Genomic DNA, 114160 nt, shown 5'->3' with positions numbered 1-114160 from the left:
CCGCCCAGCTGAAGCGGTCGCTGGAGGACCGGATTCAAGAAGGTTGTCCCGCGCGGAAGGTAGGGCGCACCGCCGATCGCGTGTCCGGCGCCCTCGAGGACGAGCGCCTCGTGCGGGAGCCGGTTGTGCGCCTCGTCGAGTTCCCGGACGATCTGCCTCGCCGAGTACTGCGCCTGCGACAGCAGGTCGTCCGTCCCGGCGACCGCGAGCACCGGGCCGGTGACGTGATCGACCGGTATCGGCTGCCCGTCGGCCCGTAACGGCTGTCCGTGCAGCGTCCACGCAGCGCCGTTCGCGGCCGGGAACGACTCGATCACCGTCGCGCTCGGTGCGTACAGGATCGTGCCGTGGATGAGGTCCGGGTAGTTCTGACTCGCCAGCAAGGCGGCCTCGGACCCTCGGGACGTGCCGGAAACGACGATGTGCGCGGGGTCGACACCGGGCTGACGTGCCAGCCATCGGGCCGCGGACGCGAAGTACTCCACCGGGATGTCGCGCAGGTCCTTCGGCAGACCGGGCGCGTGGAAGTAGGCCAACGCCAGCGTGGGATACCCGTGCGAGGCGAGCAACTCGGTCATGGACTGCGGGGCCAGTCCGCCTTCGGATCCACCGATCAGCAGTACGGCGGGGTGCTTGGCCGGACCAGCCGGCGGAGCGGCGTAGACCCCGCTGATCTTGTCCGTGGCCAGGCTGACGGTGCGCGAGGTGGCCCCGGAGCGCAGCCACCGCCTGGTCAGCGCCGTACTCGCGATGCGCTTGCCGTCTGTGCTGACGAAGACGTCCACCTGTTCGATCGGGTGACCGTTCTCGAACGGCGGGAGGTACGCCTGCTGCTCGGGGTCGCCGTCCGGCGGGTTCATCGACCAGAACAAGCCCATTCCGTCGGCGTGCTGGTAGCTGCCACCGGTCGGTTCGGCCCGGTCGAGATCGATCGACCCCTGGTCATCGGCCGTGACGGTCACCTCGCTGTGCCACTTCTTGCCGTCGTGATCGACTGACTCTGCGCCCACGCTGACCTTCGCGTTCCGCTCGAGCCCGGTGACAGTCAGATGCACGGCCTGGTCGGCGAGCGTCTCCGCATGGTCTACGTGGATTTCCGCGTGGTCATTGCCCGACGAGCATCCGCCTGCGATCAAGCAGGCGACCGTCGCAAGCAGACCGACGCGAATCCGGTGCATACCTCAATGGTCGCGCTGATCGGGTTCACCCGCGCGGTCAGATATCGGCGGCCTCGAGGTTGAGGTGGTCGACGTACGCCCACAGCCAGACGAGCGGCGCGAGGACGAGCTCGGGTTCTTCGTCCTCGTCGGCGATGAAGATCATCGACGCCTCGCCGTTCGAGATGTCCTCGCAGACCGCCTCGCAGGCCTCGAGTGCGACCTCGAACGGCAGCACCGGCGGCCCGTTCTCCCAGCGGGGCTGGGGGAGGGGAAGGACCGGCGCCTCGTCGGTTCCGTCGAGCTCGACCGACACCTGCTGCAGCATCTCGTAGAGGTCGAAGGTGATCAGCCCGGCCAGCGGACGACCGTCGTACCCGATCAGGTACGGATCGTCGGCACCCTGGCGGAAGTTGTCGCGCAGATCCGACAGCGCCGCCTTCAGGTCGGTGGCTTCGAGGTACGGCGCTTCGTCCGGCTCCTCGTCCTCCTCCTCGACCGGGACCAGCCCGCTGCGCATCTCGTCGAACTGACGCAGCAGTCCGTGCAGCTCGTCGTACGCACCGCCGCCCGGCGCCTTCTGCGCTCGCGACTCCAGGTCGCGGAGGTGCTCGATCAGGTCGTCCTCGAAGTGCAGCTCGTACCGCGGCAGACCGGGCTCACGGCCGGCGTTGAGCCGCGCGACCAGCTGGGTCGACACCGGCCCGAGCCGCTCGGCCAGCACCTCGAGCGGTGTGGTCGGCTTCTCCTCGTCGTCGTGCGCGCAGGAGTCGTCCTCGGCCTGTCCGCCGGTCTCCAGCGCGAGCAGCACCTGGAACGCGGGGAACGCGACCAGCGCCGCGGTCGCCATCATCCCGTCGCCGATCAGCATCAGCGGGTTCCCGCCGGCCTCGGTCCGGCGCAGATGGTCGGGCATCAGGACGGCGGCCTGCTCGACGTTCACCTGGCTGGCCAGCGAGGAGAGCCCGTGGTCGCTGTCGACCCCGAGCAGCTCGACCAGCCGCTCCGAGCTCATGTCGAAGTTCGAGCGCAGGTAGTACCGCAGCCAGCCGGCGTCGACCGGGTTGGCCAGCAGCTCCGCGACCCGGGCCCGGAAGTCGGCCAGGTCACCGATCGCGAGCACCACGAGGACCGGCTGGTCGCCGTCGCCGATCACCAGCGGCCGGGTGTCCCCGTCCTGGAACCCGTCGACGACCTGGTGCAGGCTTTCGGCGGCCGCCTCGAGCGGCCACGACTCCGCCTCGAACTCGTTCACCACCGCGGCGGAGGTGTCATCGGGCATCTGCTGGTCCTCTCCGGATGGCGGCGGGAGTTGGGGTAACTGTAGGCGTACCGTGGTTGATCGGGGGCAGCCGGTAGGGGGCGCGTGACATTGGCTACCCTGGCACCGGCGGGTCGGTGCAGAGGTATCTCACATGTGAGATAAGGTCCGGCCCATGACCGATGACTACCTGAGCCGGATCGGCAATCTCATCCGGGACGCCCGCAAGCACCGCGGCTGGACACAGACGCAGCTCGCGGAAGTACTGAACACCAGCCAGAGCGCGGTGAACAGGATCGAAAAGGGTCATCAGAACCTCACCCTCGAGATGCTCGCCCGGATCGGCGAGGCCCTCGACTCCGAGATTGTCTCTCTCGGTGGCGGTCCGGTCCACCTCCGTGTCGTAGGTGGTTTGCAGCTTTCGGGCTCGATCGACGTGAAGTCCAGCAAGAACGCCGGTGTCGCGCTGCTCTGCGCCAGCCTGCTGAACAAGGGCCGCACCACGCTGCGCAAGGTCGCCCGGATCGAAGAGGTCAACCGGCTGCTCGAGGTGCTGAGCTCGATCGGCGTCAAGACCACCTGGCTGAACGACGCCGGCGATCTGGAGATCGTGCCGCCGGCACACCTCGACCTCGCGGGCATGGACGCCGAGGCAGCTCGCCGTACGCGCTCGATCATCATGTTCCTCGGCCCGCTGCTGCACCGCGAGGACACCTTCCAGCTTCCGTACGCCGGTGGCTGCGACCTGGGCACGCGGACGGTCGAGCCGCACATGTCGGCGCTACGCCCGTTCGGGCTCGAGGTGAAGGCGACCGGCGGTGAGTACCACGCGGTGGTGAACCGGGCGATCACCCCGGGCAAGCCGATCGTGCTGACCGAGCGCGGCGACACCGTGACCGAGAACGCGATCATGGCCGCGGCCCGGTACGACGGCGTCACGATGATCCGGAACGCGAGCTCGAACTACATGGTCCAGGACCTGTGCTTCTACCTCGACCTGCTCGGCGTGCGGATCGACGGCATCGGTACGACGACGCTGACCGTGCACGGCAAGGCCGAGATCGACGTGGATGTCGACTACGCGCCGTCCGAGGACCCGATCGAGGCGATGAGCCTGCTCACCGCGGCGATCGTGACCGCTTCCGAGATCACCATCCGGCGGGCGCCGGTCGAGTTTCTCGAGATCGAGCTCGCGCTGCTCGAGGAGATGGGCCTCGACTACAGCCGCACCGAGGAGTACCTGGCCGAGAACGGGCGGACCCGGCTGGTCGACCTGACCACCCGGCCGTCGAAGCTGCACGCGCCGATCGACAAGATCCACCCGATGCCGTTCCCGGGCCTGAACATCGACAACCTGCCGTTCTTCGCGGTGATCGCGGCCAAGGCGACCGGTCAGACGCTGATCCACGACTGGGTCTACGAGAACCGCGCGATCTACCTGACCGACCTGAACAAGCTCGGCGGCCGGGTCAAGCTGCTCGACCCGCACCGGGTGATGGTCGAGGGCCCGACGCACTTCTCCGGCACCGAGATGATGTGCCCGCCGGCACTCCGCCCGGCCGTCGTCACGCTGATCGCGATGATGGCCGCGAAGGGTACGTCGGTCCTGCGCAGCGTCTACGTGATCAACCGCGGCTACGAGGACCTCGCCACCCGGCTGAACTCGCTAGGCGCTCAGATCGAGACCTTCCGGGACATCTGAGTCCGCCCGGGAATCCTGCAAGAAGGCGACGGCCTCGGTGATCACCTCCGGATCGGTCATGATCCGGCGATGACCGAGGCCGCTCGTCGGCAGGTAGTGCGCGTGCGGTCCGTATGCGCGCAGGAGGATCCGGGCCTGCTCGGGATCCACCACATCGTCCTCGTCGTTGTGGATCACCAGTAGGTCCGACTTGCCGGCCGCGACCGAGAACCTGGTCCAGATCTGGTCGTCGCTGTCGAAGTACCCACGCTCGATCGACCGCCGCAGGAACCGATTGACCTTCGGTCCCAGCCCGAGCTCGCGGCAGAACGTGTCGGCCAGGTAGCCGAACTCCGCGACGCCGCTGATCATCACCAATCGCCGTGCGGCGACCCCTTCGCGGACGGCGTACAGCGCGAACGGGACGCCGAGGGAGTGGGCGATCACGCCTTCGAACGGACCGTGCCGTTCCTCGAGGCCGCGGATGATCCGCTGGAAGCCGAGGATCGAGGTGATCGGGCCGGGCGAGTCGCCGTGTCCGGGAGCGTCGAACGCGACCGGGCTGTAGCCGAGCTCGAGCAGCCGGGTGATGAAGCCGGCGAACCGGGACGCGCGGGAGCGCCAGCCGTGCACGAGCAGGACCGGGCGGCGGCCGTCGCCCCAGGTGTAGGTGACCACGCCGTCGACGGCCTCGACCCGGGCGGACTCGTGGACCGCTCGCTCCAGCTCGCGGACCGCACCGCGACCCATCGGCCGACGCCAGAGTGCGAAGGCCAGTCGCCCGGCCAGTCGGGGCGAAAACTTTCCGATTGTCGACAATCCCGCCCGGATCAGCTTCTTCATGACGCTCCTCGACGATCAAACTATACGAACGGTCGTATTATTAGTTTGTCGACGTGTGGATTGTCAACTCACTAGGATCAGGAGCGTGGAGAAGGTGGACGGGCGGTTGGTGCGAGGTGATCAGACCCGGCGGGCGGTGCTGCGCCGGTCGGTCGACATCGCCTCGGTCGATGGGCTCGAAGGGCTGTCGATCGGGCGGCTGGCCACCGAGCTGGGGATCAGCAAGAGCGGCCTGTTCGCGCACTTCGGCTCGAAGGAGGAGCTGCAGCTCGCGACGATCCGGGCCGCGCGCCGCATCTACGCGGACGAGGTGGTGACACCGGCGTTCGAGGTGGAGCCCGGGCTCGGGCGGGTCTGGGCCTTGAGTGTGCACTGGCTCGACTACTCCCACCGCCGGGTATTCCCCGGCGGCTGCTTCTTCCAGAAGGTCTCCCACGAGTACGCCGCCCGCACCGGGGCTGTCCATGACGCGATCCTCACCGTCCACTGGGAGTGGATGGGCCTGATGGAGGACGCCGTACGGGAGGCTGTCGACAAGGGTGAACTGGGGGCCGACCCCAAGCAGTTGGCCTTTGAGCTCAACTCGTACTACGAGGCCGCCAACCTCGCGTCGATCCTGCACGACGACGGCGGCACGGGGTACGAGCTGGCCCGTCAGGCCATCCGCTCGCGGTTGGAGTCGACCGTCACCGCGGGTACGACGTTGCCGCGCTGAGTCGGGAGATCGCGGCGTCGGCGCATCGGTGAGCAGAGTAGGACCAGTCCGGCGAGCGGGACGCCGGCGGTGGTGATCCACAAGGCCGGGGCAAGGCCGAGCGTCTGTCCGAGGGTGCCGCCGAGGAGAGCGCCGAGCGGGATCGTTCCGTAGTTGACGAACGAGGATGTGGCGGCGAGGCGGCCCAGCAGGTCGGGTGGGCAGTAGGACTGCTGGAAGGTGGCCTTCACGACGTTGCCTCCGACAACACCGAGGCTGACACCGAAGCCGCCGACCAGGTAGAGCCATGGGCTGACGGAGCTCAGTGGGATCAGTAGCGCGAGGGTTGGCAGACCGAGTTCGCACAGCAGCAGTGCACGTGCGGTGCCGAACCGCGTGGAGAGTCGTCGGCCGGCGAAGGCGCCGATGATGCCGCCGCTGGTGGCGGCAGCAACGAGCCCGCCGACTGATCCGGCGGAGAGGCCGACGTCGCGGACCAGGTACACGACGACGATGGCCTGATAGCCCATCAGGGCGAGGTTCGAGACCGCCCCGAAGATCGTCAACGTCCGCAACCACACGTCGTTCGCCACGTAGACGACGCCTTGCTTGATGCCGGTCCACAGGTCCGCGAGCTGCTCGGTTCCCGCGTGCTGCTCTCGGTGGTGGATTGCGGCCAGACAGCCGAGGGCGACCACGAAGGTGGTGGCATCAACCACCAGCGCGTTCGCCGGGCCCGCCAACTGCACGAGTAGGCCGCCGCAGCCGAGTCCCGCGATCTGTGCCGCCGATGCGCTGCCGTGCAGTTTCGCGTTGCCCTCCGCGTGGTCGGCCGGGTCGATCAACGTCGGGAGGTAGGCCGTGTAGGCGGTCTGGAAGACGACCGCGGCCGCACCGCCGAGGATCGCGGCGATCAGCAGGAGGTGGATTGTCAGCAATCCGACAACCGCTGCGATCGGGACGGCGATGAAGAGTGCGGCCGAGGCGGCGGAGGCGCCGAGCATGACCGGTCGGCGACGTACGCGATCGACCCACGCGCCCGCTGGGAGACCGATCAGGAGCCATGGTGCCCAGGCCGCCGCGGTGAGCAGGCCGACCTGGAAGGTGGTTGCCTCGAGCATCGAGATCGCGATCAGCGGGAGCGCTACGGATGAGGTGGCGCTGCCGAAGCGGCTGACCGTTTCGCCGATCCAGAGCAGGCGAAAGTCCCGGTGCCGCTTCAGCAAGCTCATGAGCTGGGCCCGGCGCGATGCGGGAACGACTGCAGCTGGACGATGACTCGTTCGGCGTTGTCACCCGTCGGCCCCGTCGCCCCCGCCGCGACGTACCGGTCGATCACGGCGCCGAGCTCGTCGTTCAGTTGGGACAACTGCTCGGGAGTCAGGCGGAGGTCGCGCCAGTCGGACAGTCCGGCCGCGTGTTGCCACTCGTCCGGCCAGTCCTCGTCGACGTACGTGCGAACGCGGTCGAAGTACCGCTCGACGAGGTGTCGCAGGTAGACGTCGAGGGCGCGGCTGGTCTCGGGATCGCCGCGGAGTTCGGCGGGGTCGAGGACGGTCCGGCCGGGGATCCGCCACCAGCGCTCGCGCTTGGTGCCGCGGTCGGCGTCCTCCACGAGGTATCCGTGCTCGGCAAGCAGCCGCACGTGCCAGCTGATCGTCCCGGTGTTCTCGCCCAGGCGTGCCGCCAGCGTGGTCGCCGTGGCCGGGCCGTCGAGCTCGATGGCCTCCAGGATGTTCATCCGCAGCGGGTGGGCGAGTCCGCGCAGACTTCGAGCATCGATGCGTCGCATGTTTGCAGAGTAGTCTCTGCAGAGAAGTCTCTGCAAGATGTTCGCTGACTGTCGGTGGTCGCTCGTAGCGTTTGGCGCATGCGGCCTCATGTGGTGGCTCAGGTAGCGGTGTCGCTCGACGGGGTGGCGTCGGGGTTCGACGTCGACCTCGCGCGGTTCTATGCGCTCGCGACCCTGTGGCAGGAGGACGTGACGCTGATCGGAGCCGACACGGTTCTGGCGGAGGAGACCGCCGTACGGGCTGCTCCTCGGCGTGGGCCGCGGGCGGGCGGACCGTTGCTGGCGGTGGTCGACAGCCGGGCGCGGATACAGGCCTGGGACTCGCTGCGGGAGCTCGGCTACTGGTCCGACGTACTCGCGTTGTACGCCGATCAGACGCCGGCGCGACCGCCCGAGGCGACCACGCGCGAGCTCGTCACCGGGTACGACCAGGTGGATCTGGCCGAGGTGCTCGATGCGCTCGGGCGCAGCGGTGTGGAGCTGGTCCGGGTCGACTCGGGCGGGGCGTTGGTGAATGCGCTGCTCGAGCTCGGACTGATCGATGAGCTCGCACTGCTCGTCCATCCGATCCTCGTCGGCACCGGGCCCAATTGGTGTGACGCCGGGCAGGTGGAGCTGCGGCTCGTCGGCACCGAGGTGTTCGCCGGCGGGGTCGTCTGGCTCCGCTACTGCGTGGGCTGAAATGTCGGTTCTGGCCGCTACTGTGAGCGGTGATGAGGAAGCAGCATGAGTGGTACGACGAGCACGACGCGGAGCGCTGGGTCGCCGAGCCGGTCAAGCGGCCGGGCCGGACGGCGTTCGCGCGTGATCGGGCGCGGGTGCTGCACAGCGCCGCGTTGCGACGGCTGGCGGCCAAGACGCAGGTGGTGACGGCCGGCAGCGACGACTTCGTCCGCAACCGGCTGACGCACAGCCTCGAGGTCGCGCAGATCGGCCGCGAGCTGGCCCTGACTCTCGGCTGCGATCCGGACATCGTGGACGCGGCCTGCCTGTCTCACGACCTCGGTCATCCGCCGTTCGGCCACAACGGTGAGCGCGCGCTCGACCAGGTCGCCGCGGACATCGGCGGGTTCGAGGGGAACGCACAGACCTTGCGTCTGCTCACCCGGCTGGAGTCGAAGACCTTCGACCCGGCCGGCCGCAGCGTCGGCCTCAACCTCAGCCGAGCCACCCTCGACGCCGCCACCAAGTACCCCTGGCCCCGCCGCCCCGGTGAGCGGAAGTTCGGGGTGTACGACGACGATCTCGCGGTGTTCGAGTGGTTGCGTCAGGGCGTCGGCGAGCGCCGGTGTCTCGAAGCCCAGGTGATGGACTTCGCCGACGACGTGGCCTACTCGGTGCACGACGTCGAGGACGGCATCGTTGCCCAGCACATCGATTTGGAACAGGTCGGCGCGGACCGGGAGCCGTACTGGGAGACGGTCCGCCGGATGTATTTGCCGGAGGCAACCGATGCGGAGCTGGACGAGGGCTGGGCGCGGCTGACGTCACTCAACTACTGGCCGGGCGGCAAGTTCGACGACAGTCGGCGTGCGCTCGGTGGGTTGAAGGACCTGACCAGCCAGCTGATCGGCCGGTTCGCGACCGCCGCCGAGCAGGCGACGCATGCGGTGTTCGGCAGGTCGCGCTTGATCCGCTACGAGGCGGATCTGGTCATCCCCGACGGCATCCGCGTGGAGATCGGCCTGTTGAAGGGCATCGGCATGTTCCACGTGCTCAACTCGTCCGAGCGGCAAGCCCGGCGGGCCTCGCAGCGCGAGCTTCTCACCGAGCTCGTCGATGCGCTCTGGAAGACGGCGCCCGCACAGCTGGACGCCGCCTTCCGGGCCGACTTCGCCGAGGCTGCCGACGACAACGCGCGCCTGCGCGTCATCGTCGATCAGGTCGCGTCGCTCACCGACCCGTCAGCCCTGGCCTGGCACACGCAGCTCCTCACCTGACCGAGCTGAACGGTAGATCGAGACCGAGCTTCGACCGGATCGGCTTGTTGGTCAGGCGAATCTGGTCGAGTTCGCTCGCGGACAACGCTCGGCGATAGACGCGAACCTCATCGACCGCACCCTGGAACCGGTTCTCGCCGTCGATCCGCTCGCCCACGTGAATCCCTTGGACGCCGAACTCCTTCCCAGCTGTCACTGACCCAGGTGGTGCGGCCGCGGATCCCACTTGTACGCCGTCGACAAGTAGCCGCAGCTGACCAGCGGCCCGTTCCAGTACGACGTGATGCCACTGGTCGTCGTTGTACGCCGAGGCCGACTGCACGGTGATGTTGAAGCGATCGACCGCGAGGAGCGCCCGGATCCGGTTGCTCTCCGGTTCGGCCCGCAGCCACACCTGCGGGGTCGTCCCCGACCCGGTGCGGAAGGCCCAAAGGATCGCGTGTGAGCCGGTGGTCGCGCCGTACTTGATCCACGTCATCATCGTGAAGTCGTCCGCCCCCAGATCGATCGACCGGTCGAACGGGACCTCGACCCGGTCGTCCACCCCGTCCAGCGTGAGGCCGTTGCCAAACTTGCCGGGGGCAACAGTCGCTCTGCCGCGCACGTACGCCGGGTTGTGTGCCGGACCGACGTCGGGAGTCAGCGGTCCGGGCGCGGGTGGTCCGGGAATGCCCGGGGGAGTGCCGTTCGGGGTTGACAGGTACGCCTCGTTGAACCGTGCGTACCGGATCGTCTCGTACGGATTGGCGACGCCGGCCTCGTAGAGCAACGCGGCCTGATCGCCGTCGAGCTTGACCAGGTCCGAGTACGCCGATGGTCCCCAGTAGAAGACCTTGCTCTGTTGCCAGGTGCCGAAGGATCGCGCCTCGTCGTACGACGACCGCACTGTCATCACCTCACGCGCGGCCGGGTGCGCGGGTGAGGAGAACAGGATCCTGCGGTCGCTGAAGCGCAGCAACGAGCCCTGGACGTCAGGCACCACCAGCTTGGGGAGCGTTTGGAACGGCCGGTCGAAGGTCTCGCCACCGTCGCTGCTGATCGCGTACGCGCGGTTGCCCGGGTCGGTGCCGCGTTCCCGGGCCAGTGCGTAGATCCGCCCGTCGGTCAGTTCGGTCACGGTGACCTCCTGGGCGATCACCTTGCCGTCATCGCGGGAGGTGGTCGCGCCAATGTGCCAGGTCTCGCCGGAGTCGTCGCTGTACAGCAGGTGCGTGCCGTAGACGTGCTTGCCGACGCCGTCGTACGTCTCGAAGTTGGCGCCGACGATCAGCCGGCCGGGGTGCTGCCCGTGCTCGAGTTGGATGCCGTGCATCGGGCCGGTCGCGTACCAGAAGTTCCAGCTCGGGAGCTTGGCGTCGGTGAGTTCGCGGGGTGCGGTCCAGGTCGCGCCGGAGTCGTCGCTGGTCTGGACGTACGGGTCACGGTCGCAGCCGTTGGTGCAGGGGTTCGGACCGTTGTGGGTGCTGACGAGGACAATCCGACCGGTCCGATTGTCAACAATCGGCACCGGATTGCCGTGCGTACTGCCGTTGCCGTCGGAGACCACCTGGAGCGGTCCCCAGGTCTTGCCGCCGTCCGACGACCGGCGCAGCACGATGTCGATGTCGCCGTCGTCGCCACAGTCGGCGACCCGGCCCTCGGCGAACGCGAGCACCATCCCGTTGGCCGCACGGACCACGGCTGGAATGCGGAAACACGAGTAGCCCTCGGTCTGCTGCTGGAACAACACGCTGTCCTCGACGAACGGCTTGTCCGAGGACTGCGCATGAGCGGGTGTAACCAGGGATCCGAAGACGAGTAGGACAGCGGCCACAAGGCGGGGCGGGAAGGCGCGCATAAGACTCCCGGGAGGACATAGGACGTATGATGTCCTCGATCACGGTAGTGATTGGAAGGCGACGCGACAAGAGGGTGAACAGCCCCTTCAGGTTCAGTCTTCAAGCACTAGAGTCGGAGGCATGACTGACGCAGACCAACGGCCCATTGTCATCGTCGGCGCGAGCCTTGCGGGTGAGGCCGCGGCGCGGGCGCTGCGGAAGGAGGGCTGGTCCGGCGGCATCGTCATGATCGGCAGCGAGAACGCGTTGCCGTACGAGCGACCGCCGCTGTCCAAGGGGGTGCTGCTCGGCAAGGACGAGACGTCCGTCGCCCAGTTGCACGACCAGCAGTGGTACGACGACAACTCGATCGAGCTCCGCCTCGGCAAGACCGTCACCGGGATCGACTCTGCCGCCCACACCGTCTCCGTCGACGACGGTTCGCAGGTGTCGTACGACAAGCTGCTGATCGCCACGGGCAGCCGGGTCCGGCACCTCGACGTACCTGGTGGGGACCTGCCGGGCGTGCACTACCTGCGGACCGCCGAGGAGTCGCAGGCACTGACCGATGCGTATGCCGCCAAGCCGCGGGTCGTCGTGGTCGGCGCGGGCTGGATCGGGCTGGAGGCGGCGTCGGCCGCACGCGAGCGCGGGTGCGAGGTCACCGTGGTCGAACCGCAGTCCACCGCCTTGGCCGCCGTACTCGGGGACGAGGTCGGCGGACTCTTCGCCGAGTTCCATCGGCAGCATGGGGTCGAGTTCCGGTTCAACACCGGCGTCGAGGGCTTCGAGGGTACGGACAAGGTGACCGGGGTGCGGGTCGCCGGTGGCGAGGTGATTCCGGCGGATCTGGTGGTCGTCGGAGTCGGCGTACAGCCGAACACCGAGCTGGCCGCGGACGCCGGCATCGAGGTCGCGACCCGGGAGAACGGCTCGGGCATCGTGACGGGGCCGGATCTGCAGACCTCGGCCGCGGACGTGTACGCCGCCGGTGACGTGGTGCGCTGGGATCACCCGCTGTTCGGGCGGTCGGTGCGCGTCGAGCACTGGCAGAACGCGAAGGACACCGGCAAGGCGGCCGCGAAGGCGATGCTCGGCCAGGACGTCGCGCACGACGCGATCCCGTACTTCTTCTCAGACCAGTACGACCTCGGCCTGGAGTACGCCGGTGACATTCCGCGCGGGACGTCGTACCAGGTGGTGCTGCGCGGCGACCCGAAGTCGGGCGCCTACTTTGCTTTCTGGCTGGACGACGACCGGCACGTGCTGGCCGGGATGCACGTCAACAACTGGGACACGATCGACGCCATCCAGGCCCTGATCCGCTCCGGCAAGCAGGTCGACCCCGCCCGCCTCGCCGACCCCTCGGTGGAGCTGTCCGAGGTCTAACCCACCGGATACGCGACGTACGCGAACTGACTGCTGTTCGGCGACCAGCTCGGCACGTTCATCGTGCCCTGGCCGCCGAACAGCGTCACGACCTCCCGGATCTCGCCATCGACGAGCAACCGAATCCGTACGTCGTCGATATCGGCCGGATGCCCTTCGATCCCGTGCGGGAAGCTGACGTAGACGATCGACGACCCGTCCGGAGCCGGATGCGGGAACCAGTTGACCCGCTCGTCGAACGTCAACTGCTCAGCCTCACCACCACCGGCAGGGATCCGGAACAACTGCGCATGCCCCGCCCGCTCCGAGTTGAAGTAGATCCACTCACCGTCCGGGCTGTACTCCGACCCGTCGTCCTGATGCTCGTCATCGGTGACCTGTACGTCGTCACCACCCGCGGCCGGAATCGTCCACACATTGGTGATCCGGCGACCGTCCACCTGCTCCAACCCGATGTACGCCAACGTCTTGCCATCGGGCGAAACCCCATGCAGGTAATGGTGAAACCCAGGTCCGCGATCATTGGTCACCCGCCGCGGACGGCCGTCGGCAAGCGTCACGGCGTACAGATGTCCATCCTCGGCCGACACGTAGACCGTCGCCCCGTCCGGACTCACCACGTGGTCGTTGTTGATGGCCGGCACGCCGCCAAGCCCGATCTCCTCGAGTCCATCGGCGACCCGGAACAACCGTCCGTCCCCGTTGACGATCAGCTCACCACCAGGAGTCCAGTTCGGCGCCTCGAAGAGCACAGTGTCCGAGCTGTAGACGAGTCGCTGATCGCCGGTGGCGACGTCGACGACGTACAGCTCGGACCGTTGACCAGGGCGAAGAGTTCGTGGCATGCCCACCAACTTAGCTGGGCGGTGCACCGGCCGGATTGGCGACGCACCCCGGCCCCTGGAGGTTGAGCTCGGTGTGCAGGATGTCGAGGTAGGCGCAGCCGTCGCGGTTGTTCGGCTCGATGATGCCGCCCTCGTGCCACTCGTTCCACGCGTACAGGAACAGGTAGTTGTCGACAGTGGATGGTCGCGTGGACGTGGCCATGTCCGCGACCGCGTTCCGGACCGCGGTGCGATAGCCGTCGAACGACTGGTCCGGCATCCAGCGGATCGCCTTCACATCCGGGTTCTCGATCGGGTATCTCGGCCGCTCGTCGAAGTCGGACAGGACACAGCGCCCGTACGCACCCGGCGCCTGGTTGTAGAAGGCCCGCTGCCCCTGCAGATAGGTCGCGTACGAGCGACTCTCGACAGCCGCACCGTCCGTCGTGCAGTACGGCGCGTCCGCACCGGCCGCCGGCACCTGCTTCGGGTCGAAACCGGCCTGGTTGATCATCACGTAGATGTCCTCGCCGAGCCGGCTGCGTGCCTTCGCACGGACCGCGTCGACGAACTGCTTCACCTGCGCGTTGCTGCCATCGCCGAGACCGCGGGCGTCGCAGATGTTGAGGATCTTGCGGCCGTCGTTGGTGCGCAGCGCGTTGTCCTGGCCCAGGTAGCGCATCAGGCTGGTCGTGACGCCGTCGTACTGCGCGACCGGAATGTTCAGGGGCGCGTACGGATGTGCGCAGACGCCCACGGTGAAGTCGATGCTGTCCTTGTTCTTGGCCTGCAGGAACGCGTCGAGCGAGGCGTCGGTGAGGTCCGGGTGCTGCTTGGTGTTGTCCCAGTAGTAGTAGAAGTTGAAGAAGCTCAGACCGGCCGAGGTCGCCTGGGTGATGTGCTTCTCCAGCGTTTCCGGCAACGAGCCGTCGTAGTAGCCGATCGAGGGTTCCAGCGCGGACCAGTCCTCGCCGGGCCAGTTGTCGGTCGCGTAGTGGGTGCCGGACTTGAAGTCCCGGACGCCGCCCCACCAGTCGTTGTCGCGGCCGTAGATCTCCTTGGTCCGCGCGATGATCGTCGGGTGCCCGCCGGTGTGGAACATGCCGAAGTAGACCGCGCCGGCCCGGACCCAGTTCTGGTGGACGTAGCCGACCGGACCGTCGACCGTGTAGCCGGCCTTGACGAGGTCGGCGCTCTTGGACTTGGGCGCAAGCCGCCACTCCTGGCCGTTGGTGAAGCGGAGGAGCTGGATCAATCCCGGTCCGGCCTGGGTTCCGACGTACCCGGCGGTGCCTTCGGAGATCCACTTCTGCGCGACGAGCGTGTCCCGCTCCTGCGCCGACGCGGTGAACAGCCACTTGGTCGCGGTCGCCGACGGCTTGAGGCGGTACAGCGGGGTCCAACCGGTCTGTGGTGCGCGGGCGATGAAGCCGGTCTCGCCGGGCTGACGCTTGTACCCGGCTGAGGTCGCCGCTGCGAGTTCGCTGGGGTCCGCCGTGTAGAGCCGGCCGACGCCACCGGGGGCGACGAGTTCGACGAACGGCGCTGGTTGGGCCGGCCGGGCCACGGCCTTGGCGGCCGGCGGATCCGCCGGTTTCTGGTCGGCCAGCACCGGGCCGGCGGTCAGGAGAGTGGCTATGGTGGCCGCGCTCAGAGCGAGCAGGCCGATGCTGCGATGCACGTCGATTTCCCCAGTTCGTCGTCCCGTCGGCGGGATTCCTTGCCGATGATCGTAGACTCGCGGGGTGGCAGGCCGGATCAAGGAAGAGGACATCGCGCTCGTGCGCGAGCGGGCCCGGATCGACGACGTCGTCGGCTCGTACGTGACCTTGAAGAACGCCGGCGGTGGATCGCTCAAGGGACTCTGCCCTTTTCACGACGAGAAGTCGCCGTCGTTCAACGTCACTCCGGCCCGCGGATTCTTCTACTGCTTCGGCTGCCAAGAAGGCGGCGATGTCATCGACTTCATCCAGAAGATCGACCAGATCACCTTCAGTGAAGCGGTCGAGACCCTGGCCTCGAAGGTCGGCATCCAGCTCCGGTACGACGACTCCGGCGCGCCGATCCAGCGCGGTCCCGGCAACCAGCGGCCCCGGCTGGTCGAGGCGCACAAGGTAGCCGCCGAGTACTTCGTCGAGCAGCTGTTCGGCGCCCCCGACGCGGCAGCCGGCCGGACCTTCCTGGACGGGCGCGGTTTCGACAAGGACGCGGCCGTCTACTTCGGCGTCGGCTTCTCGCCGCGCGGCGGTGAGGCGCTGATCGGCCACCTACGCGGCCGTGGCTTCAGCAACGCCGAGCTGGTCGCATCCGGCCTGGCCGCCGAGGGACAGCGCGGCCTGTACGACCGGTTCCGCGGCCGGCTGATGTGGCCGATCCGCGATGCCTCCTCGGACGTGATCGGGTTCGGCGCACGTCGGCTCTTCGACGACGACCGGATCGAAGCCAAGTACCTGAACACCCCCGAAACCCCGATCTACAAGAAGTCCAAGGTCTTGTACGGCGTCGACCTCGCCCGTCGCGAGATCGCCAAGGGCCGCCAGGCCGTGGTCGTCGAGGGCTACACCGACGTGATGGCCTGCCACCTTGCCGGCGTACACACCGCGGTCGCGACCTGCGGCACGTCGTTCGGCGAGGACCACGCGCGGGTCCTGCGGCAACTGTTGCTGGACCACGATCAGTTCCGCGGCGAGGTGATCTTCACCTTCGACGGTGACGAGGCCGGCCAGCGGGCGGCACTGAAGGCCTTCGCGGGTGACCAGGCCTTCGCTTCGCAGACGTACGTCGCGGTCGAGCCGGACGGACTTGATCCGTGCGACCTGCGACTGCAGAAGGGTGACGCCGCGGTCCGGGAGCTGATCGGCCGGCGGGTTCCGCTGTACCGCTTCGTGCTGACCAACGTGCTGTCGAAGTACGACCTGGATCGCGCGGACACCCGGATCGACGCGCTGCGGGACGCGGCGCGGCTGGTGATCAGCATCCGGGACCGGTCGAAGGTGGACGCGTTCACGCGCGAGCTCGCCGGACAGCTCGGGATGGAGGTCGACCAGGTCCGCACCGAGGTCTACCGGGCCGCCTCGCGACCGGCGCAGCCGCAGGCCACTCCGCAGGGGCGCACTCCGATCGTGACGACGTCCGAGGCTCCGCCGGCACCTCCGCGCGTCGACATCCCGTCGCCGCGGGACCAGCGGTTCGTGATCGAGTGGGACGTCCTGAAGATCGCGATGCAGCACCCGGCGCTGGTCGGCGTTGCGTTCGACGAGCTCGACGACCACGACTTCACCCACCCGTGGCTGGCCGCGGTTCGAGCCGGGATGGCGAAGGCGGGTGGGCCGGCCGTCGCGGCTCCAGGTGAGGCGTGGGTGGTCGCCGTACGCGATGCCATTGGCAACGATCCGGCCGCTGCGGTGGTCGGTGCGCTGGCGGTGGATCCGTTACGGCTCGGGCGGGATCCCGACGAGCCGTATGCGCAGGCGTTGCTGGCGCGGTTGCAGGAGTTGACCTGTGCGCGGCGGATCCAGGATCTGAAGTCGAAGTTGCAGCGGACGAATCCGATCGACCGCGCGGACGACTACAACCGGATGTTCGGTGAGCTGATCGCACTCGAGGCGTATCGCGCGGACCTGCGCAAGAAGGCTATTTCGGGCGCTCTTTAAGGTGCTCGACCAGCCGGGCGGTCTGTTCGGCGTACTCGGCGGCGAAGTCGTCGCTGTCCGGATCGAGGCCGAGCGCGCGGGCGATCTGCGGGAACACGACCGGCGCCGCGGCCAGTCCGAACAGGGCAAGACCGGCGTACGCCGGATCGAGGTCGGCGGCGAGCTCTCCGTCTGCCTGGCGTCGACGGAAGTCCGCGAGCATGCCCTGGAACCGGGCGAACTGGCCTTCCTCGTCCTGTCCGCCGGTGTCGCGGTCGACGCCCTCGCGGACCAGCAACCGAAGCAGGTCGGGCTGCGCGAGCGCGGCCTGGGCGTACGCACCCACCAGCTCGCCGAGCGTGCCGGCGTCGGCGGCGATGGTCGGTTCGCCGGCTCGCCAACGCTCCGCGACGGCGCGGTAGAGGCCCTCCTTGCCGCCGAAGTAGTACGAGATCAGCTGCTTGTTCACGCCGGCGATGCGGGCGATCTCGCTGACCCGCGCACCGCTGAAGCCGCGCGCGCCGAACTCGGCCACGGCCGCGTCGAGCAGTTGCTGCCGGCTCCGCTCGGCGTCGCGCTGGCGCTCGTCGGGCGCTGGTGATCTCCGCACGAAGTCATCGTAGCGGACCTGCCATCCGGTGTGCTAACTTAATCAACCAGACGGATGATAAAGTCCACCCAACGGGTGATTAGGAGGCTGTGACATGCGAGTTGGGATCGTGGGTGCGGGGATCGGCGGGCTGGCGCTGGCCCAGGGGCTGGCGAAGGCGGGAGTCGACGTACGGCTGTACGAGCGGGATCCGTCCGCGCAGCACCGCAAGCAGGGCTATCGGATCCACATCAGCCCGGTGGGGGAGCAGGCGCTGGCCGCGACCCTGCCGGATGCGGTGCGGCGGCGCGTGATCGAGACGGCGACGCATCCCGGTGATCTGCTGGCTGGGTTCGACGGGCAGTTGAATCCGATGTTCGAGCAGGTCTTTCCGGGTGGCGGACCGGAGACGGTTAGTGCGGTCGATCGGTATGCGTTCCGGCGGGCGTTGATGACCGGGCTGGACGACGTACTTGCCTTTGGCAAGCAGTTCGAGTCGTACGCCGCGGACGCCGACGGAGTGGAGATCCGGTTCGCGGACGGGAGCTCCGAGAGTGTCGACGTACTGATCGGTGCGGATGGGGTCGGATCGGGGGTGCGGGCGCAGTTGCTGCCCGACTTCGAGGCTGTGGACATCGGTGTGCGCTGCATCTACGGCAAGGTGCCGTTGACGCCGGCGGTTCGGGCGGCCGTGCCGGAGGCGTTCATGCGGGGCTTCTGCTTCGTGACCGATGGGCGTGGCGCGAGTGCCGCCTTTGCGCCGGTGCTGTTCCGGACGCCGCCCGAGGAGTACGGCGACTACCTGATGGCGGTGTTGACTGCGACGAGCGACGTACTCGGGTGCGCCGATGACGAACTGTTCGCGTTGAGCCCGGCGGAGCTGTGGAAGATCGTCAGTCGTTTGAGCTCTTCCTGGCATCCGGCTGTGCGGGAGCTGATCGCCACCGCGGAGGTGGATGCGGCGTTCCCGATCACGCTCCGGACCTGCATCCGCGTGGCCGAGTGGCCGGTATCGCGAGTCGCTTTGCTCGGGGACGCCGTACACCCGATGACCCCGGCCGCGGGCGCCGGCGCGAACACCGCGCTCTGGGACGCAGCCCGCCTGACCAAGGCTCTGACCGATGGGACGCCGTTGCTCGAGGCGTTGGCGTCGTACCAGCAGGACATGGTCCCGCACGGGCAGGCTGCGGTGACGGAGTCGCTGGAGAACGCGAAACGCATGTTTGAGGTTGAGGTCTGAATCCCTTGTAAACGTGGCTTTAAGGCTGGCTGAAGGGTGGGGTGGACAGTGGCGGTGTAGTTCCAGAGAGCAGGGGGAAGAACGATGACCGACGTCATTGTCGACGACTCCGAGTCCGTCGACGCAGTAGACGAAACCAAGCTGTTGCCGCTGAGCCAGTCGCCGGGAGTACTCGCCGACGACCCGGAGGCGGCGAGTGAGCACGCCGAGTTCCCGAACCAGGGCAAGGTCGACAAGTTCGAACGCGAGCTGGACGAGGTGGCCGGTCAGCAGACCAGGCCCGACGACTCCGTGAAGTCGCCCGAAGAGGCCGGGTTCCTCGTCGGGCTCGAAGGGGATGACTGAGATGGCGATCAGGATGGGACAGGCCGCGATCGACTTCGCGAAGGGGCAGGTCACCAACCCGACACCACCGCCGGGCGAATCCGACTGGTTCGGCTGGTGCCTGGTCTTCGTCCGGCGCTGCTTCAACGTCGGACCGATGTACGGCTCGGCCGAGAAGGGGTACTTCGGGACCGACTTCAAGCACGGCACGAGCGGTACGCCGCCACTCGGTGTCCCGATCTGGTGGACCAACGGTGGCGACGGGCACGTCGCGATCAGCACCGGTGACGGGAACTGCTACAGCACCGACATCAAGCGCCGCGGCAAGGTCGACAAGGTGGCGATCTCGTACATCACCCGCACCTGGGGGCAGAAGTACCGCGGGTGGAGCGAGGACATCAACGGCGTACGGATCTACCGGCCGGGCCAGGTGGTTCCGCCGCTGCCGGCGGTCGACCTCAGCAACGTGATCGATGCTGCCCGCCGGGACCAGTTCCGGCCGCAGGGCCAGGGCTTGCACGAGCACGACGTACTGATCGTGGAGAAGGCGCTCCGCCACCAGGGGCTCAAGAAGGCCGAGTTCGTCGACGGGTACGCCGGCACCGAGTTCCGGACGGCGTACGCGATCTTCCAGAAGGCCACGGTCCCACCGCCCTTCGACGGGATCCCGGGGTTGGCGAGTCTGACCAAACTCGGCAAGCGCAACGGTTTCCGAGTCGTCAGCTGACTGCCCGCCAGTTCGTCAGCTGACCGCCCCACCGGATCGGCCGATTGCCCCAGCGCCGATCCACCCAGAATCGCCGGCGGATGCCCCGTCCGTCGGCGATTCGTTCCGTGCGTTCGCCGAGTGGGTACAGGTAGGGGTAGCTATTCAGTGACTCGCAGTGAGGCGGAGGTCTGACCATGAACCCCAGGCACCGGATGGTTCTCGAGGCGGACAACGGGATGGAACTGCTGTTCGTCTGCCCGCACGACGGCTGTGGCCGTCGGTTGATGCTCAAACGCTCGGGTGGTTTGACGGTGATCGACCGCGGCGACTTCTTCGCGCTGCACTACGGCGGCACGGAGGGGTTGGAGATCTCGTCCGGGATCGGCGGCTGACCAGCGCGTTTCCGCTTAACCAGGACTGAGCGCGGCCGCTCAGTGCAGCTGTGGCCGCGGGCTCAGTGCTGGGCGGCACCCTCTCGGTAGGAGCGGACCAGTCGTGGTCCGTCCTTACTCGAGGGAGTTCGTCATGCAGCAGTTCGATCCCAACATTCCCGGCCTGATCGAGGGCAACGTCACGACCGTGGTCGTCCTCGACCCCGCCAACACGTTCCCGCCGTTCGAGGTGGGCAACCACGTGCTGAACCGCGACGACGCGTTCCAGATCAAGGTGGAGTGGAAGATCACCGGCCTGCTCCGGCCGCTCTGGCTGTCCGCGCTCGGCGGCAACTGGAACGTCCAGGTGTTCGCCGAATCCATCGGCGGCGGCCCGGAGATCCTGCTGGCCGCCGACAACAGTGTGGCCGCCGACCCGGCCACGTCGGACTACGCCGTCACGCTGAACGTACCGCCGAGCACTCTGGACGAGGGCGACCCCGGCAGCCAGACCAGCGGCATCTACAAGCTGGTCGTCTCGGTGTTCCTGAACAGCAACCTCGGCCAGCCCGGCTTCGACATGACCGGGTTCAACGAGGGTCCGATCATCCAGGTCGAGAACCCGAACTGATCGAGGACCGGTCCTTCGGGAGGTGGAGCCAATGAACCAGACGCTCGCGAGTTTCCGTGATCTGAAGGGTATCGGCCCGGCCACCGAGGCACGCCTGCACGAGTCGGGGATCTACACCTGGGAGGCGCTGGCCGTGGCCGCGACCGCCCTGGCGTCGGTGCGCGGCGAGGGCGAGACACTCCGTGACGTGGCCAACGGTGTGGCCGCACGGCGTGGCGAGGCGGGAGGCGAGGCCGCCGGGCCTCGCCTGCCGGACGGCGAGCGCCTGGAGGCGTTCGTACTGCGGATCGCGCTGGCGGCTGACGGGAAGCCGCAGCGCTCCGAGGTGACGCATGTGCGCACGATGGCGGAGCAGACCTGGGTCGGGTGGAATCCCGATCAGGTGTCGGCGTTCGTCGAGAAGCACGGGGGATTACCTCCTGCTGAAGCCTCGTCCCGGCCCCGGTCCGTTGCGTCCTCGGACCAGGTGGTGGTTCTTGACGCCGGCAAGGCGATCGGGGGAGTGGGGCGCGACATCAACCTGGTGATCACCAACACCCGGGCGGTCGGGGGCGACTTCGGCTACCGGGCCACGCTGTCCGCTCACCGGCTCGGCTCCAACGGAGAAGGCTGGGTTGCGGTTGGCGCCCGTACTGGGACTGGGGCAGCGGAAGACGACGTCGCGTTGAGGTTCCCGGGGGTTCAGTTGCCTGCCGGAATTCACAGTCTGCAGTTGCGCTTCGAATTGCAGTTGCCCAGAGCAACGAGGCAGCCGCCGGCGTTGTCGCTGGCCTAGCTGCTCCGGATGGCGTCGTACAAGCGGATGGTGTCGAGTGCGGGGCCGGTGTCGATGGTCGCTCGCAGGATCCGCTCGCAGAAGCCGTACTGCCGGATGGCTTGATAGGTACGTCCCTGTGAGGCATAGCAGCGCATCAGCAGTCGATGCGCGTCCTCGCGGCACGGGTCGAGGTCAAGCATCCGGTGGGCGGTGGCGATGCAGTCGTCGATCCGGCCCTCGGCCAGCTCGATCCGGCTGAGCCGGTCGAGGGCGTCGATCAGCTTGATGCGCAGGCTCTCGCGGGGCAGTACGGTCCACTGTTCGAAGGGTGCGTCGGAGACGAAATCGCCACGGTACAAGGCGATCGCGCGATGGTACGCCGTTCTCGCCTCGTCCTTGGTGTGGGCGCGTTCGGCTGCGGCGCCGGCGCACAGTTCGCGTTCGAAGGTCTCAACGTCGACCTCGACGGTGAGGTCTTCGTTGATCCGATAGGTGCCGTCGGCATACTCGACCAGGTTCACGGACGAGACGTCGAGGAAAGCCTTCCGTAGGCCGCTGACCGCGACCTGCAAGCGATTGCGTGCAGCGGCGGGTGGAACGCCGGGCCAGAACTCCTCGAGCAGTTCGTCCCGCGCGCAGGCGTGGCGGCGGCGATGGAGCAGGTAGCGGAGGACGCTCGTACCTCGTTGTCCGTTCCAGGACCGGACCGGTGCGCCGTCGAGTCGTACTTCGAGAGAGCCGAGCAGGCGGGCCTCGAGTACGCCTTGGCGCGGTGCGGTCTGCGCGGGCGCGGGTGCGTAGTTGGCACGCTTGGCATTGGCTGGCTTGGTCAGCTCCCGCCTCAGCGCGGGCGCCCAGATCGGGCGTAGCCAGCCCCATTGCTGCTCCATCGGCACCAACCACGGCCGGAGTTGCTCGGAAGTGACTGAGCCCGTTCCCATCTGCGGGTGCCAGTAGCCGACGGTCAGCGCGACCTGCAGTGCACTGCGCTGATCGGGGGTCAGCCGTTCGAGCAGCGTCGTAGTGAGGCGGCCGAGCAGGGACGGCAGGTGGTGCGCCTCGTCGAGGGCCTCGTCCACGGCGTCCGGCGACCACAGTTGCGCGGCTGCTCGGAGGTCGTCGACGACTGCGCCGTACCGGTTGATGAGTCTTTGCGGGCGCTGCTCAAGAGGTGCTCGGTCTACGAGGTCGGACGCCGAGACCACGCAGTCCGGCCCGCGTACGACGGGCGAATGCCAGCGGCTCTCCGCGACCACGACCATCCTGACTCCACGAGCGGTGATGGTCGGGCGGATCGCCTTGACCAGGCGGGTGAGGGCTGTCGTCACGCGGTTCCCGAGTTCGAGCACGATGACCGCGCCTTCGGGTGCTCGCGTCAGCTCTTCATTCAGCCGTACATCCGGGCCTGGCTCCTCTGCGGACCAGCGGTGCAGGCAGGCCGCGGCGAGTGCGGGTGCGAGCTCCGTCGGGCGCACATCGCTGGCGCGCAGCCAGACGCAGTCGCCCAGCCGCTGCCACCCGTCGACCACACCGGCCAACCGCTCCGCGGAGTACGACCCCGGCACCCCACGAACCACGGAGAACGGGGCCTCCGCAATCCGCTGCACCGCCGGGGTCGTCAACCCCTCGGCGGCCAGGGGGCGAAGAACCGGCGGCAAATACATAGGCCTACCCCGCCCGCCCCTCACCCGTGCAACCCATCGTCATGCTTCCCCCTCACCTGTACGGACGCAGCCCGCTGCCCCTTGATACGCATTCAATCGCTTCAACTCGAACAACCAGTTCGGAACTGCCCTCAGGTGGGGTCAGGTCGGGATGCCCAACCAGGTGGTTAGCGCGGTTTGGAGTTGGTCCTCGTCGGGGGTCTCGCCGGGCGTGCAGGCCCAGGCGATCACGCCGTCAGGGCGGACCAGGACGGCCGAGAGACGGTCGTCGTCGATGCAGTCGACTTCGACGATCTCGAGACGGTCCCGCCAGCCATCGGCTGCTTCCCGTCCGGCCGGGATGAGCAGTACGGCGCGGGCGGTGGTGGTGAATTCACTGAGTCGGGACTGACCGGCACCCTTCGCGGTGACGAAGGTGAGATCGGGACAGTAGGTGCCGATCAACTGGTGATCATCGGGCTTGACGTACGGGAAGGCGTAGCGGATCGACAGCCCGCCGAGGAGCCGGGAGAAGTACTGGTTGACCTCCCGGATGTCCATCAGCTCAGACACGATGTCACGCAATGCGTCGGTGTGAGGTCCAGGACGCATCAGCGCCGACTGCGCGCGGGTGTTGTCCAGCACGGAGGCGCCAACGGGATGCCGCTCTTCGGTGTAGGTGTCGAGCAGTCCATCGGGCGCAACGCCTCGCACCTGCGCCGCCAGCTTCCACCCGAGGTTGACCGCGTCGCTGAGGCCGAGGTTGAGGCCCTGTCCGCCGTTGGGCGAATGTACGTGTGCCGCGTCCCCGGCGAGAAAGATCCGGCCGAGTCGGTACGTGCCGGCCTGGCGGGCGTTGTCGGTGAACCGGAGCGCGTCACTGACCTCGGTGATGGTCACGTCGACGCCGGCGACCCGGCGCACACTGGCCTGCAACTCCTCGGGTGTCACGGGACCTCGCGGTACGTCGGGTCCCTCCATGAAGTCGAACGCACCCAGCACCCCCGGGCCGTGGATCAACATGCCACCTTCGAGCCGGCCGGACGGTGGCAGCTTGTCCGGATCCGCGATCTGCACCTGGGCCTGGCGTGCCGTCATGATCGGGGCAGTACCGGGGAAGTCGAATCCGGCCAGCGTCCGGATCGTACTGTGGCCACCGTCGCAGCCCACGACGTACGCCGCTTCGAGCCGCTGCTCGCCGTCGGGTGTGTCGACGGTGATCGAGACGTTCTCCGCATTCTGGGTGAGGTCGACCACCGTGTACTCCCGCAGCACACTGATGCCGAGGGCACCGACATGGTCGGCGAGGATTCGCTCCAGGTCTGGTTGCCAGATCAGCCGCCCGGTCCGATCGGGCTCCTCCTGCAGGTCCGGATCGATCTTGTGGATCCACGCGAAGTGGTTCTTCGCGCTGCCGTGGTCTCGTTTCTTCTCGTCCTGCCGTTCGGGCTGGCAGGCCTCGAGTGCAGGGCCGAGTCCGCGGCGCTGGAGTGCTTCGAAGGCGAGTGGACCGACGCCACGCGACTTGCGCTGTGGGGCCGGTTCGGCCAGGCGCTCCAGTACGACGGGCCTGATACCGGCCAGGTGGAGTTCGATCGCGAGTGTCAGCCCGACCGGGCCGGCTCCGACAACGATCACTTCGTAGGACATGGGATCTCCTGGTTCATCGTTGGTTCTTGGCGGGGAACGCCAAGGCGGGAAAGAGCGGGAGGATCGACAGGCCGAGGGCCCAGGCGAAGGTGACGCCGTACGCCGCGGCCGGATTGCCGGTGTGGTGGTCCAGCTGGCCCTGGAGGACGAGGATGAGTACCGCCGTACCGATCGAGCCACCGACGCGGTTCATCACGTTCAAAGCAGTCGCGGCACGAGGGGCCTGATGTCGCTCGACACTGCCGAAGACCGTCGCCATACCCGGCGCCATCGTTGCGCCGATCCCGATGCCGCGGACGGTCAACGCGATCAGCATCATCGAGGCGGGCAGGCCGGCACCGACGAAAACCAGCGGCACGGTGCCGATCAGGCTGAGCCCGATGCCGACGAAGATCACCCCGCGTGGGCCGATCCGATCGGTGAGCCGCCCGGCGAAGTACGAGATCGCCGCGGCGCCCAGGGCCTGCGGCGCCAGCGAGAGCCCGGCCTCGATAGCACCTCTGTGCTGGACCTGCTGGAAGTACAGCGGCAGGACGAGCATCGAGCCGTACAGCGTGGCGCCGAGCAGGAACGAATTCGTGGTGGCCGCAGTGAAACCGCGTCGGGCGAACAGCCGCAGGTCGATCAACGGCGTCGTCTTCGTGACCAGTGCGTGCACGCAGTACGCGATGAGCAGCACGGTGCTCGCGATCAGCGAGACGATCGCGCGGAGCGAGCCGGCGCCGTGATCGCCGACCGAGGACAGACCGTAGATCAGCGCGGCCAGACCCGGTGACAGCAGGCCGAGCCCGAGCCAGTCGAGTCGTTCGCGAACTGGTGCGCCCGAGCGAGCCTTCGGGACCACCCGCAGTGCCATCAGCAGAGCGAGCAGCCCGACCGGCACGTTCACGAAGAACATCCAGCGCCAGTCCAGCTCCGCCACGATCACTCCGCCGATGACCGGACCCACGACCGGCGCGAAGAGCACCGGCATGACCAGTACGCCGACGATCCTGCCGAGCTGATCAGGCCCAGCGGCCTGTGCCAGGATTCCTTGCCCGACCGGCTGCATCAGTCCGCCACCGATGCCTTGGACGATCCGGAACGCGATCAAAGCGGGCACTGACCAGGCGAAGCCGCAGAGGACCGATCCGGCCACGAACAGAGCAACCGAGCTCAGCCACACCACGCGACCACCGAACCGATCAGCCAGCCAGCCTGAGAGCGGCATGACGATCGAGATCGCCAGCAGATACCCCGTGGACACCCACTGCAGTGTGGACAGTGGATCACCCAGATCGCTTGCCAGCGAGTCGATACCGACGCTCACGATCGTCGCGTCCAGCCCGGCGAGTACGGCGGCCAGGCTGAGCACCCCGCCGAGCTTCAGCAGCACAGGGTCGAGTGGGGCGAGCCCGCCCCGCGTCGCGGCCGGACCAGCCGGGTGGCCGGTGTCGACTGGCATGTCGTACCTCCCTCTCCAGGTTTCGACTGAACTGTATGTTCAACCTAATTTTATGTCAAACCTAGATATGGGTTGGTCATAACTAAGGTAGGGTGCACTTCATGAACGCGCGCGGATCCGGGCTGCGGGAGCGGAAGAAGCAGCTGGCCAGACAGCAGATCTCGGATGTGGCGACGCGGTTGTTCCTGGAGCGCGGCTTCGACGAGGTGACGATCGCCGAAGTTGCCGAGGCGGCCGGCGTCGCCAAGATGACGGTCACCAACTACTTCCCCCGCAAGGAAGATTTGGTCTTCGACCAGCACGCCGAGCTCGTCTCGCACGCCGCGGAAGCTATCGCCGCCCGCGAGAGCGGAGAGTCGGCATTGGCCGCTCTCCACCGCGCCTACTTCGCGGCACTGGACGTCCGGGCCGCGTCGGTCGGGCTTGCCGGTGAGGGATTCGTCAAGATGATCACCGGCAGTCCCGCACTGCTCGCCCGGCTTCGCGAGATCGACGAGCAGCGCGAAGCAGCCATCGCCGCCACACTCGCCGCGGAGACCAGTGCGGCTGTCGACGACATCACGGTGGCAGTCGCCGCGGCGCAACTCGCCGCAGTTCACCGAGTCCTCTTCCGGCAAGCGCTACGCATGACACTCGAAGGCAGGACCCGTGCCGACACCATCGACGAGCTCTCCGGCATGGCTCGGCAAGCGTTCGCGCAACTCGAACCCTCGCTGAGTCGCTACGCCGTCCGTTGACCCGAATCGTTGCCTACAGCATCCACTCGTAAAACGTCATCCTGCTGTAGCCGGACTGTTGACACCGAGGACGAGTGCATCCAGAAGCACAACATGTACCGCCACTACGGCTACGCCGTCTCCGACGTCTGGTACCGCGACCCTGACTCAACCTGCGCGCCCGAATGGCCTTGCGCCCCCGGCTGGCAGTTTCAGTGGGAAGAATGATCCCAATGCGCTGGGTGGCGTCCCTCTTGGGGAGGGACGCCACCCGCCTCAGCTACGGCGGTTAGAACTCCACAGGTAGGTGTCGTAGCCGGTGGTCCCGCCGCCTGGTACGAGTTGCGTGTCGTCCGACGTGAACGCCACGTGCTGTCCGTCGTCGGAGATCATCGGCAGGTAGCTTCCGATCCGGCCGAAGGTGCCGGCCTGGTCCTGCTGATGCGTGATCCAGACCAGGGCGCCCGTCTTCCGGTCGAGCCGGAACACGTCGCTGAGGTCGCCTCGGTCCGCACGTGTCATGCGTCCCGTCGTTCCGAAGGTCACATACCGCCCGTCGGCGGAGACCTGACCAGTCGCGCCCCCGAAAGTCGACGTAGGCCGGCCCTGCTGATCAGCCGAGATCAGCTCGAGCCGGTTGGTCCGCAGATCGCGCAGCCAGACATTCGAGATCGCATCGGGACCCACCGACCCCATCACGACGAAGACCACGAACCGGCCGTCGGCGGACAGCGCCGGTACGCCGGTATCGGCGAAGAAGGACCGTGGGTCCACCGTCACACCAGGCGAAATCGCCCGAGTCGTCTTCGTGGTGCGGTCGTGGACATAGATGGCCGAGACCGTGGAGATCGGCGGTGGCGGACCGGGCTCGATCACGCCGGGGCCGACGAAGGCCACGACCCGCCCATCGGCCGAGATCGTGGGGTCACTGGCGTAGTAGTCGGACTGCTGCCCCTCGGAGGTCACCGAAACGCGTTCGGTCCGCCGGGACCGGAGGTCGCGCACGAAGATGTCCGCGGCGTCATTGGTGTCGCCGGCCACCAGATTGGTCGCAGCCGACGTGAACGCCACGTGCAACCCGTCGGCCGAGATCTCCGGCTGATACGCCCCCAGATCCGCCGGACCACTCGGGCCGACCGAGACCAGCGTCGTACGCCCGGTCCTGAGATCGCGCAGGAACACATCCGGGCTGTCGTTGGTGTCACCCGGCAACAGATTCGACGCGTACGACGTGAACGCGACGTACCGCCCGTCAGCCGAGATCGACCCCTGCCGGCTCTCCCCGTTCCCTTGCACCCCGCCCACGCCGACCGAGACAAGCGACGTACGCCCACTCACCACGTCCCGCACGAACACATCCCGCTGGTCGTTGGTGTCACCACTCACGAGATCACCAGCAGCCGACGAGAACACGACGTACCGCCCGTGCCCCGACACCCCCGACGCATCATCAGCACCACCCCCGTTCGAACCGACCGACACCAACTCGATCGAGCCTATGTGGCTACCGCCGGCGATAGCGGCCGCCGGGACAGAGACCGCTCCCCCCGACACTGCGGCAACTGTGAGTACGACGAGTGCGGCGCGGAACTGCTTCATGGCGTCCCCCTTAAGGACACCAGCTAGATGCACCCACCGCCCCGGAAGTTACAAACCCGCCTCCGTGGCAGTCCCGGTACCAGCAGTTGGAGACTCACCACGGACACGCTTCGCCTACTGGCCGGCCAGCTTGGCCACAACTGGCGCGAGTGTGTCGGCGAAGTTGGCGCCGATGACGAAGTAGGAGAAGCCGATCTCCTCGCGACGTCGTTGGATTTCTTCGGCGGCTGCCGCGGGGTCACTCGGAAGGATGACGAGCGAGTCGGCCGCGCGAAGCGCCGCGGTGTCGAGGCCGGGCCCCGCCATGAACGGAGCGACACCGTCACCGACAGCGGCGACGTGCTGGCCGAGTTCGAGGTCCCGGTCGGCGGGGAAGTTGCGTACCCGGTTCGTGGTTTCCGCCCGGTCGTCGTCTGATGGGAGGACGAACGTGACGGCGTCGGCGACTTCGAGCGCCAGCGCCTGTGACTTCGGTCCGCTCACCGCCATGACAACCGGCGTGTGCAGATCGGGGCCGTCGAACGTTCGCAGGGCGGTCACGGTCTCGCGCATCCTGGCGCGACGTTCAGCGGGGGAGACGGCAGGCTGACCCAGCTCGACTTCGATCCCCGGTCGGCCGGCGCCGATGCCCATTTCGAAACGGCCTTCCGTGAGTACCGACAGCGAATGGGCCTCCCACGCTGTACTCCAGGGTTCGCGCAGGGCGGCGGCATAGACCCACGAGCCGACTCGCAGGTCAGCGATTGCGGCCGCGGTTGCCAGCGTTGGCCCGATTGCTGGCTGCCAGGTGGGAACGTCGGGCATCAGCAACGTCGAGTAGCCGCTGTCGGCGATGCGGCGTACGCGGTCTCGCCACGCCGGCAGGTCAGAATCGATCGGCGCCACGACCCCGAAGCGGAACGGTCGGGTTCGTCGAGTGGCCTGGTCGTTCATCACGGTTCTCCTTGAGTCCGGGACCCTCGTTCAGGCCGCTTACCTTAGCCACGAACCAGCAACCCCGAATCCGACAACCCCGCCGAATCGGCAATAGAACTCGAGGTCATCACGTTGTTCGTCGAGGACGTAGCGGCAAGCCCTCGACGCCAACCCCTCGGCGCCCTCGAGCCCTGAGCACCCCAGCAGCTCGTTCGGGATCAGGTCCGCTTCGGTGATCTTTCGGGTCCGTTGGAGAGGATCCAGCAGAGGGCCGCGACCAGGAAGGTGACGGCGGTCTTCGCCGCCGTCGCGACCGTGTTCGGATCGGGCACGAGCGCCTCGGACAAGTTGTACGACGCGTGCGCGAGGATCGCCGCCCACACGCCACCACGGAGTCTTTCGGAGACGAACAGCATCGTGTAGCTGAGCGGGAACAGTCCGACGAAGAACAGCACTCCGCTGAGGCTGCCGATGCCGTCGTCGTGCTGGCCGGTGCCGGGCACGAAGAACAGCGGAACGTGCCACACGACCCACGCCGACCCGATGACGAGCGTGGTAGGCAGCACACGCAAGGTACGGCGCAACCGTGGCTGCACGAATCCACGCCACCCGAACTCCTCCGACAGCGGCCCCGAGATCAAGGTGTACGCCAGCGCCCCCAGCGGCCCGCCTGCACTCGCGATGGTCGAACTCGCGTGCTCCGGGATGACGTTCAGATCGCCGAGGTGCGCCAGTACGGCGACTATCAGCGCCGGTGCTCCGGCGAACAGCAGTGCCGCTACCGGCCAGCGCACGTTCCAGCGAGCCTTGAACTCCTCTGGACACCGCCGACCGTGGCCCCTCATCCCGAGAGCGGCGAGCGAAGGACCGGCTGCCGCGGCCGCGAACACCAACGCACCAGGCCCGCTGTCGATGTCGGCATGCACCGCCGCGAGCACGATCCACGGTATCCACGACAGGGCGAGCGTGACGACGCCGAAGTGGATCAGGTCATGGCGGATCGCTCGAGGGTCCAGCGGATCCCGGGCAGTCTGCGACGCCACGTGCTCGGCGCTCATCGGAGTCTCCTTGAGTTCTTCGTGGTCGGTTCGGGAGCGCGACCGCCCCGACGTCGAGGACGTGCCTCAGAGGGCCGGCGATCTGGAGCACGTCGAGCGGCTCCGGAGCGATCTCTGTGATGCTTTCAGCTCCGCGGGAGCAGTCGCCCTGACCACTTCCGACAACCACCGGACGGATCCGGTCACCCGGCCGCCGAACTCGTCAGAGCATCAACTTCATCCGCGGAGCAGACGTCAAGGTGAAGCCGACCTGCTCGTACAGGCGACGGCCGTCCGGCGTGGCACTCAGGTCGACGCGATCGGCGCCGATGGATCGAGCCCAGCGCTCGACGTCCTGGACGACTTGCGTGCCGTACCCGCGGCCGCGGTACTCCGGAAGCGTGATGACGTTGGACAGCCGGACGGCACGCCCACGCAGACAGTGCGGTGTCGGAACGGTGAGCTCCAAGGTCCCGATCGCAGCGGCAACCAAACGTCCGTCGACGTCGATCACCGGAAACCAGGCGGTGTCCGCATTGTCGACGTACCGCGCGAACCACTCGCGCGCATGACCCTTCCACGCCTCGTCGCCCTCGTCGAACAGCAACTCCCAGAGCCTGACCAGCGCGTCGATGTCATCGACATTCGCCGTACGCAACGATCCCCTGTCACTGACCACCAAGGCATGCTGGCACAACGGAGGAGCAGCTCGCGCCCGCCGACGCGGCGTTCTGCGAGGAGCAGACAGCACCCTGCAGACGAGGCATCCAACGCAGTGGGTTGCGTAAGGCAACGATTTTGCGGACGGTGGCGAGCCCTGGCGATTGCCTGAAGCACTGACTGATTCCACTCTGTTTGACACGATTTCGTGTCACGCGCGGGATGTATGGCGGTAACTCGCGCACGTCGAGCGGTGTCGCTCGAGCGAGTTTGCATCACATGACGGCCGTGCCTGCTCTATGTATACCAACGGCACGCCTTGTTCGGAGTCGGATCGGCGATCGTCTTCGCGTCCGTGCCAACCAGCTCGGCACGGCCCGAGTGTCCAGTTGGCCTGCGAGCTCGGTGCCGCGGCCGCCGACCACTGCACCCACCTCACCGACGCCCTCGTCTCATCCGGGGTCGTGGCCGGTCTGCTGCCCGCGGTCGAGTTCTTCACCCCGCTCGCCCGCCGCCCCTCAGATGACCGCTACTCTCTGTGCTCGCCGCGAGCCCTTCAGTCTCCGCGAGCTCCCCATTTCTCATCAATGACTAATGCTTCTCATCGATGAGTAATGGAGTTTTGCCGCAGGGTGATGAAGTCCATAACAAATGGCTCGTGGACGCATGTTTTCGCGTCTTTTTCGGTTGACAGAGAGCGACTTACGCTACGGTTTGCCGCAAGGGGAGAGTCACTATCCGGGGGGCCGGCATGTTCAAACGCTTTGCGACCGCATTTTTCGTAATTACCACTACGGTCGTGATGATCGTGCTAGGCCTCACCGCCTCGCCGGCGGTGGCAGCCGAGGGTGATCCTGCGTCCTCCGTTGTGGCGACGTGGACCTGCACCAGCAGTCCGTGCCCATGGGGCCCGTCGGATAGCAGCAATGCGGCGGTCTGGCCGGCCGCGGCCGAACCGGTCCGGGCCCGCTACGGCTATACCGTCTCGCACGACGTGTACGCGCCGGCGCCCAAGGTGGCGGGCTGGAAAATCACCGTCACGTCCGGCAGCGCCACGGTCTACGCAGGCCCGGCCGACGACTCGCACTCGTCGTTGGCCAGTTTGCAGACCGGCGACAGCTACACCGTGCCCAGCACGCTGAGTAGCAGCAGCATCGTGAGCGTGCAGGACGGTGGGTCGTTCGAGTACACGATCACCCCCGGCGCCCCGACCGAACCGCCGCCGGCCTCCGGTGACAGTTCGGTGCTGGCCACCTGGAACTGCACCGGCAGCCCGTGCCCGTCGGGCCAGAGCTACACCAGCAACGCGGGCGTCTGGCCGGCCGCGGCTCAGCCGGTCCGCGCCCGCTACGGCTACACGGTCTCCGCCGACGTCTACGCTCAGGCGTCCAAGGTGGCCGGCTGGAAGATCACCGTCGTCTCCGGCAGCGCCACGGTTTACGCGGGCCCGGCCGACGACTCGCACTCGTCGCTGGCCGCGCTGTCGGCCGGCGAGAGCTACACCGTGTCGAGCACCCTGAGCGGCAGCAGCATCGTGAGCGTGCAGAACGATGGCGCGTTCCGGGTCACCTTCACTCCGGGCGAGCCGACCACGCCGCCGGCGTCCGGCTACGGTTCGGTGCTGGCCACCTGGAACTGCACTGGCACGCCCTGCCCGTCGGGTGCGAGCTACACCAGCAACTCGGCGGTCTGGCCCGCGACGGCTGAGCCCACCCGGGCTCGCTACGGCTACACCGTCTCCCACGACGTGTACGCGCCGGCGGCGAAGGTTGCCGGCTGGAAGATCACCGTCACCTCTGGCAGCGCCTCCGTGTACGCCGGCCCAGTCGGGGACTCGCACTCGTCACTGGCCGCGCTGTCGGCCGGCGAGAGCTACACCGTGTCGACCACCCTGAGCGGCAGCAGCATCGTCAGCGTGCAGGGTGGCTCCGCGTTCGAGTACACGCTCACCCCGGGAGCGCCGGTCACGCCCCCGCCGGCCGGCGACGGCGAGGCGGCCCTGGTGACCTGGACCTGCACCAGCAGCCCGTGCCCGTGGGGTCCGTCGGACAGCGGGTACGCCGCGGTCTGGCCGGCCGAGACCGACCCCAGCCGCGCCCGCTACGGCTACACCGCCTCGCACGACGTCTACGCGACGGCCCCGCAGGTGGCGAACTGGAAGATCACTGTCACCTCGGGCAGCGCCACCGTGTTCTCCGGCCCGGTCGGGGACTCGCACGCGTCGCTGGCCAACCTGTCGGCCGGCCAGAGCTACACCGTGCCGACGACGCTGAGTGGTAGCAGCATCGTCAGCGTGCAGAGCGGTTCGCCGTTCGAGTACGCCTTCGTGCCCGGCCCGCCGGTCCCGCCGACGCCGCCCGCTTGTACCGACCCCACCACCTGCGACCCGGTCTCCTGGGTCAACGCCCGCTGGCGCTACGCCGGCACCGGCGAGAACCCCGGTGACTGGTACGGCGGCGTGATCACCTGGCCGGTCGGCACGGCCTACCAGGGCAACGGCCGCGCCGGCGACAACGCGCGTACCGTCTACTCGGATTCGGGCGTTCCGCTCTACCCGTACATGGGTGCCTGGGCCGACGGGTGCACCGTCCGCGTGGTCACCGGCCGGGTCCTGATCGTCGAGTGGGAGCGCGGTACGGACGAGTGGCGGGAGACCCGCGTGAACGCCGGCCAGTCGTACACCATCTCGCTCAGCGGCTCCGAGAACGGCGCCATGATCGAGACGGACAACGACGTCGAGCCGTTCACGGTCTCGATGAGCAACTGCACCCCGCGGCCGCTCTCGGAGTCGAACAACCGCGTCCCGGTGGCGAACGCCGGTACGCCGCAGACGGTCGTGGCTGGTTCGACCGTGACCCTGAACGGGTCCGGCACCGACGCCGACGGCGACGACCTCACCTACGCGTGGACCCAGACCGGTGGACCGGCAGTGACGCTGTCCAGTACGACGGCGGCGAAGCCGACCTTCACCGCGCCGTCCTCGGCGTCCACGCTGACCTTCAGCCTGGTGGTGCGGGACGGCAAGGCCAACAGCGCGGCGGCGACCACCACGGTGACAACCACCGCGGTGGTCAACACGGTGCCGGTGGCGAACGCCGGTATCGCGCAGTCGGTCAACACGGGTACGACGGTGACGCTGGACGGCTCCGGCAGCCGCGACGCCGACAACGACCCGCTCACCTACACGTGGACCCAGACCGGTGGGCCGGCGGTGACGCTGTCCAGCCGGACGGTGCAGAAGCCGACGTTCACCGCCCCGTCCACCAAGACCACGCTGACGTTCAGCCTGGTCGTGCGGGACGGCAAGGCCAACAGCGCGGCGGCGACCACCACGGTCACCACCAACAACACGGTGCCGGTGGCGAACGCCGGTATCGCGCAGTCGGTCAGCTCGAGTACCACGGCGACGCTGGACGGCTCCGGCAGCCGCGACGCCGACAACGACCCGCTCACCTACACGTGGACCCAGACCGGTGGGCCGGCGGTGACGCTGTCCAGCCGGACCGTGCAGAAGCCGACCTTCACCACCCCGGCCACAGCGGCCACGCTGACCTTCAGCCTGGTCGTGCGGGACGGCAAGGTGGACAGCGCGGTGTCGACCACCACGGTGACCGTCACCGGTCCGAACCTGGCCCGGGGCAAGACCGCCACCCAGTCGAGCACCAGCGGTAGCGCGGTGGCGGGCCGAGCGGTGGACGGCAACACCAATGGCGTGTTCTCGGGCGGCTCGGTGACCCAGACCAACCTCTCCACCCAGCCGTGGTGGCAGGTCGACCTCGGTTCCGCGGCGGCCGTCTCCACGGTCACGGTGTGGAGCCGGACCGACTCGAACCGGATGGGCAGCGGTTCGGTGTTCATCTCCTCGACCGACATGACCGGCCGGTCGATGTCCTCGCTGCAGGCCGACAACGCGGTGAAGGAGATGTCGTTCTCGGCGTTCTCGTCCACCACCAACAGCCTGACCCTGAACGCGGGCAACGCCACCGGCCGGTACGTGCGGGTGCAGCTGTCGAGCATCATCACCACCATGAACCTGGCCGAGCTGCAGGTCGGCGGCACCACCGGCGCCGTGAACCTGTCCACCAACCGGCCGGCCACGCAGTCGTCGACCGACGTCGGCGCCGCCGCCCGGGCCGTGGACGGGAACACCAACGGCGTCTTCGCCGCCGGCTCGGTGAGCCGGACGGCGTCCAGCTCGCAGCCGTGGTGGCAGGTCGACCTGCTGACCAATTCCAAGGTCAGCAACGTCACGGTGCACAACCGGACCGACGCCTCGGCCGACAAGCTGAACAACGCGGTGGTGTTCCTGTCCACCGCCAGCATGTCGGGCCGGACCTACGCCCAACTGATGGCCGACTCCACGGTGACCAAGCTGAACCTCGGGGCGACGCCGGGGGCGGTCACCAGTCTGTCGACCAACACCGTGGCCCGCTACGTCAAGGTGCAGTCACCGGCCACCAGCGCCGGTGTAATCAGCCTGGCCGAGGTCACGGTGACAGGCACCCAACCCAACTAACGCACCACCAGGATCCGTCTCGGTTCGTCCCATCGCCGAAGCACACATCCGGGCTCCACGCCCGACCAACCGTGCGAGGAAAGCCGATGAGCGAGCCGAGACGAATCCTCCGTGCGCGGCGGGCCGGGCTGGCCGACGTTGACGCGGGCCTTTGGCTTACGCCCTTCGCCGACCTGGTCGAGGAACCGGGTCTTGAGCTTCTGGGTTGTGGGGCGGGTGGGACTCGAACCCACGGCCAAGGGATTATGAGTCCCCTGCTCTAACCGGCTGAGCTACCGCCCCGTGTCGGGGTGATGGTATCGGGTGGGTGGGGGTGGTTGGTGAAACCAGGGGGGAGTCAGGGGTTTGACTGAGGGGTGGTTGGGCTCGAGCGGGCATGATGGAGGCAGGTCCCACCGAGGGCCGTTCCATGGAAGGGAAGGCCGATGGGCTGGTTCATCTTTCTCGTGCTCCTAGTGGGTGCGGTCGCGGCGTACAAGTACCGCGTGCCCCTGATTGCCAAGCTGACCGGGCAACCGCAGCAGCGCATCCAGCGCGCCATCGACCGGAAGAAGGGCAAGTAGGTCGCCCGGTCGCGCTGACCAAGGCCGTCACGCTGCCTGGTGTCGTCAGGTTGGGAACTTGAGGCACCAGGCGGTGAGAGTGAGCTTGGCCGTCGTACCGATGTCGGTGTCGACGGGCCAGACGACGGGCTTGTCGTGCGCGCGGGCGGCAATCGACAGGTAGGTGCCTTCGGCTTTGTCCTCGCCCATCTCCACGGTGTTGGACCATGAGACTGCGGCCATGGCGGATTCGCCTTTGCTGAGGCGGATCTCGGTGGGGCCGGGGTCGATTGCCATGTACGAGAGGCCGTGGGTGACGGTCACCTTCATGCGCTTGCGTTTGGCGTCTAGGACGGTTACGTCCGGGTAGCCGTTGACGGTCAGGACCTTGGAGCGGCAGTTGGTCAGCTTGATGACGACTGCTCGGTGGCCGAGGGCAGCCTCCACGATGCCGACCGAGACGGAGGCGCCTGAGGGTGGGCAGGTCGGTCGAGGTGGCGTTGGCGTCGGCTTGGGGGTTGGCGTCGCGTGGCGGGTGGGTGTTGGGGTGCGCTCGGGGATGCCGCCGACGGCGGTCTCGGTGCCGCATCCACTCAGGACGAGCAGTACGGCGATCAGTCCCACCCAGCCGCACCTGTGCATACCCAAAACCTATCCAGGTGACGGCTCACGGCGAGCCTGCTACGTGAGAAGGCCCCGACCGCTGGACGCGGTCGGGGCCTCGAGGTGTGTCAGGCGCGGACTGCAACCACAGTCGCCGCCGCGGTGATCTCGCCAGATCCCTGCGAACCGCGCGCGGAGTTGTAGCCGAAGGCCTCGACCTCGACCACCGTGTCAGCGTCGACGGTGATCAGGCGAAGCGACGTGCCAGTCAGGTCAGCGTCCAGCCCGGGGCTGATGTCGTTGCCCATGATCGTTCCGAGCTCGGTCGTACCTGCCAGCAGTTGCAGCATCGGCTGCACCGCCGGGTCACCGGAGGCCGACGCGGTCGTGCGGTTGAACTTGCCGGACAGGTTGACCAGCCACGTGCCCTTCGGCAGCGTGAACGAACCGACGACGGTGTGACGTGTCGAGAACGACCCGCCGATGTTGGTGATCTTGGTGGCCGCGAAGGACTTGTTCACCTGGGCGTCGCCCTTGACGTCCGTGTCCTTGAGGAATGCGTCGCGGTCGGCGGGCACGATCTTCGTCTTGGGCAGGCTGTTGTCTACTACCTGGGATGCGGCTACTGACCGCGGGCAGAGCGGGTACGACAGGGTCTTACAGTCGGGCTTTACGGCGCCGTTTGCCGCGACCGAGATGCCTACGACGGCACCTACGGCGACGACGCCGGCGATGGCGAGCCGCCCGGCTTTGGTGTTGAGAATCTTGCTGACGTTCACAGGGTTCCTTCCCCTCATCCCCGAGGCCCCCCTCGAGATCTGCGGAGCACGCTAACGGAACCACCTGGTATAGGCCAATAGCGAAATCGTTGGCATATCCTGACGCTCAGTGACGGGAGTCGGCCACTCATGAACATGAGATCGACCTCTCATGGACATGAGAAAAGCCGACCCCATCGGAGCCGGCTTCTGCGTAGCTGTGTTGCTCCCGCGACTGGACTCGAACCAGTAACCTGCCGGTTAACAGCCGGCTGCTCTGCCAATTGAGCTACGCGGGATCGGTGCTTTCCCTGTCCCTGGGAACCCCCGAGGACCTGAGTAGGTTAGCAGGCTGGAGGCGAACTACAAAAACGGGATTCGGGTGCCCGGATCCTGCTTCTGCGTCAGATTCCGAACTCGTCGCGGACCTGTTTCAGGGCCGCTTCGGCCGCATCCAGTACGCCGGGCTGCCCGGGCTCCAATCCCTTGTCCAGAACGAAGTTCCACGTCACCGGGTCGTCCGTGCCGGCCGGATTCCGCCGGGCGACGATCCGGACGCCACGCTTGCCCGCGAGCGGGACGTGGCGCTGTACGACGATGCTCGCGTCGACGCGTTCCCGCAGCAGCTGGCCGAACCGGCCGGGGTCGTCGAGCTTGAGCTCCGTCGTGCGCATCGGCGTACCGAAGTCGCTGGTCTCGAAGATGGTCAGGACGGACCCTTCGGAGTCCCATCCGGCCCGCTCGATCTTCTCCCAGCCGACCCGGCGGACCGCGTCCGGCGCGTCCGTGGGCAGGTAGACGGCCGCTCGCGCGCCGGCTACCCAGTTCCCGTCGGCCAGCTGGGCTGCCGCGAGGATGTCTTCCTTCCCGCCAAGGCTGTGGCGGGCGGCAACGTTCACCGCGTCCGCCAGCTCACGAGGCCAGGACGTACGCCGAAGTCTCACATTGTCATCATTCCAGTCGCTCCAAATCTGTGGTCAGGCGGCGTAGTCGCGGAGGTGGTGGTGGGCTCGGCGGCGGAGGGTGCGGAGGGCTTCTCGCTCGAGGGTGCGGACCTGGTCGGGGGAGAGGTGGAGGGCGGTCGCGGTCTCCTCGGGGGTGCTCGGAGTGTGGCCTTCGAGGCCGTAGCGGTGGTGGAGGACGACCTGGTGGAGGTCGTCGAGGAACTGCAACTGGTGGGCGATGTCGCGGCGAAGGGCAGCACGAAGAACGATTGATTCGTCGTCGATGACCGGCTCCGCGTTGTCGAGGTCGAGCGTCTCCGGAACGATCCGCCAGGCCTGAGCACGCTCGACGCGGGCCAGCGTGAGACCGGTGGCGTCGACCAGGTCCGCCGTGGTCGGCTCCCGCCCGAGTGACTGCGTCAGGTCGTGGCGCAACGACGCGACCCGGCCGGCGTCCGTGTACGCCTGGGCCGGCATCCGCACCAACCGCGACCGGTCCGAGATCGCCCGCCCGATCGACTGCCGGATCCACCAGATCGCGTACGTCGAGAACCGGTGACCGAGCCGATGATCGAACCGCTCGACCGCTCGCATCAGCCCGATGTTGCCCTCCTGGATCAAGTCCAGCAGCGAAATGCCCTTGCCGGTGTACCGCCGGGCCAGCGACACGACCAACCGCAGGTTCCCCTCGATCATCCGCCGCCACGAACTCCGGCCGATCGCCACCACCTGCCGCAGATCGGCCGGATCATGCCGTCCCGGATCCACGCTCAGCTCGGCCGCCGCCAGCAGGCCTGCCTCGATCCAGTACGAGTGCTCGTTCACCTCCTCCCAGGTCAGTAGTTCGTGCTGCCCGATATCGCGCAGGTACGCCACCAGCGCGGTCACATCCGCGGGATCACAGTCCAGTTCGGCCATCCGTTCCCCTCTCTCCTGACAAAGAGAGTGCCGTCTTCAGACCCCCGCGAACCCGACCAATTCCAAGCCTGTGGACAACTCGCTGACGGAGCAATCAGTCCCAGGCGGGATACGACGGAGCAATCTCGGCGTACCGATCCGACCAGTTGGGCAACGAGGAACCGGTGAGGTGAGCGTCGAGCCGATCGAAGAAGGCGTGCGTACCGGGCATGAACCCGCGAGCGTTGGTCGCCGAAAGCCCGGTATGCGTGAAGGTGAGCAGCGTCCCCTCGCCGTCACGACTGAGCTCGTACCGAACGATGCTGTCCTCGACGATCCGCTGCCGCCACTCGTGCTCCAGGACATGCGGCGGATCCCAGACCAGGATCCGACCGGTCAGCCGTTTCGCATCAGGCGCCGCCGGTGGCTCGTCCGGCATCATCTCGATGCTGCCACCCGGACGCCCGTCGATGACGGTCTCGCCGAACCACCCCTTCCGTTCGAGTGGATCGGTCAGTGCCGCCCAGACTGCCTCGATCGGATGCGGGAGGTGACGCCGGAACGTCATGGTGGCGCGGTCGCCGTCGATGGTGAGTTCGCCATAGCGGTCGTTCATTCACGCGGTCCTTTCTGGTCAAGGTGTTGCTCGAGTGCGTCGAGGTGCCGCGGCCAGTACTTGCGGTACCGGCTGATCCAGTTCTCGATCTCCATCAGCCGATCGGCCCGCAGCGCGTAGATCCTTCGCTGGCCGTCCGGGCGGACCTCGACCAGCCCGACCTCACGCAGGATCCGTAGATGCCGCGACACGGCCGGCTGGGTCAATCGGTGCAGATGCGCGACCAGTTCACCGGCCGGACGCTCCCGCTCTGCGAGGAGATCCAGCACTTCTCGTCGACTCGGTTCCGCGATCGCCTCGAACACGTCCATGACCGGAAGTATTACAGAAGGCGTATATACACTTCAAGTCATATATCAACACAGGTGAAATGGTCCATGGCTGGGTCTACCTTGGTCCGGTGCGAGTGGCGACGTGGAATGTGAACTCGGTGAAGCAGCGGATGCCCCGGTTGTTGGGTTGGCTGGATGAGCGGCAGCCCGATGTGGTGTGCCTGCAGGAGACGAAGCTGGCGGACGACGCGTTCACCGCGCTGCTCGGCGACGAGCTCGTCGGCCGCGGCTACGAGATCGGTCTGTACGGCGAAGTCCAATGGAACGGCGTAGCCCTGCTCTCCAAGGTCGGTCTGGAGGAGGTGGTCACCGGCGTCGCCGGTGCACCCGGCTTCCCGAACCCGGAGGCCCGTGCGGTCGCGGCGACCTGTGGAGGCATCCGCATCCACTCGCTCTACGTGCCGAACGGTCGCGTCCCCGACTCCGATCACTACCACTACAAGCTCGCCTGGCTCGCAGCCTTAGCAGAGGTCGTCGCCGAAGGACCGGCAGATCAGATCGTCTGTGGCGACATGAACATCGCCCCCACGGACGCCGACGTCTTCGACCCAGCGGCGTACGTCGGTCAGACGCATGTGACCCCGCCCGAGCGGCAGGCGCTGGCCGACCTGATGGCGGCCAAGGACCTGCACGATGTCGTCCGGGATCGGTGGCCGGATCAGCGCGTGTTCAGCTACTGGGACTATCGCGCCGGCATGTTCCACCAGGACCTCGGGATGCGGATCGACCTGATGCTCGCGACCGATTCGGTGGCCGAGCGGGTCAAGGCGGCGTGGATCGATCGCAAGGCCCGCAAGGGGACCGGGCCGAGTGACCACGCGCCGGTGATCATCGATCTCGACGTAGCGCCGGACGGCGATATCGGTCCCGTCGTACCACCGCCGTCCGCGCCGCGGGCCGGGCGTAAGACCACTACCAAGCTGCCCCAGAACCGCTGATGCGCCGCCCAGCCGCCCTCGCCGCCGCCACCGCCCTCGTGGCAGTGATCGCGACCCTCGCAGCCTGCAGCAGCAACGACAAGACCAGTACGCCGCCACCGCCGCCGGTCGCGTGGACGAAGGTCGACGTCGGTACGGCGGAACCCGTCACCCTCACCGCTCACGAGAATCAGCTGCTCATCGGCCTGCGTCATCGCGGCGCCAAGGTCGTGCCCGAGCTCATCCTGCTCAACGGTGAGAAGCGCACGCCGATCGCGATCAAACCCAACCCCGCGAGCCCGTACGCCTTCGAAGCGATCTGGTACTCGATCGCGTACGACGGCAACAAGCTGCTAGCCCTCGGCGGAGCGTCGGGCGGTGCGCACTCCAACACCCGCTGGACCGTATGGACCGGCTCACCGCAGACCGGACTCATCGAGCGCCCGCAAGACTTCTTCACGTTCGGCGGCCAGACCGCGGGCGACCTCTACAGCGCCGTCATCACCCCGTCCGGCCAGGCGCTGCTCGGCTCATGGGGCGGTGTGGCGACAGGCAACGACGCCATGGTCTGGCTGCCGCAGAGCGACGGCAAGTGGACCCGGCAGGACCCGACGAAGACGGCCCTGCAGAGCACACCGTCCCTCCTGGTCGGACCCAGCTTCGGAACGACGCTCGGCGAGAGCATCCTGCTGATGGGTTCACAGGTGCGGTTGGCGCCCAACGTGGTCGCCCAGGAGGCCGCGGTCTGGCGATCCACCAAACTCAACCAGGGCTGGAGCCGGCTGGCTTTGCCCGACCCGGGCAACCGCAGTCAGGCCTCGACCGCGACCTGTGCCAAGGATTGCGTCATCTCGGGCTACGTCGACGGGCAGTTGGCGATGTGGACGCTCGACGCGGCGGGCACGGCGAAGCGGCTGACCGGTGTGCCGTCGATCCCGGTCGGCGACAAGGACAAGTTGCCGGCGCCGATCGTCGACGGCGACAAGATCACCCAGATCGTTGCCCAAGACAACAAGGTGAAAGTGATCACCGGGCACGACGGACAATGGACGGTCCATGAGTCCACAGGGGGTCCGCAGGGCCCGGTGACGTCCGCCGTGATGATGCCGGACCACAAGCTCTACCTGATCGCCGGCACCGCTCTCTGGCAGACGACCCTCAGCTGAGCAGACCCTCAGAGCAGACCCTCAGCTGAGCAGGCCCTTCACGTACGCCGCCTGTCCGGAGTGCTGGGCGCAGTCGTCGATCACGCTGATCAGCCGCACGCCGAGCGTCACCGGCGGGTTCCACCGCCGGTCGACGATCCGGTCCAGACCCTCATCGGTGACCGTCTCGAGGAACTCGACCGTCCGAGCATGCACGGCGTCGTAGTACCCGAGCAGCTGCTCGGCTGACAGCTTGACCGACGCGACCTGCTCCGAGCTGTGCGCATATCCGGTATCGGCCGCGTCGAGAGGCAGACCGAGCCGCTCGTGCCAGCCGTCCGCGGTGTGGACCTGCTCGTAGCCGCCGGCGTCGGCGAGGTGGTCGTCCTGGACCCGGGTGAGGTGCCAGACCAGCCACGCGATCGAGTTGGCCTTGTCGCCCGGACGGGTGGCCAGCGTCTTCTCGTCGACGCCCTCGACGACGTCGTGCACGACTTCCTGGATCCGGCTGTGTGCGTCGATCAGCAGTTCACTCGTGTTCATGGACGCCACGTTAGCCCCCGCTTCCGACAGATCTAAGGTGGTCCAGGCAGGTCCGGACAAATGAGGAGAAACTGTGGAATACCGCACGCTCGGCGCCAGTGGCGCAGTCGTCTCCACCTACGCGATCGGCACCATGACGTTCGGCAGCGAGACCGATGAGGCCGGCTCGCACACGCAGCTCGATCGGTACGTCGAGGTCGGCGGCAACTTCATCGACACCGCCGATGTGTACTCGGGCGGTGTGTCCGAGGAGATCGTCGGCCGCTGGCTCTCGAAGAGCTCGGCGCGCGACAGCGTCGTACTCGCGACCAAGGGGCGCTTCCCGACCGGCGACAGCCCGAACGACGTCGGCACGTCGCGCCGTCACCTCCGCCGCGCGCTGGACGCGTCGCTGAGCCGGCTCGGCGTCGACCACATCGACCTCTACCAGCTGCACGCATGGGATCCGGTCACGCCGCTCGAGGAGACGCTCAGCTTCCTCGAGGACGCCGTACGCGGCGGGAAGATCTCGTACGGCGGACTCTCGAACTTCACCGGCTGGCAGCTGCAGAAGGCGTGCGACCTGATCGCCCACCGCGGGTGGTCGCCGCTGGTCACGCTGCAGCCGCAGTACAACCTGCTCGTGCGGGAGATCGAGTGGGAGATCGTCCCGGCCGCGCTGGAGAACGGGCTCGGCCTGCTGCCGTGGTCACCGCTCGGCGGTGGCTGGCTGACCGGCAAGTACTCGTTCGACGAGGTGCCGACCGGCGCGACCCGGCTCGGTGAGAACCCGGATCGCGGCGTCGAGTCCTGGCATCGCCGCAGCCAGAACCAGCGGGTGCGTGACGTCGTCGACGCGGTTCGCGAGATCGCGGAGGCGCGCGGGATCTCGATGGCGCAGGTCTCGCTCGCGTGGCTGGTCGACCGGCCCGCGATGACCTCGGTGATTCTGGGTGCGCGCACGCTCGAGCAGCTCGACGACAACCTCGCGGCCGCAGATCTGCACCTGACGGCGGAAGAGACCGAGAAGCTCGATCAGGCCAGTGACCCGGGCGCGGCCGACTACCCGTACGGCATCCCGGGCGAGACCCAGCGCGGCCGCCCGATCACCGGCGGCCGCTCCTAAGCACCTGCGCTCCTAAGCAACAGGGACTAACGCTCGACAGCAATGCGGAGGGCGGCGTACGACGCAACGAGCGCACGCCGCTCCTCCGTGAGCAGGGGATGGTCGAGCGAGCACCCGGCTCGGACCCATCGGTCGGACAGGTCCATCGCCTCCACCCTTTTCTGCGCAGCCGGCCCGACGGCAGTCCGATCGGCGTCGTACACATAGGCGTAGAGATCGACCAGGGCGGTCTCGAGGTGCTCCTCCGTGCCGTAATGCTGGTGCGCCCGATGGACCCGCCACCATTCGACCTCCAGCCGCGCCGCCTCCGCCGGGTCGAATCTCAGGCCGCTCGTTCGGCCCACCAGTTCGTAGAAGCGGCGCATGTACGCACGGGCCGCGTCCGGCTGGTTGTCCGGGTACGGCGCCCACATCTGGTTGGCTCGCAGTACATACCAGGCTCCGGTCAGTGTCCGGCTGGGTGACATCCCGAAACCGGCTGCGACCATCCCCACCGACGCGATCAGGAACCGGCGCCAGTCGTGCCGGTAGTAGGCGGCCCAGGCGTCCGTCTCACGGTTGCCGACCACCACCGGGTCGAAGGACAGTGGACCTGTTCGCATGATCCTCCCCCTGAGGAGATCCGATGATCGATGGTAATCCGGTGGACGGCGTCGTCGCGCAGATGCGGCAACGGCTCGACGACCTGCCGGACGAGCTGGCTCACCGCCGGATTTTCCTCGGCACATACCTGCGCACCACGCAGGCGGTCGGCGAGGCGATCAAGCAAGCCCGCTTCGAGGATCCCGCGTGGGTCGAGGAGTGGGATGTGAAGTTCGCGGAGCTCTATCTCCAGGCCCATGACGCGGATCTCGCCGGACCACCGGTACGAAAGATGGTCGGCAAGGACTGGGTCGGGAGAAGCGAGGTGGGGACCGGCGAGGAGGTGCGGTCGAGTGTCGTGGCCCGCCCGTGGCGGTTGGCGTTCGATGCGCCCGCCGAGCTGCCGGGGTTGCGGCATGTGTTGCTGGGGATCAACGCGCATGTGAACTACGACCTGCCGCAGGCGCTCCTGGCCGTGATCAGCGATGACGACTTCCTGGATCCGTTGCTGATGGCTCGGCGTCGACGCGATCACGAACGGATTGACGGCGTACTCGCGGAGCGGGTGCGGGCCGAGGACGACGAGCTGGCCGCGTCGGGTCCACGCAGCTTGGTCGACCAGGTGCTGACACCGCTCAACCGCTTGTCCTCGCAGCGGTTTCTCCGCGAGTCCCGGCAGAAGGTGTGGCACAACACCGTCGAGTTGCAGAAGGCACGCGTCCACGGCAACTACGGACATCGCCTGGCGGAGCTCGAATTGCTCAGTGCGGCGAAGATCGCGGACCTGCTGCGTCCAGGCCAGGTCCTGCTGCGCCTGGCGCTCACCGGCTTCGGCGTGACGTTGCCGCCACCGGTCTAGCCCGGCAACACCCCGGACCAGACCACGCCGACCGCCAAACACGCCAACGTGACCAGGCCGAATACTCCGACCCACATCAACGCCGGTATGCCGGTCAGACGTCGCAGCTGATCTGCATCCGAGCTACGCCCCTGCCCGCCTCGTCGTGAGTGCTGCAACTCCAGTACGGCGCGAGGCGCGGCCAGCAACAGGAACCACGTGAGCAAGTGAGCGAACGCCGACTGCACCGCCGGTGAACCCCACCAGGTCACGCCGAACACCAGCGCACCGAAGACCAGGACCGACCAAAGCCCGTACAGGTTGCGGATCTGGAGCAGCAGGATCACCAGGGCCAGCAACAGACCCCACAGCAGTGCAACGGCGTACCCGCGACTCAGCACGAACGCGGCGGCGATCCCGAACAGCGCCGGGCCGGGGTAGCCGGCGAGCAGTACGGCGATCATCCCCGGACCGGTCGGATGGCCGCGCGACACCGTTACGCCGGAGGTGTCCGAATGCAAGCGGATCCCGGCCAGCTTCCGCCCGACCAGTGCGGCGATCAGCCCGTGCGCACCTTCGTGGGCGATCGTCACCACCTGGCGTGTCAGTCGCCAGAACGGTCGCCAGGCGATCAGTAGCAGTGCGACGACGCCCGTACCGATCACGACGCGCAGCGACGGCTCGGGTTGGGCCGACGTGATGCTGTCCCAGAACTCTCTCACCCGCCCATCCTTGCAGCCCGGTGGTCAACCCCTGCTTGTGCGGTTGACATCGGCACAGGGCCGGACGACGGTTGAATCGCGGCCTGGGGAGGGGGAGCACCATGTCACAGCCACGCAGTATGAAGGTCACTACCAAGAAACGCGGTGTGAAGAAATCCACCGCCTGGCAGGCATCCGCCGCCGTACCACTGCCAGACTTCCTGGAGTCCGCGGGGACTCTGACTCTCGCGCAACGGAAGGTGCTTGTAGATCAAGCGCTTCTGCTGCTCGAGCAGAACTACGTCCATCTGCCACTCAAGATCGCCATGCACTCGGTCAACCCGGTGCAACGACTCCGGGTGCTGCGAGCGCGGATGGAGCGGCAGACCGCCGGCACGATGGAAGCGGAGTGGATCTTCCACCGGCAGATGTCGAGCATCTTCCACTCGGTCCGCGATCTGCACACGAACTACCTGCTGCCCGCGCCGTTCGCCGGGAAGATCGCGTACCTGCCGTTCATGATCGAGAAGTGCTACGACGCCGGCGCCGACCGCTATCTGATCACCCAGACCGTGACCGGATTCCAGGCTCCGCAGTTCGGGCCGGGCGCCGAGGTGACACATTGGAACGGTACGCCGATCGCCCGGGCCGTCGCCCTCAACGGCGCAGTATTTGCCGGTAGCAACGAATCCGCCAACCTCGCCCGCGGCCTCGAGTCACTCACCCTGCGTCCTTTGGTGATCCAGGCGCCACCCGACGAGGACTGGGTGACCTTGACGTACGTCGGTCTCGACGGTTCCGCGCAGGAACTGCGTGAGCAGTGGAAGGTCACCACGAACCTCCCGCCGATGACGGACCTCGACGCACTCAGCGAGGCCTCCGCCGTGATGGGCCTGGACCTGGACTCCGACGAGAAGTCGCGCGCGAAGAAGACGCTGTACGTCCGCGATGTCGTCGACCTGGAGGGCGGTCAGAGCTCGACCGAGCTGAGTACTCCGGTCGCCGTCGGCGGAGCTGACATCCCGACCACGATGCCTGGCGTGTTCCGGGCTCGCGAGGTCGTCACGCCGTCCGGGACCTTCGGACACGTGCGGATCTTCACGTTCAGCGTGCAGGACCCGGTCGCGTTCCGGGACGAGTTCGTCCGGCTGGTCGCCGTACTGCCGCAGAATGGTCTGATTGTCGACGTTCGCGACAACGGCGGCGGGCACATCTACGCCAGCGAGTTCACCCTGCAGACGATGACGCCGCGGCACATCGCGCCGGAGCCGGTCCAGTTCATCAGTACGCCGCTCAACCTCAAGATCTGCCGTCGGCATAAGGACAACCCGGCCGGGATCGACCTCGGTCCGTGGTTCGACTCGCTCGACCTGGCGACCGAGACGGGCGCGGCGTACTCGGCCGCGAAGCCGATCACCCCGGAGGACGGCGCGAACGACCTCGGCCAGACCTACTACGGCCCGGTCGTGCTGATCACCGACGCCCGGGTCTACTCGGCGACCGACATCTTCGCGGCCGGGTTCGCCGATCACGCGATCGGCACGATCCTCGGCGTCGACGACAACACCGGTGCGGGCGGCGCGAACGTGTGGACGCACAGCCTGCTCACCGCGCTGCTGAGCGAACCAGCGCCGGCCGATCAAACGTCGCCGTACGAGGCATTGCCGAACGGGGCGAACCTGCGGGTCGCGATCCGTCGCACCTTGCGGGTCGGTGAACTGTCGGGCACACCGGTCGAGGATCTCGGCGTGAAGCCGACCGAGACGCACCGGATGACGCGCGCCGACCTGCTCGAAGGCAACGTCGACCTGTTGAATCGGGCCGGCGAACTGCTCGCCGCGCGGCCGATGCGGCGGCTCGAGCTGAAGACCTCCTTCAGTGCTGGGACGCTCACTGTCGCGATCGATGTCCAAGGCATCGATCGGGTCGATCTCTACCTCGACGACCGGCCGATCAGGTCCGAGGACCTCACCGGGATGCCGGTCAGCATCGACATCGTTGACATCACGCCCGGGCAACTGCTGCGCGCTGACGCCTACGAGGCCGGGGTGCTGGTCGCCTCACAGCGGCACAAGGTCTAGTTTCGGGGGCATGAGTCTTCACCTGACCGCCGAAGAGGAAGCGATGCTCGGCGGTCAGGAGGGCGAAGGTGTTGCGCTCGCGATGCGCGTGATCGTCCACTCGGCGACGATCTCGGACGCGCCGCGGCTGGTCGAGATCACCTCTGCACATGTGGATTCCTGCCTCTATCACGGTCAGGTCAGCCTCGACTTCGCGCACCGATTGGTCGAGCTCGGCGCGAAGGTCCGCGTTCCCGCCACGCTGAACGTCGGCTCGATGGACCTCATCCATCCGGAGTTGATCCGCACCAAGGACACCGCTGGTCGTGAGCTGATGGAGGCGTACGTCGCGCTCGGATGTACGGCGACGTTCACCTGTGCGCCGTACCAGCTGCCGAATCGGCCGGGGCTCGGCGAGCACGTCGCGTGGGCCGAGTCGAATGCGATCGTGTTCGCGAACTCCGTGCTCGGTGCGCGGACCGACCGGTACGGCGACTTCCTCGACATCTGCGCGGCGATCACCGGGCGCGCGCCGTACTCGGGTTTGCAGACTGATGAGGCTCGGCGGGGGACCGTAGCTTTCGACTGCCGGCCGTTGGGTTCCTTCTTGCAGTCGGAGTTGGTGTATCCGTTGCTCGGGCACCACATCGGGTCGGTGGTCGGCGGCGAGATCCCTGTGCTGGTTGGGATTCCGGGCGATGTTTCGGAGGATTCGCTGAAGGCTTTCGGGGCTGCGGCGGCATCGGCTGGAGGTGTGGCGTTGTTTCACGCGGTTGGGGTGACGCCGGAGGCTCCGACGGAGGTGGGCGAGTTGCCGGTGCGGGTTGTCTCGCGAGAAACGCTTCTGGCGGTGCGGCGGTCGTTGTCGACGTTTACCTCGGGGGAGTTGGACGCAGTCAGCGTTGGGACGCCGCACGCGTCGTACGCGGAATGTGTTCGGTTGGCCTCTCTCGTGGACGGGCTGGTGTTGAAGGTGCCGTTCTATTTGTCGACAGGGCGGATGACCCGGGCGCGTTTGGAGGAGAGCGGCGTACTGCGGGTGTTGGAGTCGGCTGGAGTGACGGTGATTGTCGACACGTGCACTTATGTGACGTCGATTCTCGCGCCGGGGTGGAAGAACGTAATGACCAACTCGGGGAAGTGGGCGCACTACGCGCCTGGCAACATCAATGTGTCCGCGGTACTTGGGTCGTTGGAGGAGTGTGTTGCCTCGGCGCGCGTTGGACGGGTGGTGCTCGACGCATGATCGTGCTGCATCCCGGTACGGCGGTCGGTCGACCGCTTCGCCTCACTGCGCCCCTGTCCTTCTGGGGCGGGACCGATGAGGATGGTCGGATTGTCGACGCTCATCATCCGCAGTGCGGGGTCGTGCTGGCTGGGCGCGTTCTGATCATGGAGTCGGGCCGCGGGTCGAGTTCGTCGTCCAGCGTGCTTGCCGAGCAGATCCGTGCCGGGACAGCGCCGGCTGCGATCATCCTGGCTCGTCCGGACACGATCATCCCGCTGGGCGCTCTGATTGCCTTTGAGCTCTACGGCCTGAGCACTCCGGTCGTTGTGGTCGAGGCGTACGACGCTTTGCCCGCCGACGGACTGCTACGGGTTGAGGCCGGCGCGACGGTCGGCCGGTTGACGCATGAGTACGGCGGTGGCGGCGAAGAGGATCGCGCAGCCGACGAGGGCTAGGGACAGGCTCGTCAGTCGGGCGATCGCGGCGATGGTGAGGCCGCAGACGATCTCGCCGAGGTACTCGAGCTGGGCGAGGAACGAGTGCGTGGTCGCGCGGACGTCGGCCGTCGTACGGGTGTTGATCCAGATGGTGCTGATCACGCGGGTCAATGGGGTGACGATGCCGGCGAGCAGTACGACGGCGATCGCACCGACGACCGGGACCCGGGCGAAGGCGAGCAGGAGCATGCTGAGTACGCCGGCGACGGCGGCCAGCGCGTAGTCCGTGCCGGCGTGGGCGCCGTCGATGCGGTGGACGACCAGGCGGAGCACGATCGCGCCGACGATCAGGCCGATGACGCCGAGGCCGGTGAACCAGACGATCGGATCGGGATCGGTGGGGAGGCCGAGATCGAGGAGTTGCTTCTGGGTAAGACGTCCGGCCACGTCCGAGGCGCCGTTCACGAGGAACGTGGCGCCGAAGATCAGCAGGATCGCGCGGCTTCGTCGTACGAGCGTCAGGCCGCGGCGGAACGTGGTCCAGGAGGCCGACCAGCGGGCGGTGCGGACCGGGACGAAGTTGTGCTCGGTGAAGCGGAGGGCGATGTAGGGCGCGAGCGACATCATCGCGACGCCGGCGATGACGATGGTGAGGTCGCGCCGGGTCGCCCAGGCAAGGAGGCCGAGGGCGATCAGGCCGGTTGCGGCGCCGGTGAGTTGGGCGCGGGCGGCGCGGGCGAGTACGGCGGTGGTTTGGTCCGGCTGGTCGAGTTCGTCGGTGATCCAGGCGACGTCGGATCCACTCGCGAAGGTCCAGGAGATGCCCCAGAGGACCTGGGTCGCGAGGAGCGCCAGGAAGGTGTCGACGAGGCCGGTGGTGAGCATCGCCGTGCCCATCAGAAGTTGCGAGATCACAAGCGACCATTTGCGGCTGATCGTGTCGGCGAACACTCCTGCTGGGACCTCGCACACCAACGCAAACACACCCTGCACGGAGCCGATCAGCACGAGCTCGGCAGGTGACAGTCCCGCGTCCACCACCAGGTAGACGCTCGTAACCAACCACCACCCGTTGTGCAACACAGCCCGCACCCAGGTCCACCGAACAAACAAACCCACCACCCGAGCACCCTGTCCCGCCCCACCACCCCAGTCCACCAATTAAGCCCCCACCTTGACCGACGCGGACCCATGGGCGGCGTGAAGCGAGAGGACGCCCGGCGCCGGTGGGCAGGAAGCGAAACCGCAGGTGGGCAGAGAGGTGGATGGACGCCCCGCCCGTCGGGGGTGATGTAGAGCGACCTACCCGCCCGTGGGTGTGGCGACCCCGCCCACCGGGGTGATGCGGGATGAACCACCCCGTTGTCCGGAGTGGTGTGTCACGGACTGCCGTCCGTAGGAGTTGCACGGACCGGTGTCCCGTTCACGGGTGGACGAGCTGCCTGTCCGTGGCGTGCGACCCACGCCGCAAACCGTCGAGCGTGATACGCCCCGGGTTCCTCCACCCGTTGGGCGTGGTGCGGCACGGGCCTCCACCCGCTGAACGTGAAGCGCTCGGGCCAGGGCGTGCACGGGGGACGGACCGGCGCCTGGCGGGACTGCTTGAGGTGGGAGTGCCGCCGCTAAGAAGGCTGGCCGAGCGGAGCGAGGGCCTTGTGTGAGTTGGTTCATATTGTTCGTAAGTATCAGGAAGTTGCGATAACTTGAAATGGTGGTTGAGTTCACAGGGGAAACGAATGACCGTTCTTGATTTCGGGGCGGTTGTCGGCGCAGGGTGGAACAGAGAACGAGCGTTCGGTTTGATGCGGGGGTCGGCATGGCTCAGATGACGTTGGAGCGGGTAGGGCAGTCTCCTCAACCGAGGACGACGGCTCCGCCGCCCAGTGGGCTGTGGCGGATCGTGCGGGAGATCGCCCTACTGGCGGGACTGTTCGGGGTCTACAACCTCGGCCGGTTCCTCTCCGCGGAGCACACCGGATCAGCCTTCCGGCATGCCCACGAGTTGATCAGAGCGGAGTCCTGGCTCGGCCTACCGAGCGAGGCAACAGTCCAGCACCACGCCCTGCGCCTCGACGGCCTCGCCGAGGTAGCGAACGCGTTCTACGCGAGCGTGCACTTCCCGCTGACCGCGATCGTCCTGCTGTGGCTGATGATCCGCCGCCCGGCCGAGTACGGGAAGGCCCGCTGGGCGCTCGCCTCGCTGACCGGGCTGGCGTTGATCGGCCACATGTTCTTTCCGCTCGCCCCGCCCCGGATGATGCCCGGCTGGATCGACACCGGCGTACTGCTCGGCCAGTCCGTCTACGGCCCGAGCACCGACTCCGGCGTCGCGAACCAGTTCGCGGCGATGCCGAGTCTGCACGTCGGCTGGGCGCTCATGGTCGCGGTCTTCCTGATCCGGGCGACCCACTCGCGCTGGCGCTGGCTGTGGATCGCGCACCCACTCATCACGTTCACGGTCGTCGTCGTGACCGCCAACCACTACTGGCTCGACGGCCTGGTCGCGATGGCCCTCGCAGTCCCGCTGCTCCTGATCTTCGACGTACGCCGGACGCGCACGCCGGGCCTGGTCATGGTTGAGTCAAGATCGGCCATGTACCCAGCAGGCGCGGAGGTGCCGAGTAATGATTCCGTCCGACTACGAGGATCGGGTGTACGCCGGAGTGCTCGGCAAGGTGATCGCGGTCTATCTGGGCCGTCCGTTCGAGGGCTGGGAGTACCAGCGGATCGTCGATGAGCTCGGCGACATCACGTACTACGTGAACGACCGGACCGACCTCCCGCTGAACAACCACCTCCTGGTGGTCACCGACGACGACATCATCGGGACGCTGATCTTCCCGCGGGTCCTCCGGGACCACGGCATCGAGCCCACCTCCGCCCAGGTCGGCGAGACGTGGCTCGACCAGATCGTCGAGAAGCAGACGGTGCTGTGGTGGGGTGGTGCGGGCGTCTCCACCGAGCACACGGCGTACCTGAATCTGAAGGCCGGCGTCGTCGCGCCGGACAGCGGCTCGATCGCGCGGAACGGTCAGGTGGTGGCCGAGCAGGTCGGCGCGCAGATCTTCGTCGAGGGGTTCGCGATGACGCGACCCGGCGATCCACAGGCGGCCGCGGACCTGGCCGAGCGTTCCGCGCGGGTCAGCCACGACGGCGAGGCGATCCACGCCGCGCGAGTGGTCGCGGCGCTGGTCGCCCAGGCGTTCGTGGAGCCGGACATGGAGCGGCTGCTCGACATCGCTGTCACGCTGATCCCGAAGGACAGCCTGATCTACCGCGTCATCGCGGACGTCCGCGAGTGGGCCGCCGAGGGTGACTGGCGGGCGACTCGGGCGCGGATCGAGGACAAGTACGGCTACCACCTGTACGGCGGCAACTGTCACGTCGTACCGAATCACGCGACGGTGATCCACGCCCTCGCCCACAGCGGCGGCGAGTTCGCCCAGGCGATGACGGTGGTCAACACCTCCGGCTGGGACACCGACTCGAACGCCGGCAACGTCGGCGCGATCTGCGGCGTCCGCGGCGGACTGGCCGGGCTCGATGCAGGTCCGGACTGGCGTGGCCCGATCGCGGACCGGCTCTACCTCCCGACCGCCGACGGCGGAGCCAGCATCACTGACGCGGCCCGCGAAGCCCTCACCTTGGCCGGCTATGGACGGACCTGGGCCGGTGACCAACCAGTCGTCCCGAAGAACGGCGCCCGCTTCCACTTCGCGCTGCCCAACTCGGTCCAAGGCTTCACCATTGCCGAGGGCAACGGCCAGGTCAGCAACGACGGCGGCCGCCTGACCGTGCCCGGTGGGACGACAGTCAGCACCCCGACGTTCATCCCGCCCGACTCACAGAAGATGCGGACCTACGACCTGGTCGCGAGTCCCACCCTCTACCCGGGACAGACGGTCACAGCGCAGATCGACGCGACCGACGACACTGAGGTGAGGCTCACGATCGCGGCGTACGACGAGAACGACGAGCTGCAGACGTTCTCCGGACCAGCTACCGCGTTGACGTCTGGTGACTCGGCGGAGCTGACCTTCACGGTTCCGGACCTCGGTGGCCAACCGGTCGCGACTGTTGGCCTGGCGACCTCGGGGACTGTCGACTTGGACAGTCTGACCTGGGATGGAGCGCCGACCCTCACCTTGACGCGGCCGACCGGCGGAACTCTCTGGCGTCGAGCCTGGGTGCGGGCCGTCGATCGGTGGGAGGACGGGCCGGAGTCGTTCCGCATCACGCAGGAAGAGGGGACCGGCCTGCTCATCCAGGGCTCGCGGGACTGGCGGGACTACACCGTCGGCGCCGATGTGACTCCGGCGGACGGTGTGGCCGCAGGCCTCGCGGCCCGGGTCCAAGGGCAGCGGCGCTACTACGCGCTCGAGTTGGCCGAGCAGAACACGGTCCGGCTCGTCCGGCATCACACCGTGCTCGCCAGCCAGTCGTTCGACTGGGAGTACGGGCGTACCTATCAGCTCGCGCTCACCGTGGACGGCGATCGGCTGGTCGGTGCGGTCGACGGCGAGACGTTATTCGACGTCACCGATGATGCGCTCGACAGCGGTGGTGTCGCGCTGGTGGTCACCGAAGGCACTACAGCGACCCAACAGGTCGTGGTGCGGGCGCCGGTCACTGCCCCGGCGCCCGCATAACAGGCTCAGTGCTTGAGCGAGGAGGCGAGTTCTTCGTCGGCGCGGACCAGGTACGGGTCGCGATCCAACACGAGCCGGGCCGCGGCCGCGCCGATGTCGAACCACAACCCGATCAACTCGAGCCGGCCTTGCTCTTCAGCCGTGCGAACACACGCGAAGCTGCGCAGGTTCGCCAGTTGTACGCCGACGTTTGCCACGGACAACTTGTCCGCCGGGGACAGCTTCACCCCGGTCGCGGGGTCGACGATGTCCGGCAGCCCGACCGCACGGCGTACCGACGGTTCCAGGTGACGCAGCCAGTTCTGCAGACCTGAACCCGTCGGGACGTTCGCTTCCAGCGCCGCGGCCGCGGCACCGCAGTGCGAGTGGCCGCAGACGATGATCGACTGCACGCCGAGCACCTCGACGGCGTACTCGATCGCGGCGTCGACGGAGCTGCTGTTCGAGCCCTTCGGCGGAACGAGGTTGCCGATGTTCCGCACGCAGAACTGTTCGCCCGGACCGCTGGTCGTGATCATCGTCGGCACGATCCGCGAGTCCGCGCAGGTGATGAACAGGTGTGCGGGACGTTGCCCGTCCGCGGCGAGCTTCGCCAGCATCGGCCGGATCTCGTCGGCCGAGGCCTCGAACGCTCGTACTCCGTCCAGCATCGAGACTCGTTGATCGGGCGCGGGGATGACCTGGGGTTGCCAGGGCAACAGCCGCCGACGCGGTTCGGAGTGCATCGCGGCCCGGAACGCAGCCCGGTTGAGCTCGACCGAGCCACCGCGCGCGAGGTGTCCGCGTCGCCAATCCTCGATTGCCTCGTACGCCGCATGGTCGAGGTGATCCACCTCCAGATCGACGCGGACGTGCGCGCCGGTCGGGATGGAACGCAGTGTCCGGACCAGCGATGCCACCCCGAGGAACACGAGTGTGCCGCGGATCCGCACGGTCCACCGCCCGTCTTCCTCGGTCGCGGTGACGGTCGCTCTGGCCAGTCGATACAAGACGCGCGCGATCGCGAGCACGAGACCGATCAGGACGCCTTCGGCCAGTCCCAGTGCGGCGACGCCGGCGGCAGTCACGACGTACACGAGCAACTCGTCGTGGCGGCGCAGCGTGCGAATGTGGGCGAGCTGAACCAGACGCAGACCGGTGACGAGGAGCACGCCGGCCAGCGCGGCCATCGGGATCAGCTCGAGCATCGCGCCGACCGCGAGGACGAACGCGGCGATCCAGACACCGTGCAGGATCGCGGATGCGCGGGTGCGCGCACCGGCCGCGACGTTGGTGGAGCTGCGCACGATCACGCCGGTCACCGGCATGCCACCGAGTGCGCCGGACAAGGCGTTCGCGGCGCCCTGACCGATGAGCTCACGATCGAGGTTGCTGCGTTTGCCGCGATGAAGCTTGTCCACGGCAACGGCCGAGAGCAACGACTCGACACTGGCGACGAGGGCAACGGTCAGTACGGCGGTGATGATCTCGACCGGTGTCCCGCTGGGGATCGCAGGGAAGATCAGCTCCTGCAGCGGGCGGTCCGGTAGGTCGACCCGGGCGACGTCGACCATGAAGGCCGCGGCCAGCGCGGTGACGACGACCACGGCAACCAACGGGCCCGGGATCACCTTTACTTTGGGCAGTCTGGGCCACACCAGCATGATGACAACCGTCAGTACGCCGATCAGCACGGACGCGGGGTGATGCGTCAGGACTTGGGCCGGCAGTGCGATCAGATTGTCGACAAGTGAGCTTTGTGCCTTGCCGCCGAGCACCACGTGCAGCTGCTGGACGGCGATCGTGACGCCGATCCCGGCAAGCATTCCGTGCACCACGGCGGGGGACAGCGAGAGGGCGAGCCGCCCGATCCGGGTGACGCCCAGCAGGATCTGGACCAGGCCGGCGGCGCAGGTGATGGCGGCGGTCGCGGCCCAGCCGAACTGACTGACCAGGCCCGCGACGACAACGGTCAGGCCGGCGGCGGGACCGCTGACCTGCAACGGGGATCCGCCGAGCGCGCCGGCGACGACACCGCCGACCACAGCGGCCACCAGGCCGGCGATCAGCGGGGCGCCGGACGCGGCGGCGATCCCCAGGGACAGCGGTACTGCGATCAGGAAGACCACCAGCGAGGCCGGCAGGTCGTGGTGAAGGATCGTCCTCCAGGAACTGGAGGGCGGCGAATGAGAAGTGGACATGGTCGGCACGGGTCCTCCGGCGTCGGTGCTCGGCAGTTGCTCTGGGCATCAGGCGTCGAAACAAAGAGTGTCGATCTGGTGACCCATAGTACTGATCCGTTCAAGCCCGGAGTAGCGAAAATTCCAATTCGTTGCCGACGGCCCAGAACTAGTTCGGGAACAGGACCCGGCGCGCGTGGTCGGTGTCGAGGTACTCGCGGACCGCAACGATCACGCCGTCGCGAACAGTGAAAACCGCTCCACATTTGTTGTCATAGGCGGCACCGCCCTGCGCTGTCGCCTGTGCGGTCCACTCCGCGAAGACCTGGTCGCCATCCGCGATCAGATTCGTCAGCGTGATCACCACCGGCTCACCCGGGGCGAACAGGCTGCCCGCGGCCGCGCCGAGGAACTCGTCGACGACCGTGTCGCGGCCCTTCCACTCGCCGGACAGCGGAAGGTCGCCGGGGTAGGTCCACACCACATCAGGCGCGAAGCTGGCCCGGATCGTCGCCAGGTCGCCGGCCGCGACCGCCTCGACATAGTCGCGCACCACACTCTTCGGGTCCTTCATCACGGTCTCCTCAGTTGACAGCGTCAGTACGGCGTTGCCGCGGATACGACGGTTGCGCAGGGCATCGAGTACGGCGCCGGTCTGTGACCAGTCCTCGATCCGGCCGAGCTCCGGGTGGAGCCGATCGGTGCCGACGAGTCGCACGAGGGTAGCGAGATCGGCGCCGTCATCGCCGTCGGTGTAGTGGAAGTGCCGGATGGTCGCGTTCTCGGGCCCGTCGAACATGCTGAAGAACTCCAGCTCGATCGGTTGCCGGCTCGCCTCGCCGAACCAGATCAGCTGGCCACCGGCAGCGAGCTTCGAGAGAGCGACCGGCAGGCTCTGGCCGCCGACCGACTCGAGCACGAGGTCGAACGGTCCTTCGGCGTCCGCGACGTCGTACACAAGGGCCTCGGCGCCGATCGACAGCAGCCGCTCACCTCGCGCGGGGGACGACACCACGGCCGTGACGGATGCGCCGGCCGCGGCGGCGAGTTCGGTGACGTAGTGGCCGACTCCGCCGGATGCGCCGGTCAGCAGGATCCGCCGTCCGATCACGCTGCCCGCCGTACGGAGCAAGCGCAGGGCCGTCAGTCCGGCGAGTGGGAGTGCGGCAGCCTCGAGGAACGAGACGTCGTCCGGGAGGACCGCGAGCTGCGTGACCGGCACGGAAACCCGCTCGGCCCAGCCGGAGTGCGGAAGGTGGGCGACCACCCGGGTGCCGACAGACGGGCCATCGGGGACAGTCGCGACCACTCGGCCGGCGATGTCCTTGCCCGGGCGCCAGTCGTCGCGCGGGCGCTCCAGCTGGAAGGTCTCACCCCGGTTCATCGAGTACGCCGCCACCTCGACGACCACTTCATCCGCCGCCGGGCTGACGTCGTCGACCTCGGCGAACCCGACCGTACCGTTGTCGGCCGGGACCATGGCTCTCATCGTGTTGCTCCTTCACCTAGACTCGACTTCGACGGTAAGAAGCCGTCGGCGGCCGCGGAAGACCGCACTAATTACTGCCCTAGGCACTCAATGGATACCGACCAGGTCAGAGGTAAGTGGGACGCCACCAAAGGCGCATGCCCGACACGTCAGGTGCTGGGCCGGATCGGCGACACCTGGACGATCCTGGTGATCAGCACGCTGGAGAAGCACGGCACGCTGCGGTTCGGTCAGCTCAAGTCGAACATCGAGGGCGTCACCCAGAAGATGCTCACCCAGACCCTGCGCTACCTCGAACGCGACGGGGTTGTCCGGCGTACGGTCGTGGCCACTGTGCCGGTGACGGTGAGCTATACGCTGACACCGCTCGGCCTGAGTCTGGCCGCGGCGGTCGCGACCATGCGGAACTGGGCGTACGACCACATGGACGACATCGCCGTCGCGCGCGACGAGTACGACGCGAACCTGTAGTCCCATAAGCGATACAGAGGAGTCACGTGGATCTGCAACTGTCCGGGAAGACCGCTGTCGTCACCGGGGCCAGCAAAGGCATCGGGCTGGCCTGTGTCGAGGCGCTGGCTCGTGAGGGTGCGACGGTGATCGGGATCTCCCGTGATGCCGCCAACCTGGCGAAGGCGCAGGACGAACTCGCGGCGAAGGACCTGAGCTTCCAGGTCGAGGCGGTGGACCTCACCGATCCCGACGCGACCACGGCCGTGTTCGGGCGGATCGGCGTACCGGACATCCTGATCAACTGCGCGGGCGCGGCCCGGCGTACTCCGGTCGCTGAGCTGGACAGCAAGGCGCTGCATGCCGCCATGGAGGCGAAGTACTTCACGTACATGCACGCGACCGAGGCGGTCATCCGCGGGATGGCCGAGCGAGGTAGCGGCGCGATCGTGAACGTGGTCGGCCAGGGCGGTCGCGCGGCGAACCCGCTGCACATCGGCGGCGGTGCCGCCAACGCAGCGCTGATGCTGGCCTCCGCCGGCTATGCCAAGGCGTACGCCGGTCAGGGCGTCCGGGTCAACGTGATCAACCCGGGCACCACGCGGACCTCCCGCGTCGACGAAGGCCTCGAGGCCGCGGTGCGCTCGACCGGTCGCCCCAAGGAGGAGCTCCTCCAGGAGATGGTTGCCGACATCCCGTTCGGCCGCGTCGGCGAGCCCGCCGAGGTCGCGAACGTCGCCGTCTTCCTCGCCTCCCCGTTGGCCAGCTACGTCACGGCCTCCATCATCACCATGGACGGCGGCACTACAGCCGGCATCTGACTCTCAGCTCACCTTTCCATCGGTCGGCCGGGAGGCCGGGTTCGAGAACGGGGTGATCGGACGCTCCTGCGGTACGCCGTCAACGGCGATGTCGACGTTCTCGCTGAAGAACGCGACGTGGTTCGCGATCGGCAGCAGTGCGGCGGTCGGGAAGTCGTAGGACCAGGCGACGCCGGGGATGCCGGCGGTCGACCAGTAGGCCGACGTCATGCCCTTGTACGGGCAGGCCGTGACCTGGTCGCTGGGCGTGAGGTGCTCGAAGTTCACCGCGGTCCGGGGGAAGTAGTACCGCGGGGGCAGACCGGTCTCGAAGACGATCACCGTCGAGTCGGATTCCGCGAGTACGACGCCGTCGACGGCGACCTGGACGTGGCGGTTCGACTTGATCGGGTCGCAGCGGGAGTACGGGTTGCGGGGATGGACGAAGACTTCCTCGTCCTCCTCGAACCAGCTGTCCAGCGCGTCCCACTGGAACCGGACCCGGTCCTTCGCGACCCCGTCGTCGTACACCCAGGCCGTACCGCTGCCCGCGGTGTGCACCCGCGCGACCCCGTGACTGAACTCCTTCGTCTCCCCGGTGTCCGTCAGCACACCGTCCGCCACATCTGCGAGCGGGATGTAGAACTGCGGGTACGGCGGGAACTCCCACAGGTAGATCGCATCAGTCGTGTCGAGGACGACGCGGTTGCCGAGAGTCGCGCGCACCCGGCGGGGGACCGGAGCGGTTCCGCCGGGCGGCACGAATACATCTGGGTAGGTGCTCATGGATCCATCGTGCGTCATACCTCGCCACTACGGCAGGCGTCGTACGAACGGTTCCTGAACGGTCAGACGGTGATCCAGTCGATATCGGCGATGTAGCCGCTCGGGTTGCTGATCTTGAGGGCGTTGGCCCCCGCGGTCAGCTTGACCGGCAGGTAGGTCACCTGCGGCGTACCCCAGTCGTTGTCGCCGAGGCCGGCGTAGTTGACCCAGTAGCTGTCGGCGTTGTTGATCGTCAGCATGCTTTGCCTGCTGGTGTCACCGTCGGTGTAGGCGATCTTGACCAGGTACGTACCGGTCGTCGGCACGGTGATGCCGTTCAGCGTCACCGATGCGTCGTACCCGATATTGCCGATCTTCGAGCCACCGGAACACAGCGTGCATCCGGAGATCCCGGCGTTCCCGGTCAGCGTGCTCGTCGACGCTTCGGCCTCGTAGCGGACCGGCCCACCCGATTTCGCGGTGAACATGGTGATCGGCGCGCTGGCGTCCGACGTACGGCTGCCCTTCACACCCTTCACCGTGAACGTGTACTGCGTCTGCGGCAGCAGCCCGCTCACCACGGTGCTCGGGGTCGAGCTCGTCGCCACCTGCTTGCCGTTGGCATACACCTTGTACGACGAAGCGCCGGTGCTCGGCCGCCAGGTCAACGACACCGTGGTGCGGCTGACGTCCGTCGCGGTCAGGTCGGCCGGCTTGGTCGGAGCCGAGGAGCTGTTCGGCGTGATCTTGTACAGCTTCGAACCGTGCGCCGGCAGGTTCGCGCTGACCGAGCCGGAGACGTTGCGCGTGTTCTGGTTCGCCCAGATGTCGCGGACGGTCGCCTTGCCGGTGATACCGAGCTGGTCGAAGTTCCCGGTCACCGAGGCCGGGGTGTCGGCCAGGTTGAACAGGCCGACCGTGACACTGCCGTCGGCGTTCTTGGCGTACCAGGTCTGCTGTAGCTGATCCTGGTTCAGCGGGCGGGCCGGGTTGCCGGACTGGTTGATCGCGATGACCTCGCGGTTGGTCAGCAGCTTGAGGCCGTACGCGTCCAGCTTGGTCAGGTCGTCACCGGCGAACAGCGGTGCGGCGTTGATCGCCCAGAACGTCATGTAGCTCTGCCGCTCGGCATTGGTCAGGCCGTCCATCTCGCCGACGCCGACGTTCAGAGCGTCGAGGTTGTTCCAGTGGCCGGGGCCGGCGTCGTCGATCCACTGCGGCAGGTCCCACCAGCGCTGCTTCACCGAGCTGTCCCACTTGACGATCGTGTCGCAGTAGCACTCGACGTCGGTGTCGATCCGCCAGCCGTTCGAGTTCTGCTTCCAGACCTCGGCGTACCGGTGGCTGAGCGACCAGGACAGCGTGTACTGCATCGGCCGGCCGGCACCCTGGACGGCGCGCCACCAGGCCTCGATGTCCTCGGTGTTGTTGTGGTTCGGGTCGTCCGGAGCGCCCTTCCAGGAGCCGGGGCCGACGCCGTCCATCTTGATGAAGTCGACACCCCAACTGGCGAAGAGGTTCGCGATCGAGTCGGCGTACTTCTGCGCGCACGGGCTCTCGTAATTGATCTTGTACGCCGCGTCCCAGCCGTTCGTCTTGCGCAGATCCGGGTAGACGATGTCGCGGGTGAAGCAGCCGGGCGCGTTGTAGATCGGGGTGTTGCCGTCGCGGTAGACGTCCATGCCGAGGCCGACGGTGGTGTAGATCCCGAACTTCAGGCCGAGCTTGTGGATGTCGTCGCCGACCGCCTTCATGCCGCGCGGGAAGCGTTTCGCCATCGCGATCGGGCGGCCGTACTCGTCGCCGCCGTCCTGCCAGCCGGCGTCCACGTTGATGTACTCGTAGCCGTACGGCTTGAGCTTTGTTGCCAGTGCCTTGGCCTGGGTGAGGATGTTCTTCTCACTGATGAAGCTGCCGGGGCCGTCCGGGTTCACGCCCGGATAGTTGGTGGACTGCAGACTCCAGCTGCTCCAGCCCATGTACGGCTTCGCGGCCACCTGCGGGTACTTCGCCGGAACGGGCTTCTGGGTGTGGACAGTCGTTGGCTGGGCTGCGTCGGCGGGGGCGATCGCTGCCGCGGTCGATACCAGGGCGACTGCGGCCAGGACGATCGTGGTGCTACGTCTGATGGACATACGTGTCCTCCGGGGGAGGAGAGAGCGGACCCGGCCGAGCCTAGGAGTGATTAATTTACTACGTCAAGTATTCAGCCCCAGTGACTTGCTGTGACCCGACTGCTTGCATGGTCGACGTGCCGTGAGCTGATCCTGGGCAGGGCTCGGGGGCAGCTCCCCAGCCCTGCCCAGGACGTTTCAGTGGTGCTGCGTGCGGCGGCGTGGCCGGACCGGCCGCGTGTGTGAATCGGAGCGCGCGTGCTGGCGCCGGCCGAGGACGAACGGGCGAGACGTGCGCGGTGCCGGGTCCGCCGAGAGGGGCGCCGAGAGCTGGATGGTCGTCTGCTCGAGCCGGATCGGAGCCTGGTTCCACGGGGACCGGGTCCGGGTCAGAACCAACCGGAAGCGACCGTCGCGCCGGAGGCGGAGGGCGATCGCCACGGTGGCGATAGCGGGGACCAGACCGGCGATCACCAAAGCGGTGCGGGCGCCGAAGTTCTGGGCGAGGAAACCGACCAGCGGTCCACCGATCGCACCGCCGCCGATGAACACCAGGTTGTAGATCCCGGACACCCGGCCGCGGAGTCCGTCCGGCGTGGTCAGCTGGACCATCGACTGGGCGGCCGTGAGGAACATCAGCGTCGCCATGCCCATCGAGGCCAGCACCGGGATGAACGTCCACAGCGACGGCTGGATCGCGGCCAGTACTTCGGTCAGCGTGAGCAGCGAGGCGATCCCGATCAGGTTGCGCAGCCGGGTCGGCCGGACCCGCCGTGCGGACAGCAGTGCGCCGGCCAGGGCTCCGACCGCGACCACCGAGTTGAGTACGCCGTACCCGGTCGCGCCGGTGTGGAAGACCCGGTCGGCGAACGCGGTCAGCGTCACCGGCAGGCTGATGCAGAACATCCCGTAGATGCCGACCAGAGCGATCGCCCACCGCACGGCCGGCTCGTGGAACGCGTACCGGACGCCGTCGCGCAGCCCGTCCCGGATGCGGAGCCCGGCGCTGGCCTTGCGGGCCGCGTGCAGTCCGGGCATCTCGCTCTCGCGCATCCGCAGCAGCGCGCTGATCGAGGCGAAGAAGGTGAGGCCGTTGAGCGCGAAGGCCCAGCCGGTCCCGATCGAGCCGAGCAGGACGCCGCCGAGCGCGGGCCCGATCAGGCTGCCGAGCTGGAACGTCGACGAAACCATGCTGATCGCGTTCCGGACCCGGTCCTTGCCGACCAGTTCGGTGACGAAGGACTGCCGGGTCGGGTTGTCGACCGCGGTCGCGAGGCCGAGGAACAGGGCCATCATGTAGACCTGCCAGACCTGCACCTGACCGGTGAAGGCGAGCAGGGCCAGGATGCCGGCCGCCGCGCCCATCGTGGACTGGGTGCAGAGCAGGATCTTCCGCTTCGGGAAGCGGTCCGCGATCACGCCGCCGAACAGGCCGAGCAGGAGGGTGGGCAGGAACTGGAGTGCGGTGGTGATGCCGACCGCGGTCGCGCTGCCGGTGAGCGTGAGCACCAGCCAGTCCTGGGCGATGCGCTGGATCCAGCCGCCGGTCGAACTGACCAGCAAACCGCTGACCAGGAGGCGGAAGTTGCGGATCTGCAGTGCGCTGAAGGTGTCCTTGAAGCCGGGACGCCGCTGGGGTTCGCGGCGGTCGACCGAGGGGGCGGCGGTGCGGTGGGTATGGAAGTCGGTGGACGGGACGGTTCCGGTTGAGGCCGGGGTGGTCAAGAGCGATCCCTACGAAAGTGGTCTGTCAGGGGAGGACATCTCCATCCTCAGGGTTTGGACCTGAATTCCGACAGCGAATTACTCCTATTAGTCTTATTGCGTCACGTAATGGGAGGTCAATCGATGTACGACCCGGACCAGCTGCGCACGTTCCTTGCCGTCGCGCAGTCGCTGAGCTTCACCCAGGCCGCGGAGCGTCTGGGCATCCGGCAGCCGACGGTGAGCCAACATGTGCGCAAACTCGAGACGGCGGTCGGGCGTCCGTTGTTCGTGCGGGACACCCGCACGGTGACGCTGACCGCGGACGGCGAGGCGATGGCCGGATTCGCGCGGACCATCCTGGCCGCGCACGAGGAGGCGGCCGGGTACTTCACCGGCTCCGAGCTCCGTGGCCGGCTGCGGTTCGGCGTGACCGACGACCTGGCCCTGACCCCGCTGCCGCGGATCCTGCGCGACTTCCGGCAGCTCTACCCGCGGATCGATCTCGAGCTGACTGTGGCCCAGAGCCCCAATCTGCTCCGCCGGGTCGAGTCCGGTCACCTGGACCTCGCCTACGTGAAGCACGGTGGCGGCGGCTACGAGCCGAACGGACGCCTCGTACGACGTGACCCGATGGTCTGGGCCGGGATCGCCGGGACCCGGATCGCCCCCGACGGCCCGGTCCCGCTGGTTGCCTACCAGGCCCCTTCGCTGAGCCGGTCGCTCGGTGTCCAGTCGCTCGAGCAGGCCGGCCGGTCCTGCCGGATCACGTGCATCGTCCGCGGCGTCAACGGCGTACTCGCGGCTGTCCGGGCTGGACTCGGGATTGCGATCTTCGCCCGGTCGCTGATGCCGGTCGACCTGGTCGAGCCGCCGCCGAGCGCCGGCCTGCCGGAGCTGCCGTCGATCGACCTGGTGCTGATCACCAACCCGAGGGCCGCGAAGGAGCCGGCCGAGGCCCTCACCGCCGCGATCCTCGGCAGCAACGCGCCGCTCAAGCCGAACGCCGCCTAGACCAGCGCGTCGCCTCGAAGGACGAGGGAGATGATGCTGACCGCGGCGATCCCGATCGTGACCAGGAACGGTGCGTTGCGCCAGGCCACGATCACCACGAGTAGCCCGGCGACCAGGGCAAGTGCGATCCACCCGATCACTCCGATTGCCCCGGCCGGCGCGATCACCAGCAGCCCGGTCGCGGCCGCCAGCGGCACCGGTGCGAGCAGGCGGGCGTAAGACCCAAGTCGTTGCGGCCAGCCCCGTACTCCGGTCGCGAGATCGTCGGCCAGGTCGGGTACGACGTTTGCCAGGTGGGCACCGATCCCCAGCAATGCGCCGGCCGCGGTCGCCCACCACGGCGCCCAGACATGGGCCGTGCCCAGCGTGACGAACGACGGGAGCGCACCGAATGCGACGGCGTACGGAAGCCAGGAGATCGCGGTCGACTTCAGCCCGAGGTTGTACGCCCACGCGCAGCCGACGAAGAGCAGATGCATCAGCCCGGACGCGATCCCGTTCGCGAGCGAGACCGGGATCGTGACGACCAGCATGATGCCGGCGCCGACGGCGAGAGTACGGCGACTCACCAGTCCACGGACCACCGGTTTGTCCTGGCGGTTCACAATGGTGTCGCGGGCGGCATCAATCGCGTCATTGCTCCAGCCGATCGAGAGGTGGCCGGTGAGGATCGTTGCTGCGACCAGGAGACACCCGGCCGGACCTCGCCCGGCCGACCACGCTATGGCCGTGACCAGGGCCGTGACGGCGACCGTCGGCCCGGGGTGGCAGGCGAGTGCGAGACCCTTGACGGTCCGCGGGATGCTCACCGACGTAACGATGCCACGATGACGAGGATCGCAGCGGTCCGGCCCGCGTTGCCGCCGTACCGGTATCCGCAGTCCGCGTTGACCGAAGCCTTTGCAGACATCTGTCTGCCGGACGGGCGCGGGCTGGCGTTGCTCAAGCGGCTGCATGCGAACGCCGGAGTCTCGTATCGGCATCTCGCGTTGCCGCTGGAGCAGTACGCCGTCCTGAAGGACTTCGGGGACGCGAACGACGCGTGGATCGCGGCGGCCGTGGACCTCGGGGCCGAGGCGGTGGCGGGCGCGGTCAAGGATGCCGGGCTGACGTTGGACGATGTCGACGTACTGATGTTCACCACGGTGACCGGGGTGGCGGCGCCGTCGATCGACGCGCGGGTTGCGATGCGGCTCGGGTTGCGGGAGGACGTCAAGCGGCTGCCGCTGTTCGGTCTTGGATGTGTGGGTGGGGCGGCGGGGATCGCCCGGTTGCATGACTATCTGCTGGCTTGGCCTGAGCAGGTCGCCGTACTGCTGTCTGTTGAACTGTGTTCGTTGACCTTGCAGCGCGACGACGCGACGTTGCCGAATCTCGTCGGTGGGGCGTTGTTCGGGGATGGCGCGGCTGCGGTGGTGCTGACTGGTTCGGAGCACCCGTTGGCGTCGGGACCGTCGGTCGTGGCGACGCGGAGCCGGCTGTACCCAGACTCGGAGCGGGTGATGGGGTGGGATGTCGGGTCGGGCGGGTTCCGGATCGTGCTCGGGGCGGACGTGCCGGAGGTGGTGCGGACGTATCTGGGTGGCGACGTACGAGGGTTCCTCGAGGCGCATGGGCTGACGGTGCCGGAGATCGGGACGTGGGTGAGTCATCCGGGCGGGCCGAAGGTGCTGGACGCGGTGGCGGAGACGCTGGAATTGCGGCCGGGAGCGCTCGATCTGACCTGGAAATCGCTCGACGCGGTCGGCAATCTTTCGTCGTCCTCGGTGCTGCACGTGCTCGGTGACACGATGAAGCTGGATCCTTCTCCTCAGGGCCCCGGCGTGCTGCTGGCGATGGGGCCGGGATTCTGTTCCGAGCTCGTCCTGATGGAGTGGTGATGTACGGCTGGTATCTGGGACTGGTCCTGCTGGTCGCGCTCGAGCGCGTCGCCGAGTTGGTGGTGTCGCTGCGGAACGCGAAGTGGAGCTTCGCCCAAGGCGGTGTGGAGTCGGGGAAGAAGCACTATCCGTTCATGGTTGCGCTGCACACGCTGCTGCTGGCGGCCTGCATGGTGGAGGCGCTGCACCGGCCGTTCATCCCCGTGCTGGGGTGGACGATGTTCGCGGTGGTGCTGTTGTCGCAGGGGTTGCGGTGGTGGTGCATCTCGGTCCTCGGCCACCAGTGGAACACCCGCGTCATCGTCGTCCCGGGCTTGAAGTTGGTTGCCGGGGGCCCGTATCGCTGGATCCGGCATCCCAATTACGTCGCGGTGGTCGCCGAGGGGATCGCGCTGCCGTTGGTGCACACGGCATGGGTCACCGCCTTGGTGTTCACAGTGCTGAACATTCCGCTGCTGGCGGTCCGCATCCGCTCCGAGGAAGCCGCCCTGAACACAGCTCTGGTGAAGTGATCGACCTGCTGGTCGCCGGCGCCGGTCCGGCCGGCGCGGCGACCGCGATCCGTGCTGCTCTGGCCGGCCTCTCGGTCGTGGTCGTCGAGCCTCGCCCGGCTCCCATCGACAAGGCGTGCGGCGAGGGGATCGCGCACAGCGCGGTCGAATATCTGACCCGGCTCGGGGTGAAGGTCTCCGGTCGCCCGTTCCATGGGATCCGGTATCTCGACGCTGCCCACCAGGTGGACGCCCGTTTTATCGCCGGGCCTGGTTTGGGTGTCCGGCGTACGACGTTGCAGGCCGCGCTGGCCGACCGCCTCTCGGAGGTTGGTGTGGAGGTTGTGCACGCGCGGGTGGGCCCGATCACCCAGAACACGACCTCCGTGACGGCCGCTGGCATCACCGCTCGCTACCTGGCTGCCGCGGACGGTCTCCACTCACCCATCCGCCGTCAACTCGCCCTTGGCGGACCGCCGTCGGCCGACGTACGCCGCGGACTCCGCCAGCACTTCTCCGTTGCGCCCTGGTCGGACCTTGTCGAGGTGTACTGGTCCAAGCTGGGGGAGGCCTACGTGACCCCGGTAGCCGATGACCTGGTTGGCGTTGCGATCCTCACCTCGGCTCGGGGGACCTTCGACTCCCATCTGAACGCCTTTCCTGCCCTCAAGCGCCGCCTGTGTGGCGCTCAGCCCGCCAGCACGGTCATGGGCGCCGGACCGCTCCGCCAACGAGTGCGTGGCCGCGTGGCCGGCCGTGTGCTGCTGGTCGGAGACGCCGCCGGGTACGTCGACGCGCTGACCGGTGAGGGGATCGCGGTCGCCCTGCGCACTTCGGCCGAACTCGTGGACTGTGTCGTGGCGGACCGGCCGCTCGACTACGAGGCTGCCTGGCGCCGGGTCTCGTGGGAGTGCCGGTTCCTGACGGGTTCGTTGCTTTGGGCCCGGAATCGGTCGTTGCTCGCGCCCCGGATCGTGCCGGCCGCGGCACTGCTGCCCGGTGTCTACGCGCAGATCGTCAACCGGTTGTCCTAGGCAAATGTGAAGGCCCGGCGATCGCTCAGACGATCGCCGGGCCCACGGTGGCCCGAGCTCCCTGGTGAAGAGTTCGGACCCGGGCCGTTCCAGCCTCCTGGTGAAAAGCTGGACCAGCCGCTGAGGAAGACTTAATCAGTCCCACGTTGCCCAACTGTTGCCAGAATATGAAGCCTTGTTACAGCGGCCTGTGGCATAGATCTCAGCGCGTCGGGGAACTCGCTCGAAACGTTTCGATCCGCCGGCTCAATGCTCTGTCCGCACCGCGGCGATCTGGAGTTGCAGCGCCAGCCGCTCCTGCGGGTCGGTCAGGTCGAGTTCCGCGATCTCGCCGATGCGTTTCATCCGGTGCCGCAAGGTGTTCGTGTGCAGGTGCAGTTCTCGCGCGGCCCGCTGCGGCTGCCCCGGGTAGTCGAGCCAGGCCTTCAGGGTCTCCACGAATCCGGTGTCGTGCTCGATGTCGTGGCGCAGCAGAGTGGCGAGCGGTCCGTCCATCTTGGTCGTGTCGAGTGAGGTGACCGCCCGGTGAACTGTCAGCACATGCCACGCCTCTTCCACGCGCAGTGCGGGTCCGGTCGCGGCACCTCGTCGTACGAGACCCAGTAGCTCGACCGCCTCGGCCCGGGAGCTCGGGAGGTCGGCTGGACCGCGGGCCGGACCGCCTGAGGCGGCGATGGTGCCAGGGGCGATTTTGGCCTGCTCGGTGACCAGCTTGCTCAGCCAGGTCCACGAGCCGGGGCCCTCGGTGTCCGTGACCACCGCGAGCACCGTTCCGTCGAGGTCTGCGAGCTGTGGCTCGCTCCAGCCGTACCGGCGACCGGTCGACTCCCACAGGTCGAGTTGCTGCGGTACGTCGTACCCGTCAGGCGACCCGAGTGCAACGACCCGCCATGGCTGCGGTGGCAGCCGCAGGTCGATCGGGTTGTCGGGGGAGAACTGCCGGAGGATCGTCCGCAGCCGGTCGATCGCACTCCGCCGTGCCACGTCCGCTTGGGCGCGCAGCCGAAGCAGGTGGAGCGCTAGTACGGACGCGGCGTTGCTGAGCTCCGCAGTGACCTCATCACTCACCGGACCGTCCACCACCGCCCAGATGGACCCCAGCCACTCACCACCAGCCCGCACCGGTACGACGAGACGCGGGCGGATGCCGTTGGGTCCGTCTGGCACGAGGAACGGCTCGCTGGACCGCGCTAGCCGGCGGAAGATGCCGCGGGCTCGGAAGTGCGCGATCACCTCGGCGGGGACGCGGCGGCCGACGATGGTGGAGACGCGGGTCGGGTCGGTGAAGTCCTGGCCGGACGAGTAGGCGAGAACGCGGGACTGGTTGTCCTCGATGGTCACCGGCGCGTCGACGATGGCTGCGGCGGCATCTGCCAGGGCGAACAGCTCCTGGTGTACTCCGGCGTCTCCGGCGGCGGGGGAGTCCGGTGCGGCGGCTCTGTCGATGACGCCGCGGAGGAGCCAGACCACGTGTGCCCAGGTGACGCTCGGCTGCAGTGCGACCAGGGTGAGCGTTGTCTTCTCCGCTGACCTGACCACGGTCGGCTCGTGGGCGAGCGCCGTACGCAGGACGACGCCGGAGGCGTTTCCGGCTGCGCAGCGCTCTACGAGCTCGATAGCGTCCTCGGCGTCGCGGAGACCAAGTCCCAGGACCAGGTCGCCTGGCTGGCCGGTAGCGGGCTCCTGAGGGTCGGCCAGGAAGACGTCGCGGACCTCTCCGTCGCCTTTGCCGGTCACAACCACCTCGAACAGGGCTGGGCCGACGGCGACGATCAGGTCAGGCGCAGTGATCATGAGGTTATTGTGCTCTTGCCACAGTCATTTGTCCCATCAGTGGTGTGATCGCACCATGACAGCGACTTGTTGACGACGCACCATCGATACATGGTCGCTGCAGGTTCCACTCACATCGTTCCCGATCGCGTCGCTGTCGTCGGCGCGGGCATGGTCGGTCTCGCCACCGCCTGGTTCCTCCAGGAAGCCGGCGTCGAGGTCACCGTGCTCGATCGCGAAGGCGTCGCTGCGGGCGCGTCCTGGGGTAACGCCGGCTGGCTCACGCCCGGCCTGGCCACCCCGCTGCCGGAACCTGCCGTCCTCAAGTACGGCGCCCGTGCGGTGCTGAGCCCCTCCTCACCGGTGTACGTCCCACCGTCGGCGAGCCCGCGGCTCCTCAAGTTCCTCACCCGCTTCGCTCGCAACAGCACCGCCGGACGCTGGAAGACCGCGATGGAGTCGCTGGTCCCGATCAACCGGCAGGCGCTGAACGCGTTCGACCTGCTGGCCAAGGCCGGCGTCGAGGCGCAGACGTACGAGGCGAAGTCGTTCCTGGCCGCGTACCGGACCGAGGCCGAGCGGAGCGTGCTGCTCGAGGAGATCGAGCACATCCACGCCGCCGGCCAGGGCATCGAGTTCGAGGCGATCAGCGGTGACGACGCCCGCGAGATCGAGCCCTCGCTGTCCGACCACATCGGCGCGGCGATCCGGCTGCACGGGCAGCGGTTCATCAACCCGGGTGAGTACGTCCAGTTGCTGGCCGACTCGGTGATCGCCCGCGGCGGTCAGATCATCAGCGGCGTCGTGGTCAAGGACATCGTGGACGAGATCCGCGGGGTCCGCCTGGTCACCGGGGACGGTGAGACCGACCCGTTCGACGCGGTCGTGATGGCGACCGGCGCGTGGCTGAACGATCTGGCGCGCGAGTTCGGCGTCAAGACCGTCGTACAGGCCGGTCGCGGTTACAGCTTCAGCGTGCCGATCGCGCACGTACCTTCCGGCCCGGTGTACTTCCCGGCGCAGCGGATCGCCTGCACGCCGCTGGGTGACCGGCTCCGCGTCGCCGGGATGATGGAGTTCCGCAAGCCCGAGGCCAAGCTCGACCCGCGCCGGATCGACGCGATCGTGGCGGCGGCCCGGCCGCTGCTGCGGGATGCCGACCTGGACGCGCGGACGTTCGAGTGGGTCGGACCGCGGCCGTGCACGCCCGACGGCCTTCCGCTGATCGGCGCGACCGCTTCGCCGCGGGTCTTCGCTGCCGGCGGTCACGGCATGTGGGGCATCACCCTCGGACCGATCACCGGTCAATTGCTGGCCGAGACCATCACCACCGGCCGCGCGCCGCGCGAGCTGGCTCCCTTCAACCCGCTTCGCTGAGGGGTTCGATGCACTAAGGGTTTGCCGCCCGCCTCAGGCGGCGCCCCTCCCCGGCTGACCACACCTCGGGCGACGCACGGTGATCCATCCGGACGGACTCCAGCACCCGTCCGCCTGCTCCACCGCCGATCACCACCGCCCCGGTCAGCCCCAGGAGCGGGCCCTGGCAACGCAGTTCTCCTGCCCAGGGCCCGCTCCTTTCTCTTGCAGTCGGGCTTCGCTCGCGTTTCTGTCGGCGGGGACTGAGAGGGTGTGCTTCTCGACGACGAGGAGGGTTCCCATGGTGTTGCGGTGGTACACACTGGTGGTCGATTGCCGGGACGTGCGGAAGCAGGCCGCGTGGTGGGCCGAGGCGCTCGACTGGCAGACGATCTACGCGACCGACGACGAGTGCGTGAACATCCCCGGCTGGGTGGATGAGACGGCCATGCGCGAGACCCCGTGGGAGCGGATCGGGCCGGGCATGGTGTTCGTGCCGGTGCCCGAGGGGAAGACGCTGAAGAACCGCCTGCACTTCGACTTCGCCCCACACACCAGCCAGGACCGCGACGCCGAGATCGCCCGCCTCGAATCCCTCGGCGCAACTCGCGTCAGCGTCGGCCAACCCGATGACGCCTCCTTCACCGTCCTCGCCGACCCAGAAGGCAACGAGTTCTGCGTGCTCAGCTCCCGCGACAGTTGAGGCGCCTCAGGTAGTTGCTGAACGCCCCGGCACGGAGCACTATCGCTAGCACGTCCGACGAGGTGAGAGGCAACACCCTGATGCCCGACCCCAGCGAACCCCTGCCGGCCCGCCCTGCTCCAGCCAGTCATCTGCCACCGGCCGCGCGTACGTCGTGGTTGGAGACAGCAGGTCCACGGATCGACATGATCGCGCGGATCGTCTGCTTGTCAGCAGGTTGCGTGCTGGTGGCCGCAGCGATCGTCGGGCTCTTCGTGGACGTCGACGTCGAGGGACTCATCGCCGTACTCGCCGCCGGTGTGGTGCTCGTGCTTCTGCCCTCGGTCGTGGGCCGGCTCCGGAAGTTCAAGGCCGGCCAGTTCGAGATCCAGCTGATGGAGCAGATCGCGAGCACCGCCCGCAAGAGCGCCGAGATGCTGCGACGCCTCGGCATGGAGTCCGAGCTCAACGCGTACGCCGCCATCTACACCGAGATGCGTGGACCCGAGCTGCAGAACGTCCGCGGCCAGGTCCTCGATCGTGTCGTCCAGCGCGTCTCGAACGCGTCCGCGGTCGAGAAGTTCGACCCCGCCGAGATCAAGAACCTCTTCACCCACGGCGCTCCGATCATCCGTGTGCTCGCGCTCGGACTGATGGAGGGCGACCTCTCGCTGATCGACAGCGACGTACTGCTGGAGGCGATCGGCAAACCGCTCACCGGCAACGAGCAGTACCACGCGTTGAAGGTGGTGCTCTACGGCTGGGGACGGCTGTCACCCGACGAGCGCACCGAGCTGCGGGCCGCGATCAACTCCGGCCCACAGATCGAGGCCGGCCCGGGACGCTCTGCCCTGGCACAACAAATCCGGGAGCTCTGAGCGAGCTCCCGGATTTGTTGGACTGTTTGAATCAGTGCGTGTGCGGCTCAGTGCCGTGTTCCGCCTCGTGGGCGGCGATCTGGGCCCGGACCTCTTCCATGTCGACCGCGCGGAGCTGGCCGATCAGGTCCTCGAGGTTGGCCGCGGGCAGCGCACCGGCCTCCGAGTACAGGACGACGCCGTCGCGGACCGCCATCAGGGTCGGGATCGACCGGATGTCGAACGCCTGCGCAAGCTCGACCTGGGCTTCTGTGTCGACCTTGCCGAACGTGATGTCGCCGTGCTCCTCGGACGACTTCTCGAACACAGGTCCGAACATCTTGCACGGGCCACACCACTCTGCCCAGAAATCAACCAGGATGAGGCCGTCCTTACCGACCACCTCGTTGAAGTTCTCCTGGGTCAGCTCGACCGTTGCCACTACGACCTCCGAAAGTAGACGAGTACAGCGTAGTCAACACAGCACCGCCCCAGAGTGTTCCCGGGCGTACGGGTGCCCGGTCGCACCACGTCGTACGCCCGTATGAAATGACCGGAATGCGGAGTAGGGACTGTGACCTGGGCCACGCGCTCAGATCGGGATGTCGACGAAGGGTGACGTGTAGTCCTTGACTTCCTCCAGGATCGAGGCGGCGGCCTCCGGGGTGAGGTCGGCGCGCTCGCGCTCTGCGACGACCATCTGCTGGAGCAACCTGGTCTCGCCGGCCGTGGCGAGGCCGGTGATCTCCGGATGACCGTTCAGCAGCCACGCCGTCGCGGCGGTGATGTAGCGCTGCTCGTCGAACGGCCGGTACCAGGTGTCGTAGGCCTTCTCCTCGCCTTCCTTCCAATTGCGCCGGGCGATCATCTTGATCGTCATCAGCGCGGCATCGGAGGCCTTCACCGCTTCCACCAGGGCCGCGTAGTCGGCGGCGTACTGCGGATCGCTGGAGAGGCGGTAGTTCAGCGGAGTGAGGACACTGTCGAAGTCGAAGCGGCGCAGACCCTCGGTATGCACCGACGGCGCCTGCGCGGTGTGCCCGGTGATGCCGATCGCCCCGACCATGCCTTCGTCCTTGGCCCGGATCGCCGCTTCCAGCGAACCGCCCTTGCCGGTGACGAGATCGAGGTTCTCCAAGTCGCAGACCGCGTGCATCTGAATGAGATCGACGCGATCGGTCTGCAACCGCTCCAGCGATCGATTGATCTCGCTCCACGCCTCCTCGAAGGTGCGGCGGCCGGTCTTGGTGGCGAGGAAGATGCGGTCCCGGATCTCCGGCATCCGCGGGCCGAGGCGGATCTCGGCGTCACCGTAGTCCGCGGCGACATCGAAGTGATTGATACCGGCGTCGAGGGCTTCCTGGATCGAGGCGTCGGCCCGATCCTGGTCGACGCCGCCCAGCGCCGCGGCACCGAAGATGAGCACCGAACTCTCGTGCCCGAGTCTGCCCAGTCGGCGAGTTTCCATCCTGGTCCTCCAGGGGTAGCAGGGTTACTCCGACCTTATGCCCGCAAGAGCCATCGGCAAGCGGTTGTCCACAGGGCATTTTGACCCCCTCGCCACGGGAGAGTTTTCCACAGGCAGGTCCGGAGATCGGTTACTATCTGTGATCAGTTGATGCGTGCTTCTACCATGTTGTTCGCACGGATTTTCGAACCTGTCCGTACCGTATGGCAGGGTTTGCGCTGCCCGATCGACCGGGACGGGCATGAGAGAGGAGCTATGAGGACGGTACCGAAGGTGTCACGCTTACCCGATGAGGGTGACACTGCCCGCGAGTGGGGTAACAGTATGGCAGCGGGGAGCGATGGAGCATCCGGATCCTGGTCTCAGGTCTCCCGATGGATGGTTGCGTGCCGTATTCTCCCGGCTACTGTCCGCGTAACTGCTGTCTGAGGGGCAGGTAGCGATGAGTTGGTGGCGAACGGCCCTGAACCTGCCGCCAAAAGGTGGGCACTGGTCGGACCAGCGGCGTACCAAGAAGGCAGGCAAAGGACGCCCACAAAGCACCGCGCCGGAGTGGTGGGACCACCCCGACGGACCGGTGTCGCCCACCCCTCGGCAAGCACAGGGTGTAGCCGCGCAGTATTCGGCTCCGCAGGCGCCTCCGCCGGCCGGTGGAGTGATGGCGCCACCCCGTCGTCCGTCGGCCGGTCCGCCGCAGGACCCGGGTCCGGGGCACCGCCAACCCGAACGTTTGAAACAGCGTTCGCCGCACGGTGCGCACGCGGCGCCGGTGCCGACGCGAGAGGTTCTGGAGCCCGGGCAGGCGCCTTGGTCGACCGAGCCGGAATCGTCGTTCTCGACGTGGGCGCGGCGGTTCTTCCGTGGCCTGGTGGTCGTTGTGCTGCTGCTGGCAGCGGTCTCGGGCGTCCGTTCCTGGATCAGCCCGAACCGGACGCCAGAGACCGTCGTGAGCGGTCAGAACGGCTTCCCGGCCGATGAAGCCCGCGCCGTGGCAACTCGGTACGCCGTTTCCTACCTGACCTGGGACGAGGACAACCCGGACGCCCGGCCGCTGCAGATCGGTCTCGACCTGGCCGCCGGCCTGGACACCCGGGCAGGCTGGAACGGTCGTGGCAAACAAGCGGCTGATGTCGCGTACCCAGGTGAGGTCAAGCCTGACTCCAACGGGATCACCGCTGTGGTCGACGTTCGCGTGAAGGTGTACACGTTCACGAAGAAGGGCAAGGACTGGGCAGCGGGGCCAGTCAGTTGGGAGCGGCTGTCCGTGCCGGTCGCGCGGACCGATTCGCGGGTGATGGCCAGCGGGCCGCCGACGTTCGTACCGGACGAGCGGGCCGCACTCCCGGAGAACATGCCGGCGGCCGGTCAGCCGGACGACGATCTGACGGCGGACACCAAGAAGGACGCGGAGGCGTTCTTCAGTGCGTACGCCGAGTCCGACAACAAGGTGTCGGCGGTGACCTCGCCGGGCTCGACCATCCGCAGTCTCAACGGTGCGGTGAAGTTCGGCGCCCTGAAGGATTGGCAGGTCTACATGGGCAACGACGACGAGCGGCGGGCGACCGCGGCCGTCACCTGGAACGGGGTGGGCGATACCACCTTGGACCAGACCTACACGCTCACGTTGAGGCGTACTGTCGCCACGGACGGAGCACAACGATGGCAAGTGGCTGCCGTCGGATGACACCAGCGACGAGCCGTCGGATGACCGAGGCAACGAGGGAGACACCGCAATGATGCACGAACTTGCTGCGAGCGTGGTTCAGCTCGCCGCGCCCATGGCCGACCCGAACGTTCCGACGGGCGCGGATTTCAAGGACTGGGTCCTGGTCATCGCGGGGAACATCTTCATCGCCATCCTCGTGCTGCGCGCGATCGGGCACTACTTCAAGCGCGAGTGGGGCGAGCTGTTCGGCCACATCGCGGCCGGAGTACTGGTCGGTGGGCTGATCTATGCCAACAACCAGACCATCAATGTGCTCAAGGGCTTCTGGGGATTGCTGTCCGGAGGTAATTGATGCGTGTCGGCCGTACCCTGACCCACCACTTCGAGATCGAGACCCGGCAGTACGACCTGCTGGGGATCGATCTGGGTGAAGGCGCCCGTCGCCGGATGATCATCTTCGGCGCGGTGATCATCGTGCTCTGGATCGCGTTGCTGTTCCCGTTCATCGGTGTGCCGCAGAAGCCCACCGTGAGTCTGTACGTCGTTCCGCCGTTCGTGATCACCGCGTTCGGCTGGCGGCCTGGCAAGTTCCACGAACGCCGCCGCCGGGTCACCGAGTGGGCGCTGGCCGTCCGCTATGCCTTGCGGGCGCATCGCCCGATCATCGGTCTGGGTGCCCGGGCCGCCGACAAGACCGAATACCTGCCGTGGCGTGACCGCGTCGCGACGCAGAAGGTGGCGAACCTGGCCAAGGCCAGAGTGACGCCGGAATGGGAACGCGAGGCTGTGGTCGAGCTGGATCCGATGGTCCGCGCCGGTGCGGACATCACTGTGAACCAGCGGGCCCGCCTGCTGGGGGCGGACCACGTGCAGCGGGTCAGTCGCAGGAACTCTTCCGGGCTGAGCCGACCGGAGCGGAAGGGGCAACGATGAAGATCGCTGACAAACTCCTGAACCTGGTCGGCGTCGGCCGCGAACGTGGTCTCCCGCCGCCACGGCTGGTCGCGATCGCCGACGGTCTGCTCGTCACCGAGCGCAGCGCCGAGGCCTGGTTTCTGATCTCCGTGGCGAACACCGACCTCGCGACCGAGGCCGAGCAGGACGCCGCGCTGGACGCTGCAGTGAGCGCCGCCGCGACCATCCTCGGCGACCGCCTGAGCCACCTGAAGGTGGTCTGGGGCCGCTCGACCGGTCAGGACTACATCGACTCCATGGCCGGTCACTACCGGCTTGGCGACCACGAGGCGTGGGCGCAGACCCGGGCCGACCGGATCGACGAGATGCGGATGCCGGAGCGGTACGTGGCGCTCGGCGTACACCTCAGTGACCGTGACCCGCGTGCGACCGCTCAGGTCCGCGGCTCGATCAGTGACGCTCTTGGTACGACGTCGTGGCGTGTGAGTGCCCGTGAGCTCGCGCACCTGGACGAGCGTGTCCGCAAGCTCGGCCGTCAGCTCGGTTCGACCGTGTGGCGGGCCCACACTGCGCCGGCTGAGGTGATTTCGTGGCTGATCAGCCGGGAGATGCACCGTGGTGCCGTTGCCGCGCCTCGTCGTGGTCTGATCACCGGTGCGTCGCTGGCCCGGCTCACATCTGGTCGAGTGGTGCCGTACACCGACCATCTGCGGATCTACGACGCGCGTGGCCAGATTGCGGCGTACACGACCGTTTTGGCGATGACGGACTTCCCTGAGGAGTTGGAGACGCCGGGGCCGGGGGAGTGGCTGCGCACGTTGTCGGAGATCAAGGCGATCGACGACGACGGTGACGAGATCGACGTGACTGTCGAGGCGTCGGTGCGGTTCCGGGTGCTGACGAAGAAGACCGCGCGGCACCTGGTCGACGAGACCCGCAAGAGCGCGAAGGAACAGCGCCGCTCGGCCGCCAAGGGTACGGCGGAGGAGACCGCGGACGAGATCGTCGAGACCGAGCGCATCATGCGTGAGGTCAAGCGCGACATCAACCGCAGCGGCCTGACTCTGGTCGAGGACCACCCACGCTTGCTGGTCAGTGCGGACACCCGCGAGGACCTCGAGGCGTACGTCGATGCTGTGGTCGCGCACTACGCCGACCGCGGCATCACCGTTGCCCCTGGTGCGGACGAGCAGCGCGATCTGTGGCTGGAATCCCTGCCAGGTGACCAGTTGCGTGTCCCGGACCTCGGACATGTCCGTGAGTCGACGGCTTTCTTCGGGTCCTGGTTCTGGGGCGGTGCGTCGATCGGTGACGCGACCGGGCCGTCGATCGGGTACCTGACCGGGTCCACGCCGGGTCTGGTGCGGTTCGACGCAGCCGCCGGTTCTGCTCTTGGTGACGCGACGACGACGCTCTTCCTGGGCCGGTCGGGTCGAGGCAAGACGACTGCTGCGATGTTGGGCGGTCTTGACTCTGCCTTCGCCGGTGCTTGGGTGCCGTTGCTCGACCTGAAGGGTGACGCGGCCGGCGTATCCGGGGTCGCGGCGGAGTACGGCGTACCCACTGCTGTCATTGAGATCACGGCACAGTTCTCCGGTGCTGCCGACCTGCTGCGGGTGCTGCCGGTCGACGATGCGTTGCTGCAGGCACCTTCTCAGTTGATGTTGCTGTTGCCTCCGCATTTGCGTGGCGCCGCTGAGGCACCCGTGATGGCTGCGACCAGGGCGGAGATCCAGTCGCCTGACCCGTCGTCGTGGGGTGTCATCCAGCGGTTGTGTGCCTCTGATTCGGAGACCATCCGGACTGTTGGATTTGCTTTGCGGGACTTGGTTGAGACGGGTCTTGGTTCGGTCGTGGCGGGGCCTCCGTCCGGTCTGTCGTCGTTGACGACGAACCCAGGGCTTTGGGTCGTGCAGATGCCTGGTCTGACCCTGCCGTCACCCGAATCGGCGCCCGAATCCTGGTCCCCGATCGAACGTGTCGGCATGGCCTGCCTCCGCGGCTGCCTCGCGTGGATGGTCCGTACGACGGGCCGCCGCGAGTTCCGCGGTCGCTCGAAGGTCGTCATCGTGCCTGAGGTGCACTTGTTGACGAAGACCCCCGACGGGGCGTCCTTCCTCGACTACATCGCCCGTGTCGGTCGTGCGCTTGGGGCCTCGCTGGTCCTCGACACGCAGGACCCCGCGTCGATCTTGAAGCTGCCTGGTCTGGTTGAGCAGATCACGACGCTGTTCGCCTTCAGCCTGCGTTCTCGCGAGCAGGTGGACTCGTTGCTCGAGTTGCTGGGCCGGCCGCAGACCGCGCCGTACCAAACCCTTGTCCGCGGCATCAACACCGCCGCCAACGGCAAGTCCATCCGCCACGGCCACTGCATCATGCGCGACCGCTGGGACGAAGTAGCCACCGTCCAGATCGACATCCCCAGCCAGCGCGTAGCAGCCCTCCTCCGCACCACCCCCGAATCCGAACACGCCAACGAAGCCACCCAGCCGGTCCTAGCCACTCCCGACCCCGTGGACCCGTTCGCCGACGACGAGTTCGACCAGGAAGACCTGGTAGAACCAGCCGCCACAGCCACAGCCCAAGCCGAAGCCCACACCGCGGAACCACCCCCGCCGACCTACGAGGAGCCCGTCTCGTCGGTCGAAGAGGAATCCGTTCCTCCGGCGTACCAGGAGCCTTTGGCCCCAACCCAGGCACCCCCGCCCCCACCCCAGCACGCCGCCCCAAACGACGCCGCCGCCCAGAGCAACAAAATGGCCGCCCAAGGGACCAACGCCGCTGCCCAGGGAAGTAACGGGGCTGGCCTAGGCAACAACGTGGCTGCGCAGGGAAGTAACGCGTCTGGCCTAGGGGACGACGTGGTTGCGCAGGGAAGTAACGGGGCTGGCCTAGGGAACAACGTGGCCGCGCAAGGAAGTAACGGGGCTGGCCAGGGGAACAACGCGGCTGCCAGGGGTGCCGAGGCTGGCGTGGGCGACGCTCAACCCGCGCCCTCCGCGGACGCTGCCCCGACGGCGCCGGCCGAGCCCGAGCCGGCGGTGGCGCAGCAAAACGGCCACCCAGCCACCCCCAACGGCCAGGACCACCACCACCCACCCCGCTACGAGGCCCCCATAGGCCCCGACGAGGTCTACGACCAAGAGGCCGACGAAGCCGCCTACAACGAGGCCATGTACCCCGCGTACGACACCCCCTCAAACGGCGACTCCACCAGCGACACCGCCCCCCGCCCCACCCCCGGCAACAAGGAGCACGTCGCATGAGGTGGCAGCGCCGTGTGAGAGCGGCGCTGACGACCCTGGCGATCTCGACCATCCTGATGACCCAGGTGGCTCTGGCCGCCGATCCCAAGCCGGGGCCGACGAGCCCCACCGGCTTCGGTGACCTGCTGCCGACCCCCGACCTGACGCATGGCGACACGCGTACGCTCTTCGAGCAGTACGGTCCGATGGTTTATGGGCTGGACTTCGAGAAAAGCATCCGCGACCCCATCGAGTCGGTCTTCAACGGGTACGCGCACATGGTGATGATGTACATCGTCGCTATTACCCGCGCAGCCATCTCAGTCGGCTGGTGGTTGTTCTCCTTCACCGACGTCAAGGCGCTCACGCAGGCTACGTCGACGACGATCGGTGCATCCAGCAATCAGCTTGTTGGATGGTTGCTGCCGTCTGCGCTCGCCTTTGGCGCCGTTGCCGCGTATACGCAACGCAAGACCAGCGGCAGCGCCATGGGGCAGTTGGTGTGGGTATTCGTCGCGGGTGTTCTCAGCGTCAGCTTCGCGCTGGCCCCTGCAACCTGGTTGCGCGGAATTGATGGTGCGCGTCAGTTAGGCGCCGAAACGATCATGACGACCTCGGCCGATGCGATGGGGCCGACCTTGCAAAGTCCGTTGCCGTGGCCTGAGCCGGGGTTCACGGGAACATCTCGCGACACCCTGCTGCGGAAATCTGCGGATGCGAGTTGGCGCGGATTCGCGGTTACGCCATGGTGTATTGCCGAGTTCGGCTCGATCGACGCATGCGGCCGGTACGGCAAGGGCATGCTTGATGCCGGCACGGATTCGGATGCCCGATCGAAGTACATCGATTCGGTCATTGCCCCGGCCGAGGGCGGGGACGACGCGCCGACGGTCAAATGGGTCAAGGGAGACAACGCTTTCGGTCGAATCTCCGTTGTGATGCTGGCGGCGATAGCCGCGACGTTGTTCGCGTTCTTGACCATCTCGTTGGCCTTCACCGCGCTGATGGCCTTCGTCGGCTGCCTGCTCCTGCTGGTTGTCGGTGTTTTCTTTGCTTGCCTCTGGATCATTCCCGGTCGCCCGAGACAGTGGGGCCTCAACTGGTTCGAAGCGCTGATCGGATTGGTGATCCAGTCCTTCCTCGCGATGCTCGTGTTCGGGACGGCGCTGACGCTGGTCACTGCTGTTTTCAGCCTGACTGGTGCGCTGGGATGGTTGCCGGTAACGGGGCTTGCTATCGCGGTGCTTATCGCCGGCTTCAGATTGCGGCGTCTGCTCGACAACCTCACCTCGATGATGCGGCCGGGCTCGGGAAGCATTCTGCTAGGTGGCCTTGCCCGGCGAGGTGCCATGGGCGCGTTCAAGCGAATTGTCGGCGCAGTTGGAAGCCGCAACGCGGCGCCGGCGTTGACGGAACGTCGGGATCGGTTCCGAACAGGTGAAGCCGGTTCGCAGCGAGTGTCCTCGGTGAGGGTGTACCGACAAGCTCCTGCGCATAACTCGCTCACACGAGGATCCACGGCAAGTTCGCCGTACGAGCTCACCACGGGCGCAGAGCGCCGCCGAGCAGATGCGCCCGGGACCCCCGGCAGCGGCACTGGTCCCGCTGGGCAGGCGGCGGCAAGTGGCGCCGGCGCGGCTGGTGGTCGTTTGGCTGCCAACGCTGCACCAACCCGCACCAGCTCCGCGCTGAATCTGGCCAGAGCGCGTACGCAGTCGAAGTCCGAGGGACGCCGGACCATCTCCGTCACCACCGCCGGTGTCGCATCCACTGGAGGATCCAGCTCGACATCGAGCTCGAAGGGTGTGTCGGCGGAGGCTCAGAAGGCTCGGCATTCTCGGCGGCCTATTCCTACGCCTACCAATGAGGTGCGGTACGAGCCGAGGATTCATACGCATTCCGCGAGCCTTCGGGAGGGGCCGCCTAAGGGGCAGCGTGCCCGCCGTAAGTCGCCATCGTCGCAGCAGCGGAGGTTCCGTGAGTACTCCGCTGTTACGAAGGACGGCGTAACGGTGCACGTGCCGACGCGCAGGTGATGCCGGATGGCCCGAAAACCACGTTCGCCAAACGACCGCCGCGAGGGTGCCGGCCGGTCCCGTCATCGCGCTCCGGACCCTAGCCCTTCCGACGCGGACGAGCAGCGGCCTTCGGGTCGTTCTCATCCGGATACGCCGGACGGTTGGCGTTCGCTCATGAGCACGGACTACGAGTACCCGGAGGAGATCGACGACCTCAGCGGTCGTCAGCGCCGCCGGGCGAAGAAGAACTGGCGACGCGACGATCATGCACAGCGCATGGCCTGGCTGCGCAACCAGCGTCAGGCCGAGCCGGTGAGCCCCGCGGTCATCGTGATGCTCGTCGTTGTGCTGGCGATCGTCATCCTCGGTCTCGGCGGCGGTCTGCCACGGCTGTTCGGCGGCAAGAGCGGCGACGAAGGAGCCCCAATCAGCTTGCTGACTCCCGGACGATCCGTCGTACTCCCGACCGCCCCGTCCAACACTTCGTCAAGTCAGCCCACCACCTCCTCCACCACGACAGCGCTCACAACCCCGCCGCCCGAGACGCAGCGTCCATCGGCAGAGGCGACCGCATTGGCCACAGACGTGGTCGGTGCTTGGTCTCGGGCGTTCTACACGCGCGACCCGAGCGCGGAGACGTATGGGGCATTGGTGGCGAAGAGCGCCAAGTACATGACCGAGGAGGTCGCATCCAGCTTCACCGCTGCCGGTGATCCGACGTACGACGCACTCAAGAACGACGGTGGCAAGTCGACAGTGATCGCGGCGCCGGTCAGTGCCCCACCGGCCAACGCCGAGGCCCCGGTCGACACTCCAGGCCGGATCACGCGGTTCGTGAAGGTCACGATCGATGTCACCGGCAAGCATGCCCAGCGCTTCGACGTACCCCTGCTCATCACGCTGGTGAACCAGAGCAACCAATGGGTCATCAGTGAGGTGTCTGGCGGTACGGGGCCATGACGGCAGAGGACTGCGATGTTCGACGAGCGTGATCTCGGTCGAGGCCTTCTGGCCGTCGCGAGCAGAGGCGTCTTCATCAAGGGCGCCGCGGTGCTGGCGATCGTCGGCGTCGCGAGCTTGCTGATGCTCGCCCCCTTCGGCGGCAGCACGCAGCCTCAGGCTGCGTGTCTCCCGGGGATACCTGGCCAGGCGGACAATCCGCAGCCGGCCGGTCCGATTCGCGCGACGCAGACCGCCTTCGCCAAGCTGATCGACGATGTCGCGGTTCAGCGAGGTCTGCCGGGCAAGGCGACGCTGATCGCGCTGATGACTGCCCTGGTGGAATCAGACCTGCAGAACCTCACCTTTGGCGATGCCGACTCCGTTGGCCTCTTCCAGCAGCGCCCGGCCGCGGGCTGGGGCTCGCGACTGCAGATCCTGAGTCCCCGGTACGCCGCCAACGCGTTCTTCGGTGGCTCGGCCAAGCCCGACCCGCCAGGGTTGGTCGACATCAACGGGTGGCCGTCGATGGCTCTAGGCGATGCCGCGCAGGCCGTGCAGGTGTCGAAGTTCCCGGAGCGGTACGCCCAGCGCGAGCAGGAGGCGCGACAGATCGCAGCGCAGGCCGGCATCGATCTCACCAGGACGGGCAATCCGTACGCCGGTCGAGCCGACGCGCCGTCCACGGGAAACGAAGGCGAACACGACGACAGCGACTGCGGGCAAAGTGGCTTGGTCGACGGTAAGCCGATCAACGGAGTCTGGCCCGAAGAGCAGGCGAGCGTCACAGATCCGTCGGGTACTGGAGGCTTGGTCACACCACGTACGGCGGCCTGGGTCGCATTGGCCCGTAAGACGCTGGGCACCCTCAGCATGAGCTGCTGGGACGCCCACGCGTGGAACCCGACCAGCGACCATCCCCGCGGCAAAGCCTGCGACGTCATGGTCGGCACGGACGCCCGGAAGTCCTCTCCCGCGAGAGCCCGCGGCGACCAGATCGCCAACTTCGCCATCCAAACCGCCGGCACTACCGGCGTGCGCTACGTGATCTGGTACGGCAAGATCTGGTCCGCCCGCCGTGGCACCTGGATCCCCTACAACGGCGGCGGCGTCTACAACCCCACCGACGCCACCGGCGGCCACTTCGACCACGTCCACGTCTCGATGTACTGACCGTGAACCACCCCCAGACCCGCCCAACCCCAAGGAGAACCACCCATGACCGGCCCCGGTGATCCTCGAGACCCCAACGGATCCTGGGGGCCGAGCGAAGGGCAGCCCGAGCAACCAGCGGCGTACGGTTATCCGGGAGCGATAACGCCACCCGACCCACGGCCTGAACTGCCATCCGGACAGTCAGGACCTGCACCTCAAGGCCAAGCGAGACGAGTCGAGGTCTCCACAGCGGCGATCCTCTTGTCGGCTGTGCCGTGGTTCTTTTGGAGTTTCGCCGTCGTCTCTTGGATCGTGGGACTTCTGGGATTTGGCTGGGGGTGGCTGCTCGTTGCCCTGTGGATAGCGTCGGGCGTGGTCGTGTTTGTTCGACCTGTGGAAGACATGCTCGCGCGGTATCTCTTCCGTTTGCGGCAGCCGACGCTGATCGAGGAACAGCGGCTACGCCCGATCTGGCGGCAGCTGGCCGATCGGGCCGGGATACCGGAGAGCCGGTACGCGATCTGGATCCAGGAGTCCGACGACGTAAATGCCACACCTACTCCGGGACACACCGTCGGCGTCACTCGGTGGGCCCTGTACACGCTGCCTCCGGCACATTTGGAGGCAGCGCTAGCTCACGAGCTCGGCCACCATCTGGGCGGACGAGACTGGCTGAGTTTGTTGAGTTTCTGGTATTCGATCCCGGCCCGGTGTGCGCTGATCGGTGTCCGGGCACTGGGCCGCCTGATGCGAGCTGTGCCTGCGGTCGGCTGCGTAGTCATCGGCTTCGTACTCATCGCATATCTGGGCGTCTTGCTTGCCGTGCTGACATTCGGTGACAGCCTCACATTGCCGCTGCTCTTCTTGACACCATTCGTCGCGCCTCCGATCCTCGCGTGGCTCGGTCGCCGCGAGGTTCTTCAAGCCGACCGTCGGGCGGCAGTGATGGGTTACGGCGCGACCCTTGTCCAGGTTCTCTATGGCTGGCAGTTCCAGCATCAGCAGATGCTGGGTCGTGACGCCAACCGGCGCTCGCAGCTCATGTCGAGTTCGCCGTCTCCCGCCGAGCGAGTCCGCGCTCTCGAGCAGGCCGGAGGGCTCCCGCCTCAAGCCTGGGGCTGACCGCCGCAGCGCGCGGTGTGGGGGAGGGAGGTTTTCCCTTGACGGGGTGGGGTGGTGGGGGGTTTTGCTTCACAGGGGGTGGGTGGGGGAATTAGGGTCCAACGGATCGTAGTGGTTGCGTTACGCAACACGGAGTGTGGGAGGGAACGTATGAGGAAGCGCCGTACGGCGGTTGTGGCTGTTACCGCGGGGTTGGCCACTATCTCGCTCGGGTTGTCCTTCACCAGTGCCGCGGGGGCTGCGCCGGAGGTGGCGGTGGCCAATCCGGGTGGGCTGAAGCTGATCAAGACCAAGACGTCGTTGCTCGGCAAGCACTACTGGTACCAGCAGACGTTCAAGGGCCTGCCCGTGATCGACGGGTACTACGCGAAGCACGTGACGAAGGACGGCGTGGTCGAGGTCGCGGACGGGCGGGACGCCGTACCGGCGAACCTGGACGTGAGCGCGAAGGTGCAGCCGGCGGCCGCGACCCAGAGCGCCAACGCCGCGGTCATCGCCCGGGCGGCCCGGATCGCCGCGCCGAACAAGACCATCGCCCCGGTGCCGACGGCGACGCAGGGCGCGGCGAAGCTTGCCGTGGTCGGCGGGCCGAACGCGCGCCTGGTGTGGGCCGTCACCTCGCACTCCTCCGAGGGTGTGAGCCGTTCGCTGGTCGACGCCGACACCGGCTCGGTGGTGGAGTCGAAGGTGATCAGCGACAACGTCGACGGGCGCGGCTCGGTCTTCGACCCGAACCCGGTGGTCAGCCAGAAGAACGAGAAGCTGACCGACATGAACGACAAGAACCAGGACGCGTTGTTCGTGGCGCAGAAGAACGTCGTACTGCGCAACCTGGACGGCTCGGGCTTCCTCAACGGTTCCTACGTGAACATCAAGGAGGGCAACGGCGGGCTCGCGCAGAACAAGAACAACACGTTCGTCTACCAGCGCGCGAACAACAAGTTCGAGCAGGTGATGGTGTACTACCACGTCAACCAGGCGCAGGAGTACATCCACCAGCTGGGCTTCACCGAGGCCAACAACGAGTCCCAGGACTTCTCCGTCGACACGATCCGCGACGACAACTCGTTCTACGATCCCGAGACGGACATGATCACGATGGGCGACGGTGGCGTCGACGACGCCGAGGACGCCGAGGTGATCTGGCACGAGTACGGTCACGCGATCCAGGACGACATCGTCCCGGGCTTCGGCGAGTCGCTCCAGGCCGGCTCGATCGGTGAGGGCTTCGGCGACTACTGGGCCGTCACCATGTCCGTTCCGGTCAGCAAGGGCTTCAACCTCCCGTGCGTGATGGACTGGGACGCGACGTCGTACACGAGCACCGAGCCGCACTGCCTGCGTCGTACCGACACCGGTAAGACCACCGACGACATCGTCGGCGAGGTGCACGACGACGGTGAGATCTGGTCGAACGCGCTGTGGGACATCCACCAGGCGCTCGGCCGGACCAAGGCGAACAAGGTGATCCTCGAGTCCACCTTCTTCTACGACCCGGACACCTCCTTCGCCGCCGCGGCGCAGGACACCGTCCAGGCCGCCCGGCTGCTCTACGGCAAGGCCGCCGCGCAGCAGGTGACCGACGCCTTCAAGGCCCGCAAGATCCTCTGACCCGTCACAGGTCATGCGCCCACGGCTACTGTGGGCGCATGACCTGGAGTACGGCGGACATCCCTGACCTGACCGGACGACGGGCGCTCGTCACGGGCGCCACCAGCGGACTCGGGTACGAGACCGCACTCGAGTTGCTCAGACACGGCGCTGAGGTGCTGGTCGCGGCCCGGAACCCGGAGAAGGCTGCCCGCGCGGCACAGCAACTCGAACGAAGCTCCGGCCACAAGCCGACGGTCGTCGAGCTGGACCTGGCCGATCTGGTCAGTGTCGAGAAGGCCGCGGACGAGCTCACGAAGAGCTACGACCGGCTCGATCTGCTCGTCAACAACGCCGGCGTGATGGCACCGCCGTACCGGCAGACCGTGGACGGGTTCGAGCTGCAGCTCGGCACCAATCATCTCGGGCACTTCGCCCTCACCGGACGGCTGCTGCCGTTGTTGCTCAAGGCAACGGCGCCGCGGGTCGTCACGGTCAGTTCCTTCGTGCACAAGACGGTGCGGGGGATCACGCAGGAGGACTTCCGCCGCCCGGCGAGCAGCTATCGGAAGTGGGAGGCGTACGGGAAGTCCAAGCTCGCCAATCTCCTCTTCATGCTCGAGCTCGACCGCCGCGCCCGGGCGGCCGGCGTCAACCTGCTGAGCGCGGGGGCGCATCCCGGCTACGCGTCGACGCACCTGCAGGCGGCGGGCCCGGAGATGGCCGGCCAGGCGTTCATGGTGAGGTTCATGGGGATCGGCAACCGGCTCTTCGCCCAGTCCGCCGCCGCTGGTGCCTGGCCGAGCCTGTACGCCGCGACCGTCCCGGAGTTGCGCCCCGGTTCGTACGTCGGTCCCGGCTTCTTCGAGTTCCGCGGCAGACCCAAGATCGTGCTCCCCACCCAGACAGCCCAGGACCCTGAGCTCGCCGGGCGACTCTGGGAGTGGTCGATCGAAGCGACCGGGGTGAATCCGGAACTCACCGTGCTGAGGTAGTGACACAGCGGCAGATTTCTGGTTACCTACCGGTAATTTCCCAGCCGGAGGTCGCCCCGTGCGCAGAATCGCAGCCGCCCTCGCTGTCGTCCTGACCGCTGCTCTGATCGTCATCACCCTCGGTCCGAGCGCCGAAGCGGACCAGACTGCGCCCGGCTTCAGTACGTCGTACCAGCGCATCCCCGGTGCCGGTGGGACTCCCATCGGCGCCGTCGTACTCACGCCGACAGGGCAGGGCGACGGTCCGTTCCCGCTCGTGGTGATGCCGTCGAGCTGGGGTGTGCCGAACGTCGAGTACGTCGGTCAGGGCGCGAAGCTGGCCACCTCCGGCTTCCAGGTGATCTCGTACTCGAGTCGCGGCTTCTGGGATTCCGGCGGCGGCATCGACATCGCCGGACCGCCGACCGTCGCCGACGTCAGCAAGGTGATCGACTGGGCCGGCCAGCACACGCCGGCCGACACCAGCCGGGTCGCCGCGGTCGGGATCTCGTACGGCGCTGGTACGTCGCTCCTCGCGAGCGCGCAGGACCCGCGGATCAAGGCGGTCGGGGCGATGAGCGGGTGGGCCGACCTGATCGCGTCCCTCAATCCCAACGAAACCGTTGCCCTCCAGTCCGTTGCCGGACTGCTTGCCCTGGGCAATATCACCGGCCGGCCCGGTCCGGAGATGGCCTCGCTGCAGACGAAGTTCGTCACCGGCGACTTCGACGGTGCGATCGCGGAGGCGAAGCAACTGTCGCCACAACGGTCCGCCGCGACGATGACCGACCAGATCAACGCGAAGAAGCCGGCTGTCTTCCTGGCCAACGCCCTCGAGGATTCGATCTTCCCGCCCTCGCAGTACACGGACTTCTTCACCCGCCTGACCGGCCCGAAGCGGCTGCTCCTCGCCCACGGCGATCACGCGACTCCCGAGGTGCCTGGCGCGATCGGCCTGCCCAACGAGACCTGGGACGAGCTTGTGGCTTGGCTGCGGCACTACCTGACCGGTGCGGACAACGGCGCCGACACCGAGGCGCCCGTCCAGCTGAAGTCGCAACGCGGCGTCTGGCGCGGATACCCGAACTGGGCAGCGGTCGGTCAAGCGCGCACGTCGTACCTCACCAAGCCGACCGGATTGAGCCGGACTGGCGCATTGCAGGCCCAACCACAGACCGGTTGGTCCAGCGCGATCGGCGCGGGCGTGCCGACAATCGCCGACAGTGGAGTTGCGCTCGTATCCGGTGCTCTGCAAGGGCTGCTGTCGATCCCGACCGGGGTCGTGACGCCGCTGGTGGACCGATCGTTCGCCGGAGTGTGGTCCGGTCCGGTCTACACCAGCGGGGCCGTCGTCAGCGGTACGCCGAAGCTCCACCTCACCGTGAAGCCCTCCGGCCCGAGTACGTCGCTGTTCGCCTACCTGTACGACGTCGACGCGCTCGGCGTCGGGTCGTTGATCTCGCACAGGCCGTTCACCCTGCGCGGAACGGGCACGGTGGCGATCGACCTGAGGCTCGAGGCAACCAGTTGGGAGGTGCCGGCCGGCCATCACCTGGTCCTGGCCATCGACACGGTCGATCCGCGCTACCTCGGCCGCAGCGTGATTGGTACGTCGGTCACGTTCAGCTCCCCGGCCGACGACCCGTCCTGGCTCAGCGTTCCGGTCGCCTCGTGATGGTCACCCGCCGAAGCTTCCTCGGCCTCACCGCCGCAGCACTCGTCAACCTGAAAGCCGCCGCCGACAACAACCTGAAGGACGCCGACGACAACAAGCTCTACCTCGGCACCTACGGAGACGGCATCGGTCTCGCGACGTACGACGCCACCGGCAAGATCACCTCGACCGGCAAGCTGACCGGTGTGGCCGACCCATCCTTCCTGATCCGAGCCGGCAACTTCCTTTACGCCGTGAACGAGCAGGACGCCGGAGCCGTGACCGCAATAGATGTCGCAGGCAATCCCAGGGTCCTGAATCGTCAACCCAACAACGGATCCGGACCCTGTCATCTCGCCAAGGTCGGCAACTACTTGCTCAGCGCAAACTACGGATCCGGCGACATTGCGGTCCACCCGATCAACGCAGACGGGAGCCTAGGGCAACAAACCGACCTGGTGAAGCACGAAGGTGCCCAACCACATGCACACCAGGTGGTACAGGTCGGCGACTACGTCCTCGGCGTCGATCTCGGCACGGACTCGATCTACACCTACACCCTCGCGGACGGAAAGCTCACCCTCCAGCACCAGGCGAAACTCACAGCCGGTGCCGGCCCGCGCCACCTCGCCTTCCACCCCTCCGGCCACTACGCGTATGTCGCCGACGAGCTCGACAGCACGATCACGATCTGCACCTACGCCTGCGGCGTGATCACCCCGCAGACATCACTACCCACCGCACCACCAGGCGGCCCGCAGAACTACCCGGGCGAGGTGGTCGTCGATGCCGACGGCAACTTCGTCTACCTGACCAACCGCGGCCACAACAGCATCGCGATCTTCAGGACCACCGGTACCGGACTCGAGCTGATCGGTACGCCGAGCTGTGGCGGCGACTGGCCTCGCCACTGCGCTCTCGACCCGACCGGCAACCTCCTGTTCGTCGCCAACCAGAAGTCGAACAACGTCACCACCTTCGCCGTCGACCGCAGCACCGGCGGCCTGACCCAGACCAGCAGCTTCAGCGCGCCGACCCCCGTTTGCGTGAATGTTTGATCGTGCGCGAGCTCTTGCGCTTTTGTGGTGAGAGCGTTGTCATGAGAGCTCCTTTCCCCGCCCCGGAAGGAGAGCTCGCATGTTCAAGCCGCTTGCGGCCGCCCTCGTCCTATTGTCGACAATCCTCGCGCCGACAGCCGCGGCGTCTCGTGTGCCGATTGCCGATGCGTCCCCTGACTGGCGCATCGGCACTCCGCCACTCACCACCCCCTGGACCGGCGACGTCTCGCCGACCAACGCGCTGCCGGAGTACCCGCGTCCCCAACTGACCCGCCCGGACTGGCGCAACCTCAACGGCCTCTGGGAGTGGTCCGCAGCCACGCCGGGAGACCAGCCGCCGATCGGCCGGCCGCTGGCCGAGAAGGTACTGGTCCCGTACCCGATCGAGTCCGCGCTCTCCGGTCTGCAGAAGCACGAGGACCGGATGTGGTACCGCCGTACCTTCACCATCCCGGCCAACTGGAAGGGCAAGCGGCTGCTGCTGCACTTCGGCGCGGTCGACTACGACGCCAAGGTGTGGGTGAACGGCCGGCAGGTCGCCACCCATCGCGGCGGGTACGACGGATTCGACGTCGATGTCACGAATGCCCTGCACCAGAAGGGTCCACAGGAGCTGATCGTCTGGGCCGAGGACCTCACCGACGAGACCTTCCAGCCGATCGGCAAGCAGCGCGAGGTCGGCGACCACGGCATCTTCTACCAAGGCAGCTCCGGTATCTGGCGGACCGTCTGGATGGAGCCCGTCAACGTCGCGTCGATCGAGCGCCTCCAGCTGACCCCCGACCTCCCCGGCAAGACCTTCAAGGTCACCGCGGACACGACCGGTCCCGCAGGCCTCGACGTCGAAGTGACGGCGTACGACGGACGCCGCGCCGTCGGCCAGGTCCGGGGGAAGGCGGACACCGAGGTCCGGGTGCCGATACCGAACCCGAAGACGTGGTCCCCGGACAAGCCGTTCCTCTACGACCTGAAGGTCCGCCTCATCGACCGTGGCAAGACGGTCGACCAGGTCGGTTCGTACGCCGGGATGCGGTCGGTCGGCCTGATGAAGGGTGCCGACGGCAAGCTCCGGATGGCGCTGAACGGGAAGATCCTGTTCAACCTCTCCACCCTCGACCAGGGCTTCTGGCCGGACGGACTGAACACCGCGCCGACTGACGAGGCGCTCAGGTTCGACCTCGAACAGCACAAGCAGCTGGGCTTCAACACCGTTCGCAAGCACATCAAGGTCGAGCCGGATCGCTGGTACTACTGGGCCGACAAGCTCGGCCTGATGGTCTGGCAGGACATGCCCGCGTCGAAGACCGACGCGATGCCCGAGCCGTGGCGGACCCAGTTCAAGGCCGAACTGCGCGAGATGGTCGAGGAGCACAAGAGCTTCACCTCGATCACCGTCTGGGTGCCGTTCAACGAGGGCTGGGGCGAGTGGGATCAGACCGAGACCGGCCGGATCGCCGACTCGGTCAAGGCGCAGGATCCGTCCAGACTCGTCAACGCGCACAGTGGCGTGAACTGTTGCAACTCCAAGGGCGATTCGGGCCGCGGTGACCTGCTCGACAGCCACGCCTACCTCGGTCCGGCGACCACCTCGCCCACCGAGACCCGAGCCGGCGTCGACGGCGAACATGGCGGCTTCGGTTTGAAGGTCCCGGATCACATGTGGTTCGGCGACGGTTTCGCGTACGAGATGACGCCGGACTCCGCGACCCTCACCCGCCGGTACGTCGAGAATCAACGCGACGTGCTCAAGTCCGCCAACCAGTGCGGGATCAGCGGCTCGGTCTACACCCAGATCACCGATGTCGAAGGTGAGCTGAACGGCTTCTTCACCTACGACCGCCGGGTCCCGAAGATGGATTCGGCCCAGGTCCGCACGATCAACCAGCAGATCATCGCCGGCGCGGACGGAACCGGCACCGGCGGACCGAACCCCGGCCCCGGCACACCCGGTGCCGATGGCATCCACTTCTATCCGCTCGACGGAACCGCGGAAGATGCCGTCGGCAACAACGATGCGACTCTCCAAGGTGGAGCGGTCTTTGCCGAGGGCAAGAACGGCCAAGGCGTTGCCCTGAACGGATCCGGGCAGTACGTCGACACCGGTGCGGCGCTGCTCGACACCAGTGGCAACTACTCGGCCAGCGCGTGGGTGAAGCTGAACAAGGCCGATGGTTCGTTCCAGACCGTGGTGAGCCAGGACGGCGAGCGGGACAGCGCGTTCTTCCTGCAGTACTCGGGTCAGGACCAGCGGTTCGCGATGAGCTTCTCCGGTCTGCGGGCGCTGGCACCGACCAAGCCGAACCCGGATCAGTGGTACCACCTGACCGGCGTACGCGATGCGGCGAAGGGTGAGCTCAAGCTCTACGTGGACGGGCAACCCGTCGCCACCAAGAGCGCGTGCAGCCTGGATTCGACCTCGACCGGCAATACCGTGATCGGCCGCGCCAAGTTCGGCGGCAACCAGGTCGACTTCCTCGACGGCACCGTCGATCAGGTCCACCTCTACGACCGCGCCCTCACCGACGAGGAGGTCCGCACACTCTACGAATCCGGCCGCTGACAAAAAGACCGATTCGAGATGCGAAGAAGTCGCACGTCACCGATCCTGGTAGTACTGCCGACCAGCCGGAGGTGACAGTGATGGCCGCTCCTAGCCATGCGCTTGCGCCGCACTCGACGATCGGCTTCCGGCCTCCGCGGTTCGGGCTAGGTGGTTCGCATCTCGGCGAACCGCCGGGCCCGGACGGCGACGCAACCGCGGTCGCCACCGTGGACGCGGCGTACCTGGCTGGTATCCGCCTCTTCGACACGTCCCCGGCGTACGGCGAATCCGAACGACGGCTCGGTACGGCGCTGCAGCGGCGACCCCGTGGTGAGTTCCTGATCTCGACGAGGGTGACCAGCGACCAAGCGGCGGCCGAGATCCAGGCCAGCGGCGAGCGGCTCGGGCTCGCTGTCGACCTGGTCCTGGCAGAGGACGAGTCGGCGTACCCGGCACTGGACCGGCTGCGGCGCGACGGCGTGATCAAGGCGGTCGGCGCGGTCTCAGCCGACTGGCAGGAGCTCGATCGGCTCGTCCGCGACGTCGAGCTGGACTGCGTGCTGCTGGCCGGTCAGTACTCGTTGCTCGACCGGTCCGCGGCGCCGCTGCTCGATCGTTGCCTGGCCCGCGGAGTCTCGGTGATCGTGTCCGGCGTCCTCACGCCGCGGGTGCTGCAGGCGGAGAAGTCGAGCGACCCAGGGGCGATCCTCGCGCGCCGCATCTCCGCGGTCTGCGAGCAGTACGGCGTCTCCCTACCGCAGGCCGCACTCGCCTTTCCCAGCAGGCATTCCGCGGTCACCTCGGTGCTGATCGCCGCCTCGACCCCGGCCGAGATCCGAGCCGACGCGGCGCTGGTCCGCCAGCCGGTGCCGGCGCAAATGTGGCGGGACCCCGAGCTGCTACGCCTGCTCGACTGAAGATCTAGAACTTGTCGCCCGGATCGCTGGGCGTGCCACCCGTCGTCGGCGTACCGGTCGGGATCCCGGTGGTCGGGACCGGCGACGGCGTAGTGGACGTCGGTGAACCCGTGCCCGGCGGGGGAGTCGTCGGCGTGATCGTCACCGTGACCGTGCCGGTCGGCGTCGGGATCACCGGCTGCGGCTCCAGCGGCTGGGCGTTCCGGAACAGCAGCCAGGCCAGGAACACGGCCAGCGCCATGATGATCGCCATTGTCACCAACGCCAGTACGAGCGCCCACCGCGACGCCGGTCGCAACGCGTTCGGCCACGGCAGCGGCCAGATCCGGAACAGGCCCGGGCGGCGCCGGCCCTCCCAGTAGTGCCGGAACTCGGGTCCACGCAACCGGCCCATGTGCGGAATCCGGTCCATCAGGACCGCCGACAGTATCTCCTCGCCGCGACGCTCCGCGATCAGCCGCTCGTCCGCGGCCGAGCTGGACCCGTCGTCCTCCCGGATCGGCCCGATCGCGGCCCACAGCGCCAGGTCGTCGTCATCCGCGTCGTTGTGCGCCAGTACGACGTCATCCGGCAGGTCGTCGACCGCGTTCACGAACCGCTCCCGGGCGGCGGCGTCGTCCGCGGAACCCTCGGTCATCATCGCGACCACCGCGCTGCGGCCGGCCTCGTCACCCGCTGTGTACAGATAACCGGCCGCGTTCGCCCCGAGCCGCCCGCGGAGCCAGAACTCGCCGACCCGCGGCGGATCCTCCGGCTGGAGCGGCAGAGCCTCCGGAATCACCCGCGCAGGCGCGTCCTCCGGCCCTTCGGCCGGCTGCACCTCGGTCTGGGATTCCGTCGTGGTCATCACCCCAATCCCACCACATCCCTGGTAGCACTGTCGCCACACTCCTCCATCAGCCACTTCAGGCACGAGATTCGTACGGCGCCGGCCCCGGCGTGCGCATCTTGTGCACAAAGTGAGATCGGGCGGGCGCGAGGTGCGCGACTTGATCGGGCGGGGGAGGATGGGGGCGACCGGTGGCGGGGCGTGCGCCCGGGGGACCCGGGGATCTGATGGAATGGCGGGTGTTGTGACGCACCGCGGAGTTGACAAGGTCCGAGCGTGGACCCCGGAAGGACAGGCATGACCGAAACCACTGTGCCGGCTGGATCGGTGGCCCAGCAGTCCCGTCTGATCGGCGAAGCCATCAGCGAGATCAAGCGGGTGATCGTCGGCCAGGAGCACATGGTCGAGACCTTGATGGTCTCGCTGCTGGCGAAGGGTCACTGTCTGCTCGAGGGCGTTCCCGGCGTCGCCAAGACGCTGGCCGTGCGGACCTTCGCGTCGGTCGTCGGCGGCACGTTCGCCCGGATCCAGTTCACGCCCGACCTGGTCCCGTCCGACATCGTCGGCACGCGGATCTACCGGCAGACCCGGGAGACGTTCGACATCGAGCTCGGCCCGACGTTCGTGAACTTCGTCCTCGCCGACGAGGTGAACCGGGCCCCGGCCAAGGTGCAGTCGGCGATGCTGGAGCTGATGGCCGAGCGGCAGGTGTCGATCGGCGGTCAGACCTTCCCGATGCCGAAGCCGTTCATCGTCATCGCCACCCAGAACCCGATCGAGTCCGAGGGCGTCTACCCGCTCCCGGAGGCACAGCGGGACCGGTTCCTGGTCAAGATCGACGTACCGCACCCGCGGGGGCACGAGGAGTTCGAGATCCTCCGCCGGATGAGCGTCGACCCGCCGGAGCCGCGGCAGGTGCTGAAGCCCGAGACGATCATGGAGCTGCAGCGGACCGCCGAGCAGGTGTTCGTCCACAATCTCGTCGCGGAGTACGCCGTTCGCCTGGTGATGGCGACCCGGACCCCGTCCGACTTCCACCTCCCCGACCTCGAGCCGATCATCGAGCTCGGTGTCAGCCCGCGGGCCACGCTCGGCCTGATCGCGGCCGGCCGGGGACTCGCGCTGATCCACGGCCGCGACTACCTGCTCCCGAGCGACGTCCAGACGGTCGCCCTCGACGTGATGGGCCACCGCCTCGGCCTGACGTTCGACGCGGTCGCGGACAACATCGACCCGCGCGCGGTGATCGAGCGCATCCTGGCCACCGTCCCACCGCCGCAGCCGGTCTGGCGCGACGGCGCCGACGGCACCGGCCGCCCGGAGTTTGTGTAGTGCCCAACCGACCAGATCCACGAGTTGCGATGACGATCTCGCAGCTCGCTCCTGAACGTGCGCTGCGGCGGCTCGAGCTGACCGTCGTACGGCGGCTCGAGGGGTATCTGCACGGGGAACACCTTGGCCTGCTGCCCGGCCCGGGCACCGAGCTGGCCGAGGCCCGCGAGTACCAGGTGGGCGACGACGTACGACGGATGGACTGGGCGGTCACCGCGCGTACGACGGTCCCACACATCCGGGACCTGATCGCGGACCGTGAGCTCGAGACCTGGGCCCTGGTCGACCTCTCCGGATCGATGGACTTCGGTACGTCGCAATTGGAGAAGCGCGAGTTGGCCGTCGCAGCCGTGGCCACCGTCGGATTCCTGACCCACCGACTGGGGGACCGGTTCGGCGGTCTGATGCTGCGTGACTCGGCGCTCCGACGCTGGCCGGCGCGATCCGGGCGACTCGCGCTCTACGGTTTGTTGCGAGCGCTGCTGGCCGAGCAGTTCAGCGGTGACGAGGAAGCTCGTCGCAGCGACCTGGCCGCGGCGCTCGAGTCGATGGCCCGGACGCAGCGCAAGCGTGGACTCCGCGTGATCGTCTCCGACTTCCTGACCCCCGAGGACGGCGAGGTCGACAGCCGGTTCGAGCCGTCCTGGGAGCGGGCGATGCGCAAGCTCACCGCTCAGCACCAGGTGCTCGCGGTCGAGATCGTCGACCCGCGCGAGCTGGAGTTGCCGAACATCGGCGTCGTCACGATCGGTGACCCGGAGACCGGCGCGGTGCGCGAGATCGACACCCGCCGGCGCAAGGTCCGGGAGGCGTTCTCGGTGGCCGCGCTCGCGCAACGGGAACGAACCCGGACAGCCCTGCGTAGGGTAGGTGCGGGGCACCTCGTTCTGCGGACCGATCGGGACTGGGTCGCCGACACGGTGCGGTTCGTGCTCGCCTACCGGCGAGTGGCGCCCCGCTTGCACCAACCGCCGAAGGGAGTGGCTCGCTGATGGAGTTCCTGTCTCCGGCCAGGTTGTGGTTCATCCTCATCATCCCGGTCGTCGTCGCGGCGTACATCTACCTTCAGCACCGGCGCGCGCAGTACGCGCTCCGGTTCACCAACATCGCGCTCCTGGACCGGGTCGCGCCCCGGCGGCCGCAGTGGCGGCGGCACCTGGCCGTCACGCTGGCGCTGCTGGCCGCGCTCTCCTGCATCGTGGCGTTCGCACAGCCGAAGGACGAGGTGAAGGTGCCGCGCGAGCGGGCCACCATCGTCGTCGCGATCGACGTGTCGCTGTCGATGATGGCCACCGACATCGAGCCGAACCGGCTGGAAGCGGCGAAGGACTCGGCCAAGGAGTTCATCAACCAGTTGCCGTCCAAGTTCAACGTGGCCCTGGTCAACTTCGCCGGTACGGCGTCCATCATCGTGCCGCCGACCACCGACCGGGCCACCGTGCTGCGCTCGGTCGACGGGCTGGAGCTGGCCGAGTCGACCGCGACCGGTGAGGGCATCTTCACTTCACTGCAGGCGCTCACCCAGGTCCCGCCGGACCCCGAGCACCCGAACGACCCGGCGCCGGCCAGAATCGTGCTGCTGTCCGACGGCAAGCGGACGGTCGGCCGCACGGCCCAGGAAGGCGCGCAGGCTGCGAAGGCCAAGAACACCCCGGTCTACACGATCTGCTTCGGCACCGACTCCGGCTTCATCGAGATGGACGGCATCCGCCAGCGGGTACCACCGGACCGGGCCGAACTGCGCAGCATCGCCGAGATCACCGGCGGCGAGGCGTACACCGCGGAGTCCGCGGGGGAGCTGAAGGACGTCTACAAGGACATCGGCTCCTCGGTCGGCTACGACAAGGTCGACAAGGAAGTCACCTCCCGGTTCGCCGGTATCGCGATGCTCTTCACGCTGGCCGCCGCCGGCGCCTGCATCGCACTGGCCTCCCGCTTCCCCTAAACCTCGCTTGCTAGGCGTCGGCGTACGCCGTCAACCAGGCGAGTGCGGAGTTCCAGTTCACCGCGACCTCGTTGGTCGAGTAGGACCCGATCTCGTCGATGTAGCACTTGGCCGGCGCGCAGCCCTGAAGGTTGCGCTGGGCAACGGGATCCTGCAGGCCGGAGTTCGGCCCGCCGGCCATCGAGCCCGGGTACGGCGAAGGCAGCGCGGGGTTGAGCGAGTGAGCCCAGAACCGGTGGTGCTGGTTGTGGCTGGCGCGCTCGCCGTAGCCGGTGACGTACGACTGGCCGACGGCGTTGCGGCCGAGGATGTAGTCGAGGGACTCGAGCGCCGCTGATCGATAGTTGGCGCGCCCGGTCAGGTCGCCCGCGATCGCGAGGATCATCGCATTGTTGACAACCCCACTGTTCGACCCCCAGACGTACTGGCCATCGGCCGGCTTGTACGGGTTGGCGTAGCCCTGCGACTTCAGGTCGGCGAGGTAGGTGTCGGCGACGCCCGCGATCCGCTGACGCACCTTCCACTGGTCCTTGCGGGACAGCCGCCAAGGCACTCGGGCCAGCGCGAGATCGGCCAGCCCACCCGTCTCCTGCCACGAGAACCCCTCCGGCTGGAGGGTCGTGGTGATCGACTTCCGGTACGACGCCTTGCCCGTCGTCGCGAACAACTCTGCGGCCGCCCAGGAGAACTCGTCCGTCACCTTGGTGTCGTCGTACGCACCTCCGCCTTCGCCACCAGGTGGCGCGTAGACGTCAGGATGCTGCCGAGCCGCGTCCCACGCCTTCTGTGCCGCCTGAAGACACTTGGTCGCGAACGTCCGGTCCCACCGGGCGTACACCCGCGCGCAGCGGGCGCCCACGGCCGCGAGGTTCAGCGTCGCGGCCGTCGACACCGGGTAGAGGTAGCGCTGCTGTGGATCATCGGCCGGTGCGAGACCCAGCCCGGTCCACTTCTCGTCGTGGATCTTGTGATGCACCATCCCGCTTGGCGCCTGCATCCGGAGCAGGAAGTCGAGCTCCCACCTGGCTTCGTCGAGTACGTCGGGAACTCGGTTGCCCGCCTCGGGAATGCGCAATGCTCTGTCGGCTCCGCCTGCCTGCTCATACAGGTCGAGGAGTTGCCACGCGGCCAGCGCGCCGTTGACGACGTACTTGCCGTGGTCGCCGGCGTCGTACCAGCCGCCGCGGACGTCGAGGCTGTAGTCGCAGGTGCCGGGGAAGCAAGGGACGTCGGTGTCGCCCTTGTTGGGTGCGACGCCGAGATGGCCCGCGGCTCGGGCGTAGTCGGCGCCGACGTACTTGGCTTCGATCGGGATGCCGCTGCGGTTGTTGTAGAAGTACTCAAGCGCGTCCTCGCGGAGATCGGCGTACACGTGCTTGCCGATGTCGAAGGGCTCGCTCACGTCGTCCCCGACGGCCAGCCGGAAGCCGGTGCCGGTGCCGCGGTAGCTGCCGAAGTCGATCAGCTGGACGTCATCGCCGGATGCCGCGTCCAGACCATACGGTTTGGTATGCCCGGTGCTGACGAGATGGTTGCCTCCGTCAAGCAGTCGCCAAACCAGGGGAGTGGTTGCCGTGGTCACGTAGGTGGCGTGCCTCGGGCCGCCGGCGACGTACCCGAGCTGGTTGACGCGCACCGGCGAGCCGTAATCCCGGACGCCACCAGGGGGCACGATTCCGCCGACGACGGAGATGTTGTCCAGGCACAACGTGTACGGCTCGGTCACGCCGCCGGCCTGGAACGACACCTGCCCGTGAGTGTCGGTGACCGAGGACGTCCCGGTGAAGGTGAAGGTCTGCGTACTCGTGGTCGCGTTGACGGTCTGGCCGATCACGGTCGCGTGCGGATCGGCCGCCTGCTGGAGGACCGCGCGGAACTGGACCGGCCGGCTGGTCGACGCGTCGAACCGCAGCGTGTACGGCTGCCCTTGTTCCAGCGGCAGGTCGTCCTGGCCGATCATCGAGTCCCAAGGATTGACCGTGCCGGCCGGGACCTGCGCGCACAGCCGGCCGTCGGCGACCGCGGCGGGCGTGTTCCCGCTGGTCCACCACGGCTCCTTCTCGACGTCGAACGTCCCGTTCAGAACACGTTCGTACGCCGGATCCGCCGCGACCGCCGGCGTGGTTGCGGACAGCACGGGGGTGAGCAGGGACAAGGCGATGGGCAGGACGATCGCACCTCTAGGCATGGGCGTGCCTCCGAAGACTGTGAACCGTGCTGGGAGCGCTTGCAGACTAAGCGCGAAATTCTGCCTTCACAAGGGCTCAGATCAGCCTTATCGTGGATCCGGAAGCGCTCCCAGTTTCGAAGGACGTGTCGGTGACCGACCACCTCAAACGGCAAGTGACGCTCGACGAAGTAGCGGAGCGTGCCGGCGTATCCCGGTCGGCGGCGTCCCGGGTGATCAACAACGCCCCGCACGTCAGCAAGGCGAAGCGGGTGGCCGTCCAGCGTGCGGTCGTCGACCTCGGATACGTGCCGAACGCAACGGCTCGCGCGCTCGCGACCCAGCAGGTGGGCGCCGTCGTACTCGCGATCTCCAGCGATAGCCCGCAGGTGTTCGCGGACCCGTTCTTCGCCGAGGTCGTGGTCGGCATCTCGTCGGTGCTCGAGGAGACCGACCTGGAGCTGATGCTGATGCTCGCCACCTCCTCCCGCGCGCAGACCAAGCTCGAGCAGTTGCTGCGGACCCGGCAGGCCGACGGCGTCATGCTGATGTCGATGCACGGTGACGACCCGCTGGCGCACCTCGCGGAGAAGGCCGACGTACCGGTTGTGTTCGGCGGACGCCCGGTTACGTTCGAACCGCAGTACTACGTCGACGCGGACAACCGTGGTGGCGCCCGGCTGGCCACTGAGCACCTGGTCGCGGCCGGGCGGACCCGGATCGCGACCATCACCGGCCGGATGGACGAAGGCGCGGGCATGGCCCGCTACAAGGGCTACCAGGAGGCGCTCGCGGTCGCGGGGCTGGATGCGAGCCGTGTTGTCCACGGTGACTTCAGTGAGGAGGGCGGCGCTCGAGCGATGCGGCAGCTCCTTGCGGAGCACGCCGACCTCGACGCCGTCTTCATTGCCAGCGACCAGATGGCGATCGGGTCGCTGCGTGTCCTCAAGGACGCCGGCAAGGCGGTCCCTGGTGATGTCGCGATCGTCGGGTTCAACGACATCACCAGCGCCCGGCACACCGAGCCCCCGCTGACGACCGTCGGTCAGCCCATCCAGTCGCTCGGTCGCGAGATGGCACGCATGCTGCTGGGCCTTTTGGCGGGCGAGACGCCGACGCCATTGATCCTCCCGACCCGCCTGATCGCGCGCGCGTCCACCTGACCAGATCCGAATCGCGACACGACGGTGATGTAGTTGACACGGCGAGGTTGCTGGTGTTGGTGGTGGCGGTGGTGCAAGATGTACGCAGTGTTCCATGGGGTGCGGTTGTGCTCGGTGGGATGCTGGTAGCACCGAGACCGACAAGCAAGTGATCGAGAACGCTGGGGAAGGCGCCCCTCGAGCACAGGAGGTCCCGGTGGCGACAACTCGTGGCGTTTTATACGTCCACACAGTGCCGTCAGCGTTGTGCCCGCATGTCGAGTGGGCCGCGGGCGGCATACTCGGCGTGCCCGTGAAACTTGACTGGACGCCGCAGCCTGCAGCTCAGGGCACCTATCGGGCGGAGCTGTCGTGGCAGGCCGAGGCCGGCACCGCGGCGAAGCTGGCGTCCGCCCTGCGCGGATGGCAGAAGCTCCGGTTCGAGGTGACCGAGGAGCCGAGCAACGGGGTGGAAGGCGAGCGGTACTCGTTCACGCCCGAGCTCGGTGTCTTTCACGCGACGACCGGCGTACACGGCGACATCATGGTGCCGGAGGAGCGGCTGAAGGCCGCGATGCTGAAGGCGGCGAGCGGCGAAGCCGACCTGACCGAAGAGGTCGAGCGCTTGCTCGGCCGCCCCTGGGACGACGAGCTGGAGCCGTTCCGGTACGCCGGTGACGGGGCGCCGGTGCGCTGGCTCCACCAGGTCGTCTGACGTGAACGCGCTCCCACCTGGCTCGAACCTGAGAACTTCAGAAGAAAGCTCTTGGAGGCGGAGCTTTCCACGAACTTTTGGATGAGACTGAGCATCAGACATCTCACCAGGGTGGGAGGGGCCGTGGCCGCTGGGCCACCGGGTGTCGGGACACCCCCGGTTGTCGCACACAGCGGCCGCACCACGTGAAGGGCGCGAACCTCAGGGTTCGCGCCCTTCGTGCGTCAGACCTTCGCCAAGGCGCGCGTCTGGAAGAAGGTCCGAGAGGACGCGGTCCACAGCAGCACGATCGTGATCAGCTGCAGTACGACGATCACCGGGATCACCGCGTGGAACATCACCGACGTCGACCAGGACACGAGGCTGAACACGATCGACAGCGCTTGCGAGATCGTGGTCAGCCGACGGGTCCAGGGCTTGCCGGTGGCAAGCTTCCAGATCAGGAACAGATTCAGCAAGAGCAGCAGCGCGTGGAAGATGGTGGCCGCGAGCAACGCGGCGTGCACGGAATCGTCCAAGGCCGTTGAGCCGAAGTCGGCGTGCTGACGCGCGATCTCACCCCGGAGCGAGTCCTGTCGGATCCACATCACCACAGGGATCACCAGATGAGCGGCCGCCGTCACGACGAGCAAGCCACGGGCGCCCTGGACAGTACGCGGAATCATGAGGTCCTCCTTCTGGTCGCCTGCCGAGAGGTACGGCGTGATGCCACCGGGGAGCCTTGACCGGCATGATGCGCGGCCCAGGTGGCGTTGAGGAGCAGCACTGAAGCCAGCGCATCCTCGACCTGCTCATCGGTCCAGTTGGCGATGACACCGGTGAACGCTGCAGTCCCGGCCGCGATCGCAGCCTGACGAGCTTCCCGGCCTGCTTTGGTCGGTGTCACCAGGAACGTGCGCGCATCGGCCGGGTCGACGATCAACTCAACCTGCCCCGCGTCCTCCAGTGCGGCCAGGTGACGACTGACGGCGGATGCGGTCATCGCCAGGTCACCGGCCAGCTCACCGGGACGGACCGGCGCGCGGTCCACCACGGTCGCGAGCACCTTGAGCCGCACCAGATCGAGTTTGCGGGAGATCTGCCGGTGCCCGGTGTCGATCAGATCCATCACCGCCAGCGCCAGCTCGGTTCTCTCATTTCGTTTCGCCACGAAAAGAGTTTAGCGCGGTTATGGTTGGCTGATGGAGTGGATCCTCGTGGTCTTGGCCGGTGGGGCCCTGGTGGGCGCCGGGCGGCAGCTGCTGGTGCGGCGGGCGGCCCGGAAGGTCGGGGCCGAGGAGTTGGAGCAGATCGAGCGGCTGGCCGGCGAGGATGTGACTCAGTTCGGGGAGGAGTTGACCCGGCTGGGGGAGCAGGTGCGGGCGGACGACCTGGATGCGGATGGGCGGCTCGACTATCAGCGCGCGTTGGCGGCGTACGAGGCAGCGCAGCAGGCGGTGGCGAGGCTGCGGTCGGCGAGTGACGTCAGTACGATCACCGACACCCTGGCCAGTGGGCGGTACGCGATCGTGTGTGTGCAGGCGCGGAGTGCCGGGCAGCCGGTGCCGGAGCGTCGGGTGCCGTGTTACTTCAACCCGCAGCATGGGCCGTCGACGACGGACGTGGTGTGGAACCAGCCGAAGTACGGGACGCGGAAGGTCGCGGTGTGCGCGCAGGACGCGGCGCGGCTGAGGTCGGGCGAGGACCCGGAGATCCGAATGGTTGTCATCGGCAACCGCCGGGTGCCGTACTGGGAGGCCGGGAACGCCGTTGTGCCGTACAGCTCTGGCTACTTCGCCCAAGGTGGCGGAGCGCGGTACGTCGCCGAGGCAAGCATCGAGGGCCCGATCAGACGCATCGGCGACGGCCACCACTGACCACCCACCATTGACCGGTCACCACTGACCGGCGGCTACAGCGGGATGTTCCCGTGGTGGCCGCGGATCTGACCGGCGGACTCGGCCTTCGCCAGAGCGGTGGCCAGCGCGGAGCGGGTCACATTCGGCTCGACCACTTCGTCGACGACGCCGATCTCGCGCGCTCGATCCAGACCGCCGGCGATCTTCTCGTGCTCGGCGGCGAGCTCTGCCTCGACCTGAGCGCGCAATGATGGATCGACCTCGGCCAGCTTGCGCCGATGCAGGACCCGGACCGCAGCCACCGCACCCATCACAGCCACCTCGGCCCGCGGCCAGGCGAACACCCGCGTCGCACCCAGCGACCGTGCGTTCATCGCGATGTAAGCCCCGCCGTACGTCTTCCGCGTCACCAGTGTCACCCGCGGCACGACCGCCTCCGCAAACGCGTGCAGCAGCTTCGCACCACGTCGTACGACGCCGTCCCACTCCTGACCGACCCCCGGCAGATACCCCGGTACGTCGACCAGCACGACCAGCGGCACTCCGAACGCGTCGCACATCCGGACGAACCGGGACGCCTTCTCCGCGGACAACGCGTCGAGGCAACCACCGAGCCGGAGCGGGTTGTTGGCGATCACGCCGACGGTCCGCCCGCCGAGCCGGCCGAGCGTGGTGACGATGTTCGGTGCCCACCGCTGGTGCAGTTCGACGGAGGAATCTTCGTCGAGCACCCCTCCGACCAGCGGGTGGACGTCGTACGCACGCTTGGCCGACTCGGGCAGGAACCCGGACAAGTCCGTGTCCGAGACCTCGGTCGACACCATGCCCTGATTCGCGAGCAGGTCCGTCAGCCGGCGAGCCTGCGCCAGCGCCGCCGCCTCGGAATCCGTCGTGATGTGGACAACCCCGGACCGCCGGCCGTGCGGCTCAGGTCCACCGAGCCGCAGCATGTCGACGTCCTCGCCTGTGACCGAGCGGACCACGTCAGGCCCGGTCACGAAGATCCGGCCCTCCGGACCGAGGATGACGATGTCCGTCAGCGCCGGTCCGTACGCCGCTCCGCCCGCGGCCGGGCCGAGGACGACAGAGAGCTGCGGGATCTTCCCCGACGCCTGCGTCATCGCGAAGAAGATCTTCCCGACCGCGTGCAGGCTCAGCACACCTTCGGCCAATCGCGCCCCACCGGAGTGCCACAGCCCGATGATCGGCACCTGCTCCTCGCGCGCGACCTGGTACGCCTTCACCACCACGTCGCAACCCTCGTCACCCATCGCTCCGCCCATCACCGTGGCGTCGGAGCAGAACGCGACGACCGACGCCCCCGCGATGGTGCCCCGTGCCGCGACCATCCCGGACAAGTTGTCGGGGGTGATCAGCTCCAGGCTGCCGATGTCGAGCAGGGCTGTCAGCCGGGTGATCGGGTTGCGCGGGTCCTGCTCGCGCGGCAGCTTGGCGGGTTTGGGGACTACGGGGGCAGTCGTCATGGCGTCCTCCGAGGAATGGGTTACACCGTTTTGAAGGCGATGGCGGCGTTGTGGCCACCGAAGCCGAACGAGTTGTTCAGCGCTGCGAGATCCCCGTCGGCCAGCTTGCGCTGCTCCGTTGCGACGTCCAGTTCGATCTGGTCGTCGAGCTTGTCCACGTTGATGGTCGGCGGCACCACCCGGTGGTGCAGGGCGAGGACGGTCGCGATCGACTCGACCGCACCGGCCGCACCGAGCAGGTGGCCGATCATCGACTTCGGCGCGGTCGCGACCGCGTGGTCCGCGTCGTTTCCGAGCGCCTGCCGGATCGCCAGCGACTCCGCGATGTCGCCCTGCGGGGTCGAGGTGGCGTGCGCGTTGATGTGGAAGATGTCGGCCGGGGTCAGGTCGCCCTCGACCAGCGCCCGCTGCATCGCCCGGCGCGCGCCGGAACCGGTCGGGTCGGGCTGCGCGATGTCGTGGCCGTCGGCGGAGATGCCGGCGCCGGCGAGCTCGGCGTAGATCTTCGCGCCGCGCGCCTTCGCGTGCTCGTACGACTCGAGCACCAGGACCCCGGCGCCCTCACCGAGCAGGAATCCGTCCCGGTCCACGTCCCACGGCCGGGACGCCTTCTCCGGCTCGTCGTTGCGCTTGCTCAGCGCCATCATCTGACCGAACGCGGCCAGCGGCAGCGCCATGATCGCGCCCTCGGTCCCACCGGCCAGTACGACGTCCGCGCGGCCGAGCCGGATCTGGTCCAGGCCGAGTGCGATCGCCTCGTTGCCGGAGGCGCAGGCGGATACCGGAGTGTGCACGCCGGCCTTCGCACCGAACTCCAGGCTGACGTACGCCGCGGACGAGTTCGGCATCAGCATCGGGATGGCCAGCGGCGACACCCGGCGCGGGTTCTTCAGCAGGGCGTCGTAGTTCGAGAGCGTGGTGTGCAGGCCGCCGATACCGGAGGCGACCGCGACACCGAGTCGCTCCTTGTCCAGCCCGGAGTCCTCCAGGCCGGCGTCGGCCCAGGCCTCGCGGGCGGCGACCACGGCGAACTGCGCGTTCCGGTCCAGCCGGCGCGCCTTGACCCGCTCGATGACCTCGGTCGGCTCGACCGCGGCCGGTGCGGCGATCTGGACCGCCAGGTTCTGCACCCACTCGTCGGTCAGCCGCTTGGCGCCGGACCGGCCGGCCAGCAGCCCGTCCCAGGTGCTCGACACGTCGCCCCCGAGTGGGGTCGTCGCTCCGAGCCCGGTGATCACGACTCGGGTCTTCGACATCTTCTACCTCATTCTGATGAGTTGGGATCGGCCAGCGAGGGGGTGGGCTGATGTGGTGCTCACCGGAGGCCAGGCTCTGGTGAGCACCCGGGCCAGCACAGGTGCGGCTGGGTCAGCCGTTCTGGGCGCGCTCGATGAACGCGACCGCGTCGCCGACGGTCTTCAGGTTCTTGACCTCGTCGTCGGGGATCTTCACGTCGAACTTCTCCTCGGCGGCCACGACGACCTCGACCATGGAGAGCGAGTCGACGTCGAGATCATCGGTGAAGGACTTGTCCAGCTGGACGTCCTCGACGGGGATGCCGGCGATCTCGTTCACGATCTCGGCGAGGTTGGAACGGATCTCTTCGGTGCTGGCCATCTTCTTGGTTTCCCTTTCACAGTTTCTCTGGCTACTTCAGCCGGGCCGGCCACCTGAGCCGCCCCGGACAACTATGGACCAGCTACGGCAGGCGGATGACCTGGGCGGCGTACACCAGGCCGGCGCCGAAGCCGATGATCAGCGCGAGGTCGCCGCTCTTGGCCTCGCCGGACTCGCGCATCGCGGTGATCGCGAGCGGGATCGACGCGGCCGACGTGTTGCCCTGCCGCTCGATGTCGCGGGCGACCTTGATGTGCTCGGGCAGTTTGAGCGCCCGGCGCATCGCGTCGGTGATCCGCATGTTCGCCTGGTGCGGCACGAACAGGTCGAGGTCCTCGGCCTTCACTCCGGCCACGTCGAGCGCCTGCTGCGCGGTCTTCGCCATCTCGAACGACGCCCACCGGAACACCGGGTTGCCGTCCATCGCCAGGTGCGGCCAGTTGGAGGCGGCGACCGCCTCCTGCCACGACTCGGTCTGACTGATCACCTGGTGCTGGTTCCCGTCCGAGCCCCACACCACCGGGCCGATGCCGGCCTCCTCGGTCGGACCGACCACCGCCGCACCCGCGCCGTCGGCGAAGATGAACGCCGTACCGCGGTCGGTCCGGTCGGTGATGTCGCTGAGTCGCTCGACGCCGATCGCGAGCACGTACTTCGCGCTGCCGCCGCGGACCAGGTCGTTGGCCATCGCGACGCCGTAGCAGAAGCCGGCGCAGGCCGCGGAGATGTCGAACGCGGCCGCTGTCGGCGCACCCACCTCGACCGCGACCCGGGTCGCGATCGCCGGGGTCTGGTAGAGGTGCGTGACGGTGGAGACGATGACGCAGCCGATCTGGGCCGGGTCGAGCCCGGACTCCTCCAGCGCGTCCTTGGCGGCGTTCACCGACATCATCAGCACGGTCTCGTCGTCACTGGCCCAGCGGCGTTCCTTGATCCCGGACCGGGTCTGGATCCACTCGTCACTGGAGTCGATCTGCTCCAGGATCTCCGAGTTCGGTACGACGCGACGCGGCCGGTACGAGCCGATCCCGAGAATCCCGGCGTACGCCGAACCGGTCGAAGGGGTGATCGCAACAGTCGTCATGCATTGCCTCCGTCAGGGTGCAGGCGGACCAAGGGCTGGCCCGGGGCGACCGGGTCGCCCTCTTCGACGAGCCACTCGACCACGATGCCGCCGTGTGGCGCCTTCACGTCGAGCTCGTCGCGCAGGCTCTTCACCTTCGCCACCACCTCGCCGGCCTCGACGGTGTCACCGGACTCACGGCGGACCTGCTCGGCGCGGGTGAACGTGCCCTTCATCGGCGCGACCAGCAGCCGCCAGGTCGGTGAGGCGTCGATCTCGGACGGGCTGCCGTGCTTGTCGACGAACGCGCGGGCGTCATCGAGCTGGTCCGGAGTCTTCAGTGCGAACGTCTCCACGCCCTTGAGCGCCCGGCGCGCGATGCCGGTCAGCGTGCCCGCGGGCGGCAGCTCGAGGATGCCGGTCACCTGCAGGTCGGCCATCGTCTGCATGCACAGGTCCCAGCGGACCGGCGCGTTGACCTGGGTGACGATCCGCTGAAGTACGTCGTTGCGGTCGTGCACGACCTGTCCGTCCCGGTTGGAGATCAGCCGGGTCCGCGGGTCGTGTGTGCTGATCGCGGTCGCGTACTTCGCCAGCGTCTGGACCGCGGGCTCCATGTGCCGGGTGTGGAATGCGCCGGCCACCGACAGCGGGATCAGTCGGGTCTTCGCCGGCGGGTCGGCGGCCAGGGCGGCCAGCTCCTCGACCGTGCCGGCCGCGACGATCTGGCCGGGGCCGTTGTCGTTCGCCGGGGTCAGGCCGTGCTCGGCCAGCTTGGCCAGGATCTCGTCCCGGTCGCCGCCCAGGACGGCCGTCATCGAGGTCGCGGTCTGCGCCGCGGCGGTCGCCATCGCCTTGCCGCGCTCGCGGACCAGCACCATCGCCTGCTCGGCGGTGAGTACGCCGGTGCCCGCGGCGGCGGCCAGCTCACCGACACTGTGGCCGGCGACGGCGCCGACCTTGGTGAAGGCATCGGACGGGTGCGGGAACACCGACAGCGCGGCCAGCATGCTGGACGCGACCAGCAGCGGCTGCGCGATCGCGGTGTCGCGGATCGTGTCCGCGTCGGCCTGGGTGCCGTAGTGGGCCAGGTCGAGACCGGCCACGGCGGACAGCCAGTTCAACCGGTTCTCGAAGACGGGGTCGGCCAGCCACGGCTCGAGGAAACCTGGGGTCTGGGCACCCTGACCGGGTGCGACGATGACGAGCACGGGACAACTCTCCCTCTTTCGGACCCGCCGTGAGCCGGAAAGCAGCACGAATTCTACCGGGCCGAGTTTGTAGGGATCCTACAAAACGGTGCTCGCCGGGTCGGGATTGAGCAGGCGGCCCAAGGCCAGTGCGACACGAAGTGTGAAAGCGTCTCGCGGGTTCAGCGGGTTGTGCCCCGTGATCTCGCCCACACGCTTCAGCCGATACCGGACGGTATTGGCGTGAATGAACATCGCCCGGGCCGTCGCCTCGATCGAACCACCGGAGTCCAAGTACGCCGAAACCGTGTCGAGGAGGACTCCATCTCCTATCGTGAGCGGGCCGTAGACATCGTTCGCGAGTTGCCGGCGAGCGTGACCGTCTCCGGAGAGTGACCGTTCGGGCAGCAGTTCGTCGGCCTCGACCGGTCGTGGCGCACCCGGCCAGGCAGCTGCCGCGCGAAGCCCGGCGACCGCCGCTCGGGCCGAGGTCACGGCACCCATCAGGTCCTTCACGACCGGTCCCACGACGATCGGGCCGGGTCCAAACCACTGGGCCAGGTTTTGTACGATCTCCACAGGTTTGTCAGTACCACCGAGTACGACGACCAGGCGGTCGCCCTGGATCGCGCACAGAGCGTCAACACCGGCCTCCCGGGCCGCGTGCCGGACCGCGTCGGCGACGGTGGTGCCGCCTTCCTCGGCCTGCGCCCGGCCGACGACCACGCTCACGTCGGCGGATCCCGTCGTACCGGCGGCTCCGGACCAGCCGAGGGCGGAGGCGCGGGAGCGGACCGACTCGTCGGCCTCGCCGCGGATCACCGAGTCAACCAGGAGGGCTTCCAGCCGGGCGTCCCACGCGCCGCGCATCTCGGCGGCCTGCGCGTAGACGGTGGCGGCGGCGAAGGCGACCTCGCGGGCGTAGCGCTGCATCCCCTCGCGGACGATCGGTACGTCGTCAGCCGGCAGAAGATCACCGACGGCGTCCTCGATCGTCTCGATCGTGGTCCGGACCAGGTCGACGGTCTGGTGCAGGGAGATCACCCGGGTGAACTCGCGCGGCGCCGAGCCGAAGATCCGGGTCGGCATCGACGAGTGCGCGTCGGGATCACGGAACCACTCGACGAACGCCGAGATCCCAGACTGTGCGACCAGACCGATCCAGGACCGGTCCTGCGCGGACAGCTTCGCGAACCAGGGCAGATCCGCCTCCATGGCCGCCATCGCCGCGGTGGCCAGCGCACCGGTCGCGTTCTGCAACCGATCAGCCCGCGCAAGATGCCCCTTGGTCGCCACGCTCCGACCATATCCGCTGCCATCATGGGGGGATGAGCGACAAGGCGGGTGTGGATGACGCGGTGGCGGCGTTGCGGGCGATCGGGTACTACCTCGAGCGCGACCGGCAGCCGACGCATCGGGTCAAGGTGTACCGGCGGGCGGCCGACACCATCGCGGCGTTGCCCGCGGCCGAGGTCCGGGCCCGTCGGCGGGCGGGAACGCTGACCGAGCTGCCGGGGATCGGTCCGAAGACCGAGGCCGTCATCCTGGAGGCGATGGACGGCACGACGCCGTCGTACCTGGTCAAGCTGGAGGAAGGCGCCGGCGAGCTCACCACCGCCGGTACGGCGATGCGCACGGAACTGCAGGCCGACCTGCATCTGCACTCGGAGTGGTCCGACGGCGGCAGCCCGATCGAGGAGATGGCCCGGACGGCGCACAGCCTCGGCCACAAATACATGGCGCTGACCGATCACTCGGCCCGGCTGACCGTCGCGAACGGACTGTCCCGCGAGCGCCGGCTGGAGCAGCTCGAGGTCGTTGCCGATCTCAACAAGAAGCTGAGCAAGGAGCTCGACGGTTTCACGATCCTGAACGGCATCGAGGTGGACATCCTCGAGGACGGCTCGCTGGACTGTGATGCCGAGATCCTGGCCCGTCTCGACCTCGTCGTGGCCAGCGTGCACTCCAAGCTGCGGATGGCCTCCGAGCCGATGACCGAGCGGATGGTCCGGGCGATCGCGAACCCGCACGTCGACATCCTCGGTCACTGCACCGGCCGGCTGATCACGGGTGGTCGCGGCACCCGGCCGGAGTCCGAGTTCGACGCCGAGGTGGTGTTCGAGGCCTGCAGCCAGTTCGGTACGGCGCTGGAGATCAACTCCCGGCCCGAGCGCCTCGATCCGCCCAAACGACTGTTGTCGATGGCGGCCGAGACGGGCTGCATGTTCTCGATCGACACCGATGCGCACGCGCCGGGTCAGCTCGACTGGCAGGTCTACGGCTGCGAGCGCGCCGAGGACTGCGGGGTCACCCCGGACCGCGTCATCAATACCTGGGACCAGCAGCAACTGCAGGAATGGACAGCGCGATGAGCGACCTGGAGAAGGATCCGGCGGAAGTAATCAGCAGCTGCGGGGACGACGGTCCGACCTTCGAGTTGCTCGAGCCGCGGGAGGTCCTGCTCGGGCGGACCACGAAGGTACGCCGGTTGCTGCCGAACAAGAACCGCCGGATGGTCGGAGCCTGGTGCTTCGTCGACCACTACGGGCCGGACGATCTCACCCAGCGGGTCGACTCGTACGACGTACCGGGGGAGCGAGGGATGCAGGTCCCGCCGCACCCGCACACGAGCCTGCAGACCGTGAGCTGGCTGTTCGAGGGCGAGATCGAGCACCGCGACAGCGTCGGATCGCAGGCGTACGTCCGACCCGGCGAGCTCAACATCATGACCGCCGGCAACGGCATCGCGCACTCGGAGGTCTCCACCCCGACCGCACCGCCGCTGCTGCACGGCGCCCAACTGTGGGTCGCGCTCCCGGACTCCGTGCGTACGACGGTCGCCCCCGCCTTCAACGCGTACGCCGACCTGCCGACCGTCGACTTCGCCGGGGCGCACGCCACCGTGATGATCGGGACCGTCGCCGGCGTCACCTCACCCGCTCCGGCGTACACCCCACTAGTTGGCGCCGACATCACCGTCGAGCCCGGCCGGACGCTGTCGTTGCCGCTGACAACCTCGAACGAGTACGCCGTACTGGTCGTCGACGGCTCCTTGTCCGTCGGGGACCTGACACCTGGCTTCGGTGAGCTGGCCTATCTCGGTGCCGGCCGTGAATCCATGGACCTGGTTGCCTCTGACAACGGTGTGCGTTTCCTCCTGCTCGGCGGTGAACCGTTCGAGGAGGAGCTGGTGATGTGGTGGAATTTCATCGGCCGCTCACACGAGGAGATCGTTGCCGCCCGCGACGCGTGGCAGTCCGCCATCGGTGCCGGCGGCAACGACCGATTCCCGATGGTCGCCGGTTACGACGGGGCCCCGCTGCCCGCGCCGACGCTGCCGGCGAGCACCTTGAAACCACGTCCGCGGCGGCGGTAGTACGCCCAGGTGAGGACGAGGAGCGCCGGTCCCCACAGGTAAAGCGGCGCGTAGCAGGTGATCATCAAGGCCTTCCAGCCCGGGCTGGAGAACGGGATGAAGTGGTCCGTGAACACATCCCGGAAGCCGAAGGTCCAGATCCCGATCAGCGCCAGGGATCCCAGCGTGGCCGGGACGATCGCGGCGTACGGCGCGACCCGGCGACCACCGATGAACGGGATCCACCGTGGCGCGACCTCACCCCAGTGCTGGACCAGACCGAGGGCGGTGAGCGCGACCAGCTCGGAGAAGATCGTCAGGCAGACGACGTACAGCCCCTCACCGAAGCCATGCAGGTAAGCGGGACGACCCGAGTCGTCGAGCATGCCCATCGAGGACCCGAAGACCAGCCCGAGCCGCCACAACCCGGACGGCAGCGTCAGGAACGGGATCACATGAGCCAGGCGATAGGCCCAGCGCGGCACGGGACGCTCTGTCGATTTCACCCTCCGAGCATCCGCCGAACCACCCCGCCCACACCTCACTCCCGAGAGTGAACCGGCTCCCTCCGAAGAGCGTTTCAGAGCAGATCGTGGTCGTGCGCGTAGGCCACCGCCGCGGTGCGGGACGGTACGTCGAGCTTGGTGAAGATGTTGGTGAGATGGCGCGCGACGGTCTTGTCGCTGAGCACCAAGCGGCCCGCGATCTCGATGTTGCTGTTGCCGGCCGCAACTAGCCGGAGTACTTCGAGCTCGCGCGAGGTCAGACCGCCGGCCGACTCGCGCCGCAACAGCCGCTCGACCTCCCGCCGGGCCGGCACCACACCGAGCTCGGCGAAGGTTCGGCAGGCGGCCGTCAGTTCATCGACCGCTGACTCCTCGTCCGCGAGCAACCGGAACGACCGCCCAACCACAGCCTTCGCCC

Annotated in this window: 102 protein-coding genes, 2 tRNA genes and 1 pseudogene (2 of these 105 cut by a window edge); 56 read left to right on the top strand and 49 right to left on the bottom strand. The window is 67.7% G+C overall.

Annotated features, from left to right (window positions below; all coding sequences use genetic code 11):
• Together AB0L70_RS18010 and AB0L70_RS18005 are read right to left on the bottom strand one after the other, a co-directional pair.
• On the bottom strand, positions 1 to 1178 hold the 5' portion of the coding sequence (locus tag AB0L70_RS18010) for an acyl-CoA thioesterase/bile acid-CoA:amino acid N-acyltransferase family protein (protein WP_363685272.1). Its footprint begins 76 nt before the window's first position; the window shows 1178 of its 1254 coding nt (coding positions 1–1178); its start codon is at positions 1176 to 1178; the stop codon falls past the left edge of the window.
• 37 nt (positions 1179 to 1215) lie between these two features.
• The gene (locus tag AB0L70_RS18005) at positions 1216 to 2439 is read right to left on the bottom strand and encodes a hypothetical protein (protein WP_363685270.1); all 1224 of its coding nucleotides are present in this window, start codon (positions 2437 to 2439) and stop codon (positions 1216 to 1218) included.
• A gap of 154 nt (positions 2440 to 2593) precedes the next feature.
• On the opposite strand from AB0L70_RS18005, the gene AB0L70_RS18000 reads away from it, so the two are divergent.
• Positions 2594 to 4120 (top strand): UDP-N-acetylglucosamine 1-carboxyvinyltransferase, encoded by a 1527-nt coding sequence (locus AB0L70_RS18000; protein ID WP_363685268.1) that lies wholly within the window; start codon positions 2594 to 2596, stop codon positions 4118 to 4120.
• Here AB0L70_RS18000 and AB0L70_RS17995 read toward each other — a convergent pair.
• Positions 4085 to 4942, bottom strand: a complete 858-nt coding sequence (locus tag AB0L70_RS17995; RefSeq protein WP_363685266.1) for an alpha/beta hydrolase — start codon at positions 4940 to 4942, stop codon at positions 4085 to 4087. The two genes, AB0L70_RS18000 and AB0L70_RS17995, sit on opposite strands and share 36 nt — an antisense overlap.
• Before the next feature lie 85 nt (positions 4943 to 5027).
• On the opposite strand from AB0L70_RS17995, the gene AB0L70_RS17990 reads away from it, so the two are divergent.
• Positions 5028 to 5657 carry a TetR/AcrR family transcriptional regulator gene (locus AB0L70_RS17990; protein WP_363685264.1) on the top strand — a complete coding sequence of 210 codons (630 nt, stop codon included), beginning with the start codon at positions 5028 to 5030 and terminating at the stop codon, positions 5655 to 5657.
• Here AB0L70_RS17990 and AB0L70_RS17985 read toward each other — a convergent pair.
• Together AB0L70_RS17985 and AB0L70_RS17980 are read right to left on the bottom strand one after the other, a co-directional pair.
• The gene (locus AB0L70_RS17985) at positions 5597 to 6868 is read right to left on the bottom strand and encodes an MFS transporter (protein ID WP_363685262.1); all 1272 of its coding nucleotides are present in this window, start codon (positions 6866 to 6868) and stop codon (positions 5597 to 5599) included. The genes AB0L70_RS17990 and AB0L70_RS17985 overlap by 61 nt on opposite strands.
• Positions 6865 to 7428, bottom strand: a complete 564-nt coding sequence (locus AB0L70_RS17980; RefSeq protein WP_363685260.1) for a helix-turn-helix domain-containing protein — start codon at positions 7426 to 7428, stop codon at positions 6865 to 6867. The genes AB0L70_RS17985 and AB0L70_RS17980 overlap by 4 nt, the downstream gene beginning before the upstream one ends.
• Before the next feature lie 78 nt (positions 7429 to 7506).
• Here AB0L70_RS17980 and AB0L70_RS17975 point away from each other — a divergent pair, with 78 nt between their 5' ends.
• Together AB0L70_RS17975 and AB0L70_RS17970 are read left to right on the top strand one after the other, a co-directional pair.
• Entirely contained in the window at positions 7507 to 8109 is a 603-nt protein-coding gene (locus AB0L70_RS17975; protein ID WP_363685258.1) for a dihydrofolate reductase family protein, read from the top strand.
• 32 nt (positions 8110 to 8141) lie between these two features.
• The gene (locus AB0L70_RS17970) at positions 8142 to 9368 is read left to right on the top strand and encodes a deoxyguanosinetriphosphate triphosphohydrolase (protein WP_363685256.1); all 1227 of its coding nucleotides are present in this window, start codon (positions 8142 to 8144) and stop codon (positions 9366 to 9368) included.
• On the opposite strand, the gene AB0L70_RS17965 is transcribed toward AB0L70_RS17970, so the two are convergent.
• Entirely contained in the window at positions 9361 to 11205 is a 1845-nt protein-coding gene (locus AB0L70_RS17965; protein WP_363685254.1) for a sialidase family protein, read from the bottom strand. The two genes, AB0L70_RS17970 and AB0L70_RS17965, sit on opposite strands and share 8 nt — an antisense overlap.
• Before the next feature lie 121 nt (positions 11206 to 11326).
• Between AB0L70_RS17965 and AB0L70_RS17960 the strand changes: the two genes are divergently transcribed.
• Entirely contained in the window at positions 11327 to 12574 is a 1248-nt protein-coding gene (locus tag AB0L70_RS17960; RefSeq protein WP_363685252.1) for an FAD/NAD(P)-binding oxidoreductase, read from the top strand.
• On the opposite strand, the gene AB0L70_RS17955 is transcribed toward AB0L70_RS17960, so the two are convergent.
• Both AB0L70_RS17955 and AB0L70_RS17950 read right to left on the bottom strand, forming a co-directional pair.
• Entirely contained in the window at positions 12571 to 13419 is an 849-nt protein-coding gene (locus AB0L70_RS17955; RefSeq protein ID WP_363685250.1) for a biopolymer transporter Tol, read from the bottom strand. The two genes, AB0L70_RS17960 and AB0L70_RS17955, sit on opposite strands and share 4 nt — an antisense overlap.
• Positions 13420 to 13429: 10 nt before the next feature.
• Positions 13430 to 15079: a glycoside hydrolase family 99-like domain-containing protein gene (locus AB0L70_RS17950; protein ID WP_363685248.1), complete on the bottom strand. Its 1650-nt coding sequence runs from the start codon at positions 15077 to 15079 to the stop codon at positions 13430 to 13432.
• Between the two features lie 64 nt (positions 15080 to 15143).
• On the opposite strand from AB0L70_RS17950, the gene dnaG reads away from it, so the two are divergent.
• Positions 15144 to 17051 carry a DNA primase gene (gene dnaG, locus AB0L70_RS17945; RefSeq protein ID WP_363685246.1) on the top strand — a complete coding sequence of 636 codons (1908 nt, stop codon included), beginning with the start codon at positions 15144 to 15146 and terminating at the stop codon, positions 17049 to 17051.
• Here dnaG and AB0L70_RS17940 read toward each other — a convergent pair.
• Complete coding sequence (locus AB0L70_RS17940) at positions 17032 to 17640, bottom strand: TetR family transcriptional regulator (RefSeq protein WP_363685244.1); 609 nt, start codon at positions 17638 to 17640, stop codon at positions 17032 to 17034. The two genes, dnaG and AB0L70_RS17940, sit on opposite strands and share 20 nt — an antisense overlap.
• A gap of 94 nt (positions 17641 to 17734) precedes the next feature.
• On the opposite strand from AB0L70_RS17940, the gene AB0L70_RS17935 reads away from it, so the two are divergent.
• The 6 genes from AB0L70_RS17935 to AB0L70_RS17910 all read left to right on the top strand — a co-directional run bounded on the left by AB0L70_RS17935 (position 17735) and on the right by AB0L70_RS17910 (position 21669).
• On the top strand, positions 17735 to 18859 hold the full coding sequence (locus AB0L70_RS17935; protein ID WP_363685242.1) for an NAD(P)/FAD-dependent oxidoreductase: 1125 nt from the start codon (positions 17735 to 17737) through the stop codon (positions 18857 to 18859).
• Between the two features lie 84 nt (positions 18860 to 18943).
• A complete protein-coding gene (locus AB0L70_RS17930) occupies positions 18944 to 19204 on the top strand; it encodes a hypothetical protein (RefSeq protein ID WP_363685240.1) in 261 nt (86 codons plus the stop codon).
• Between the two features lies 1 nt (position 19205).
• The gene (locus tag AB0L70_RS17925) at positions 19206 to 19910 is read left to right on the top strand and encodes a hypothetical protein (protein ID WP_363685238.1); all 705 of its coding nucleotides are present in this window, start codon (positions 19206 to 19208) and stop codon (positions 19908 to 19910) included.
• 176 nt (positions 19911 to 20086) lie between these two features.
• A complete protein-coding gene (locus AB0L70_RS17920; RefSeq protein WP_363685236.1) occupies positions 20087 to 20284 on the top strand; it encodes a hypothetical protein in 198 nt (65 codons plus the stop codon).
• Between the two features lie 133 nt (positions 20285 to 20417).
• Positions 20418 to 20894, top strand: a complete 477-nt coding sequence (locus AB0L70_RS17915; RefSeq protein ID WP_363685234.1) for a hypothetical protein — start codon at positions 20418 to 20420, stop codon at positions 20892 to 20894.
• A 31-nt stretch (positions 20895 to 20925) separates the two neighbouring features.
• Positions 20926 to 21669, top strand: coding sequence for a hypothetical protein (locus tag AB0L70_RS17910; RefSeq protein ID WP_363685232.1), 744 nt, complete (start codon positions 20926 to 20928; stop codon positions 21667 to 21669).
• On the opposite strand, the gene AB0L70_RS17905 is transcribed toward AB0L70_RS17910, so the two are convergent.
• The 3 genes from AB0L70_RS17905 to AB0L70_RS17895 form a co-directional block, all read right to left on the bottom strand.
• Positions 21666 to 23315: a BTAD domain-containing putative transcriptional regulator gene (locus AB0L70_RS17905; protein WP_363685230.1), complete on the bottom strand. Its 1650-nt coding sequence runs from the start codon at positions 23313 to 23315 to the stop codon at positions 21666 to 21668. The two genes, AB0L70_RS17910 and AB0L70_RS17905, sit on opposite strands and share 4 nt — an antisense overlap.
• Positions 23316 to 23456: 141 nt before the next feature.
• Positions 23457 to 24944, bottom strand: a complete 1488-nt coding sequence (locus AB0L70_RS17900; protein ID WP_363685228.1) for an FAD-dependent monooxygenase — start codon at positions 24942 to 24944, stop codon at positions 23457 to 23459.
• Positions 24945 to 24957: 13 nt separating this feature from the next.
• Entirely contained in the window at positions 24958 to 26388 is a 1431-nt protein-coding gene (locus AB0L70_RS17895) for a DHA2 family efflux MFS transporter permease subunit (protein ID WP_363685226.1), read from the bottom strand.
• Between the two features lie 101 nt (positions 26389 to 26489).
• On the opposite strand from AB0L70_RS17895, the gene AB0L70_RS17890 reads away from it, so the two are divergent.
• Positions 26490 to 27125: a TetR family transcriptional regulator gene (locus tag AB0L70_RS17890; protein ID WP_363685224.1), complete on the top strand. Its 636-nt coding sequence runs from the start codon at positions 26490 to 26492 to the stop codon at positions 27123 to 27125.
• 255 nt (positions 27126 to 27380) lie between these two features.
• Here the strand turns inward: AB0L70_RS17890 and AB0L70_RS17885 are convergent, their stop codons facing one another.
• From AB0L70_RS17885 to AB0L70_RS17870, 4 genes are all read right to left on the bottom strand, one after another.
• Positions 27381 to 28703 (bottom strand): hypothetical protein, encoded by a 1323-nt coding sequence (locus tag AB0L70_RS17885; protein ID WP_363685222.1) that lies wholly within the window; start codon positions 28701 to 28703, stop codon positions 27381 to 27383.
• 114 nt (positions 28704 to 28817) lie between these two features.
• Positions 28818 to 29636, bottom strand: a complete 819-nt coding sequence (locus AB0L70_RS17880; RefSeq protein WP_363685220.1) for an LLM class flavin-dependent oxidoreductase — start codon at positions 29634 to 29636, stop codon at positions 28818 to 28820.
• Positions 29637 to 29836: 200 nt separating this feature from the next.
• Complete coding sequence (locus AB0L70_RS17875; protein ID WP_363685218.1) at positions 29837 to 30676, bottom strand: CPBP family intramembrane glutamic endopeptidase; 840 nt, start codon at positions 30674 to 30676, stop codon at positions 29837 to 29839.
• Between the two features lie 202 nt (positions 30677 to 30878).
• The gene (locus tag AB0L70_RS17870) at positions 30879 to 31334 is read right to left on the bottom strand and encodes a GNAT family N-acetyltransferase (RefSeq protein ID WP_363685216.1); all 456 of its coding nucleotides are present in this window, start codon (positions 31332 to 31334) and stop codon (positions 30879 to 30881) included.
• 346 nt (positions 31335 to 31680) lie between these two features.
• On the opposite strand from AB0L70_RS17870, the pseudogene AB0L70_RS17865 reads away from it, so the two are divergent.
• A pseudogene (locus AB0L70_RS17865) lies at positions 31681 to 31815 on the top strand (imidazolonepropionase); the annotation flags it as partial.
• A gap of 302 nt (positions 31816 to 32117) precedes the next feature.
• Complete coding sequence (locus AB0L70_RS17860) at positions 32118 to 35831, top strand: discoidin domain-containing protein (protein ID WP_363685384.1); 3714 nt, start codon at positions 32118 to 32120, stop codon at positions 35829 to 35831.
• 208 nt (positions 35832 to 36039) lie between these two features.
• Here AB0L70_RS17860 and AB0L70_RS17855 read toward each other — a convergent pair.
• Positions 36040 to 36113: transfer RNA gene (locus AB0L70_RS17855), tRNA-Ile, on the bottom strand.
• A 143-nt stretch (positions 36114 to 36256) separates the two neighbouring features.
• On the opposite strand from AB0L70_RS17855, the gene AB0L70_RS17850 reads away from it, so the two are divergent.
• Positions 36257 to 36394: a hypothetical protein gene (locus tag AB0L70_RS17850; RefSeq protein WP_363685214.1), complete on the top strand. Its 138-nt coding sequence runs from the start codon at positions 36257 to 36259 to the stop codon at positions 36392 to 36394.
• A gap of 45 nt (positions 36395 to 36439) precedes the next feature.
• Here AB0L70_RS17850 and AB0L70_RS17845 read toward each other — a convergent pair whose 3' ends face one another.
• The 7 genes from AB0L70_RS17845 to AB0L70_RS17815 form a co-directional block, all read right to left on the bottom strand.
• Positions 36440 to 36997, bottom strand: coding sequence for a DUF4232 domain-containing protein (locus tag AB0L70_RS17845; protein ID WP_363685212.1), 558 nt, complete (start codon positions 36995 to 36997; stop codon positions 36440 to 36442).
• A 107-nt stretch (positions 36998 to 37104) separates the two neighbouring features.
• On the bottom strand, positions 37105 to 37755 hold the full coding sequence (locus AB0L70_RS17840) for a hypothetical protein (RefSeq protein WP_363685210.1): 651 nt from the start codon (positions 37753 to 37755) through the stop codon (positions 37105 to 37107).
• 205 nt (positions 37756 to 37960) lie between these two features.
• Positions 37961 to 38033: transfer RNA gene (locus AB0L70_RS17835), tRNA-Asn, on the bottom strand.
• Positions 38034 to 38138: 105 nt separating this feature from the next.
• A complete protein-coding gene (locus AB0L70_RS17830) occupies positions 38139 to 38678 on the bottom strand; it encodes a hypothetical protein (protein WP_363685209.1) in 540 nt (179 codons plus the stop codon).
• A 33-nt stretch (positions 38679 to 38711) separates the two neighbouring features.
• Positions 38712 to 39596, bottom strand: a complete 885-nt coding sequence (locus AB0L70_RS17825; protein WP_363685206.1) for a sigma-70 family RNA polymerase sigma factor — start codon at positions 39594 to 39596, stop codon at positions 38712 to 38714.
• 94 nt (positions 39597 to 39690) lie between these two features.
• On the bottom strand, positions 39691 to 40191 hold the full coding sequence (locus tag AB0L70_RS17820) for an SRPBCC family protein (RefSeq protein ID WP_363685204.1): 501 nt from the start codon (positions 40189 to 40191) through the stop codon (positions 39691 to 39693).
• A complete protein-coding gene (locus tag AB0L70_RS17815) occupies positions 40188 to 40502 on the bottom strand; it encodes a metalloregulator ArsR/SmtB family transcription factor (RefSeq protein WP_363685202.1) in 315 nt (104 codons plus the stop codon). Before AB0L70_RS17815 ends, AB0L70_RS17820 begins: the two co-directional genes overlap by 4 nt.
• A gap of 89 nt (positions 40503 to 40591) precedes the next feature.
• Here AB0L70_RS17815 and AB0L70_RS17810 point away from each other — a divergent pair, with 89 nt between their 5' ends.
• Positions 40592 to 41461 (top strand): exodeoxyribonuclease III, encoded by an 870-nt coding sequence (locus AB0L70_RS17810; protein WP_363685200.1) that lies wholly within the window; start codon positions 40592 to 40594, stop codon positions 41459 to 41461.
• Positions 41461 to 42606 (top strand): hypothetical protein, encoded by a 1146-nt coding sequence (locus tag AB0L70_RS17805; protein WP_363685198.1) that lies wholly within the window; start codon positions 41461 to 41463, stop codon positions 42604 to 42606. Before AB0L70_RS17810 ends, AB0L70_RS17805 begins: the two co-directional genes overlap by 1 nt.
• A gap of 21 nt (positions 42607 to 42627) precedes the next feature.
• Here the strand turns inward: AB0L70_RS17805 and AB0L70_RS17800 are convergent, their stop codons facing one another.
• On the bottom strand, positions 42628 to 43128 hold the full coding sequence (locus AB0L70_RS17800) for a DUF664 domain-containing protein (protein ID WP_363685196.1): 501 nt from the start codon (positions 43126 to 43128) through the stop codon (positions 42628 to 42630).
• 73 nt (positions 43129 to 43201) lie between these two features.
• Between AB0L70_RS17800 and AB0L70_RS17795 the strand changes: the two genes are divergently transcribed.
• Positions 43202 to 44233: an aldo/keto reductase gene (locus AB0L70_RS17795; RefSeq protein ID WP_363685194.1), complete on the top strand. Its 1032-nt coding sequence runs from the start codon at positions 43202 to 43204 to the stop codon at positions 44231 to 44233.
• A 26-nt stretch (positions 44234 to 44259) separates the two neighbouring features.
• On the opposite strand, the gene AB0L70_RS17790 is transcribed toward AB0L70_RS17795, so the two are convergent.
• Positions 44260 to 44835, bottom strand: coding sequence for a hypothetical protein (locus tag AB0L70_RS17790; protein ID WP_363685192.1), 576 nt, complete (start codon positions 44833 to 44835; stop codon positions 44260 to 44262).
• Positions 44836 to 44858: 23 nt separating this feature from the next.
• Between AB0L70_RS17790 and AB0L70_RS17785 the strand changes: the two genes are divergently transcribed.
• A complete protein-coding gene (locus AB0L70_RS17785; RefSeq protein WP_363685190.1) occupies positions 44859 to 45674 on the top strand; it encodes a DUF5995 family protein in 816 nt (271 codons plus the stop codon).
• Here AB0L70_RS17785 and AB0L70_RS17780 read toward each other — a convergent pair.
• Positions 45671 to 46375: a M50 family metallopeptidase gene (locus AB0L70_RS17780; RefSeq protein WP_363685188.1), complete on the bottom strand. Its 705-nt coding sequence runs from the start codon at positions 46373 to 46375 to the stop codon at positions 45671 to 45673. The genes AB0L70_RS17785 and AB0L70_RS17780 overlap by 4 nt on opposite strands.
• Before the next feature lie 146 nt (positions 46376 to 46521).
• Here AB0L70_RS17780 and AB0L70_RS17775 point away from each other — a divergent pair, with 146 nt between their 5' ends.
• Genes AB0L70_RS17775 through AB0L70_RS17765 form a run of 3 tightly spaced genes read left to right on the top strand, consistent with a single transcriptional unit; the run spans position 46522 to position 50097 of the window.
• Complete coding sequence (locus AB0L70_RS17775) at positions 46522 to 48435, top strand: S41 family peptidase (RefSeq protein ID WP_363685186.1); 1914 nt, start codon at positions 46522 to 46524, stop codon at positions 48433 to 48435.
• 10 nt (positions 48436 to 48445) lie between these two features.
• Positions 48446 to 49660 carry an aconitase X catalytic domain-containing protein gene (locus tag AB0L70_RS17770; RefSeq protein WP_363685184.1) on the top strand — a complete coding sequence of 405 codons (1215 nt, stop codon included), beginning with the start codon at positions 48446 to 48448 and terminating at the stop codon, positions 49658 to 49660.
• Positions 49657 to 50097 (top strand): DUF126 domain-containing protein, encoded by a 441-nt coding sequence (locus tag AB0L70_RS17765; RefSeq protein WP_363685182.1) that lies wholly within the window; start codon positions 49657 to 49659, stop codon positions 50095 to 50097. The genes AB0L70_RS17770 and AB0L70_RS17765 overlap by 4 nt, the downstream gene beginning before the upstream one ends.
• On the opposite strand, the gene AB0L70_RS17760 is transcribed toward AB0L70_RS17765, so the two are convergent.
• Positions 50008 to 51198 (bottom strand): MFS transporter, encoded by a 1191-nt coding sequence (locus tag AB0L70_RS17760; RefSeq protein WP_363685180.1) that lies wholly within the window; start codon positions 51196 to 51198, stop codon positions 50008 to 50010. The genes AB0L70_RS17765 and AB0L70_RS17760 overlap by 90 nt on opposite strands.
• Before the next feature lie 697 nt (positions 51199 to 51895).
• Between AB0L70_RS17760 and AB0L70_RS17755 the strand changes: the two genes are divergently transcribed.
• Both AB0L70_RS17755 and AB0L70_RS17750 read left to right on the top strand, forming a co-directional pair.
• Positions 51896 to 52816, top strand: a complete 921-nt coding sequence (locus AB0L70_RS17755; protein WP_363685178.1) for a phosphatase PAP2 family protein — start codon at positions 51896 to 51898, stop codon at positions 52814 to 52816.
• Complete coding sequence (locus AB0L70_RS17750) at positions 52704 to 54728, top strand: ADP-ribosylglycohydrolase family protein (protein ID WP_363685176.1); 2025 nt, start codon at positions 52704 to 52706, stop codon at positions 54726 to 54728. The genes AB0L70_RS17755 and AB0L70_RS17750 overlap by 113 nt, the downstream gene beginning before the upstream one ends.
• A gap of 5 nt (positions 54729 to 54733) precedes the next feature.
• Here AB0L70_RS17750 and AB0L70_RS17745 read toward each other — a convergent pair whose 3' ends face one another.
• A complete protein-coding gene (locus tag AB0L70_RS17745) occupies positions 54734 to 56908 on the bottom strand; it encodes a SulP family inorganic anion transporter (protein ID WP_363685174.1) in 2175 nt (724 codons plus the stop codon).
• A 148-nt stretch (positions 56909 to 57056) separates the two neighbouring features.
• Complete coding sequence (locus tag AB0L70_RS17740; protein ID WP_363685172.1) at positions 57057 to 58376, bottom strand: nuclear transport factor 2 family protein; 1320 nt, start codon at positions 58374 to 58376, stop codon at positions 57057 to 57059.
• Between the two features lie 90 nt (positions 58377 to 58466).
• Here AB0L70_RS17740 and AB0L70_RS17735 point away from each other — a divergent pair, with 90 nt between their 5' ends.
• Both AB0L70_RS17735 and AB0L70_RS17730 read left to right on the top strand, forming a co-directional pair.
• A complete protein-coding gene (locus AB0L70_RS17735; protein ID WP_363685170.1) occupies positions 58467 to 58847 on the top strand; it encodes a helix-turn-helix domain-containing protein in 381 nt (126 codons plus the stop codon).
• A gap of 26 nt (positions 58848 to 58873) precedes the next feature.
• The gene (locus tag AB0L70_RS17730) at positions 58874 to 59647 is read left to right on the top strand and encodes an SDR family oxidoreductase (protein WP_363685168.1); all 774 of its coding nucleotides are present in this window, start codon (positions 58874 to 58876) and stop codon (positions 59645 to 59647) included.
• 3 nt (positions 59648 to 59650) lie between these two features.
• Here AB0L70_RS17730 and AB0L70_RS17725 read toward each other — a convergent pair whose 3' ends face one another.
• The 3 genes from AB0L70_RS17725 to AB0L70_RS17715 all read right to left on the bottom strand — a co-directional run bounded on the left by AB0L70_RS17725 (position 59651) and on the right by AB0L70_RS17715 (position 64230).
• Positions 59651 to 60412: a DUF427 domain-containing protein gene (locus AB0L70_RS17725; RefSeq protein WP_363685166.1), complete on the bottom strand. Its 762-nt coding sequence runs from the start codon at positions 60410 to 60412 to the stop codon at positions 59651 to 59653.
• A gap of 62 nt (positions 60413 to 60474) precedes the next feature.
• Positions 60475 to 62526 (bottom strand): fibronectin type III domain-containing protein, encoded by a 2052-nt coding sequence (locus tag AB0L70_RS17720; protein ID WP_363685164.1) that lies wholly within the window; start codon positions 62524 to 62526, stop codon positions 60475 to 60477.
• Positions 62527 to 62703: 177 nt separating this feature from the next.
• Positions 62704 to 64230 (bottom strand): MFS transporter, encoded by a 1527-nt coding sequence (locus tag AB0L70_RS17715; RefSeq protein WP_363685162.1) that lies wholly within the window; start codon positions 64228 to 64230, stop codon positions 62704 to 62706.
• A gap of 123 nt (positions 64231 to 64353) precedes the next feature.
• On the opposite strand from AB0L70_RS17715, the gene AB0L70_RS17710 reads away from it, so the two are divergent.
• Positions 64354 to 65223, top strand: coding sequence for a LysR substrate-binding domain-containing protein (locus AB0L70_RS17710; RefSeq protein ID WP_363685160.1), 870 nt, complete (start codon positions 64354 to 64356; stop codon positions 65221 to 65223).
• Here AB0L70_RS17710 and AB0L70_RS17705 read toward each other — a convergent pair.
• Positions 65220 to 66032 carry a UbiA family prenyltransferase gene (locus tag AB0L70_RS17705; protein WP_363685158.1) on the bottom strand — a complete coding sequence of 271 codons (813 nt, stop codon included), beginning with the start codon at positions 66030 to 66032 and terminating at the stop codon, positions 65220 to 65222. The two genes, AB0L70_RS17710 and AB0L70_RS17705, sit on opposite strands and share 4 nt — an antisense overlap.
• Positions 66033 to 66050: 18 nt before the next feature.
• Here AB0L70_RS17705 and AB0L70_RS17700 point away from each other — a divergent pair, with 18 nt between their 5' ends.
• Genes AB0L70_RS17700 through AB0L70_RS17690 form a run of 3 tightly spaced genes read left to right on the top strand, consistent with a single transcriptional unit; the run spans position 66051 to position 68628 of the window.
• Positions 66051 to 67103, top strand: a complete 1053-nt coding sequence (locus tag AB0L70_RS17700; RefSeq protein WP_363685156.1) for a type III polyketide synthase — start codon at positions 66051 to 66053, stop codon at positions 67101 to 67103.
• A complete protein-coding gene (locus AB0L70_RS17695; RefSeq protein WP_363685154.1) occupies positions 67103 to 67615 on the top strand; it encodes an isoprenylcysteine carboxyl methyltransferase family protein in 513 nt (170 codons plus the stop codon). The genes AB0L70_RS17700 and AB0L70_RS17695 overlap by 1 nt, the downstream gene beginning before the upstream one ends.
• On the top strand, positions 67612 to 68628 hold the full coding sequence (locus tag AB0L70_RS17690) for an FAD-dependent monooxygenase (protein WP_363685152.1): 1017 nt from the start codon (positions 67612 to 67614) through the stop codon (positions 68626 to 68628). The genes AB0L70_RS17695 and AB0L70_RS17690 overlap by 4 nt, the downstream gene beginning before the upstream one ends.
• A 246-nt stretch (positions 68629 to 68874) precedes the next feature.
• On the opposite strand, the gene AB0L70_RS17685 is transcribed toward AB0L70_RS17690, so the two are convergent.
• Positions 68875 to 70422, bottom strand: a complete 1548-nt coding sequence (locus tag AB0L70_RS17685; protein ID WP_363685150.1) for a helix-turn-helix domain-containing protein — start codon at positions 70420 to 70422, stop codon at positions 68875 to 68877.
• Between the two features lie 90 nt (positions 70423 to 70512).
• On the opposite strand from AB0L70_RS17685, the gene AB0L70_RS17680 reads away from it, so the two are divergent.
• The 3 genes from AB0L70_RS17680 to AB0L70_RS17670 all read left to right on the top strand — a co-directional run bounded on the left by AB0L70_RS17680 (position 70513) and on the right by AB0L70_RS17670 (position 73317).
• A complete protein-coding gene (locus AB0L70_RS17680; RefSeq protein ID WP_363685148.1) occupies positions 70513 to 71778 on the top strand; it encodes an FAD-dependent oxidoreductase in 1266 nt (421 codons plus the stop codon).
• A gap of 280 nt (positions 71779 to 72058) precedes the next feature.
• Complete coding sequence (locus AB0L70_RS17675) at positions 72059 to 72460, top strand: VOC family protein (protein ID WP_363685146.1); 402 nt, start codon at positions 72059 to 72061, stop codon at positions 72458 to 72460.
• A gap of 80 nt (positions 72461 to 72540) precedes the next feature.
• A complete protein-coding gene (locus tag AB0L70_RS17670) occupies positions 72541 to 73317 on the top strand; it encodes a hypothetical protein (RefSeq protein WP_363685144.1) in 777 nt (258 codons plus the stop codon).
• Positions 73318 to 73348: 31 nt separating this feature from the next.
• On the opposite strand, the gene trxA is transcribed toward AB0L70_RS17670, so the two are convergent.
• Positions 73349 to 73738, bottom strand: coding sequence for a thioredoxin (trxA, locus tag AB0L70_RS17665; RefSeq protein ID WP_363685142.1), 390 nt, complete (start codon positions 73736 to 73738; stop codon positions 73349 to 73351).
• 150 nt (positions 73739 to 73888) lie between these two features.
• On the bottom strand, positions 73889 to 74764 hold the full coding sequence (locus AB0L70_RS17660; protein WP_363685140.1) for an aldo/keto reductase: 876 nt from the start codon (positions 74762 to 74764) through the stop codon (positions 73889 to 73891).
• A 769-nt stretch (positions 74765 to 75533) separates the two neighbouring features.
• Between AB0L70_RS17660 and AB0L70_RS17655 the strand changes: the two genes are divergently transcribed.
• From AB0L70_RS17655 to AB0L70_RS17590, 14 genes are all read left to right on the top strand, one after another.
• Positions 75534 to 76448: a conjugal transfer protein gene (locus AB0L70_RS17655; protein WP_363685138.1), complete on the top strand. Its 915-nt coding sequence runs from the start codon at positions 75534 to 75536 to the stop codon at positions 76446 to 76448.
• Between the two features lie 49 nt (positions 76449 to 76497).
• Positions 76498 to 76782, top strand: coding sequence for a hypothetical protein (locus tag AB0L70_RS17650; protein WP_363685136.1), 285 nt, complete (start codon positions 76498 to 76500; stop codon positions 76780 to 76782).
• The gene (locus AB0L70_RS17645; protein ID WP_363685134.1) at positions 76782 to 77363 is read left to right on the top strand and encodes a hypothetical protein; all 582 of its coding nucleotides are present in this window, start codon (positions 76782 to 76784) and stop codon (positions 77361 to 77363) included. The genes AB0L70_RS17650 and AB0L70_RS17645 overlap by 1 nt, the downstream gene beginning before the upstream one ends.
• Positions 77360 to 80611, top strand: coding sequence for an ATP-binding protein (locus tag AB0L70_RS17640; protein ID WP_363685132.1), 3252 nt, complete (start codon positions 77360 to 77362; stop codon positions 80609 to 80611). Before AB0L70_RS17645 ends, AB0L70_RS17640 begins: the two co-directional genes overlap by 4 nt.
• Positions 80608 to 82626 (top strand): hypothetical protein, encoded by a 2019-nt coding sequence (locus tag AB0L70_RS17635; RefSeq protein ID WP_363685130.1) that lies wholly within the window; start codon positions 80608 to 80610, stop codon positions 82624 to 82626. Before AB0L70_RS17640 ends, AB0L70_RS17635 begins: the two co-directional genes overlap by 4 nt.
• 156 nt (positions 82627 to 82782) lie before the next feature.
• On the top strand, positions 82783 to 83568 hold the full coding sequence (locus AB0L70_RS17630; protein ID WP_363685128.1) for a hypothetical protein: 786 nt from the start codon (positions 82783 to 82785) through the stop codon (positions 83566 to 83568).
• 15 nt (positions 83569 to 83583) lie between these two features.
• Positions 83584 to 84720: a hypothetical protein gene (locus AB0L70_RS17625; RefSeq protein ID WP_363685126.1), complete on the top strand. Its 1137-nt coding sequence runs from the start codon at positions 83584 to 83586 to the stop codon at positions 84718 to 84720.
• A gap of 252 nt (positions 84721 to 84972) precedes the next feature.
• Positions 84973 to 85824 (top strand): M48 family metalloprotease, encoded by an 852-nt coding sequence (locus tag AB0L70_RS17620; protein ID WP_363685124.1) that lies wholly within the window; start codon positions 84973 to 84975, stop codon positions 85822 to 85824.
• Positions 85825 to 85974: 150 nt separating this feature from the next.
• Positions 85975 to 87435 (top strand): M36 family metallopeptidase, encoded by a 1461-nt coding sequence (locus AB0L70_RS17615; RefSeq protein ID WP_363685122.1) that lies wholly within the window; start codon positions 85975 to 85977, stop codon positions 87433 to 87435.
• A 38-nt stretch (positions 87436 to 87473) separates the two neighbouring features.
• Positions 87474 to 88409, top strand: a complete 936-nt coding sequence (locus AB0L70_RS17610; protein ID WP_363685120.1) for an oxidoreductase — start codon at positions 87474 to 87476, stop codon at positions 88407 to 88409.
• Between the two features lie 58 nt (positions 88410 to 88467).
• The gene (locus AB0L70_RS17605; protein WP_363685118.1) at positions 88468 to 90063 is read left to right on the top strand and encodes a CocE/NonD family hydrolase; all 1596 of its coding nucleotides are present in this window, start codon (positions 88468 to 88470) and stop codon (positions 90061 to 90063) included.
• Positions 90063 to 91100, top strand: coding sequence for a lactonase family protein (locus AB0L70_RS17600; RefSeq protein ID WP_363685116.1), 1038 nt, complete (start codon positions 90063 to 90065; stop codon positions 91098 to 91100). Before AB0L70_RS17605 ends, AB0L70_RS17600 begins: the two co-directional genes overlap by 1 nt.
• A gap of 79 nt (positions 91101 to 91179) precedes the next feature.
• Complete coding sequence (locus tag AB0L70_RS17595) at positions 91180 to 93660, top strand: LamG-like jellyroll fold domain-containing protein (protein ID WP_363685114.1); 2481 nt, start codon at positions 91180 to 91182, stop codon at positions 93658 to 93660.
• 80 nt (positions 93661 to 93740) lie between these two features.
• Positions 93741 to 94559 (top strand): aldo/keto reductase, encoded by an 819-nt coding sequence (locus AB0L70_RS17590; protein ID WP_363685112.1) that lies wholly within the window; start codon positions 93741 to 93743, stop codon positions 94557 to 94559.
• A 4-nt stretch (positions 94560 to 94563) separates the two neighbouring features.
• Here the strand turns inward: AB0L70_RS17590 and AB0L70_RS17585 are convergent, their stop codons facing one another.
• Positions 94564 to 95406 (bottom strand): hypothetical protein, encoded by an 843-nt coding sequence (locus tag AB0L70_RS17585; protein ID WP_363685110.1) that lies wholly within the window; start codon positions 95404 to 95406, stop codon positions 94564 to 94566.
• Between the two features lie 279 nt (positions 95407 to 95685).
• Between AB0L70_RS17585 and AB0L70_RS17580 the strand changes: the two genes are divergently transcribed.
• The 3 genes from AB0L70_RS17580 to AB0L70_RS17570 are packed head-to-tail and all read left to right on the top strand — an operon-like array spanning position 95686 to position 98665.
• Positions 95686 to 96720 carry a MoxR family ATPase gene (locus tag AB0L70_RS17580; RefSeq protein WP_363685108.1) on the top strand — a complete coding sequence of 345 codons (1035 nt, stop codon included), beginning with the start codon at positions 95686 to 95688 and terminating at the stop codon, positions 96718 to 96720.
• A gap of 29 nt (positions 96721 to 96749) precedes the next feature.
• Positions 96750 to 97712, top strand: coding sequence for a DUF58 domain-containing protein (locus AB0L70_RS17575; protein WP_363685106.1), 963 nt, complete (start codon positions 96750 to 96752; stop codon positions 97710 to 97712).
• Positions 97712 to 98665, top strand: a complete 954-nt coding sequence (locus AB0L70_RS17570; protein WP_363685104.1) for a VWA domain-containing protein — start codon at positions 97712 to 97714, stop codon at positions 98663 to 98665. Before AB0L70_RS17575 ends, AB0L70_RS17570 begins: the two co-directional genes overlap by 1 nt.
• A 10-nt stretch (positions 98666 to 98675) precedes the next feature.
• Here AB0L70_RS17570 and AB0L70_RS17565 read toward each other — a convergent pair whose 3' ends face one another.
• Positions 98676 to 100853, bottom strand: coding sequence for a glycoside hydrolase family 9 protein (locus AB0L70_RS17565; RefSeq protein ID WP_363685102.1), 2178 nt, complete (start codon positions 100851 to 100853; stop codon positions 98676 to 98678).
• Between the two features lie 131 nt (positions 100854 to 100984).
• Here AB0L70_RS17565 and AB0L70_RS17560 point away from each other — a divergent pair, with 131 nt between their 5' ends.
• The gene (locus AB0L70_RS17560; RefSeq protein ID WP_363685100.1) at positions 100985 to 101995 is read left to right on the top strand and encodes a LacI family DNA-binding transcriptional regulator; all 1011 of its coding nucleotides are present in this window, start codon (positions 100985 to 100987) and stop codon (positions 101993 to 101995) included.
• A gap of 196 nt (positions 101996 to 102191) precedes the next feature.
• Complete coding sequence (locus AB0L70_RS17555) at positions 102192 to 102689, top strand: DUF3145 domain-containing protein (protein WP_130446981.1); 498 nt, start codon at positions 102192 to 102194, stop codon at positions 102687 to 102689.
• A 224-nt stretch (positions 102690 to 102913) separates the two neighbouring features.
• Here the strand turns inward: AB0L70_RS17555 and AB0L70_RS17550 are convergent, their stop codons facing one another.
• Together AB0L70_RS17550 and AB0L70_RS17545 are read right to left on the bottom strand one after the other, a co-directional pair.
• Positions 102914 to 103354 carry a hypothetical protein gene (locus AB0L70_RS17550; RefSeq protein ID WP_363685097.1) on the bottom strand — a complete coding sequence of 147 codons (441 nt, stop codon included), beginning with the start codon at positions 103352 to 103354 and terminating at the stop codon, positions 102914 to 102916.
• The gene (locus AB0L70_RS17545) at positions 103351 to 103839 is read right to left on the bottom strand and encodes a MarR family winged helix-turn-helix transcriptional regulator (protein ID WP_363685094.1); all 489 of its coding nucleotides are present in this window, start codon (positions 103837 to 103839) and stop codon (positions 103351 to 103353) included. Before AB0L70_RS17545 ends, AB0L70_RS17550 begins: the two co-directional genes overlap by 4 nt.
• A gap of 31 nt (positions 103840 to 103870) precedes the next feature.
• On the opposite strand from AB0L70_RS17545, the gene AB0L70_RS17540 reads away from it, so the two are divergent.
• Entirely contained in the window at positions 103871 to 104545 is a 675-nt protein-coding gene (locus AB0L70_RS17540) for a hypothetical protein (protein ID WP_363685092.1), read from the top strand.
• Between the two features lie 35 nt (positions 104546 to 104580).
• On the opposite strand, the gene AB0L70_RS17535 is transcribed toward AB0L70_RS17540, so the two are convergent.
• The 6 genes from AB0L70_RS17535 to AB0L70_RS17510 all read right to left on the bottom strand — a co-directional run bounded on the left by AB0L70_RS17535 (position 104581) and on the right by AB0L70_RS17510 (position 111177).
• A complete protein-coding gene (locus AB0L70_RS17535; RefSeq protein ID WP_363685090.1) occupies positions 104581 to 106011 on the bottom strand; it encodes a carboxyl transferase domain-containing protein in 1431 nt (476 codons plus the stop codon).
• Positions 106012 to 106031: 20 nt separating this feature from the next.
• Positions 106032 to 107267 (bottom strand): beta-ketoacyl-ACP synthase II, encoded by a 1236-nt coding sequence (gene fabF / locus AB0L70_RS17530; protein WP_363685088.1) that lies wholly within the window; start codon positions 107265 to 107267, stop codon positions 106032 to 106034.
• Positions 107268 to 107379: 112 nt separating this feature from the next.
• Positions 107380 to 107628, bottom strand: a complete 249-nt coding sequence (locus AB0L70_RS17525) for an acyl carrier protein (RefSeq protein ID WP_130446978.1) — start codon at positions 107626 to 107628, stop codon at positions 107380 to 107382.
• A gap of 82 nt (positions 107629 to 107710) precedes the next feature.
• A complete protein-coding gene (locus AB0L70_RS17520; RefSeq protein ID WP_363685086.1) occupies positions 107711 to 108712 on the bottom strand; it encodes a beta-ketoacyl-ACP synthase III in 1002 nt (333 codons plus the stop codon).
• Entirely contained in the window at positions 108709 to 109902 is a 1194-nt protein-coding gene (locus tag AB0L70_RS17515; protein ID WP_363685084.1) for an acyltransferase domain-containing protein, read from the bottom strand. Before AB0L70_RS17515 ends, AB0L70_RS17520 begins: the two co-directional genes overlap by 4 nt.
• A 78-nt stretch (positions 109903 to 109980) precedes the next feature.
• A complete protein-coding gene (locus AB0L70_RS17510) occupies positions 109981 to 111177 on the bottom strand; it encodes a helix-turn-helix domain-containing protein (RefSeq protein WP_363685082.1) in 1197 nt (398 codons plus the stop codon).
• Positions 111178 to 111209: 32 nt separating this feature from the next.
• Between AB0L70_RS17510 and AB0L70_RS17505 the strand changes: the two genes are divergently transcribed.
• Both AB0L70_RS17505 and AB0L70_RS17500 read left to right on the top strand, forming a co-directional pair.
• Positions 111210 to 112253: a PHP domain-containing protein gene (locus AB0L70_RS17505; protein WP_363685080.1), complete on the top strand. Its 1044-nt coding sequence runs from the start codon at positions 111210 to 111212 to the stop codon at positions 112251 to 112253.
• The gene (locus AB0L70_RS17500) at positions 112250 to 113257 is read left to right on the top strand and encodes a pirin family protein (RefSeq protein WP_363685078.1); all 1008 of its coding nucleotides are present in this window, start codon (positions 112250 to 112252) and stop codon (positions 113255 to 113257) included. Before AB0L70_RS17505 ends, AB0L70_RS17500 begins: the two co-directional genes overlap by 4 nt.
• On the opposite strand, the gene AB0L70_RS17495 is transcribed toward AB0L70_RS17500, so the two are convergent.
• On the bottom strand, positions 113185 to 113742 hold the full coding sequence (locus AB0L70_RS17495) for a hypothetical protein (protein WP_363685076.1): 558 nt from the start codon (positions 113740 to 113742) through the stop codon (positions 113185 to 113187). The genes AB0L70_RS17500 and AB0L70_RS17495 overlap by 73 nt on opposite strands.
• 74 nt (positions 113743 to 113816) lie before the next feature.
• A protein-coding gene (locus AB0L70_RS17490; RefSeq protein WP_363685074.1) for a LuxR C-terminal-related transcriptional regulator crosses the window boundary here: on the bottom strand, positions 113817 to 114160 show its end. Its footprint extends 1273 nt past the window's final position; 344 of the gene's 1617 nt are visible here — the last part of the coding sequence; its start codon lies off the right edge, out of view; it ends in the stop codon at positions 113817 to 113819.

This window comes from Kribbella sp. NPDC051952 (assembly GCF_040680855.1).
In the GTDB taxonomy this organism is placed as follows: domain Bacteria; phylum Actinomycetota; class Actinomycetes; order Propionibacteriales; family Kribbellaceae; genus Kribbella.
Note: the sequence above shows the minus strand (reverse complement) of the source record. Positions and strands in the feature narration are given on the sequence as shown.

Coding starts and splice junctions, on each gene's coding strand:
- AB0L70_RS18005 (WP_363685270.1), bottom strand. CDS start 2,439: ATGCCCGATGACACCTCCGCCGCGGTGGTGAACGAGTTCGAGGCGGAG.
- AB0L70_RS18000 (WP_363685268.1), top strand. CDS start 2,594: ATGACCGATGACTACCTGAGCCGGATCGGCAATCTCATCCGGGACGCC.
- AB0L70_RS17995 (WP_363685266.1), bottom strand. CDS start 4,942: ATGAAGAAGCTGATCCGGGCGGGATTGTCGACAATCGGAAAGTTTTCG.
- AB0L70_RS17985 (WP_363685262.1), bottom strand. CDS start 6,868: ATGAGCTTGCTGAAGCGGCACCGGGACTTTCGCCTGCTCTGGATCGGC.
- AB0L70_RS17980 (WP_363685260.1), bottom strand. CDS start 7,428: ATGCGACGCATCGATGCTCGAAGTCTGCGCGGACTCGCCCACCCGCTG.
- AB0L70_RS17975 (WP_363685258.1), top strand. CDS start 7,507: ATGCGGCCTCATGTGGTGGCTCAGGTAGCGGTGTCGCTCGACGGGGTG.
- AB0L70_RS17970 (WP_363685256.1), top strand. CDS start 8,142: ATGAGGAAGCAGCATGAGTGGTACGACGAGCACGACGCGGAGCGCTGG.
- AB0L70_RS17965 (WP_363685254.1), bottom strand. CDS start 11,205: ATGCGCGCCTTCCCGCCCCGCCTTGTGGCCGCTGTCCTACTCGTCTTC.
- AB0L70_RS17960 (WP_363685252.1), top strand. CDS start 11,327: ATGACTGACGCAGACCAACGGCCCATTGTCATCGTCGGCGCGAGCCTT.
- AB0L70_RS17955 (WP_363685250.1), bottom strand. CDS start 13,419: ATGCCACGAACTCTTCGCCCTGGTCAACGGTCCGAGCTGTACGTCGTC.
- AB0L70_RS17935 (WP_363685242.1), top strand. CDS start 17,735: ATGCGAGTTGGGATCGTGGGTGCGGGGATCGGCGGGCTGGCGCTGGCC.
- AB0L70_RS17930 (WP_363685240.1), top strand. CDS start 18,944: ATGACCGACGTCATTGTCGACGACTCCGAGTCCGTCGACGCAGTAGAC.
- AB0L70_RS17925 (WP_363685238.1), top strand. CDS start 19,206: ATGGCGATCAGGATGGGACAGGCCGCGATCGACTTCGCGAAGGGGCAG.
- AB0L70_RS17920 (WP_363685236.1), top strand. CDS start 20,087: ATGAACCCCAGGCACCGGATGGTTCTCGAGGCGGACAACGGGATGGAA.
- AB0L70_RS17915 (WP_363685234.1), top strand. CDS start 20,418: ATGCAGCAGTTCGATCCCAACATTCCCGGCCTGATCGAGGGCAACGTC.
- AB0L70_RS17910 (WP_363685232.1), top strand. CDS start 20,926: ATGAACCAGACGCTCGCGAGTTTCCGTGATCTGAAGGGTATCGGCCCG.
- AB0L70_RS17905 (WP_363685230.1), bottom strand. CDS start 23,315: ATGTATTTGCCGCCGGTTCTTCGCCCCCTGGCCGCCGAGGGGTTGACG.
- AB0L70_RS17900 (WP_363685228.1), bottom strand. CDS start 24,944: ATGTCCTACGAAGTGATCGTTGTCGGAGCCGGCCCGGTCGGGCTGACA.
- AB0L70_RS17895 (WP_363685226.1), bottom strand. CDS start 26,388: ATGCCAGTCGACACCGGCCACCCGGCTGGTCCGGCCGCGACGCGGGGC.
- AB0L70_RS17890 (WP_363685224.1), top strand. CDS start 26,490: ATGAACGCGCGCGGATCCGGGCTGCGGGAGCGGAAGAAGCAGCTGGCC.
- AB0L70_RS17885 (WP_363685222.1), bottom strand. CDS start 28,703: ATGAAGCAGTTCCGCGCCGCACTCGTCGTACTCACAGTTGCCGCAGTG.
- AB0L70_RS17880 (WP_363685220.1), bottom strand. CDS start 29,636: ATGAACGACCAGGCCACTCGACGAACCCGACCGTTCCGCTTCGGGGTC.
- AB0L70_RS17875 (WP_363685218.1), bottom strand. CDS start 30,676: ATGAGCGCCGAGCACGTGGCGTCGCAGACTGCCCGGGATCCGCTGGAC.
- AB0L70_RS17860 (WP_363685384.1), top strand. CDS start 32,118: ATGATCGTGCTAGGCCTCACCGCCTCGCCGGCGGTGGCAGCCGAGGGT.
- AB0L70_RS17850 (WP_363685214.1), top strand. CDS start 36,257: ATGGGCTGGTTCATCTTTCTCGTGCTCCTAGTGGGTGCGGTCGCGGCG.
- AB0L70_RS17825 (WP_363685206.1), bottom strand. CDS start 39,596: ATGGCCGAACTGGACTGTGATCCCGCGGATGTGACCGCGCTGGTGGCG.
- AB0L70_RS17820 (WP_363685204.1), bottom strand. CDS start 40,191: ATGAACGACCGCTATGGCGAACTCACCATCGACGGCGACCGCGCCACC.
- AB0L70_RS17815 (WP_363685202.1), bottom strand. CDS start 40,502: ATGGACGTGTTCGAGGCGATCGCGGAACCGAGTCGACGAGAAGTGCTG.
- AB0L70_RS17805 (WP_363685198.1), top strand. CDS start 41,461: ATGCGCCGCCCAGCCGCCCTCGCCGCCGCCACCGCCCTCGTGGCAGTG.
- AB0L70_RS17800 (WP_363685196.1), bottom strand. CDS start 43,128: ATGAACACGAGTGAACTGCTGATCGACGCACACAGCCGGATCCAGGAA.
- AB0L70_RS17790 (WP_363685192.1), bottom strand. CDS start 44,835: ATGCGAACAGGTCCACTGTCCTTCGACCCGGTGGTGGTCGGCAACCGT.
- AB0L70_RS17785 (WP_363685190.1), top strand. CDS start 44,859: ATGATCGATGGTAATCCGGTGGACGGCGTCGTCGCGCAGATGCGGCAA.
- AB0L70_RS17770 (WP_363685184.1), top strand. CDS start 48,446: ATGAGTCTTCACCTGACCGCCGAAGAGGAAGCGATGCTCGGCGGTCAG.
- AB0L70_RS17765 (WP_363685182.1), top strand. CDS start 49,657: ATGATCGTGCTGCATCCCGGTACGGCGGTCGGTCGACCGCTTCGCCTC.
- AB0L70_RS17755 (WP_363685178.1), top strand. CDS start 51,896: ATGGCTCAGATGACGTTGGAGCGGGTAGGGCAGTCTCCTCAACCGAGG.
- AB0L70_RS17750 (WP_363685176.1), top strand. CDS start 52,704: ATGATTCCGTCCGACTACGAGGATCGGGTGTACGCCGGAGTGCTCGGC.
- AB0L70_RS17745 (WP_363685174.1), bottom strand. CDS start 56,908: ATGTCCACTTCTCATTCGCCGCCCTCCAGTTCCTGGAGGACGATCCTT.
- AB0L70_RS17740 (WP_363685172.1), bottom strand. CDS start 58,376: ATGAGAGCCATGGTCCCGGCCGACAACGGTACGGTCGGGTTCGCCGAG.
- AB0L70_RS17735 (WP_363685170.1), top strand. CDS start 58,467: ATGGATACCGACCAGGTCAGAGGTAAGTGGGACGCCACCAAAGGCGCA.
- AB0L70_RS17725 (WP_363685166.1), bottom strand. CDS start 60,412: ATGAGCACCTACCCAGATGTATTCGTGCCGCCCGGCGGAACCGCTCCG.
- AB0L70_RS17720 (WP_363685164.1), bottom strand. CDS start 62,526: ATGTCCATCAGACGTAGCACCACGATCGTCCTGGCCGCAGTCGCCCTG.
- AB0L70_RS17710 (WP_363685160.1), top strand. CDS start 64,354: ATGTACGACCCGGACCAGCTGCGCACGTTCCTTGCCGTCGCGCAGTCG.
- AB0L70_RS17700 (WP_363685156.1), top strand. CDS start 66,051: ATGACGAGGATCGCAGCGGTCCGGCCCGCGTTGCCGCCGTACCGGTAT.
- AB0L70_RS17695 (WP_363685154.1), top strand. CDS start 67,103: ATGTACGGCTGGTATCTGGGACTGGTCCTGCTGGTCGCGCTCGAGCGC.
- AB0L70_RS17685 (WP_363685150.1), bottom strand. CDS start 70,422: ATGATCACTGCGCCTGACCTGATCGTCGCCGTCGGCCCAGCCCTGTTC.
- AB0L70_RS17680 (WP_363685148.1), top strand. CDS start 70,513: ATGGTCGCTGCAGGTTCCACTCACATCGTTCCCGATCGCGTCGCTGTC.
- AB0L70_RS17675 (WP_363685146.1), top strand. CDS start 72,059: ATGGTGTTGCGGTGGTACACACTGGTGGTCGATTGCCGGGACGTGCGG.
- AB0L70_RS17670 (WP_363685144.1), top strand. CDS start 72,541: ATGCCCGACCCCAGCGAACCCCTGCCGGCCCGCCCTGCTCCAGCCAGT.
- AB0L70_RS17660 (WP_363685140.1), bottom strand. CDS start 74,764: ATGGAAACTCGCCGACTGGGCAGACTCGGGCACGAGAGTTCGGTGCTC.
- AB0L70_RS17650 (WP_363685136.1), top strand. CDS start 76,498: ATGATGCACGAACTTGCTGCGAGCGTGGTTCAGCTCGCCGCGCCCATG.
- AB0L70_RS17645 (WP_363685134.1), top strand. CDS start 76,782: ATGCGTGTCGGCCGTACCCTGACCCACCACTTCGAGATCGAGACCCGG.
- AB0L70_RS17640 (WP_363685132.1), top strand. CDS start 77,360: ATGAAGATCGCTGACAAACTCCTGAACCTGGTCGGCGTCGGCCGCGAA.
- AB0L70_RS17635 (WP_363685130.1), top strand. CDS start 80,608: ATGAGGTGGCAGCGCCGTGTGAGAGCGGCGCTGACGACCCTGGCGATC.
- AB0L70_RS17630 (WP_363685128.1), top strand. CDS start 82,783: ATGAGCACGGACTACGAGTACCCGGAGGAGATCGACGACCTCAGCGGT.
- AB0L70_RS17625 (WP_363685126.1), top strand. CDS start 83,584: ATGTTCGACGAGCGTGATCTCGGTCGAGGCCTTCTGGCCGTCGCGAGC.
- AB0L70_RS17615 (WP_363685122.1), top strand. CDS start 85,975: ATGAGGAAGCGCCGTACGGCGGTTGTGGCTGTTACCGCGGGGTTGGCC.
- AB0L70_RS17610 (WP_363685120.1), top strand. CDS start 87,474: ATGACCTGGAGTACGGCGGACATCCCTGACCTGACCGGACGACGGGCG.
- AB0L70_RS17600 (WP_363685116.1), top strand. CDS start 90,063: ATGGTCACCCGCCGAAGCTTCCTCGGCCTCACCGCCGCAGCACTCGTC.
- AB0L70_RS17595 (WP_363685114.1), top strand. CDS start 91,180: ATGTTCAAGCCGCTTGCGGCCGCCCTCGTCCTATTGTCGACAATCCTC.
- AB0L70_RS17590 (WP_363685112.1), top strand. CDS start 93,741: ATGGCCGCTCCTAGCCATGCGCTTGCGCCGCACTCGACGATCGGCTTC.
- AB0L70_RS17585 (WP_363685110.1), bottom strand. CDS start 95,406: ATGACCACGACGGAATCCCAGACCGAGGTGCAGCCGGCCGAAGGGCCG.
- AB0L70_RS17580 (WP_363685108.1), top strand. CDS start 95,686: ATGACCGAAACCACTGTGCCGGCTGGATCGGTGGCCCAGCAGTCCCGT.
- AB0L70_RS17575 (WP_363685106.1), top strand. CDS start 96,750: ATGACGATCTCGCAGCTCGCTCCTGAACGTGCGCTGCGGCGGCTCGAG.
- AB0L70_RS17570 (WP_363685104.1), top strand. CDS start 97,712: ATGGAGTTCCTGTCTCCGGCCAGGTTGTGGTTCATCCTCATCATCCCG.
- AB0L70_RS17565 (WP_363685102.1), bottom strand. CDS start 100,853: ATGCCTAGAGGTGCGATCGTCCTGCCCATCGCCTTGTCCCTGCTCACC.
- AB0L70_RS17550 (WP_363685097.1), bottom strand. CDS start 103,354: ATGATTCCGCGTACTGTCCAGGGCGCCCGTGGCTTGCTCGTCGTGACG.
- AB0L70_RS17540 (WP_363685092.1), top strand. CDS start 103,871: ATGGAGTGGATCCTCGTGGTCTTGGCCGGTGGGGCCCTGGTGGGCGCC.
- AB0L70_RS17535 (WP_363685090.1), bottom strand. CDS start 106,011: ATGACGACTGCCCCCGTAGTCCCCAAACCCGCCAAGCTGCCGCGCGAG.
- fabF (WP_363685088.1), bottom strand. CDS start 107,267: ATGTCGAAGACCCGAGTCGTGATCACCGGGCTCGGAGCGACGACCCCA.
- AB0L70_RS17525 (WP_130446978.1), bottom strand. CDS start 107,628: ATGGCCAGCACCGAAGAGATCCGTTCCAACCTCGCCGAGATCGTGAAC.
- AB0L70_RS17520 (WP_363685086.1), bottom strand. CDS start 108,712: ATGACGACTGTTGCGATCACCCCTTCGACCGGTTCGGCGTACGCCGGG.
- AB0L70_RS17505 (WP_363685080.1), top strand. CDS start 111,210: ATGAGCGACAAGGCGGGTGTGGATGACGCGGTGGCGGCGTTGCGGGCG.
- AB0L70_RS17500 (WP_363685078.1), top strand. CDS start 112,250: ATGAGCGACCTGGAGAAGGATCCGGCGGAAGTAATCAGCAGCTGCGGG.